General features: G+C 68.6%; 94 protein-coding genes, 2 tRNA genes and 1 pseudogene (1 of these 97 cut by a window edge). 65 read left to right on the top strand and 32 right to left on the bottom strand.

Translation table 11 applies throughout. The features are described 5' to 3' along the window. Positions 1–1,948: the 3' portion of an ATP-dependent DNA helicase DinG gene (gene dinG / locus FM069_RS04845; RefSeq protein ID WP_143487161.1), read on the top strand. 197 nt of this gene lie to the left of the window's left edge; only the last 1,948 of its 2,145 coding nucleotides appear in the window; its start codon lies off the left edge, out of view; the stop codon is at positions 1,946–1,948. Positions 1,949–2,008: 60 nt separating this feature from the next. On the opposite strand, the gene FM069_RS04840 is transcribed toward dinG, so the two are convergent. Next, positions 2,009–2,830: an HDOD domain-containing protein gene (locus FM069_RS04840; protein WP_143487160.1), complete on the bottom strand. Its 822-nt coding sequence runs from the start codon at positions 2,828–2,830 to the stop codon at positions 2,009–2,011. A 128-nt stretch (positions 2,831–2,958) separates the two neighbouring features. On the opposite strand from FM069_RS04840, the gene FM069_RS04835 reads away from it, so the two are divergent. From FM069_RS04835 to FM069_RS04805, 7 genes are all read left to right on the top strand, one after another. After that, on the top strand, positions 2,959–5,568 hold the full coding sequence (locus FM069_RS04835; protein WP_407681558.1) for a beta-agarase: 2,610 nt from the start codon (positions 2,959–2,961) through the stop codon (positions 5,566–5,568). Positions 5,569–5,626: 58 nt separating this feature from the next. Beyond that, positions 5,627–6,772: a serine hydrolase domain-containing protein gene (locus FM069_RS04830; RefSeq protein WP_143487159.1), complete on the top strand. Its 1,146-nt coding sequence runs from the start codon at positions 5,627–5,629 to the stop codon at positions 6,770–6,772. 30 nt (positions 6,773–6,802) lie between these two features. Further along, positions 6,803–7,138, top strand: coding sequence for an NIPSNAP family protein (locus FM069_RS04825; RefSeq protein WP_143487158.1), 336 nt, complete (start codon positions 6,803–6,805; stop codon positions 7,136–7,138). A 370-nt stretch (positions 7,139–7,508) separates the two neighbouring features. After that, complete coding sequence (locus FM069_RS04820; protein WP_143487157.1) at positions 7,509–8,324, top strand: SDR family oxidoreductase; 816 nt, start codon at positions 7,509–7,511, stop codon at positions 8,322–8,324. 87 nt (positions 8,325–8,411) lie between these two features. After that, entirely contained in the window at positions 8,412–9,569 is a 1,158-nt protein-coding gene (locus FM069_RS04815; protein ID WP_143487156.1) for an MFS transporter, read from the top strand. Positions 9,570–9,654: 85 nt separating this feature from the next. Continuing rightward, positions 9,655–10,074 (top strand): hypothetical protein, encoded by a 420-nt coding sequence (locus FM069_RS04810; protein WP_143487155.1) that lies wholly within the window; start codon positions 9,655–9,657, stop codon positions 10,072–10,074. 62 nt (positions 10,075–10,136) lie between these two features. Then, positions 10,137–10,469: a YnfA family protein gene (locus tag FM069_RS04805; protein ID WP_143487154.1), complete on the top strand. Its 333-nt coding sequence runs from the start codon at positions 10,137–10,139 to the stop codon at positions 10,467–10,469. Positions 10,470–10,478: 9 nt separating this feature from the next. Here the strand turns inward: FM069_RS04805 and FM069_RS04800 are convergent, their stop codons facing one another. The 10 genes from FM069_RS04800 to FM069_RS04755 all read right to left on the bottom strand — a co-directional run bounded on the left by FM069_RS04800 (position 10,479) and on the right by FM069_RS04755 (position 26,375). Further along, on the bottom strand, positions 10,479–10,712 hold the full coding sequence (locus FM069_RS04800) for a YheU family protein (protein WP_143487153.1): 234 nt from the start codon (positions 10,710–10,712) through the stop codon (positions 10,479–10,481). Between the two features lie 188 nt (positions 10,713–10,900). Next, on the bottom strand, positions 10,901–13,654 hold the full coding sequence (locus tag FM069_RS04795) for a hybrid sensor histidine kinase/response regulator (RefSeq protein WP_143487152.1): 2,754 nt from the start codon (positions 13,652–13,654) through the stop codon (positions 10,901–10,903). A gap of 132 nt (positions 13,655–13,786) precedes the next feature. Then, entirely contained in the window at positions 13,787–14,983 is a 1,197-nt protein-coding gene (locus FM069_RS04790; protein WP_143487151.1) for an osmoprotectant NAGGN system M42 family peptidase, read from the bottom strand. A gap of 56 nt (positions 14,984–15,039) precedes the next feature. Then, positions 15,040–16,803 carry an N-acetylglutaminylglutamine synthetase gene (ngg, locus tag FM069_RS04785; protein WP_143487150.1) on the bottom strand — a complete coding sequence of 588 codons (1,764 nt, stop codon included), beginning with the start codon at positions 16,801–16,803 and terminating at the stop codon, positions 15,040–15,042. 13 nt (positions 16,804–16,816) lie between these two features. Next, positions 16,817–18,586: an N-acetylglutaminylglutamine amidotransferase gene (locus FM069_RS04780; RefSeq protein WP_143487149.1), complete on the bottom strand. Its 1,770-nt coding sequence runs from the start codon at positions 18,584–18,586 to the stop codon at positions 16,817–16,819. Positions 18,587–18,719: 133 nt separating this feature from the next. Then, positions 18,720–19,478 (bottom strand): sulfite exporter TauE/SafE family protein, encoded by a 759-nt coding sequence (locus tag FM069_RS04775; RefSeq protein ID WP_143487148.1) that lies wholly within the window; start codon positions 19,476–19,478, stop codon positions 18,720–18,722. Between the two features lie 73 nt (positions 19,479–19,551). Further along, positions 19,552–21,549, bottom strand: coding sequence for a bifunctional tRNA (5-methylaminomethyl-2-thiouridine)(34)-methyltransferase MnmD/FAD-dependent 5-carboxymethylaminomethyl-2-thiouridine(34) oxidoreductase MnmC (gene mnmC, locus FM069_RS04770; RefSeq protein WP_143487147.1), 1,998 nt, complete (start codon positions 21,547–21,549; stop codon positions 19,552–19,554). 80 nt (positions 21,550–21,629) lie between these two features. Then, entirely contained in the window at positions 21,630–24,701 is a 3,072-nt protein-coding gene (locus FM069_RS04765) for a MexW/MexI family multidrug efflux RND transporter permease subunit (protein ID WP_143487146.1), read from the bottom strand. Continuing rightward, a complete protein-coding gene (locus FM069_RS04760) occupies positions 24,698–25,831 on the bottom strand; it encodes an efflux RND transporter periplasmic adaptor subunit (RefSeq protein WP_143487145.1) in 1,134 nt (377 codons plus the stop codon). The genes FM069_RS04765 and FM069_RS04760 overlap by 4 nt, the downstream gene beginning before the upstream one ends. 10 nt (positions 25,832–25,841) lie before the next feature. Next, the gene (locus FM069_RS04755) at positions 25,842–26,375 is read right to left on the bottom strand and encodes a DMT family transporter (protein WP_143487144.1); all 534 of its coding nucleotides are present in this window, start codon (positions 26,373–26,375) and stop codon (positions 25,842–25,844) included. 98 nt (positions 26,376–26,473) lie between these two features. Here FM069_RS04755 and FM069_RS04750 point away from each other — a divergent pair, with 98 nt between their 5' ends. The 9 genes from FM069_RS04750 (at position 26,474) to FM069_RS04710 (ending at position 37,260) form a co-directional block, all read left to right on the top strand. Further along, positions 26,474–27,397, top strand: a complete 924-nt coding sequence (locus FM069_RS04750; protein ID WP_143487143.1) for a LysR substrate-binding domain-containing protein — start codon at positions 26,474–26,476, stop codon at positions 27,395–27,397. Between the two features lie 431 nt (positions 27,398–27,828). Beyond that, positions 27,829–28,566, top strand: a complete 738-nt coding sequence (locus tag FM069_RS04745) for a class I SAM-dependent methyltransferase (protein WP_143487142.1) — start codon at positions 27,829–27,831, stop codon at positions 28,564–28,566. A gap of 107 nt (positions 28,567–28,673) precedes the next feature. Then, a complete protein-coding gene (locus FM069_RS04740; RefSeq protein WP_233281983.1) occupies positions 28,674–29,630 on the top strand; it encodes a formylglycine-generating enzyme family protein in 957 nt (318 codons plus the stop codon). 44 nt (positions 29,631–29,674) lie between these two features. After that, positions 29,675–30,280: a GTP cyclohydrolase II gene (locus FM069_RS04735; RefSeq protein WP_143487140.1), complete on the top strand. Its 606-nt coding sequence runs from the start codon at positions 29,675–29,677 to the stop codon at positions 30,278–30,280. A gap of 16 nt (positions 30,281–30,296) precedes the next feature. After that, positions 30,297–31,982, top strand: a complete 1,686-nt coding sequence (locus FM069_RS04730) for a WD40 repeat domain-containing protein (RefSeq protein ID WP_143487139.1) — start codon at positions 30,297–30,299, stop codon at positions 31,980–31,982. Positions 31,983–32,075: 93 nt separating this feature from the next. Further along, entirely contained in the window at positions 32,076–33,176 is a 1,101-nt protein-coding gene (gene ribD / locus FM069_RS04725; protein WP_143487138.1) for a bifunctional diaminohydroxyphosphoribosylaminopyrimidine deaminase/5-amino-6-(5-phosphoribosylamino)uracil reductase RibD, read from the top strand. A 69-nt stretch (positions 33,177–33,245) separates the two neighbouring features. Further along, positions 33,246–34,733, top strand: coding sequence for a polyphosphate:AMP phosphotransferase (gene pap, locus FM069_RS04720; RefSeq protein WP_143487137.1), 1,488 nt, complete (start codon positions 33,246–33,248; stop codon positions 34,731–34,733). A 110-nt stretch (positions 34,734–34,843) separates the two neighbouring features. Then, entirely contained in the window at positions 34,844–36,028 is a 1,185-nt protein-coding gene (locus FM069_RS04715; protein ID WP_143487136.1) for a thiolase family protein, read from the top strand. A 272-nt stretch (positions 36,029–36,300) separates the two neighbouring features. Next, positions 36,301–37,260: a DMT family transporter gene (locus FM069_RS04710; protein ID WP_143487135.1), complete on the top strand. Its 960-nt coding sequence runs from the start codon at positions 36,301–36,303 to the stop codon at positions 37,258–37,260. 82 nt (positions 37,261–37,342) lie between these two features. Here the strand turns inward: FM069_RS04710 and FM069_RS04705 are convergent, their stop codons facing one another. Together FM069_RS04705 and FM069_RS04700 are read right to left on the bottom strand one after the other, a co-directional pair. Then, the gene (locus FM069_RS04705) at positions 37,343–37,966 is read right to left on the bottom strand and encodes an NAD(P)H-dependent oxidoreductase (protein ID WP_143487134.1); all 624 of its coding nucleotides are present in this window, start codon (positions 37,964–37,966) and stop codon (positions 37,343–37,345) included. Next, entirely contained in the window at positions 37,959–39,353 is a 1,395-nt protein-coding gene (locus FM069_RS04700; RefSeq protein WP_143487133.1) for a class II fumarate hydratase, read from the bottom strand. The genes FM069_RS04705 and FM069_RS04700 overlap by 8 nt, the downstream gene beginning before the upstream one ends. Before the next feature lie 168 nt (positions 39,354–39,521). On the opposite strand from FM069_RS04700, the gene FM069_RS04695 reads away from it, so the two are divergent. The 5 genes from FM069_RS04695 (at position 39,522) to FM069_RS04675 (ending at position 43,903) form a co-directional block, all read left to right on the top strand. After that, complete coding sequence (locus FM069_RS04695; protein WP_143487132.1) at positions 39,522–40,064, top strand: DUF2059 domain-containing protein; 543 nt, start codon at positions 39,522–39,524, stop codon at positions 40,062–40,064. Position 40,065: 1 nt separating this feature from the next. Further along, entirely contained in the window at positions 40,066–40,371 is a 306-nt protein-coding gene (locus tag FM069_RS04690) for a BolA family protein (RefSeq protein WP_143487131.1), read from the top strand. A gap of 154 nt (positions 40,372–40,525) precedes the next feature. Next, complete coding sequence (gene trhO, locus FM069_RS04685) at positions 40,526–41,464, top strand: oxygen-dependent tRNA uridine(34) hydroxylase TrhO (protein WP_143487130.1); 939 nt, start codon at positions 40,526–40,528, stop codon at positions 41,462–41,464. 32 nt (positions 41,465–41,496) lie between these two features. Beyond that, complete coding sequence (locus FM069_RS04680) at positions 41,497–42,129, top strand: DsbA family protein (RefSeq protein WP_143487129.1); 633 nt, start codon at positions 41,497–41,499, stop codon at positions 42,127–42,129. Continuing rightward, on the top strand, positions 42,122–43,903 hold the full coding sequence (locus tag FM069_RS04675) for an ABC transporter ATP-binding protein (RefSeq protein ID WP_143487128.1): 1,782 nt from the start codon (positions 42,122–42,124) through the stop codon (positions 43,901–43,903). The genes FM069_RS04680 and FM069_RS04675 overlap by 8 nt, the downstream gene beginning before the upstream one ends. 7 nt (positions 43,904–43,910) lie before the next feature. Here FM069_RS04675 and FM069_RS04670 read toward each other — a convergent pair whose 3' ends face one another. The 4 genes from FM069_RS04670 to ccoG form a co-directional block, all read right to left on the bottom strand. Next, on the bottom strand, positions 43,911–44,144 hold the full coding sequence (locus FM069_RS04670; protein ID WP_143487127.1) for a cbb3-type cytochrome c oxidase subunit 3: 234 nt from the start codon (positions 44,142–44,144) through the stop codon (positions 43,911–43,913). A 2-nt stretch (positions 44,145–44,146) separates the two neighbouring features. Beyond that, a complete protein-coding gene (gene ccoN, locus FM069_RS04665; protein ID WP_143487126.1) occupies positions 44,147–45,574 on the bottom strand; it encodes a cytochrome-c oxidase, cbb3-type subunit I in 1,428 nt (475 codons plus the stop codon). 136 nt (positions 45,575–45,710) lie between these two features. Continuing rightward, the gene (mapR, locus tag FM069_RS04660; RefSeq protein ID WP_143487125.1) at positions 45,711–47,120 is read right to left on the bottom strand and encodes a GntR family transcriptional regulator MpaR; all 1,410 of its coding nucleotides are present in this window, start codon (positions 47,118–47,120) and stop codon (positions 45,711–45,713) included. 101 nt (positions 47,121–47,221) lie between these two features. Beyond that, complete coding sequence (ccoG, locus tag FM069_RS04655; protein WP_143487124.1) at positions 47,222–48,634, bottom strand: cytochrome c oxidase accessory protein CcoG; 1,413 nt, start codon at positions 48,632–48,634, stop codon at positions 47,222–47,224. A 516-nt stretch (positions 48,635–49,150) separates the two neighbouring features. On the opposite strand from ccoG, the gene hppD reads away from it, so the two are divergent. The 4 genes from hppD to FM069_RS04635 all read left to right on the top strand — a co-directional run bounded on the left by hppD (position 49,151) and on the right by FM069_RS04635 (position 53,671). Beyond that, entirely contained in the window at positions 49,151–50,233 is a 1,083-nt protein-coding gene (gene hppD, locus FM069_RS04650; protein WP_143487123.1) for a 4-hydroxyphenylpyruvate dioxygenase, read from the top strand. Between the two features lie 202 nt (positions 50,234–50,435). Then, on the top strand, positions 50,436–51,419 hold the full coding sequence (locus FM069_RS04645) for a fumarylacetoacetate hydrolase family protein (RefSeq protein ID WP_143487122.1): 984 nt from the start codon (positions 50,436–50,438) through the stop codon (positions 51,417–51,419). After that, positions 51,409–52,074 carry a maleylacetoacetate isomerase gene (gene maiA / locus FM069_RS04640; RefSeq protein WP_143487121.1) on the top strand — a complete coding sequence of 222 codons (666 nt, stop codon included), beginning with the start codon at positions 51,409–51,411 and terminating at the stop codon, positions 52,072–52,074. Before FM069_RS04645 ends, maiA begins: the two co-directional genes overlap by 11 nt. Positions 52,075–52,255: 181 nt before the next feature. Next, on the top strand, positions 52,256–53,671 hold the full coding sequence (locus FM069_RS04635; RefSeq protein WP_143487120.1) for an amino acid permease: 1,416 nt from the start codon (positions 52,256–52,258) through the stop codon (positions 53,669–53,671). 58 nt (positions 53,672–53,729) lie between these two features. Here the strand turns inward: FM069_RS04635 and FM069_RS04630 are convergent, their stop codons facing one another. Beyond that, positions 53,730–57,410, bottom strand: a complete 3,681-nt coding sequence (locus FM069_RS04630; RefSeq protein WP_143487119.1) for a sensor domain-containing protein — start codon at positions 57,408–57,410, stop codon at positions 53,730–53,732. A 149-nt stretch (positions 57,411–57,559) separates the two neighbouring features. Next, positions 57,560–58,441 carry a LysR family transcriptional regulator gene (locus FM069_RS04625; protein ID WP_143487118.1) on the bottom strand — a complete coding sequence of 294 codons (882 nt, stop codon included), beginning with the start codon at positions 58,439–58,441 and terminating at the stop codon, positions 57,560–57,562. Positions 58,442–58,623: 182 nt separating this feature from the next. Here FM069_RS04625 and leuC point away from each other — a divergent pair, with 182 nt between their 5' ends. From leuC to FM069_RS04540, 17 genes are all read left to right on the top strand, one after another. Then, complete coding sequence (gene leuC, locus FM069_RS04620; protein WP_143487117.1) at positions 58,624–60,051, top strand: 3-isopropylmalate dehydratase large subunit; 1,428 nt, start codon at positions 58,624–58,626, stop codon at positions 60,049–60,051. A gap of 10 nt (positions 60,052–60,061) precedes the next feature. Continuing rightward, the gene (gene leuD, locus FM069_RS04615; protein ID WP_143487116.1) at positions 60,062–60,706 is read left to right on the top strand and encodes a 3-isopropylmalate dehydratase small subunit; all 645 of its coding nucleotides are present in this window, start codon (positions 60,062–60,064) and stop codon (positions 60,704–60,706) included. A 58-nt stretch (positions 60,707–60,764) separates the two neighbouring features. Next, on the top strand, positions 60,765–61,259 hold the full coding sequence (locus tag FM069_RS04610; protein ID WP_178106665.1) for a DUF3617 domain-containing protein: 495 nt from the start codon (positions 60,765–60,767) through the stop codon (positions 61,257–61,259). A gap of 27 nt (positions 61,260–61,286) precedes the next feature. Continuing rightward, on the top strand, positions 61,287–62,051 hold the full coding sequence (locus FM069_RS04605; protein ID WP_143487114.1) for a class I SAM-dependent methyltransferase: 765 nt from the start codon (positions 61,287–61,289) through the stop codon (positions 62,049–62,051). A 67-nt stretch (positions 62,052–62,118) separates the two neighbouring features. Beyond that, a complete protein-coding gene (gene leuB, locus FM069_RS04600) occupies positions 62,119–63,198 on the top strand; it encodes a 3-isopropylmalate dehydrogenase (protein ID WP_143487113.1) in 1,080 nt (359 codons plus the stop codon). 209 nt (positions 63,199–63,407) lie between these two features. Beyond that, the gene (gene asd / locus FM069_RS04595; RefSeq protein WP_143487112.1) at positions 63,408–64,520 is read left to right on the top strand and encodes an aspartate-semialdehyde dehydrogenase; all 1,113 of its coding nucleotides are present in this window, start codon (positions 63,408–63,410) and stop codon (positions 64,518–64,520) included. A 115-nt stretch (positions 64,521–64,635) separates the two neighbouring features. Next, positions 64,636–65,646: an aspartate-semialdehyde dehydrogenase gene (locus tag FM069_RS04590; RefSeq protein WP_143487111.1), complete on the top strand. Its 1,011-nt coding sequence runs from the start codon at positions 64,636–64,638 to the stop codon at positions 65,644–65,646. Positions 65,647–65,796: 150 nt separating this feature from the next. Beyond that, on the top strand, positions 65,797–68,628 hold the full coding sequence (locus FM069_RS04585) for a FimV/HubP family polar landmark protein (protein WP_143487110.1): 2,832 nt from the start codon (positions 65,797–65,799) through the stop codon (positions 68,626–68,628). Positions 68,629–68,630: 2 nt separating this feature from the next. Then, positions 68,631–69,482: a tRNA pseudouridine(38-40) synthase TruA gene (truA, locus tag FM069_RS04580; protein WP_143487109.1), complete on the top strand. Its 852-nt coding sequence runs from the start codon at positions 68,631–68,633 to the stop codon at positions 69,480–69,482. 70 nt (positions 69,483–69,552) lie between these two features. Then, complete coding sequence (locus FM069_RS04575; protein WP_143487108.1) at positions 69,553–70,173, top strand: phosphoribosylanthranilate isomerase; 621 nt, start codon at positions 69,553–69,555, stop codon at positions 70,171–70,173. Between the two features lie 339 nt (positions 70,174–70,512). Beyond that, positions 70,513–71,403 carry an acetyl-CoA carboxylase, carboxyltransferase subunit beta gene (gene accD, locus FM069_RS04570; RefSeq protein WP_143487107.1) on the top strand — a complete coding sequence of 297 codons (891 nt, stop codon included), beginning with the start codon at positions 70,513–70,515 and terminating at the stop codon, positions 71,401–71,403. Beyond that, complete coding sequence (folC, locus tag FM069_RS04565; protein ID WP_143487106.1) at positions 71,400–72,707, top strand: bifunctional tetrahydrofolate synthase/dihydrofolate synthase; 1,308 nt, start codon at positions 71,400–71,402, stop codon at positions 72,705–72,707. The genes accD and folC overlap by 4 nt, the downstream gene beginning before the upstream one ends. Next, complete coding sequence (locus FM069_RS04560) at positions 72,691–73,404, top strand: SPOR domain-containing protein (RefSeq protein ID WP_143487105.1); 714 nt, start codon at positions 72,691–72,693, stop codon at positions 73,402–73,404. The genes folC and FM069_RS04560 overlap by 17 nt, the downstream gene beginning before the upstream one ends. Positions 73,405–73,494: 90 nt before the next feature. Then, positions 73,495–74,007, top strand: coding sequence for a CvpA family protein (locus FM069_RS04555; RefSeq protein ID WP_143487104.1), 513 nt, complete (start codon positions 73,495–73,497; stop codon positions 74,005–74,007). An 83-nt stretch (positions 74,008–74,090) separates the two neighbouring features. After that, entirely contained in the window at positions 74,091–75,596 is a 1,506-nt protein-coding gene (gene purF, locus FM069_RS04550; protein WP_143487103.1) for an amidophosphoribosyltransferase, read from the top strand. A 61-nt stretch (positions 75,597–75,657) separates the two neighbouring features. Next, positions 75,658–76,869: an O-succinylhomoserine sulfhydrylase gene (locus tag FM069_RS04545; RefSeq protein ID WP_143487102.1), complete on the top strand. Its 1,212-nt coding sequence runs from the start codon at positions 75,658–75,660 to the stop codon at positions 76,867–76,869. A 20-nt stretch (positions 76,870–76,889) separates the two neighbouring features. Next, positions 76,890–77,666 carry an SDR family oxidoreductase gene (locus FM069_RS04540; protein WP_143487405.1) on the top strand — a complete coding sequence of 259 codons (777 nt, stop codon included), beginning with the start codon at positions 76,890–76,892 and terminating at the stop codon, positions 77,664–77,666. 63 nt (positions 77,667–77,729) lie between these two features. On the opposite strand, the gene gspD is transcribed toward FM069_RS04540, so the two are convergent. Together gspD and FM069_RS04530 are read right to left on the bottom strand one after the other, a co-directional pair. Then, a complete protein-coding gene (gene gspD, locus FM069_RS04535; protein ID WP_143487101.1) occupies positions 77,730–79,715 on the bottom strand; it encodes a type II secretion system secretin GspD in 1,986 nt (661 codons plus the stop codon). A 4-nt stretch (positions 79,716–79,719) separates the two neighbouring features. Further along, on the bottom strand, positions 79,720–80,373 hold the full coding sequence (locus FM069_RS04530) for a type II secretion system protein N (protein ID WP_143487100.1): 654 nt from the start codon (positions 80,371–80,373) through the stop codon (positions 79,720–79,722). A gap of 313 nt (positions 80,374–80,686) precedes the next feature. On the opposite strand from FM069_RS04530, the gene gspE reads away from it, so the two are divergent. From gspE to FM069_RS04475, 13 genes and pseudogenes are all read left to right on the top strand, one after another. Further along, positions 80,687–82,174 carry a type II secretion system ATPase GspE gene (gene gspE / locus FM069_RS04525; RefSeq protein WP_143487099.1) on the top strand — a complete coding sequence of 496 codons (1,488 nt, stop codon included), beginning with the start codon at positions 80,687–80,689 and terminating at the stop codon, positions 82,172–82,174. Continuing rightward, positions 82,174–83,388, top strand: coding sequence for a GspF family T2SS innner membrane protein variant XcpS (xcpS, locus tag FM069_RS04520; protein ID WP_178106664.1), 1,215 nt, complete (start codon positions 82,174–82,176; stop codon positions 83,386–83,388). The genes gspE and xcpS overlap by 1 nt, the downstream gene beginning before the upstream one ends. Positions 83,389–83,436: 48 nt before the next feature. Continuing rightward, entirely contained in the window at positions 83,437–83,823 is a 387-nt protein-coding gene (gene gspG / locus FM069_RS21550; protein ID WP_233281991.1) for a type II secretion system major pseudopilin GspG, read from the top strand. Positions 83,824–83,867: 44 nt separating this feature from the next. Continuing rightward, positions 83,868–84,413 carry a type II secretion system minor pseudopilin GspH gene (gspH, locus tag FM069_RS04515; RefSeq protein WP_233281981.1) on the top strand — a complete coding sequence of 182 codons (546 nt, stop codon included), beginning with the start codon at positions 83,868–83,870 and terminating at the stop codon, positions 84,411–84,413. After that, positions 84,410–84,802 carry a type II secretion system minor pseudopilin GspI gene (gspI, locus tag FM069_RS04510; RefSeq protein WP_143487097.1) on the top strand — a complete coding sequence of 131 codons (393 nt, stop codon included), beginning with the start codon at positions 84,410–84,412 and terminating at the stop codon, positions 84,800–84,802. The genes gspH and gspI overlap by 4 nt, the downstream gene beginning before the upstream one ends. Next, entirely contained in the window at positions 84,799–85,551 is a 753-nt protein-coding gene (gene gspJ, locus FM069_RS04505) for a type II secretion system minor pseudopilin GspJ (protein ID WP_143487096.1), read from the top strand. The genes gspI and gspJ overlap by 4 nt, the downstream gene beginning before the upstream one ends. Then, a complete protein-coding gene (gene gspK / locus FM069_RS04500) occupies positions 85,551–86,552 on the top strand; it encodes a type II secretion system minor pseudopilin GspK (RefSeq protein ID WP_143487404.1) in 1,002 nt (333 codons plus the stop codon). The genes gspJ and gspK overlap by 1 nt, the downstream gene beginning before the upstream one ends. Beyond that, positions 86,549–87,697, top strand: a complete 1,149-nt coding sequence (gene gspL, locus FM069_RS04495; protein ID WP_143487095.1) for a type II secretion system protein GspL — start codon at positions 86,549–86,551, stop codon at positions 87,695–87,697. Before gspK ends, gspL begins: the two co-directional genes overlap by 4 nt. A 1-nt stretch (position 87,698) precedes the next feature. Further along, entirely contained in the window at positions 87,699–88,208 is a 510-nt protein-coding gene (locus FM069_RS04490; RefSeq protein ID WP_143487094.1) for a type II secretion system protein M, read from the top strand. A gap of 154 nt (positions 88,209–88,362) precedes the next feature. Then, a pseudogene (locus FM069_RS22245) lies at positions 88,363–89,397 on the top strand (HAMP domain-containing protein); the annotation flags it as partial. A gap of 93 nt (positions 89,398–89,490) precedes the next feature. Further along, the gene (locus FM069_RS22240) at positions 89,491–90,255 is read left to right on the top strand and encodes a methyl-accepting chemotaxis protein (protein ID WP_407681560.1); all 765 of its coding nucleotides are present in this window, start codon (positions 89,491–89,493) and stop codon (positions 90,253–90,255) included. A gap of 113 nt (positions 90,256–90,368) precedes the next feature. After that, a tRNA-Val gene (locus tag FM069_RS04480) sits at positions 90,369–90,444 on the top strand. A 34-nt stretch (positions 90,445–90,478) separates the two neighbouring features. Next, positions 90,479–90,555, top strand: a tRNA-Asp gene (locus tag FM069_RS04475). A 462-nt stretch (positions 90,556–91,017) separates the two neighbouring features. Here FM069_RS04475 and FM069_RS04470 read toward each other — a convergent pair. Then, on the bottom strand, positions 91,018–91,467 hold the full coding sequence (locus FM069_RS04470) for a PACE efflux transporter (protein WP_143487092.1): 450 nt from the start codon (positions 91,465–91,467) through the stop codon (positions 91,018–91,020). Positions 91,468–91,579: 112 nt separating this feature from the next. On the opposite strand from FM069_RS04470, the gene FM069_RS04465 reads away from it, so the two are divergent. Both FM069_RS04465 and FM069_RS04460 read left to right on the top strand, forming a co-directional pair. Further along, a complete protein-coding gene (locus FM069_RS04465; protein WP_143487091.1) occupies positions 91,580–92,461 on the top strand; it encodes a LysR family transcriptional regulator in 882 nt (293 codons plus the stop codon). A gap of 72 nt (positions 92,462–92,533) precedes the next feature. Then, complete coding sequence (locus tag FM069_RS04460; RefSeq protein WP_143487090.1) at positions 92,534–95,197, top strand: excinuclease ABC subunit UvrA; 2,664 nt, start codon at positions 92,534–92,536, stop codon at positions 95,195–95,197. On the opposite strand, the gene FM069_RS04455 is transcribed toward FM069_RS04460, so the two are convergent. Further along, positions 95,194–95,934 carry a DUF72 domain-containing protein gene (locus tag FM069_RS04455; protein WP_143487089.1) on the bottom strand — a complete coding sequence of 247 codons (741 nt, stop codon included), beginning with the start codon at positions 95,932–95,934 and terminating at the stop codon, positions 95,194–95,196. The genes FM069_RS04460 and FM069_RS04455 overlap by 4 nt on opposite strands. A 144-nt stretch (positions 95,935–96,078) precedes the next feature. Between FM069_RS04455 and FM069_RS04450 the strand changes: the two genes are divergently transcribed. After that, the gene (locus FM069_RS04450) at positions 96,079–96,633 is read left to right on the top strand and encodes a GNAT family N-acetyltransferase (protein WP_143487088.1); all 555 of its coding nucleotides are present in this window, start codon (positions 96,079–96,081) and stop codon (positions 96,631–96,633) included. Positions 96,634–96,915: 282 nt separating this feature from the next. Next, complete coding sequence (locus FM069_RS04445; RefSeq protein ID WP_143487087.1) at positions 96,916–97,266, top strand: VOC family protein; 351 nt, start codon at positions 96,916–96,918, stop codon at positions 97,264–97,266. A 598-nt stretch (positions 97,267–97,864) separates the two neighbouring features. On the opposite strand, the gene FM069_RS04440 is transcribed toward FM069_RS04445, so the two are convergent. Next, a complete protein-coding gene (locus FM069_RS04440; RefSeq protein ID WP_143487086.1) occupies positions 97,865–98,770 on the bottom strand; it encodes a LysR substrate-binding domain-containing protein in 906 nt (301 codons plus the stop codon). A gap of 215 nt (positions 98,771–98,985) precedes the next feature. Here FM069_RS04440 and FM069_RS04435 point away from each other — a divergent pair, with 215 nt between their 5' ends. The 5 genes from FM069_RS04435 to FM069_RS04415 all read left to right on the top strand — a co-directional run bounded on the left by FM069_RS04435 (position 98,986) and on the right by FM069_RS04415 (position 104,475). Further along, positions 98,986–100,191 carry a CaiB/BaiF CoA transferase family protein gene (locus FM069_RS04435; RefSeq protein ID WP_143487085.1) on the top strand — a complete coding sequence of 402 codons (1,206 nt, stop codon included), beginning with the start codon at positions 98,986–98,988 and terminating at the stop codon, positions 100,189–100,191. Positions 100,192–100,693: 502 nt separating this feature from the next. After that, on the top strand, positions 100,694–102,061 hold the full coding sequence (locus FM069_RS04430; protein ID WP_143487084.1) for an MFS transporter: 1,368 nt from the start codon (positions 100,694–100,696) through the stop codon (positions 102,059–102,061). Positions 102,062–102,098: 37 nt separating this feature from the next. Then, positions 102,099–103,106 (top strand): alcohol dehydrogenase catalytic domain-containing protein, encoded by a 1,008-nt coding sequence (locus FM069_RS04425; RefSeq protein WP_143487083.1) that lies wholly within the window; start codon positions 102,099–102,101, stop codon positions 103,104–103,106. Then, the gene (locus tag FM069_RS04420) at positions 103,103–103,894 is read left to right on the top strand and encodes an SDR family oxidoreductase (RefSeq protein WP_143487082.1); all 792 of its coding nucleotides are present in this window, start codon (positions 103,103–103,105) and stop codon (positions 103,892–103,894) included. Before FM069_RS04425 ends, FM069_RS04420 begins: the two co-directional genes overlap by 4 nt. A 44-nt stretch (positions 103,895–103,938) precedes the next feature. After that, on the top strand, positions 103,939–104,475 hold the full coding sequence (locus tag FM069_RS04415; RefSeq protein ID WP_407681557.1) for a 2,4'-dihydroxyacetophenone dioxygenase family protein: 537 nt from the start codon (positions 103,939–103,941) through the stop codon (positions 104,473–104,475). Between the two features lie 328 nt (positions 104,476–104,803). Here the strand turns inward: FM069_RS04415 and FM069_RS04410 are convergent, their stop codons facing one another. The 8 genes from FM069_RS04410 to FM069_RS04375 form a co-directional block, all read right to left on the bottom strand. Beyond that, complete coding sequence (locus tag FM069_RS04410; RefSeq protein ID WP_143487080.1) at positions 104,804–106,333, bottom strand: DHA2 family efflux MFS transporter permease subunit; 1,530 nt, start codon at positions 106,331–106,333, stop codon at positions 104,804–104,806. 4 nt (positions 106,334–106,337) lie between these two features. After that, positions 106,338–107,591 carry an HlyD family secretion protein gene (locus tag FM069_RS04405; RefSeq protein WP_143487079.1) on the bottom strand — a complete coding sequence of 418 codons (1,254 nt, stop codon included), beginning with the start codon at positions 107,589–107,591 and terminating at the stop codon, positions 106,338–106,340. A 10-nt stretch (positions 107,592–107,601) separates the two neighbouring features. Then, positions 107,602–109,056 (bottom strand): efflux transporter outer membrane subunit, encoded by a 1,455-nt coding sequence (locus FM069_RS04400; protein ID WP_143487078.1) that lies wholly within the window; start codon positions 109,054–109,056, stop codon positions 107,602–107,604. Beyond that, entirely contained in the window at positions 109,053–109,514 is a 462-nt protein-coding gene (locus FM069_RS04395) for a MarR family winged helix-turn-helix transcriptional regulator (protein ID WP_143487077.1), read from the bottom strand. Before FM069_RS04395 ends, FM069_RS04400 begins: the two co-directional genes overlap by 4 nt. Before the next feature lie 222 nt (positions 109,515–109,736). Next, on the bottom strand, positions 109,737–110,582 hold the full coding sequence (locus FM069_RS04390; RefSeq protein WP_143487076.1) for an amidohydrolase family protein: 846 nt from the start codon (positions 110,580–110,582) through the stop codon (positions 109,737–109,739). After that, on the bottom strand, positions 110,579–111,715 hold the full coding sequence (gene ssuD / locus FM069_RS04385) for an FMNH2-dependent alkanesulfonate monooxygenase (protein ID WP_143487075.1): 1,137 nt from the start codon (positions 111,713–111,715) through the stop codon (positions 110,579–110,581). Before ssuD ends, FM069_RS04390 begins: the two co-directional genes overlap by 4 nt. Before the next feature lie 86 nt (positions 111,716–111,801). Continuing rightward, a complete protein-coding gene (locus FM069_RS04380; protein WP_407681556.1) occupies positions 111,802–112,911 on the bottom strand; it encodes a sigma-54 interaction domain-containing protein in 1,110 nt (369 codons plus the stop codon). Between the two features lie 4 nt (positions 112,912–112,915). Further along, entirely contained in the window at positions 112,916–114,103 is a 1,188-nt protein-coding gene (locus tag FM069_RS04375; RefSeq protein ID WP_143487073.1) for an acyl-CoA dehydrogenase family protein, read from the bottom strand. Positions 114,104–114,124: the final 21 nt, after the last annotated feature.

Raw genomic sequence — 114,124 nt, 5'->3', positions numbered from 1 at the left:
CGGCAAGACCGTGGCCTACAGCCTGGCGGCGATTCCCGCGGCCAAGGCCGCCGGCAAGCGGCTGGTGATCGCCACCGCCACCGTGGCCCTGCAGGAACAGATCGTCCACAAGGACCTGCCGGACCTGATGCGCAACAGCGGCCTCACCTTCAGTTTCGCCCTGGCCAAGGGCCGTGGCCGCTACCTGTGCCTGTCGAAGCTGGACGCGCTGCTCCAGGAAGGCCAGGCCCAGAGCGCCACCGCCCAGCTGTTCGAGGAGGAGGGGTTCCGCCTGGAGGTGGACGAGCGCGGCCAGAAGCTGTTCAACCAGATGATCGAGAAGCTCGCCGGCAACCGCTGGGACGGCGACCGCGATGCCTGGCCCGAGGCCATCGAGGATGCCGACTGGGCGCGGATCACCACCGACCACAGCCAGTGCACCAATCGCCACTGCCCGAACTTCCAGCAGTGTGCCTTCTACCGGGCCCGGGAAGGCATGACCAAGGTCGACGTGATCGTCACCAACCACGACATGGTCCTGGCAGACCTGGCCCTGGGGGGCGGCGCGATCCTCCCGGACCCCCGGGACACCCTGTACGTGTTCGACGAAGGTCATCACCTGCCGGACAAGGCCATCGGCCATTTCGCCCATTTCACCCGCCTGCGCTCCACCGCCGACTGGCTGGAGCAGGTCGCCAAGAACCTCTCCAAGCTACTGGCCCAGCATCCGCTGCCAGGCGACCTCGGTCGGTTGATCGAACAGGTGCCGGAGCTGGCTCGCGACCTACGCACCCGCCAGCAATTCATGTTCAGCGCCTGCGAGGAACTGGCGGACTTCCGCGCCGGCGAGGACATGGAAGGCCGCGAGCGGCCACGCCATCGCTTCCCCGCCGGGGTGGTGCCGGAGCACCTGCGGGAGATCGGCCTCGACCTGAAGAAAGGCTTCGCCCTGCTGCACGACCTGTTCACCCGCCTCACCGAGTTGCTCAAGGAAGCGATGGACGGCGAGGCCACCGTCGGCATCGCCAGCCACCAGGCGGAGGAATGGTACCCGCTGTTCGGCAGCCTGCTGGCCCGGGCCGAGGGCAACTGGGAGCTGTGGACCGCGTTCACCGCCGAGGACCCGGAGAACAGCCCGCCCATGGCCCGCTGGCTGACCCTGGCGGAAAGCGGCTCGCTGTACGACATCGAGGTCAATGCCAGCCCGATCCTGGCCGCCGAAACCCTGCGCCGTCACCTGTGGAACGTCGCCCACGGGGCACTGGTGACCTCGGCGACCCTCACCGCCCTGGGCACTTTCGACCGCTACCGGATGCGTGCCGGCCTGCCGCGGGCGGCGGTCACCGCGGTGGTGCCGAGCCCGTTCCACCACGCCGACGCCGGCGTGCTGCGGGTGCCCGATCTGAAGGCCGACCCGCGGGACGCCGCCGCCCACACCGCGGCCATCGTCCGCGAACTGCCGGCCCTGGTGGAGGGGGGACGGGGCACCCTGGTGCTGTTCTCCTCGCGGCGGCAGATGCAGGACGTGTTCGACGGCCTGGAGCGGGACTGGCGCAAGTGCGTGCTGATCCAGGGCAACCTGTCCAAGCAGGAAACCCTCAACAAGCACAAGGCGCGGGTGGACGAGGGTACGCCCAGCGTGCTGTTCGGGCTGGCCAGTTTCGCCGAGGGCGTGGACCTGCCCGGCGCCTACTGCGAGCACGTGGTGATCGCCAAGATTCCCTTCGCGGTTCCGGACGACCCGGTGGAAGCGGCGCTGGCGGAGTGGATCGAGGCCCGTGGCGGCAACCCGTTCATGGAGATCGCGGTGCCCGACGCCTCGCTGCGGCTGGTACAGGCCTGCGGGCGGCTGCTGCGGACCGAAGAGGATCGGGGGACCATCACCTTGCTGGACCGGCGCCTGGTGACCCAGCGCTATGGCAAGGCGATTCTCAATGCCTTGCCGCCGTTCCGGCGGGAAATCGCCTAGGGGAGAGGCCGGTACTGCCACGAACGCGGGTCTCGCGGCCGGCCTGGGAGGCGCTGAATATCAGTTGAGCAGCTCGGCGAAGGCTTTGTCCGCCTCCAGGACCGTCGGCAGCTCGGCGAACAGGGCATCCAGGTCCAGCCCTTCGAACAGCGGGCCTTCCAGGGAATCCCGGGCGTCCTGGGTCGCGCCCTCGTGCTGGCGCAGCGCTTCGGCGATCAGCACCGCCTGGGCCACCAGCCGCGGCAGCGGCATGTCCGCCGGCGCCTGCAGCGGCCGCGCCTGGTAGGCGATGGCCTGCTGGATCAGCTGCGGCAGCTGCCAGCGCCGCGCCAGTTCCGCGCCCACTTCCGGGAACCCGAAACCGAGCTGCAACGTCTCAACTGCCACGCGCCCGGCGGCGTCAGTCTTGCTGCGGTTGAGCGTGCCCGCCATGTCGCTGGCGCCGGTCTGGATCAGCAGTTCGCCGATGTTGTGCATCATTCCGCAGGTAAAGGCCGTTTCCGCCGCCACGCCGCGCTGCTTGGCCAGCAGCCGGCAGATGCTCGCCACCTGGAAGCTGTGGGTCCAGAAGCCCTTCAGGTCGAACCCGGTGTCGGCCTTGAAGGCGCCGGTCACGGCGGAGGCCAGGACCAGGGTGCGCAGGGTGTTGAAGCCCAGGCGCATGGCCGCGTCCTCGACGCTGGTGGCCTCCCGGGCGCCACGGAAGCGCGCGGAGTTGGCCAGGCGCAGCACCTTGGCGGCGATCACCGGGTCCAGCGCGATGTTGCGCGCCACCGCGTCCAGGCTGGTGTGGGGGTTGTCGAATTGCAGGATCAGATCCTGTGCCACCTTGGGAATGGTGGGTAGAGTATGCAACTGGTCGAACAGGGCGTTGATATCCATGCGAAACTCTCCGGCTTTGAGGGGCTATCAAAAACCATAGCCAGCCGGCGGCTTTTTTTCTGCCCGTAACGTTTTTTTATGCAGCGGACGCGGATCGCGTCGGGATCGCTGTCCAGAGAGGAAGACCTATGCGTCAAAGTAGTGCGTTGAGCAAACTGCTGATGGCCGTTCTGCTCGGCGTCGCCGGGACGGCCGGTGCGGCCGACGGCCAGAGCCTGTTCAACTTCGTGCGGCCGCTGGATGCGGTGCAGGTGACCACCGAGAACGCCAGTCTGCCCAGCATCACCGCCGAGACCACCCCGGAAGGCGAGGTTCTGCGTCGCCTCACCTTCAATGCTGGCGAACACCCCAACTTCCGCCTGGCGCCGCAGACCGGCACCTGGGACTGGAGCCAGAGCCATGCCATGAGCCTGCGCATCCAGAACGCCATGGACTGGGCCCTGACCCTGGACGTGACCATCACCAGTGCCGACGGCAAGACCCTGCACACCCGCATCGCCCTGCCGGCCGGGCCGGCCCAGACCCTCCTGATCCCCCTCGCCGCCACGTCGCCGAAGGCCCGCGGCATGCGCGCCGCGCCGCCGATGCCATGGGTGCGCGGCAACAAGCGGGCGCTGCTGGCGGATACCGTGGACGGCGAGCTGGACCTCAGCCAGGTGCAGCAAGTGGTCATCGCCCTGGACAAGCCGGACGTGGCCCAGAGCATTCTGCTGGGCCGTTTCGGCACCCGCGACAGCGACATCCAGGACGAGGCCTACAAGGGCCTGGTGGACGCCTACGGGCAGTACACCCGCGGTGACTGGCCGGAGAAGGTGAAGGGCGACGAGCAATTCAAGAGCGGTGCCCAGCAGGATCGCCAGCGGCTCGACCAGCAGCTGGCCCAACTGCCCGCCGAGGACCGCTTCGGCGGCTGGACCGGCGGCCAGCACTTCGAAGCCTCCGGCTTCTTCCGCACCGAGAAGCGTGACGGCCGCTGGTACCTGGTGACCCCGGACGGCAACCCGTTCTATTCCCTCGGGGTGAACGCGGTCAACGCCGGGCAGAGCCAGACCTTCGTCGAGGGCCGCGAGGCCATGTTCGACGGGCTGCCCCAGGACGGCGAGCCCCTGGCCGCCTACTTCGGCCGCCAGGAAAAGCCCGCCGATATCGGCGCCAACAAGGGCCGCGCCTTCGACCAGGGGCGCTGGTACGACTTCTACGGCGCCAACCTGGAGCGCCTCGCCGGCACCAAGCCGGATGCCGGCCAGTGGCGCCAGCAGGCCGGCGAGCGACTGCGGGCCTGGGGCTTCAACACCATTGGCAACTGGAGCGACGAAGGCTTCGCCAGCGAGCCGAAGCTGCCCTACACCCTGCCGCTGTCCATCCACGGCGACTTCGCCACCATCAGCACCGGCCTGGACTGGTGGGGCGGCATGCCCGACCCCTTCGACCCGCGCTTCGCCATGGCCGCCGAGCGGTCCATCGCCATCGCCGCCCGCGATCACCGCGACGATCCGTTCCTGATCGGCTTCTTCGCCGACAACGAACTGGCCTGGGCCGGGCGTCCGGAAGACCCGCAGTGGCGCTATGCCCTGGCCTACGGCACCCTGCGCCTGACCACCGACGTGCCAGCCAAGCGTGCTTTCCTCAAGCAACTGCGCGACAAGTACCGCAACCAGGGCGGCCTGTCCGCCGCCTGGGGCATCGACCTGAAGGCCTGGGAACTCATGGAGGACCCGGGCTTCGAGGCGCCGATGCCGAGCCCCGAGCACCCGGCCATCGAAGAAGACTTCAAGCGCTTCCAGAAGCTCTACGCCGAGACCTACTTCAAGACCATCGCCGATTCCCTGGACTGGCACGCACCGAACCACCTGCTGCTGGGCGGGCGCTTCGCCAGCAGCATCCCGGAAGCGGTGGAGGCCTGCGCCCAGTACTGCGACGTGCTCAGCTTCAACTTCTATACCCGCGAGCCGCAGCACGGCTACGACTTCGCCGTGCTGCGCAGCCTGGACAAGCCGCTGCTGGTGAGCGAGTTCCACTTCGGCTCCCGTGACCGCGGGCCGTTCTGGGGCGGCGTGGCCGAAGTGGCCAAGGAAGAAGAGCGGGGCCCGGCCTACGCCCACTTCCTCCAGCAGGCCCTGGCGGAGCCGCAGATCGTCGGCATCCACTGGTTCCAGTACCTGGACCAGCCTGCCACCGGTCGCTTGCTGGACGGTGAGAACGGCCACTTCGGCCTGGTAGGGATCACCGACCGTCCGTGGCAGGGCTTCGTCGACAGCGTGCGCAAGGCCAACCTCGAGGTGTCCAAGACCATCCTCGGCAGCGCCCCGGCGCCGGCTGCGTCCCCCGACAAGCCCGCCGCCCCGGATGCCAAGCCGGTCGATGCCGACACGGCGCCCGAGCACGCGGTGCCGACGACCAAGCCGCTGAAGGACGCGGCCGGTCATCCGGCCGCCGACGCTTCCCGGAAGACCGAGTCGGCTCCGGCGAAAGCGGCCGAGCCGAAGGCGCCCGATGCCGCCGGCAAGGACCAGCCCGAAGCGTCCAAGCCGGCAGCGGGTTCCGCCGCGCCGGCTGCGAATGCCCCGGCTCCTGACGTCAAGCCGGCCGAACCCCAGCCCGCTGCCTCCGGCGCCGCTGCGCCGGCCTCCGGGGCGCCGGCTGCCAACTCATCGTCCGACCAGGCGCCGAAGGCCGCCGCGCCAGGCGATGCCGGAAAGGCCGACACGACGCGCGACGACGCGGCCCGCCAGCCGTGAAACCGGGCCGGTGCCTCGGGCGCCGGCTCCTTCGCTCCATGGACCGAGGAACGCATTGGTGCAGGTACAGGGTTATTTCGATCTGGCCTTCGAGCCGTTGAAGGACGCGTTCGCCGCGCTGTTCGACGATCCCCAGGCGCGCGGCGCCGCGCTCTGCGTGCAGGTGGGCGGCGAAACCGTGGTGGACCTCTGGGCCGGGGTCGCCGGGCGCGATCCCGAAGAGCGCTGGCAGGCCGATACCCTGCTCAATCTGTTCTCCTGCACCAAGCCCCTGGCCGCGGTGACCGTCCTGCAGCTGGCCAGCGAAGGCAAGCTGGACCTGGACGCGCCCATGGCCGCACGCTGGCCGGCCTTCGCCGCCGCCGGCAAGTCGCGCATCACCTTGCGCCAGGTGCTCTGCCACCAGGCCGGGTTGCCGGCCATCGCCGCGCCGCTGCCGGCGGAGGCCCTGTATGACTGGCAGGCGATGATCCATGCCCTGGAGCAGCAGGCGCCCTGGTGGACGCCCGGCGACGGCCAGGGCTATGCGCCGCTCACCTACGGCTGGCTGGTGGGGGAAATGATCCGCCTGGCCAGCGGCCGCGGGCCGGGGGAGGCGATCGTCGCCCGGATCGCCGCGCCGCTTGGGCTCGACCTGCACATCGGCCTCGACGACGCCGAATTCCCGCGGGTGGCGCATATCTCCCGGGCCAAGGGCAACCGCGGCGATGAGGCGGCCCAGCGCCTGCTCAAGACCACCATGGGCGAGCCGCGCTCCATGCCCAGCCTGGCCTTCGCCAACCCGCCGTCGGTGCTCACCAGCACCAACAGGCCGGAATGGCGGCGCATGCAGCAACCGGCCGCCAACGGCCACGGCAACGCCCGCAGCCTGGCCGGGCTCTATGCCGGCCTGCTGGACGGCAGCCTGCTGGACAGCGAGGCCCTGGCAGAGCTGACTCGGGAGCACGGCACCGGCGAAGACCGCACCCTGCTGACCCGCACGCGCTTCGGCCTCGGCTGCATGCTCGACCAGCCGGACGTGGCCAACGCTACCTATGGCCTTGGCCCCCGTGCCTTCGGCCACCCCGGCGCCGGCGGCTCCACCGGCTTCGCCGATCCCGAGCGGGACGTGGCCTTCGGCTTCGTCACCAATACCCTCGGCCCCTACTTGCTGATGGACCCGCGGGCCCAGCGCCTGGCCCGAGTCCTGGGCGACTGCCTGTAGTCGATCCTCTTCTTCCCCACGGAGCGTTCCATGGTCACCTGCTACCTGCGCTACCTCATCGATCCGTACAAGCTGAAGGAATTCGAGCACTACGGAACACTCTGGATTCCCCTGGTGGAGCGTTTCGGCGGGCGCCACCATGGCTACTTCCTGCCCTCCGAGGGCGCCAGCAACGTGGCCCTGGCGCTGTTCACCTTCCCCAGCCTGGCGGCGTACGAACATTACCGGGAGCGCTCCCTGGAGGATGCCGAGTGCCAGGCGGCATTCGCCTACGCGGAGCAGACGCGCTGCATCCTCAGCTACGAGCGCAGTTTCTTCCGGCCGGTGTTCGACTCGCCCGGGGCGCCGGTTACCCCGGCCGACTGACGTCACAAGGGCGCCTGGCGCCCGCATCGACGACCCAGACAGTGCCCGTATCGCCCGGGCTGTTTCCCATCCGCCGATGCCCGCCTAGGGTGTCGATGCAGACGGGCACCGCGCCGCCCCGCGCTTCCGCGGCGCAGGGCCATCGTTGCCCTGTTCCGGTCACGGTACCGGCACTGTTCCGGCTCGATCCACGCTGAACGCCCCTGGCTCTCCACCCGGCCGACTCGCCACGCGTATCGCCATGCTCCGAGGCACGGACTCCGCGGGATGCGTGGCGTTTGCCATCGTCATTCAGCGTCCTGATGACGCGCCGGAACCACCGGGGCCTTGGCTACACTGCCGGCACGTTCCGCCACCAGAAGGCAACCCCATGCAGAACAACCGCATCATGATCACCGGGGCCGGTTCCGGCCTGGGCCGCGAGCTCGCCCTGCGCTGGGCGCGGGAAGGCTGGCGCCTGGCGCTGTCCGACATCAACGAGGCCGGCCTGGCGGAGACCCTGCAAGCGGTGCGAGCCGCCGGTGGCGACGGCTTCACCCAGCGTTGCGACGTGCGCGACTACAGCCAGCTCACCGCTTTCGCCCAAGCCTGCGAGGAGAAGTTCGGCGGCATCGACATCATCGTCAACAACGCCGGGGTGGCGTCCGGGGGCTTCTTCGAGGAACTCAGCCTGGAAGACTGGGACTGGCAGATCGCGATCAACCTGATGGGCGTGGTCAAGGGCTGCAAGGCGTTCCTGCCGCTGCTGCAGCGCAGCGGCGGTCGGATCGTCAACATCGCGTCCATGGCGGCGCTGATGCAGGGCCCGGCCATGAGCAACTACAACGTCGCCAAGGCCGGCGTAGTGGCGCTCTCGGAAAGCCTGCTGGCAGAGCTGAAGGGGGAGGGCGTCGGCGTCCACGTGGTCTGCCCGTCGTTCTTCCAGACCAACCTGCTGGATTCCTTCCGCGGCCCCACCCCGGTCATGAAGGAGCAGGTGGGCAAGCTGCTGGCCAGCTCGCCCATCAGCGCCGGCGACATCGCCGAGCACGTCTACGCGGAGGTGGCCAAGGGCACCTTCCTGATCCTGCCCCACGAGCAGGGCCGGGCCGCCTGGGCCCTCAAGCAGCGGGACCCCCAGCTGCTCTACGACGAGATGACCGCCATGGCCGGGAAGATGCGCGCCAAGGGGCGCCAGGCCGGCTGATCCGGGGGAGCCAGGGTTGTCCTGCCGCGGCTCGCGCGGTAGGGTGGCCGGTCCTGGCCTGCCGGCCGCTCTACCGATGGACTGCTTGTGAAATCCGTGACCCGGGCCATTCCGATGTTGGCCCTGGTGCTGGCGGCGATCAATCTTCGCCCCGGCATCACCTCCCTCGCGCCGCTGATCGAACGGATCGCCGGCGACCTCCACCTCAGCCGCGGGCTGATCAGCCTCACCACCGCCCTCCCGGTACTCTGCATGGGCCTGCTGGCGCCCCTGGCGCCGCGCCTGGCCTTGCGCATCGGCCTGGAGCGCACCATCGCCTTCTGCCTGGGGCTGATCGCCGTCGCCCTGCTGCTGCGCCTGGCCGGCCGCGCCGACGGCGTGCTGATCGGCAGCGCGGTGGTGCTGGGCACCGGCATCGCCGTGGCCGGCCCGCTGATGTCGGGCTTCATCAAGCGGCACTTCGTCGATCACGTCGGCCGGGTAGTGGGCTGGTACTCCCTGAGCATGTCCATCGGCGGCGCCAGCGGCGCGGTGTTCAGCGCGCCGCTGACCCAGGCCTTCGGCGACGACTGGTCCCTGGGCCTGGCGTTCTGGGCCCTGCCGGCGCTGCTGGCGATGCTGCTCTGGCTGCGCCTGCCGGGCCGCCGCGAGGGTGCGGTCAATGCCCCGGCCGGCGGCCTGCCCTGGGGCGAGCCGCGCGCCTGGTTGATCACCGGTTTTTTCGCGATCCAGGCCGGCCAGTTCTACACCCTGGCCACCTGGCTGGTGGCGCGCTACCACGAGGCGGGCCTGAGCCAGTTGCACAGCACCGCGCTGTTCAGCACCTTCATGCTGGTGGGGCTGCCCAGCGCATTCCTGCTGCCCTGGCTGGCCCAGCGCTTCGACTGCCGCCACCACCTGCTGCTGGCCTGCGGCGTCACCGCGACCCTCTGTCTGGGCCTGGTGGCCCTGGCGCCCACCTTCTACCCCGAGGCGTGCATGGTGCTGCTGGGCTTCGCCCTCAGCGGGTCGTTCTCCCTGTCCCTGGTGCTGCCGCTGTACGAGGTGCACAGCCCCCTGGAGGTGAGCCGTTGGACCGCCATGATGCTTTGCGCCGGCTACGGCATGAGCTGCGTGATGCCGATCCTGATCGGCCTGGGCCGCGACCTGTCCGGTGGCTACCGCTTGCCGTTCCTGGTGATGACCGCCCTGGCCCTGGGGATGTCGGTGCTGGCCCGTCTGCTGCGTCCGCGGCGTGCCGACTGAGACCGCCGTCGCGTTCGCGCGAGGCCGGCTTCAATCGCGCCGTGGCCTGTGTTAGAAGGCTGCACCGTTCTAGCAGGAGCTCCGCGTGGAGTCTGAATCCATCGTCTACGGCCGTATCCGCGACTGGTCGGCGGAAGCCGGCGAGAGCCGCCTGCGGCGGGCGCTGAACCGCCGCGTGCTGGCGCGGCTGCCGGCCGAGGCGGCGTTCCTCGGCCGGCAGATGTTCTCCTGCTGTGCCCAACAGGGGGAAGGCCTCTACCAGAGCCAGGTCATCCACTTCGGCGCCAGCTACAAGGCCGTGGAGTACGAGTGGGCGCTGTGGGTCGAGCAGTTCGAGGCGCTGCTCAAGCGGCTCTACTGGACCAGCGTGGTGGTGCACCTGGAGACCGAGCTGAACGGCACCCACACCTTCCGCTGGGAAAGCGACCAGGGCTACCACAGCCCCTCCGACGAGGCCCTGCGGGTGCGCTGCGCCTGGGAGCGGGAAAGCGGCCTGGGCAGCTGAGGCAGCGCCCGCGTCGCCGCTCGGGTACCCTGGCGGTCCGTTCCGCCGCTCTCGATCCCGCCATGCTCAACTACCTGTGGTTCTTCCTCGCCGCGTTCCTGGAAATCGTCGGCTGCTTCGCCTTCTGGAGCTGGTTGCGCGTGGCGCGAAGCCCCCTCTGGCTGGTGCCGGGCGTGCTCAGCCTGGTGCTGTTCGCGGTGCTGCTGACCCGGGTCGAGGCAGCCCAGGCCGGGCGCGCCTACGCCGCCTACGGGGGCATCTACATCGTCGCGTCGCTGCTCTGGCTGGTGCTGGTGGAGAAGGGCCGGCCGCTGTTCACCGACTGGCTGGGCGCCGGGCTCTGCCTGCTGGGGGCCAGCGTGATCCTCTTCGGCGCGCGCCTCGGCGTGCCCTGACGCCGCTGCTCAGGCCTCGTCCAGCCACTCCTTGGGCACGTCGCGCCTGAGCATCAGCTGGCACTGCTGGCTGTCGGCGTGGAAGACGATCACCGCCTGGCCCTTCGCCAGGGCATGACGGACCCGTTCGACCCGGGTTTCGAGGGGCGTCTCGTCGCCGTTGTCGGTGCCTTCGCGGGTGACGAAGTCTTCGATCAGGCGAGTCAGGGTGTCGGGTTCGAGCAGGTCGTGGGGGATCAGCATGGGGCCTCCTGGGGGCGGGCTGCCAGGTTCCGTACGCAAGCCGTCGAGCGACGATCAGGCGAGGCAGAAACGGGCGAGGACGCGGAGTTTACGAGGGGGAGCGGCGCATGCCGAGCCCATTTCTGGCGAGGCTTCACCGAGCGCGGGCATGTGCCCGCGGAACTGCCCCCAGCTCCAGGGCCAGCCACTCAGGTGGCATTGGCTTTTTCCCGCGCCAGGAAGCGCTCCAAGGTCGCGTAGAACAGGGTGCTGTCCAGGGGCTTGCCGAGGAAGCCGTCCATGCCGGCGGCGGCGCCGGCCTCGCGGTGCTCGTCGAAGATGTGCGCGGTGAGGGCAACGATGGGCACCGCGGGCAACTGGCGCTCCTGCTCCAGGCGGCGAATTGCCCGGGTCGCCTCGAAGCCGTCCATCTCCGGCATCTCGCAGTCCATCAGGATCAGCTGGATCGCCTCCGGCGCCCGGCGGTACTCGGCTACCGCGGCGCTGCCGTCGTTGACCAGGCGCACCGCGTAGCCGCGCTTGCGCAGGAAACCCTGCACCACCATCTGGTTCACCGGGTTGTCCTCCGCCACCAGGATGCACGGCGCGCTGCCGGTGCTGGGCAGCGCCGGGCGCGGCGCGGGCGAGGGCGGCGGCACCGGCTCGCGGTGCAGTTCCAGCAAGGCATCGCGCAGCGTGGCGATGCTCAGGGGCTGGGCCAGCCCCAGCAGGCGCAGGCCGTCCTGGGCCGGCAGGTGCTGGCAGTGTTCCGGCGGGCACAGCAGCAGGACCGGCTGACCGGGCGCCAGGCGCGGGCGCAGTGCGTCCAGCCAGTGGGCGGCCTGCCCGGGCCAGGGCGCCATCAGCACCAGCAGCGGCGGTGCGGTGAATTCCGCGAAGCTCGCCACCAGGCACTCGGGGTTCTGGCACCGTTCGGTGCGCATGCCCCAGCGCCCCAGCAGGCGGCTCAGGGCGTCCAGGCCGAGGCCATCGAGGGAGGCGAGCAGGGCGGTGCGGCCGCGCAACAGCTGGGCCAGGTCGTCGTCTTCCATGCCGGGTCCTTTGAGGGGGATGTCGAAGGCGAAGCGGGTGCCCTGGCCGACGGTGCTCTGCACCTCCATGCGGCCACCCATCATCTCCACCAGTTCCTTGCTGATCGCCAGGCCCAGGCCGCTGCCGCCGTAGCGGCGGGTGGTGCTGGAGTCGCCCTGGGCGAAAGAGTCGAACAGCTGGCCGAGGGATTCCGGGCGGATGCCGATGCCGCTGTCGCTTACGGCGAACACCAGCTGGGCCTGGCCGAAGGAATCCTCGCGGCGGCACACGCTGAGGGCCACGTGGCCCTCGGCGGTGAACTTGAGGGCGTTGCTCAGCAGGTTCATCAGCACCTGCTTGAGGCGCGTGGGGTCGCCCACCAGGCGACGCGGCACGCCGCCCTCCAGGCTGACGTAGAGGCGCAGGCGCTTCTCCAGGGCCTGGGCGGTGAACAGGCTGAGGGTGTCGGAGACCAGTTGCTCCAGGTCGAACTCGATCTCTTCCAGACTGAGCTTGCCGGACTCGATGCGGGCGTAGTCGAGGATGTCGTTGATCACCGCCATCAGCGCGCTGCCGGAGCTGGAGATGGTGTCCACGTAGAAGCGCTGGCTGCGGTTCAACTGGGTTTCCCGGAGCAGCTGCAGCATGCCCAGCACACCGTTGAGCGGGGTGCGGATCTCGTGGCTCATCTTGGCCAGGAAGCGGCTCTTGGCCTGGCTCTCGATATGCGCCTGCTCGGCCGCCTGGCGCGAGCGGAAGCCTTCTTCCTTGAGCATGTTGATGCGGTCCGCCAGGCCGATGGAGAGGGTGATCAGCTCGATGGTCACGCCGATCTTCACCACCGTGGCGCCGAAGATGCCGAAGATCTCCAGCCCCAGGGAGCCGGTGGTGGCCTGGATGAAGGCGAACAGCAGGATGCTCCAGGCCAGGATGTAGTAGGAGCCGAAGCGTAGGCCGCGGCGCCAGATGTAGGCGCCGGACATCAGCAGGACGAAGGACACCGCCAGCACGGTGAGGCTGGCGAGGATGTTCCAGGCCTGCAGGCCGATCAGCGGCGCCGACAGCAGGCAGACCACGGTGACCCCCATCAGCCCGCGCAGGGCCAGGTCCAGGCGCGGGAAGAACTGCCGGGCGTGGAGGAAGTGGCGGCTGAACTGGATGGCCGTCAGGCAGTGCATGAACATCAGGATGTAGATGCTCACCGACTGCAGGGCAACGTGCTCCGGCAGCAGCTTGAACAGCATGCCGTCGAAGCAGGCGGCGAACAGCCCGACGTTGAGGTTGTAGGCCAGGTACCAGAAGTAGGCGGGCTCGCGCAGGGACAGGTAGAGGAACAGGTTGTAGAAGAACATCGCGAACAGCACGCCGTAGAAGGCCCCGTTGAACCCCATCAGGTTCTCCTGGGCGGCGGCGCTGGCGTTGTAGGTGCTGAAGAAGATCGGCACGAAGATCGTGCTGGTGCTTTCCACCCGCAGCAGCACGGTGGTCTTGCCGGGGGGCAGGCGGGTGGGAAACCAGAAGTTGCGCACCTGTACGGTGCGATGGGCGAAGGCGAAGCGGTCGCCGCTCTGCTGGGTCTCCACGTTGCCATCGGGGTCGACCAGGTACAGATCCAGCAGGTCCAGCAGCGGGTAGTTGATCTCCAAGTAGCCCTGCAGCGGGCGTTCCAGGCGGTTGTCCAGGCTCAGGCGGAACCACCAGACGGAGGCGTTCTTGCCGAGGTTGGCGTGCTCGCCCTGGATGGCGGTGAAGGCGCTGTCCGGCAAACCCTGGACGTCCTGGAAACGCAGTTCGCCGCTGGGGTCCTCCAGGTAGCCCATGGCGTGCCCCAGGGGCAGGCGCAGGTCATCCCGGTCCAGCCGTACGCTGTCGAAGGCCCAGAGCGGCGCGCAGAACACCAGCAGTGACAACCACAGTCCCAGGCGAGGCATTCCGGACCTCTTCTTGTACTTATCCCGCTCGCCTCGTGCGAACGATTTCCCGGGCGCCACTCTGCCTGTGGCCACCCGCGCCGGCAACGGTGGCCAAACGCAAGCAGGGTTACTTCACGGCCGGCGGCCGAGTCACTCCGGGTCGTCGTCGCTTACCGGGACCAGGCTTTCCACGGTGGGCACCCGGGTCTCGGTCTCCATCTGCGCGGCATGCTCCAGCTGGTGGCTGAACGGCTCCAGGGACGCCTGGGCCGGCTGCGCGTCGCTGGCGAACACCGGCGGGCTGAGGATATAGGCGCTGAGCAGGCGGCTCAGGGCCGCCAGGCTGTCGACGTGGGTGCGCTCGTAGCCGTGGGTGGCGTCGCAGCCGAAGGCCAGGAGCGCGGTGCGGATGTCGTGGCCGGCGGCGATCGCCGACTGGGCGTCGCTGTGGTAGTAGCGGAACAGGTCGCGGCGGATGGGAATGGCGTGGTGGTCGGCCAGCCGCAGCAGGTGCCGCGACAGGTGGTAGTCGTAGGGGCCGCCGGAGTCCTGCAGGGCCACGGTCACCGCGTGCTCGCTGGACTGCTGGCCGGCGGCCACCGGCGCGATGTCGATGCCGACGAACTCGCTGACGTCCCAAGGCAGGGCGGCCGCCGAGCCAGAGCCGATCTCTTCGGTGATGGTGAACAGCGGGTGGCAGTCGATGGGCGGCTCGCGACCGCTTTCCTTGACCGCCTTCAGCGCCGCCAGCAGGGCGGCGACCCCGGCCTTGTCGTCCAGGTGGCGGGCGCTGATGTGGCCGCTCTCGGTGAATTCCGGCAATGGGTCGAAGGCGACGAAGTCGCCCACTGAGACCCCCAGGGCGGCGCAGTCGGCGCGGGTGGTGCTGTAGGCGTCCAGGCGCAGCTCCACGTGGTCCCAGCTCACCGGCAGGCTGTCCACCTCGGTGTTGAAGGCATGCCCGGAGGCCAGCAGCGGCAGCACGCTGCCGCGCAGCACGCCGTGGTCGGTGAACACGCTGACCCGGCTGCCTTCGGCGAAGCGGCTGGACCAGCAGCCCACTGGCGACAGGGCCAGGCGGCCGTTGTCCTTGTAGTCGCGGACGATGGCGCCAATGGTGTCCAGGTGCGCCGACAGCGCCCGGTCGGGGCTGCTGCGGCGGCCGACGAGGGTGGCGCGGATGGTGCCGCGGCGGGTCAGTTCGAAGGGGATGCCGATCTCTTCCAGGCGTTCGGCGACGTAGCGCACGATCGTGTCGGTGAAACCGGTGGGGCTGGGGATGGCGAGCATTTCCAGGAGCACCTTGCGCAGGTAGTCCAGGTCGGGTTCGGGCAGGTCGTGGGCCATGGGGTTTCCTCCGCACGGGCCGGCCGCCCGGCGCGAGGCCGGGCGGGGCATGGGGATCAGGCGGGCGCCTGGCTGAGGGGGAACAGCAGGTCGATGAAGCGCTCCGCCGTGGGTTGGGGCTGGTGGTTGGCGAGGCCGACGCGCTCGTTGGCCTCGATCATCACGTACTCCGGACGGTCCGCCGCGGGAACCAGCAGGTCCAACCCCACCACCGGAATCTCCAGGGCTCGGGCTGCGCGGATGGCGGCGTCCGCCAGCTGCGGGTGGAGGGTGCCGGTGACGTCTTCCAGGGTGCCGCCAGTGTGCAGGTTGGCGGTGCGCCGGACGAACAGCCGGGTGCCTGCCGGCAGCACGCTGGAGTAACCGTAGCCGGCCGCCTTCAGGGTGCGTTCGGTTTCCCCGTCCAGGGGGATGCGGCTCTCGCCGCCGGTGGCCGCCTGGCGCCGCCGGCTCTGGGTCTCGATCAAGGCGCGGATGCTGTGCTGGCCGTCGCCCACCACTTCCGCCGGGCGGCGGATGGCGGCGGCCACCACTTCGTAGCCGATCACCACGATGCGCAGGTCGAAGCCCTCGTGGAAACTTTCCAGCAGCACGTTGGCGTCGAAGCGCTGGGCGGCGCGGATCGCCTTGGCGATCTCCTCGTCGCTGCGCAGGTCCACCGCCACGCCCTTGCCCTGCTCGCCGTCGACCGGCTTGACCACCACCCGACCATGTTCGGCGAGGAACAGGCTGTTCTCCTCCGGGGTACCGGCGCGTCGCTGGGCGGGCACCTGGATACCGGCCTGGCGCAGCACCCGGTGGGTGAGGGTCTTGTCCTGGCAGAGGGTCATGCTCACCGCGCTGGTGAGGTCCGACAGCGACTCCCGGCAGCGCACCCGGCGGCCGCCGTGGGTGAGGGTGAACAGGCCGGCGCGGGCGTCGTCCACCCGCACTTCGATGCCACGACGATGGGCCTCGTCGACGATGATCCGCGCGTAGGGGTTGAGGTCTTCCTCCGGCCCGGGGCCGAGGAACAGCTGCTGGTTGATGCCGTTCTTGCGCTTGATGGCGAAGGTGGCCAGGTCGCGGAAGCCCAGCTTGGCGTAGAGCGCCTTGGCCTGCTTGTTGTTGTGCAACACCGACAGGTCCAGGTAGCTCAGCCCGCGGCCCATGAAGTGTTCCACCAGGTGGCGGACCAGGGCCTCGCCGACGCCGGGGCGCCGGCAGTCCGGCGCCACCGCGAGGCACCAGAGGCTGGAGCCCCCTTCGGGGTCGGCGAAGGCGCGCACGTGGTTCAGGCCCATGACGCTGCCCACCACCTGGCCGCTGGCGCTGTCCTCGGCCAGCCAGTACACCGGCCCGCCCTGGTGGCGCGGGGTGATCCGCGTCGGCTGCACCGGCAGCATGCCGCGGCTGCGGTAGAGCTGGTTAATGGCGGTCCAGTCTTCGTAACGGTAGGCGCGGCGGATGCGGAAGCCGCGGAACGCCCGGCGCGCCGGGCGGTAGTCGCTGAACCACAGGCGCAGGGTGTCCGACGGGTCGAGGAACAACTGTTGCGGTGCCTGGGCGAGTACCTGCTGGGGCGCGGCGACGTAGAGGGCGATATCCCGCTCGCCGGGGCTCTCCTCGAGGATGTCCGCCGCCAGGCGCGCGGGGTCCGGGTAGGTGTGGCCGAGGAGCAGGCGGCCCCAGCCGCAATGCAGGGCCTTCGCCACGCAGGCCTTGTCCTGGTGGTCTTCCGCCAGTTGGGCGCGCAGGCGTTCGTAGGTGGGCGCCTGGCCGCGCTGCAGGCGCTGCTGGGCATGGGTGGGCAGGGGGTGGCCGGCCGATCCTTTGATCATGATGCGGTATCTCCTACAGGCCCTGTTCGTTGAGCCAGAGGTTGAGAGTGGCCAACTGCCAGAGCTTGGAACCACGCAAGGGCGTGAGATCCCCGGAGGGATCGGCGAGCAGGCGTTCCAGGGCGGCGGGGTTGAAGTAGCCGCGGTGCTGGCTGGAATCCAGCAGCAGGTCGCGCACCCAGTCCCGGGTACGGCCTTGCAGGTGCTTGAGGCCGGGCACCGGGAAGTAGCCCTTCTTGCGGTCGATCACCTCGTGGGGGATCACCTGGCGCGCCACTTCCTTGAGCACCTGCTTGCCGCCGTCGCCCAGCTTGAAGCGTGACGGAATGCGCGCCGACAGTTCGGCCACCCGGTAGTCGAGGAACGGCACGCGGGCCTCCAGGCCCCAGGCCATGGTCATGTTGTCGACCCGCTTGACCGGGTCGTCCACCAGCATCACGGTGCTGTCCAGGCGCAGGGCCTTGTCCACCGGATCGTCGGCGCCGGGGCGCTGGAAGTGCTCGCGGACGAAGTCGCCGGCCACGTCGCCGCTGTGCCAGTCCGGGTGGACTGTCTCCAGGTAGTCCGCATGGGTGCGGTCGAAGAACGCGCCGCGGTAGGTGGCGAAGGGGTCCTGGCTGTCGGCCAGGGGCGGGTACCAGTGGTAGCCGCCGAACAGTTCGTCCGCGCCCTGGCCGCTCTGCACCACCTTGCAATGCTTGGAGACTTCCCGAGACAGCAGGTAGAAGGCGATGCAGTCGTGGCTGACCATGGGTTCGCTCATGGCGCGCAGGGCCGCCGGCAACTGCTCGAGCACCTCGTGCTCGCCGATGCGCAACTGGTGGTGGCGGGTGCCGTAGCGGCGGGCGATGAGGTCGGAAAACTCGAACTCGTCGCCGCGTTCGCCGCCGGCGTCCTCGAAGCCGATGGAGAAGGTCAGCAGGTCCTTGACCCCGGCCTCCGCCAGCAAGCCCACCAGTAGGCTGGAATCCACCCCGCCTGAGAGCAGCACGCCCACTTCCCGGGCGGCCCTTTGGCGAATGGCCACGGCATCCCGCAGGCCGTCCAGCAGACGGTCGCGCCAGTCCTCCAGTCCCAGGTGAAGCTCGTCCTCGCGGGGGCCGTAGTCCAGCTGCCACCAGGTCTGGCGCTGGCAGTTGCCCTGGGCGTCGACCCGCATCCAGCTGGCCGGCGGCAGCTTCTCGATGCCGGCGATCACCGTGCGCGGCGCGGGTACCACGGCATGGAAGCTGAGGTACTGGTTGAGCGCCGCGGGGTCCAGGGTGCCGGGGATGTCGCCGCCCTGCAGCAGGGCCGGCAGGGTGGAGGCGAAGCGCAGCCGCTCGGCGGTCTTCGACAGGTAGAGCGGCTTGATGCCAAGGCGGTCGCGGGCGATGAACAGGGTCTGCCGGTCGCGCTCCCAAACGGCGAAGGCGAACATGCCGTTGAGCTTCGGCAGCAGGGCCTCGCCCCAGGCGTGGTAACCCTTGAGCAGCACCTCGGTGTCGCCGTCGGAATGGAAGTGATAGCCCAAGGCCTGCAGCTCGGCACGCAGTTCGGGGTAGTTATAGATCGCGCCGTTGAAGCACAGGGACAGGCCGAGGGCGCTGTCCACCATGGGCTGTGCCGAGCCATCGGACAGGTCCATGATCTTCAGCCGCCGGTGGCCCAAGGCCATCGGGCCCTGGCTATGGAAGCCCCAGGCGTCGGGGCCGCGGGGCGCGAGGTGGTGGGTGATGCGTTCGACCGCGGCGAGGTCCGCCGGGCGCTTATCGAAACGAAGTTCTCCAGAAATACCGCACATAGTCCTTACCGGTGTTGCCGTTGGGGATACGCCCGAAAAAAGGGCGCATAGGGGTCCGACCGGTGGATTCGAGCTGAGTTTTAGATGAATCGGTTATAAGGGCGCCTGGCGGCCCAGCGCCCGCCCAGGATGATCAGACCAGGCCGAACAGCTTCTGCGCCGCCAGGGACAGGCTCACCGCCACCAGCATCAGGGCGAAGATCCGCTGCAGCAGCACGCCGCCGATGCGCTGGGCCAGGCGGTTGCCCGCCAGCACCCCGCAGGCGCCGCCCGCCGCCAGGCCGCCCAGCAGGGGCAACGGCGGCGCGGCGTGGGTGAGGTAGAGCAGGAAACCGCCGCCGGAGACCAGGGCGATCACCGCCATGGAGGTGGCGGTGGCCATCAGCATCGACATCCCGGCGAACGCCAGCAGGCCGGGGACCACCAGGAAGCCGCCGCCCACCCCCATCAGCCCGGACAGCACGCCGACCCCGAAGCCCAGGGCCAGCAGCGGCCCCCGGCGGGGGACGCCCGGGGTGTCCGGGCACGGCCGCCGGGCGCCGCGCCACATGCGCCAGGCCGACCACAACACCAGGGCGCAGAAGCCGCAGACCAGCACCCCTTCGCCGACGAAGCGGCCGAGCCACTGGCCCAGGGCGTTGCCCGGCAGGCCGCTCAGGGCCAGCAGCAACGCCGGTCCGTAGGCCACCTGGCCCAGGCGTGCCCGGGGAACCGCGCCCACCAGCGCCGACAGCGCCACGGCGCCGAGGCTGACCCCCACGGCGTCGCGCATGGGCAGGTGCAGGCTGAGCAGCAGCGGCAGCGCCACCAGCGAGCCGCCGGCGCCGGTCAGGCCCAGCAGCAGGCCCAGCAGGCCGCCGATGCCCAGGGCTTCCAATGTCAGCAGGCTCATGGCCGGTGGTCCGGTCGTGGGGTCATGGGGTCGCTCCCGTGTGGGGTGGACAAGAATGGGGGGCCGGGCCGCTTCAGCGTCCGCGGATCAGCCGGCGCAGGGGAAAACGGTTGGGGTGGCAGGCTTCCGCCACGTCCCGGGGCAGCGGCAGCGGTTCGTCCTCCAGCCAGGCCGCCAGCAATTCGCCGGCGAGGGGCGCAGTGACCAGCCCGCGGGAGCCGTGGCCAGTGTTGACGTACAGCCCCTCCAGCCAGGGACAGGGTACCTGCGGTGACTGCCGGGCGTCCCGGGCGAGTACCCCATAGGCCGCGGCGAAGGCTTCGGCTTCCGCCAGCGGGCCCACCGCCGGCAGGTAGTCCGGGGTGGTGCAGCGGAACCCCACGCGGCCTTCCAGGACCTGCGGGTCGAGGGCATCGGCGTCCAGGCGCTGGCTCAGGTCCGGGGAGATCTGCCGCAGCAGGTCCAGGTTGCTGGCGTGCTCGGCGGCGCTCGGGGTGTCGTCCTGGCGCTGGAACTCGAAGCTGGCGCCCAGGGTGTGCTCGCCCTGGCGGGGCGGCGCCACGTAGCCGTCGGCGCAGAGCACGGTGCCCAAGGCGGCGCTGGCCGGGGTCGCCGGCAGGCGGCTGATCTGCCCGCGGATGCGCTTGAGGGGCAAGGAGGCGGCCTGTTCGAAGCGCGCTGCGTCCGCCGCACAGGCCAGCACCACCAGGGGCGCGCGGGCCAGTTCGTGGTCGCCGGCCCAGGCCAGCCAGACGCCGTCGTCGCGCTCCAGGCGCAAGGCTTCCCGGTGGGTCAGCAGGCGGATCGCCGGATGCGCCAGGAGGGTGCGGCAGAGGGCCGGCGGGTGGGCCCAGCCGGCCTCGGGGAAGAACAGCCCGCCCTGCTCCAAGGCGATCCCCGCCCGTTCCGCGGCGGCGTCGCGGTCCAGGGGGTGCAGGAGACCGTCGACGTAATGGGCGGCGAGCTGGGCCTGGCGGGTCGCCTCGGCCTCGTCGTAGGCCAGTTGCAGCACGCCGCAGGGGGCCCAGTCCACGTCCCGCTGCAGGCGCTCCAGCAGCCGGCGGGTATGGCCGAAGCCCGCCACCACCAGCTTCGACAGGGCAGTACCGTGAGCCGACAGCTTGAGGTAGAGGATGCCCTGGGGGTTGCCGGAGCCTTCCCGGGCGGCGGCGTCGCGGCGCTCCAGCACGCTGACCTGCCAGCCCCGGGCCGCCAGGCTGGCCGCCGTGGCGCAGCCGGCCAGGCCGGCGCCGATCACCAGGGCTTGCCGGGGGCCCCGCCAGGCCGGCGGCCGCGCGTACCAGGCCTTGGGCGGCAGGCCCGTCGCCGTGGCGCCCGGGTCGAGGGACGCGGGCTCCGGCAGGCCCTCGAAGACGCCCTTGAGGATTTCCCGCTTGCGTCCCTGGCCCGGGGTGCGCTGCATGGCGAAGCCGGCCTCCATCAGCCCGCGGCGGACGAAGCCGGCGCTGGTGAAGGTCCCCAGGGTGGTGCCCGGCGCCGACAGGCGCGCCAACTGGGCGAACAGCGCCGGCGTCCACATCTGCGGGTTCTTCGCCGGGGAGAAGCCGTCGAGGAACCAGGCGTCGATACGCGCATCCAGCTGCGGCAGCAGCTCCAGCACGTCGCCCACCAGCAGGGTCAGGGTCACTCGCCCGCCGGCGAAGCACAGCCGCTGGAAGCCAGGATGCACCGCCACGTACTGTGCCAGCAGGGCGTCGCCATGGGTCGCCAGTTGCGGCCAGAGGGCCAGCGTGCGGGCCAGGTCGTCCCGCTGCAGCGGGTACTTCTCCACGCTGACGAACTGCAGGCGGGCATCGGCCGGTGCGTGTTCGTCGAAGCAGGCCCAGGCGGCGAGGAAGTTCAGGCCGGTGCCGAAGCCGGTCTCGCCGATGGTCAGCCGGCCGCCGGCGGGGAGGGCGGAGAACCGCGCGGCCAGGTCGTTGTTGGCGAGGAACACGTGGCGGGTTTCATCGAGCCCGGAGGTCTGGGAGAAGTACACGTCGCCGAACAGCCGCGAGCGCGGCTGGCCGGTTTCGTCCCAGTCGAGCTGGGCGTGGGGAACGTCGGACATGGGAGCCCCTGGAAAAACGACCGGCGCATTCTACGGGATGCGCCGGCGGTGGGCAGCGGGCCGACGGTCGCATCCCGGACTCAGGAGGGCGCCGAGGCCAGCTCCCGGGCCCGTGGGGTCTCGGCCATGGCCCGGTGGTCGCGGGCCAGCAGGCTGTAGATGGTGGGCAGCACGAAGAGGGTGAACGCCGTACCCACCAGCATGCCACAGACGATCACTACCCCCAGCCCCTGGCGGCTGTGAGCCCCGGCGCCGGAGGCGAACAGCAGCGGCACCAGGCCCACTACCATCGCCGCGGTGGTCATCAGGATCGGCCGCAGGCGGATGCGCGCCGCATGCAGGATCGCCGCGTGGCGGTCGAGCCGTTCGCGCACTTGCATCTCGTTGGCGAACGCCACCATGAGGATGCCGTGTTTGCTGATCAGGCCGATCAGGGTGACCAGGCCGATCTGGGTGTAGATGTTCAGGGTCGCCAGGCCCAGGGCCAGGGGGATCAGCGCGCCGCACATCGACAACGGGACGGTGATCAGGATGATCAGCGGGTCCACCAGGCTCTCGTACTGAGCGGCGAGCACCAGGTAGATGACCACCACCGCCAGCAGGAACGCCAGTACCAGGGTGTTGCCCTCGTGCACGTACTGCCGGGTGTCCGCCTGCCAGTCATGGGTGAAGCCGGCGGGCAGCTCGCGCACGGCCTCCTCGAGGAATGCCACGCACTGGCCCAGGCTGACCCCGGGCGCGGGAATGGCCTGCAGGATCGCCGCGTTCTGCTGGTCGAACTGGGTCAGCTTGTTGGGCTCGACCCGGTCCTCCATGTGCACCACCGAGGTGAGCGGCACCAGCTGGCCGTCACGGGCGCGCACGTACTGCTGGCCCAGGGCTTCGGCGGTGAGCCGCGCTTCCCGGGTGCCCTGGGGAATCACGTCGTAGGAGCGTCCCTGCAGGGCGAAGCGATTGACGTAGTTTTCCCCCACCAGCACCGCCAGGGATTCGCCGATGTCACGCATGCGGATGCCCAGGGCGTTGGCCTTGTCGCGGTCGATGCGCAGTTGCACCAGCGGGTTGTTGAAGTCCAGGTCGCTGTCCACCATGGCGAACAGGCCGCTGGCCCGGGCGCGTTGCTTCAGGTCCTCCATGGTCTGGTAGAGGGTCCGGTAGTCCTGGGGCGTGCGCAGTACCAGTTGCACCGGCAGACCGCCGGTGGAGCCGGGCAGGGCGGGCAGCTGGAAGACGAAGATGCTGGTGCCTTCCACGTCGTTCACCTGCTGCTGCAGGTCGGCCTGGATCGCCGACGCGTCGCGGTCGCGCTCGCCCCAGCCGGACAGGTTGATGCCGCCAAAGCTGACCGCGGGGCCGTCGGTGCCGTTGATGATCCAGCGGCTGACGGTCTCCGGCAGGCGCTGGTAGACCTCGTCGAGCTTCAAGGAAAAGCGCTCGCTATAGGCCAGGTTGGCATACTGCGGCGCCTTGATCGCAGTGAGCACGCTGGCCTGGTCTTCCACCGGTGCCAGTTCCCGCTGGGGCGCCTGGTAGAGCCAGGGCAGGCTGGCGAACACTGCCACGGCGATCAGCAACACGAATCCCCGGCGCGCCAGGGAACGCTCCAGCAGGCGCGCGTAGCGGGCGGAAAGGCCATCGAAGAAGCGGTTGGCACCTCGTGCGACCCGGCCCTCGTCCGAATGCCGCAGCAGCAGCGAGGCCATCATGGGCGAGAGGGTGAGGGCGACGATCCCGGAGATCACCACCGCCCCGGCCAGGCTCAGGGCGAATTCCCGGAACAGTGCCCCGGTCAGCCCGCCCATGAAGCCGATTGGCGCGTACACCGCGGCCAGGGTCAGGGTCATGGCGATCACCGGCCCGGCCACCTCCCGCGCGCCGAGCAGGGCGGCGACCACCGCCGAGCGGCCTTCTGCCATGTGCCGGTGGGTGTTCTCCACCACCACGATGGCATCGTCCACCACCAGGCCGATGGCCAGCACCATGGCCAGCAACGTCAGCAGGTTGATGCTGAAGCCGAACGCCAGCATCAGCCCGGCGGCGCCCAGCATCGACAGGGGGATGGTCATGAGGGGGATCAGTACGGTACGCATCGAGCCCAGGCACAGGTAGATCACCACCACGACGATCAGCAGCGCCTCCAGCAGGGTGTGCATTACCTCGTCGATGGAGGCCTGGATGAACCGCGCGGTCTCGAAGGCCAGCTCCACCTTGACCCCCGGCGGCAGGGTCTTGCGGATCTCCGGCAGCCGTTGCTTGATGCCCTCGACGATCACCAGGGGGTTGCCCCGGGGTGCGGCGAACAGCCCCAGGTGCACCGCCGGCTGGCCGTCCATCACCGCGCTGGTCTCGGTGGCCGCGGCCCCCAGCTCTACGGTGCCCACGTCCCGCACCCGCACCAGCCCGTGGGCGTCGCTGTGCACCACCAGGTCGTTGAATTGCTCGACGCTGGTGAGATCGGTGTCCACCTGGATGCTCGACACCATGTACTGGCTCTTCACCTTGCCCGGCGCGGCCTGGTAGTTCTCGGCACGGATTGCCTCGGCCACTTCTTCCGCGGTGAGGCCACGGGCTGCGAGCCGCGCCGGGTCGAGCCAGAGGCGCATGGCCAGGCGCTGGCCGCCAAACGCCTGGACCTTGGCCACGCCCTCGATGGAAGCGAACAGCGGTTCCACCACCCGCGACAGGTAGTCGGTCAGGGCCGGGGTCGGCAGCCCCTCGCTGGAGAAGCCGACGTAGGCGACCGCCGTGGTGTCCCCGCTGGAGCGCTCGATCACCGGGTCGTACGCCTGCTCGGGCAGGCGGTAGCGCACCTGGTTGACCTTGGCCATTACCTCGCTGAGCGCCTGGGTGGAATCCTGGCCGAGGCGCAGACGCACGTTGAGGGTACTCAGCCCCTGGACCGAGGACGAGTTCAGGTAGTCGACGCCTTCCACCGAGGCCAGGGCCTGGGCGATAGGCTGGGTGACGAACCCCTGCATCAGGTCGGCGGGGGCCCCGGGGTATTCGGTGGTGACGGTGATGGTGGCGTTTTCCAGCAGCGGGTACTGGCGGATCGGCAGCCGCTCCAGGGCCAGGACGCCCACCAGCAGGATCAGGGCGTTGACCACCAGGGCGAGGACCGGGCGGCGGATGAACAGGTCGGTGAAGGTCATGGCCGCAGGTCCTGGTCCAGGGAGGCCTGGTCTGGCGAACTCCGCTCCAGGGACAAGTGCTCCAGGGTGTTGCGGTCCGTGGCCTGCAGGGGCGTGCCGTCGCTGAGGCGGATCTGCCCGGACAGCACCACCCGGTCGCCGGGCTGCAGGCCGCCGAGGATTTCCACCCGTTCGTCCTGGGTGGCGCCGATGCGCACGGTCACCCGCTCGGCCACCAGCCCGTGCTCGCCCTCGCGGGCGACGAAGGCGGTATCGCCATAGGCAGTGGTGACCACGGCGGTGCGCGGCACGCTGAGGACCGGCGCATCGTCCGGGCGCCGTACCCGCACATTGGCGTACATGCCAGGGCTCAGCAGCGGGTCGCTGTCCTCCAAGGTGGCCTGGACCCGGGTCATCCGCGCGCTGTCGAGGATCGGGTCGATGGCGCTCACCCGAGCGGTGAAGGTGCGACCCGGCGCCGCCTGAAACTGCAGCTCCACCGCCTGGCCCGGGGCAAGCTCGGCCCGGGCGCGCTCGTCGAGGGAGAAGTTGGCCCGCAGGTGACGGTTGTCGCTGAGGCTGGCGATGGGATCGCCGGGGTTCAGGTATTGACCCAGGTGCACCAGGCGGATGCCCGCCTGGCCGCCGAAGGGCGCGCGCACGTTCTTCTGGGCGATCACCGCGTTCACTTGTTCCAGGGCACCCCGGGCGGCGTCCCGGTCGGCCTGGGCCTGGTCGAACTGTTCTTGGGTGGTGGCGCGGCTGGGCAGCAGCTGGCGGATACGCGCCAGGCGGTTCTCGGCATTCTTCAGCAACGCGGTGAGGCGGATACGCTGCGCCTGTTCCGGCGCGTCATTGAGTGTCACCAGGGGCTGCCCGGCCTCCAGGACCTGCCCCGAGTCGAACTGCAGTGCGACGATACGGCCTGCGGTCTCGGCGGTCACCAGCACCTGCTGGTTGGCTTCCAGGGTGCCGACGCTGCTGTAGTAGCGCGGCATCACCCGCTTCTCCGCGCTGGCTAGCGCCACCTTCACCGGGGGCGGGCCGGCCACCTCCTGGCTTTCCACGCGGCCATGACGGATGCCCAGCAGGGCCACCAGGGTGATCGCCAGCAGCGAACCGCCGGCGGCGAAGGCAACGGATAGCCTCATGACAACCTCCTCAGCGCTCGACGGACGCGACCGGGGCAGTCGGCGCGCCGGCACGCGTCGCCTGGGCCGGCACCGAGGGCGTGAACCACTGGACCATCAGCATGCCGCCGACGATCAGCAGCACGCCGGTGATCCGGCCCAGGCTGGCTTCCTTGATCGGCAGCCCCATCAGGCCGAAGTGGTCGATCAGCAGCGAGGTGAGCATCTGGCCGGCGATCACGCAGACGATGAAGTTGGCGGCGCCCAGGCGCGGCGTGAGCAGCAGGGCCGAGGTGATGTAGATGACGCCGGCAACGCCGCCGAACCAGGCCCACAGGGGCAACTGGCTGGCCTGGCCCACCAGTGGCGTGGGTGCGCGCAGCGCCAGGATCACCGGCAGCACCACCAGCAGGCTGACCAGCAACGACGCCACCGTGGCCCATAGCGGGTGACCCAACGCGCGACCGAGGGCGGCATTGCTGCCCGCCTGGAAAGGCACCAGTGCGCCGGCTATCAACGCGGCGCTCGCCAGAGCGGCACCGGAAAGCGAAAGCGGAGAAGTCATGTGATCACCCCAGTTTTTTATCGGTTGTGCTGGGGAAAATTTTTATTTATTAGTATTTCGAATGGAAATTCGTAATGAATAAACAGGGAATTCGTTTAATGAATAATCTTCGTCGCATCGATTTGAATCTTCTGGTTACGTTGCATGCATTACTGGTGGAAAAGCATATTTCACGCGCGGCCTTGCGTCTCCATAAAAGCCAGCCAGCGGTCAGCCACGCACTGGCGCATTTGCGCAAGCTGTTCGACGATCCTCTCCTAATCCGCCGTTCGGGCAAGCTTGAGCTGACCTCGCGTGCCGCCGAGTTGATGCAGCCCCTGACCGATGCCCTGGGGCAACTGGGCACGCTGCTGGACCCACCGCAGTTCGATCCAACGCGGGCGCAGCGGGTCTTCCGCCTGGCGATGTCCGACTACGGCGCGCGGGTGGTGCTGCCGGGCCTGGTGCGTACCCTGCGTACCATCGCGCCGGGGGTGGAGCTGGTCGTGAGCCAGGCGAGCCGTGAGGCCATGCTGGCCGACGTGATCGACGGCGAGATCGACATGGCCATGGGTGTATTCCCCAGCCGCGCGCCGGATGAGCTGCGCATGCGTACCCTGTTCGTGGAACATTTCGCCTGCCTGGCCGATGCGTCGACCCTCCCGGAAACCGGCATGCTCGACCGCGAGGCCTGGCTGGCACGGCCCCACGTGCTGGTGGCGATGCGCGCTGGCGCCGACAACGAGATCGACCGCACCCTGGGCCGCGAGGGGATGCGCCGGCGCATCGCCGTGCTGCTACCCCACTGGGGCGTGGCAAACGAGCTGATTGCAGGGACCGACCTGATCCTCACCGTGGCGCGGCGCAGCCTGGGCGCCATCGGCAGCGACCCGCGAGTACGCGTCTTCGACCTGCCGTTCCCCATCGAGCCCTTCGATTTCAAGCTGATCTGGCACCAGCGCCGCGAGGGCGACCCCGCCTACAACTGGTTGCGCCAGGTGATCATGCGCGTGGTGAGTGATCGCTGGCCGGCGGACGAATAGTCTTTTTTTCGGCGTCTGGACGAAGCCGGTGCCGGTAGGCCATGCCCTGGCGGCTTCGATTCCCGGAAAACGCTGTGCCTGAGCCACCACAGCCTGGCGAACTCCATTTCGATATCCGGCCCACGTTCTTGTTGCAGGAAAAAGACAAGTAGACGAATAGCCAATGCGCGTCATTTTCCTGAAATCCGATTCACAGGGTGAATACACCGGATGCAAAGAAAGAATTTGTAATTCCAAACCCTCTCGCCGAGATTCATTCGTGCTGCGAATGGCACCCCTCGGCATTACTTGTTTCAAGACATGTAACAAGTTGATTCGAAGCCGGAGAATCTTCGCACCCGGAATCGCGAATAACGATGAAGCAGGGCCTGTGCGCACCTATTCATCGACGGGTTTGACTTGCCTGTATTTTCAACGGAAAGGAACGGAATATGAAAAAGGAATCGACCTACGACTCCATCGGCGGCCTCTTCGAGCGCTTCACCGATACCGCTGCACAGCGCGAGGTAGAGGTCCGCACCATTCTTCACATGGCCGGCGACGTGCAGGGACAGCGGGTGCTGGACCTGGCCTGCGGCTATGGCTATTTCGGCCGGGAGTTGCTGAAGCGCGGCGCCGCGAGCGTGGTCGGCGTGGATATTTCCGAGAAGATGATCGAGTTGGCCCGGGAAGAGTCCCGGAAGAACGGTGACTCGATCGAGTTCCATGTTCGCAATGTCTGCGAGATGGAGTCTTTCGGTGAATTCGACATGGTGATGGCGGCCTGGCTGTTCAACTATGCCGAATCCCTCGACGACCTGAAAAAGATGTTCAAGGCGGTGGCGCGCAACCTGAAGCCGTCCGGAAAGTTGGTCGCTTATACCGTCGACCCCAACTTCCAACTGAGCAAGGGCAACTTCGCCACCTACGGGGTGAACGTGCTCAGCGAGGAGCCCTGGGACCAGGGTTATCGCCATCGCGCCGAATTCGTCACCAACCCGCCCAGCCCCTTCACCTTCTATCGCTGGAGCCGCGCCGACTACGAGCAGGCCATCGCCGAGGCGGGCCTGGGCGCGGTGCACTGGCAGAAGCCGCTGCTGGTGGAGGGCGACATCAAGCGCTACACCCCGGGTTTCTGGACCACCTTCCAGGAAAATTGCCTGCAGACCGGTCTGGTGTGCACACGCTGATCCGCGTCGCGTTCGTTCGAACGCGAGCCCGATTCGATTGGAGAAAAACGATGGGTCTGGAAGAGCACTTCCATTTTCCGCCTTTCCTGGAAAAGGCTTCGCCGGCCTTGAGCGACCGTGCCCTGCTGGGGCTGCCCGAGTCGTTCACGCCCACCCGTGAATTCAGGCTGCCGGCCGAGGAGCTGCGCCGGCTGGCGCAAAGGCCCGTGGAGGACCTGGTCGCCCTGCTGGAGAGTGCGGACGAGCCCCTTGCCCGGCGCTACCACGCCGGAGGTCTGTTGGCGCAGTTCGGCGACCCGCGTGTCGATCCCCTCGCGCCGCGGATGCAGGACGTACCGGGCGGCGAGGTGGAGATCGGCCTGCCGGCGGCGGCGCTGGACGCCACCCTGGCGGAACTGGCCGACCTCAACCTGGACCGCCAGTGGATCGTCAAGGAAACTCCGCGCCACCGGGTTCGCCTGGCGCCCTATCGGATCGCCCGCTATCCGGTGACCAACCTGGAGTACCGCGCCTTCCTGGAGGACAGCGGGGAGCCCCGCCTGCCGGACAACTGGTTCCTCGGCCGCTACCCCGTCGAGCGCGCCAACCACCCGGTCAGCGGCCTGCGCGCCGAGGATGCCGATCGCTACGCCACCTGGCTGGCGGAGAAGACCGGGCGTGCGTTCCGCCTGCCCAGCGAGGCGGAATGGGAATACGCCGCCGCCGGCCCCCACAACCACGAATACCCCTGGGGCCCGCGCTTTCTGCCGGACCACGCCAACACCGCCGAATTCGGTCTGTTCACCTCGACCCCGGTCGGGCTGTTCGCCCGCGGCGCCTCGCCGTTCGGCTGCCTGGACATGGCCGGCAACGTCGAGGAGTACGTGGCCGACGACTACGCCCCGTATCCCGGCGGCCCGGTGGTGACCGACGACCTGGTGGACGCAGTGGGTACCCATCGCGTGGCGCGTGGCGGCAGCTTCTCGCGGTTCCGCGACCTGGCCCGCACGACCCGCCGCCACGGGAAATTCCCCCGGGATATCTACGTCATGGGATTCCGCCTGGCGGAGAGCGTCCGGCGCTGAGCGCCATCCACTGATCCGACAATAAATTGCAGAGGGACTTAGCCATGGGTGCATGCCGTGTAAGGAACACCGTCGAAATTCCAATCCTGTCCGATGGGCACGTCGGCACGTTCGTCTCCTTCGAGGGGTTCGAGATGCCGAACGAGCACGTCGCCATCGTCATCGGCTCGTTGCAGCAGGAGGCACCGCTGGTGCGTATCCACTCCGAATGCCTGACCGGCGATATCTTCGGCTCGCACCGCTGCGACTGCGGCGCGCAGCTCCACGAGGCCCTGGAACGCATGACCGAAGAGGGCGGCGTGCTGCTCTACCTGCGCCAGGAAGGCCGCGGCATCGGCCTCTACGCCAAGCTGGCGGCCTACCGCCTGCAGGACGCCGGAATGGACACCTTCGAGGCCAACCGGCACCTCAACCTGCCGGAGGACGGCCGCGACTTTGGCGACGCCGCGAACATGCTCAAGGCCCTGGGCGTGCAGCGCTGCCGCCTGATGACCAACAACCCGGAAAAGGTCGAGGCCCTGCAGCGACTGGGCATCCAGGTGAGCGAGGTGATCTCCACCGGGGTGTTCATGACCGCCCACAACCAGCGCTACCTGCGGGCCAAGGCCAGCAAGAAGAACCATTCGATCAAGCTCGATCTGTCCGCCTGATACAAGGAGTATTGCGATGAAACACTTTGCCCCGATCAGTGGCATTGCCAGTTTCCAGGAGCGCTACATTGCCACCGCGGGATACGACAACCAGGTCATCCTCTGGGATGCCCGGACCAAGCAGGCCATCCACCGGGTGTTCCACGACCACCTGGCCAACCAGTGCGCCTTCAGCCCCGACGGCCAGTTGCTGGTGAGCGCCAGCAGCGACTACACCGCGCGCATCTGGGAGGTGCCGAGCATGCGCCTGAAGGCGGCGCTGGTGGGCCATGAGGACGACGTGGAGATGGCCGCTTTCAACCCGGCCGGCGACACGGTCGCCACCTGCTCCCGGGACCACAGCATCCGCCTGTTCGACGTGGCCGACGGCCGCTGCCGCCGCGTGCTGCGCGGGCATACCGCCGACGTCATCTCGGTGAGCTGGGCGGCGGACGGTAGCAGCCTGATCTCCAGCAGTGACGACGGTACCATCCGCCGCTGGGACGTCGCACAGGGCCTGCAGCTGGAAAGCATCGACCTGGACGGCGTGGAGACCGACACCATCGCCCTGGCCAGCGACGGCACCATCTTCGCCGGCGACGACGAAGGTCGCCTGACGGTGATCGACGCCGTCGGCAAGCACAGCCTCCAGGCCCACGCCGCGGGGGTCAAGCGGGTGGTCTGGGACGACCGCAAGCGCTGGCTGATCAGCCTCAGCTACGACCGCTCGGTGGTGCTCTGGCGCTTCGTCGACGGGCGCCTGGAAAAGCGCGCCGAGAGCTCCCTGCCGAGCATCATCTGGCCGCGTAGCTGCGCCTTCCTCGGCGACCAGCGCATCGCCTTCGTCACCTTCGGCTCCAGCTATGCGGTGTGGAACCACGCCCTCGGCGAGTGGGAGCTGGACGGCATCGAGCAGGCCATCAGCCTCAACGCCGTGGCGATCCACGGCGCGACCACCTACGCCATCGGTGACGCCGGGCTGCTGCTGGTGGACGGCCAGCCCAGCACCACCATCGGCAGCCTGTGCAACTTCCTGCTGCCGTTCGGCGACGCGATCCTCACCGGCGGGCAGATGGGGCAGGTATTCGACGCGGTCAGCGGCGAGCTCATCCACCAGCATCGCTCGCCCCTCAACTGCGGCACGGTGTTCACCCGGGAAGGCCGACCCCACGCGGCCATCGGCACCTACACCGGCGAGGCGCTGATCTTCGGCCTGGACGACGACGGGCGGGTGCGCTACCTGGACGAGATCCAGATGCATGACAACGCCATCAAGGGGCTATCGGCCGACGACGAATTCCTGTTCAGCGTCTGCGCCACTGCCGCCGCGGCGTTCCACCGCATCGCCGATTACGGCACCCATGCCTACATCGAGCGCGCCCACGACCGCATCTCCAATGCCTGCGCCACCATCGAAGGCGGTTTCGCCAGCGTCGGCCGGGACCTGAAGTTGCGGCTGTGGCGCGCCGGCCAGGCGGAAGTGTTCGATACCCCGCATCTCCACTCGGTGAAGTGCATCGCCACCTCGGACGACCGTACGCTGATCGCTACCGGCAGCTACGGCGGCACCATTGCCCTGTTCGATCTGCAGGCGCGCCGCTGGACCACCCAGCGCAAGCCCACCACCAGCGGCATTTCCTGCATCACCTACTCGCCGGAGTCGGGCGCGTTCATCGCCAGTTCCTACGACGGACGCCTGTATCCCATCGAGTCGCGGGCCTGAGGCCCCTTGACGCGGGCGCGGCCCGGGCCGCGCCCGTCCTCTGTCATTTGCCCCCGTCGGCCTGCGTCGGCGGGGCCCGCCTGGACGAACTCCATGACCTTTAGCGAAGCCGATCACCGCTTCATGTCGCGCGCGCTGGAGCTGGCGCGCCGCGGGCGCTTCACCACCCGGCCCAACCCGCAGGTGGGCTGCGTGGTGGTGCGCAACGACGAAGTCGTCGGCGAGGGCTGGCACCAGCGGGCCGGCGAGCCCCATGCCGAAGTCCACGCCCTGCGCCAGGCCGGCGCGTTAGCGACGGGCGCCACCGCCTACGTCACCCTGGAACCCTGCGCGCACCACGGGCGCACGCCTCCCTGTTGCCAGGCCCTGATCGACGTGGGCATCCGCCGGGTGGTGGTGGCCTGCGAGGACCCGTTCCCGCGGGTCAACGGACAGGGCCTGCAGCGCCTGCGGGATGCCGGCGTGCAGGTGGATGTGGGCCTGTTGCGGGAGCAGGCGGTGGAGCTGAACCGCGGTTTCCTCGCCAACTCCAGCCGGGGGCGACCCTGGGTTCGGCTGAAGTTCGGCATGAGCCTGGACGGCCGCACCGCTCTGGCCGACGGCCGCTCCAAGTGGATCACCGGGGAGCAGGCCCGGGAGGACGTGCACCGTTGGCGCCTGGCGAGCGGGGCGATCCTGACCGGGAGCGGCACGCTGCTGGCGGACGATCCCCACCTGACGGCGCGGGTCCCGGAGGTCGCCGTGCCCCTGGCGCCGCTGCGGGTGGTGCTGGACCGCCGCCTGCGGGTCCCGGCCGGAGCACGGGTGTTCGACCAGCAGGCGCCGACCCTGCTGGTGCACGCTCGCGATGCCCGGCGCGATGTCTCCCCGCCGGCCCACGTGGAACGGCTGGTGCTGGAAGACGCGGAGGAGGGCGCTCAGCTCGGCGCGTTGCTGGCGGAGCTGGGGCGCCGCGGCCTGCACGACGTGTTCGTCGAGGCCGGGCCGACCCTGGGAGGCGCGCTGCTGCGGGCCGGCCTGGTGGACGAACTGTTGCTGTACGTGGCGCCGCGCCTGCTGGGTGACGAGGCCCGTCCGTTGCTGGCGGGGCTGGCTCCGGCGTCCCTGGACGCGGCGCCGGCCTTCCAACTGGTGGACACCCTGCAACTGGGCGCCGACCTGCGCCTGCGCCTGCATCCCCGCACGCCGGGGTGAGGGCGCGGCGCAGACAAACCCGGGGCGATCCTCTACTGTGAAGCCACTGTTGGCATTGAGGGGACGCCCATGTTCGAATCCGCCGAGATCGGTCATTCCATCGACAAGGACAGCTACGAGGCTGCCGTCAGCGAGCTGCGCCAGGCGCTGCTGGACGCCCAGTTCGAGCTGAAGCAGCAGGCGCGCTTTCCGCTGCTGATCCTGATCAACGGCATCGAGGGGGCCGGCAAGGGCGAGACGGTCAAGCTGCTCAACGAGTGGATGGACCCCCGCCTGATCCAGGTGGAAAGCTTCGTCATGCCCACCGACGAGGAACTCGCCCGTCCGGCCCAGTGGCGCTTCTGGCGGCGTCTGCCGCCCAAGGGGCGCACCGGGATCTTCTTCGGCAACTGGTACAGCCAGATGCTCCATGCCCGGGTCGACGGCGACATCAAGGACGCCCGCCTGGACCAGGCCATCGACTTCGCCGAGCGCCTGGAGCGGATGCTCTGCGACGAAGGCGCGCTGATCTTCAAGTTCTGGTTCCACCTGTCCAAGAAGCAGCTGCGCCAGCGCCTCAAGGCCCTGGAGAAGGACCCCCAGCGCAGCTGGCAGATCAGCAGCCTGGACTGGAAGCAGAGCAAGGTCTACGACAAGTACGTGCGCTACGGCGAGCGGGTCCTGCGGCGCACCAGCCACGACTACGCGCCCTGGTACGTGATCGAGGGCGCCGACCCCCATTACCGCAGCCTGAGCGTCGGGCGGATCATCCTCGAGGGGCTGCAGGCCGCGCTGAAGCAGAAGGATGCGCCGCGCCGCACGCCCCACGCCGCGCCCCTGGTGGCGAGCCTGGACAATCGCGCGCTGCTGGACAGCCTGGACCTGGGCCAGCGCCTGGAGAAGGACGACTACCACCGGCAGATTGCCCAGGAGCAGGCGCGCCTGGCGCAGCTGATGCGGGACAAACGCTTCCGCCGGCACGCGGTGATGGCGGTGTTCGAAGGCAACGATGCGGCCGGCAAGGGCGGAGCGATCCGCCGCGTCACCGCCGCCCTGGACCCGCGCCAGTACCACGTGGTGCCCATCGCCGCGCCCACCGAGGAGGAGCGCGCCCAGCCCTACCTGTGGCGCTTCTGGCGGCACGTCCCGGCGCGGCGGATGCTGACCATCTTCGATCGCTCCTGGTATGGCCGGGTGCTGGTGGAGCGGGTCGAGGGCTTTTGTTCCCAGGCCGACTGGTTGCGGGCCTACAGCGAGATCAACGAATTCGAGGAGCAACTGGCCGACCATGGCATCGTGCTGGTGAAGTTCTGGCTGTCCATCGACAAGCAGACCCAGATGCAGCGCTTTCAGGAGCGCGAGCAGGTGGCCTTCAAGCGCTACAAGATCACCGACGAGGACTGGCGCAACCGCGACAAGTGGGACCAGTACGTGGATGCGGTGGGCGACATGGTGGACCGCACCAGCACCGAGATCGCCCCCTGGACCCTGGTGGAGGCCAACGACAAGCGCTTCGCCCGGGTCAAGGTGCTGCGGACCCTCAACGACGCCCTGGCGCGCGCCCTGGACCGGGACTGAGCCCGGCCCGCGGGGGATGGGCCGGCATATCGGCAGTGAATGATCGTCGCCGGCCGCCGCCGGGCGCTCCTATGCTCCGGGCTCCATCGAATCCCCAAGCGAGGTGCGTCATGCGTGAAGTGGTGATCGTCGACAGCGTCCGGACCGGCCTGGCCAAATCCTTTCGCGGCAAGTTCAACCTGACCCGGCCGGACGACATGGCCGCCCACTGCGTGAACGCGCTGCTGGCGCGCAACGACCTGGACCCGGCCCTGGTGGAGGACTGCATCGTCGGCGCCGGCTCCAACGAGGGCGCCCAGGGCTACAACATCGGCCGCAATGTGGCGGTGCTGTCGCGCCTGGGCCAGGACGTGGCCGGCATGACCCTGAACCGCTACTGCTCCTCGGGCCTGCAGGCCATCGCCGTGGCCGCCAACCAGATCGCCTCGGGTTGCAGCGATGTGATCGTCGCCGGTGGCGTGGAATCCATCAGCCTGACCCTGAAGAGCGTCAACACCGACCACCTCTACAACCCGCTGATCCAGGCGAGCCTGCCGGGCATCTACTACCCCATGGGGCAGACCGCGGAGATCGTCGCCCGGCGCTATGGCGTCACCCGCGAGCAGCAGGACCGCTACGCCCTGCAGAGCCAGCAGCGCACCGCCCGCGCCCAGGCCGACGGGCTGTTCGCCGACGAGATCGTGCCGATGCCGGTGCGCTACCAGGTGGAGGACAAGGCCAGCGGCGAGGTGAGGCAGGTGGACGGGGTGGTGGACCGGGACGACTGCAATCGCCCGGACACCACCTACGACAGCCTCGCGGCCCTCAAGCCGGTGTTCGCCGAGGACGGCTCGGTGACCGCCGGCAACGCCTCGCAGCTGTCCGACGGCGCTTCCATGACCCTGGTGATGAGTCTGGAGCGGGCCCAGGCCCTGGGGCTGCAGCCGAAGGCATTCTTCCGCGGCTTCACCGTGGCCGGCTGCGCGCCGGACGAGATGGGCATCGGCCCGGTGTTCTCGGTGCCGCGCCTGCTGGCCGCCCGCGGGCTGCGCATGGACGACATCGACCTGTGGGAACTGAACGAGGCGTTCGCCTCCCAGTGCCTGTACTGCCGCGACCGCCTGGGCATCGACAATGAGAAGTACAACGTCAACGGCGGTTCCATCGCCATCGGCCACCCCTTCGGCATGACCGGCTCGCGCCAGGTGGGGCACCTGGTGCGGGAGCTGCAGCGTCGCCAGGCGCGCTACGGCATCGTCACCATGTGCGTGGGCGGCGGCATGGGCGCCAGCGGGTTGTTCGAAGCGGTGCGCTAGCGATTGTAGGTAATGGCTGGTTGTCGGTGAGGCGGCGTTGAAGACGGCTTGGCAGACTCATTGACCGCCGTAGATAAGCGTCCGCGCGCCTGCCCGTCGCTCAAGGGATTTCGGGCAGAACCTGGGCCTGCACGACGCCGGACATCCGTCGGGGGCGTGGGAGGACGCTGCAAGGACCGGGCGACTGTACCTGTCGGCGCGGCGTCCGGGATGGCTAGAATGCACGCCTGGCGGCTCGTTGTCCGACGCCGCCCCTGCCTTCGAGGCTTCCCATGCACGTTGCATCCGGCCGCTGGCTGTACGGCCTGTTCCTCACCCTGGTGACCTCGGTCCTCTGGGGCATCCTGCCGATCAAGCTCAAGGAAGTGCTGCGGGTCATGGACCCTTACACCGTCACCTGGTACCGCCTGACGGTGGCCGGGACGTTGCTGTTCATCTGGCTGGCGGCCGGTCGCCGGTTGCCCCGCTTCGCGCCCCTGGGGCGCAAGGGCATCTGGCTGCTGGCGGCGGCGGTGGGCGGCCTGCTGGGCAACTACCTGCTGTACCTGTTCGGCCTGCGCCTGCTCAGCCCTGGCACCGCGCAACTGGTGATCCAGGTGGCGCCGATCCTGTTGCTGCTGGGCAGCCTGCTGATCTTCCGCGAGCGCTTCGGCGTCGGCCAGGCCCTCGGGCTGCTGGTGATGCTGGCGGGCTTCGGCCTGTTCTTCAACCAGCGCCTGGAGGAGCTGTTCGGTTCCCTCACCACCTATACCACCGGCGTGCTGGTGGTCCTGCTGGCCGCGCTGATCTGGACCTTCTACGGGCTGGCCCAGAAGCAGTTGCTGACGGTCTGGTCGTCGATGCAGGTGATGATGGTCATCTACCTGCTCTGCGCCGCGCTGCTGACCCCCATCGCCCACCCTCTGGAAGCGCTGCAGCTCGATGCGACCCAGGGCTGGCTGCTGCTGGCCTGCTGCCTGAACACCCTGGTGGCCTACGGCGCTTTCGCCGAGGCCCTGGCCCACTGGGAGGCATCCCGGGTCAGCGCGGCCCTGGCCATCACGCCCCTGGTGACCTTCGCCGCGGCGGCCCTGGTCGCCTGGTGGTGGCCCGGCCACGTCAGCCCGGAGCAGATCGATGCCCTGGGCTACCTGGGGGCGCTATTGGTGGTGCTGGGCTCGGCCCTCACCGCGCTGGCGCCGTCGCTGCTGCGCGGCTACCGCGCCCGGCTCGCGCGACGCGCGGCGCGCTGAGACCGGATCGGGCCCCAGGCACCGCTCGGAGCCGGCACGCTCGCCCCGGCAGGGCAGGCAGGACAGGGCAGGCCCCGCCAGGCTAGGCCCGGCGGCCGAGGCGCTCGGCGTCCCGCAGCCAGCGCTGGCGCTGTTCCTCGGAGGAGGGCCGCAGCGGCGTGAACTGCGTCAGGCGCCGGGTCTTCACCCCGCAGAACCCCAGGGTGGTGCGGATCATCTGCCGGTGGGCCGGCGCGCCGTAGACCCAGCGGAAATACCAGGCCGGGGTGTCCAGGGTCACCAGCAGGTCGGCGCTGCGCCCGGTGAGCAGCTTGTCCCAGCGCGTGCTGTGGGCGTCCCGGTACTTGAAGGCGAAGCCGGGCAGCAGCACCCGGTCGAGGAAGCCCTTGAGCAGCGCCGGCACGCTGCCCCACCAGACCGGGTAGACGAACACCAGGTGCTGGGCCCAGTGGATCAGCCGCTGGGCTTCCAGCAGGTCCGGCTCCAGGGCCTGGCTCTGTTCGTAGCCGTCGTGCAGGGTCGGGTCGAAGCGCAGCTCGCGCAGCTTCAGTTGCCGCACTACGTGGCCCTCGGCCCGCGCGCCCTGGGTGTAGGCCTCGCCCAGAGCGTGGCAGAAGCTGTCCGCCTTGGGCGTGCCGAATACCAGCAGGATGCGCTTGCCGTCGCCCTCCAGGGGCGTCGCGCCGCTCTTGACGGCCTCAGTCATGCGTGCCCGCCTCGAGCATGTCTTCCGGGCGCACCCAGGCGTCGAACTGCTGTTCGTCCAGGTAGCCCAGTTGCAGCGCCGCGGCGCGCAGGGTGGTGCCCTCGCCGTAGGCCTTCTTGGCGATTTCCGCGGACTTGTCGTAGCCGATGTGGGGATTGAGGGCGGTGACCAGCATCAGGCCGTTCTCCAGGTGCTCGGCCATTCGCGCGGCGTCCGGCTCCAGGCCGGCGACGCAGTGCTGCTGGAAGTTGCGGCAGCCGTCGCCCAGCAGGCCGATGGCCTGCAGCAGGTTGTGCACGATCACCGGCTTGAACACGTTCAGCTGCAAATGGCCCTGGCTGGCGGCGAACGCCACCGTGGCGTCGTTGCCCAGCACCTGGCAGGCGATCATCGACAGCGCCTCGCACTGGGTCGGGTTGACCTTGCCCGGCATGATCGAGCTGCCCGGCTCGTTGGCCGGCAGGCGCACCTCGGCGAACCCCGCCCGCGGGCCCGAGCCCAGCAGGCGCAGGTCGTTGGCGATCTTCATCAGGGCCACCGCCAGGGTCTTCAGGGCGCCGGAGAGGTTCACCAGCGGCTCGTGGCCGGAGAGGGCGGCGAACTTGTTCGGCGCCGAGACGAAGGGCAGGCCGGTGAGGGCGCTCAATTCGGCGGCCATGGCCTCGGCGAAACCCTTCGGCGCGTTCAGCCCGGTGCCGACCGCGGTGCCGCCCTGGGCCAGTTCGTAGACGGGCGGCAACGCCGCGCGGATGGCCCGCTCGGCGTGGTCCAGCTGGGCGACGAAGGCCGACAGTTCCTGGCCGAAGGTGATCGGCGTGGCGTCCATCAGGTGGGTGCGCCCGGTCTTCACCAGCTTGCCGTGGCGGGCCGCCTGCTCGGCGAGGCCGCCGGACAGCTCGGCGATGGCCGGCAGCAGACGCTGGTGCACCGCGGTGGCCACGGCGACGTGCATGGCGGTGGGGAAGCTGTCGTTGGAGCTCTGGGCGCGGTTGACGTGGTCGTTGGGGTGCACCGGGCTCTTGCCGCCGCGGGCGCCGCCGGCCAGTTCGTTGGCGCGGCCGGCGATCACTTCGTTGGCGTTCATGTTGCTCTGGGTGCCGCTGCCGGTCTGCCAGACCATCAGCGGGAACTGATCGTCGTGCTGGCCGGCGAGCACCTCGTCGGCGGCCTGCTCGATCAGCCGGGCGATGTCCGGCGGCAGATCGCCGATGCGCCCGTTGATCCGCGCGGCGGCCTTCTTGATCAGGGCCAGGGCGTGCAGCACCGGCAGCGGCATGCGCTCGCTGCCGATGGCGAAGTTGATCAGCGAACGCTGGGTCTGGGCGCCCCAGTAGGCGTCCTCGGCGACTTCCACCTGGCCCAGGCTGTCGGTTTCGATGCGGCTCATGGGGCTCGTCTCCTGCGATTGGAATCCGAGTTTAGGCTGCCTGCACCCCCGGTGGTTCCTTCCTCCGGCCCGGCCGCGCCGTACGTCCCGGTGGCTTGAGCGGCGACGGCCCTTGGGCGCAGAATGGCCGCCCCCGGGCCGCCAGGCCCCGTCATCGCAAGGATACTCATGACCAAGCTCCGCGTACTCTGCTCCGCCGCCGTCCTGCTGGCCTGTGCCAGTGGCCAGGTCCTGGCCGACGCCGCCAGCCACACCGCCAGTGCCGAAACCTTCCTCAAGCTGATGAATGCGGACAAGGGCACCGTGGGGCTCTACGGGCAGGTGCAGCAGATGTTCAGCCAGCGCTTCGAGCAGCTGAAGGCGCCGGCGGCCAAGAAGGCCACCCTGGAGACCTACACCGCCAAGGCCAATGCCGCCCTGGACGGCGCGGTGGGCTGGGACAAGCTCAAGCCGGACCTGGTCAAGCTCTACACCAGCAACTTCAGCGAGAGCGAGCTGAAGGACATGATCGCCTTCTACCAGTCCTCCACCGGCAAGAAGATGCTGGAAAAAATGCCGCAGCTGAGCGGCGAAGCGGCGCGCATCACCCAGGTCCGCCTGGAGCCGGCGGTGCCGGTGGTGAACAAGCTGCTGGAAGACATGACCGCCGAGCTGTCGCCGAAGTCGGCCGAGCCGGCGAAGAAGGGCGCCGAGCCGGCGAAGAAGCCCTGACATGAGCCTGCGCGACGCCATCCACCAGGCCCTCGGGGCCCTGGAGCCCCGTCACCTGGAGGTGCAGGACGAAAGTCACATGCACAGCCGCGGGCTGGAGACCCACTACAAGGCGGTGGTGGTGAGCCCGGTGTTCGCCGGGCTGAACGCGGTGAAGCGCCACCAGGCGGTGTATGCCGCCCTGGGCGAGCTGATGCCGCGCTTCCACGCCCTGGCCCTGCACACCTACACCCCCGAGGAGTGGGACGCCCAGGGCGTCGCGCCGGACTCGCCGACCTGCCGTGGCGGCAGCCGGCACGATCACTGAAAGACCCGCGGCCAGCGGGCGCGTCCCCTGGCCGCATTCCCCGGGCGCCGGCTCCTGCCGCGCGTCCACCCGCCACCGCCGGCCCCGTGCCGGCGGCGCGCGGTCATGAACCCGGTCCGCCCTTTGCGCGGGCGACCACCTGGAGACCCACCCCATGAGCACCCCGACCTTCGTCGTGGCGGCGCTGTACAAGTTCGTCACCCTGGACGACTACGTGGCGCTGCGCGAACCGCTGTTGAACACCCTGCTGGACAATGACCTCAAGGGCACCCTGCTGCTGGCCCGGGAGGGCATCAACGGCACCGTGTCCGGCACCCGCGCCGGCATCGACGCCTTGCTCGCCTGGCTGCGCCGCGACCCGCGCCTGGCGGACGTGGACCACAAGGAGTCCTACTGCGACGAGCAGCCGTTCTACCGCACCAAGGTCAAGCTGAAGCAGGAGATCGTCACCCTCGGCGTGCCGGGCGTGGACCCCAACCAGCGGGTCGGCACCTACGTCGAGCCCAAGGACTGGAACGCCCTGATCGACGACCCCGAGGTGCTGCTGATCGACACCCGCAACGACTATGAAGTGGCCATCGGCACCTTCCAGGGCGCGGTGGACCCCAGGACCAAGTCGTTCCGGGAGTTCCCCGCGTACATCAAGGCCCACTACGACCCGGCCCGGCACAAGAAGGTGGCGATGTTCTGCACCGGCGGCATCCGCTGCGAGAAGGCCTCCAGTTACATGCTCGGCCAGGGCTTCGAAGAGGTGTTCCACCTCAAGGGCGGCATCCTCAAGTACCTGGAGGAGGTGCCCGAGGCCGAGACCCGCTGGCAGGGCGACTGCTTCGTCTTCGACAACCGGGTCACCGTGCGCCACGACCTGAGCGCGGGGGACTACGATCAATGCCATGCCTGCCGCAACCCGATCTCCGCCGAGGATCGCCAGTCCGCGCACTATGCGCCGGGCATCAGTTGCCCCCATTGCTGGGACAGCCTGAGCGAGAAGACCCGCGCCGGTGCCCGGGAGCGGCAGAAGCAGATCGAACTGGCCCGGGCGCGCAACCAGCCGCACCCCATCGGCCGCGATCCCCGCGCCAGCCAGGAATGATCCCCAGGCCTCACCCCTTTCGGAGCCCGCCGATGAATGCGCGCCTGCTGTACGTGATGGACCCGATGTGTTCCTGGTGCTGGGGCTTCGCGCCGGTGCTCGAACGCCTGGCCGAGCAGGCCGCCGCGGCCGGGGTGCCGGTGCACCTGGTGGTGGGCGGCCTGCGCCGCGAGCACATGGCCCTGGACCCGGCCGGGCGGGTGCGCATCCTCTCCCACTGGCAGGCGGTGAACGCCACCACCGGGCAGCTCTTCGACTTCGAGGCCGGCATGCCGGAGGGTTTCGTCTACGACACCGAGCCGGCCTGCCGCGCCCTGGTGGCGGTGCGCGCCCTGGACCCGGACCGCGTCTGGCCCCTGGCCCAGGCGATCCAGACCGCCTTCTACCGGGAGGGGCTGGACGTTTCCCAGGTGCGGGTGCTGCTGGACCTGGCCGAGGGCGTCGGCATCCCGCGCATCAAGTTCGCCGAGGCCTTCGACGGCGTGGCGGCCCGGGAAGCGACCCTGGCGGACTTCGAGTGGGTGCAGGGCCTGGGCATTGCCGGCTTCCCCACCCTGCTGGCCGAGCGGGAGGGCCAACTGGCCCTGCTCACCAACGGCTACCGGCCGCTGGAGGAACTGGCGCCGCTGCTGGCCCGCTGGCTGGACCGCGGCGCCCATGGCTGACCGCCTGGGCTGGGCCGACATCCGCCGGCTGGCGCTGCGCCACCGGCGCGCGCTGTGGCTGGCCAACGGCATCGCCGTGCTGGCCGCCCTGTGCAGCGTGCCGATCCCGCTGCTGCTGCCGCTGCTGGTGGACGAGGTGCTGCTGGGCAAGGGCGATGCCGCGCTGCGGGTTCTGGACCGGCTGCTGCCGGCGGCCTGGCAGCAGCCGGTGGGCTACATCGCCACGATCCTGCTGGCCACGCTGCTGATGCGCTGCCTGGCGCTGGTCTGCAACGTGCTCCAGGCCAGGCAGTTCGCCCGCCTGTCCAAGGATCTGGTCTACCGCATCCGCCTGCGTCTGATCGAGCGGCTGAAGCGGATTTCCCTGAGCGAGTACGAAAGCCTCGGCGGTGGAACAGTCAGCGCCCACCTGGTGACCGACCTGGACACCCTGGACAAATTCGTCGGCGAGACCCTCAGCCGGTTCCTGGTGGCGATGCTGACCCTCACCGGTACCGCCGCCATCCTGCTGTGGATGCACTGGCAGCTGGCGCTGCTGATCCTGCTGTTCAACCCGCTGGTGATCTACGCCACGGTGCAGCTGGGCAAGCGGGTCAAGCACCTGAAGAAGCGCGAGAACGACAGCACCGCGCGCTTCACCCAGGCCCTCACCGAAACCCTGGAGGCGATCCAGGAAATCCGCGCCGGCAACCGCCAGGGGCATTTTCTCGGCCTGCTGGGCGTGCGCGCCCGGGAGGTGCGCGACCGCGCCGTGGCCTCGCTGTGGAAGAGCGACGCGTCGAGCCGCGCCAGCGGCCTGCTGTTCCAGGTGGGCATCGACGTGTTCCGTGCCGCAGCCATGCTCACCGTGCTGTTCTCCGACCTGTCCATCGGCCAGATGCTCGCCGTGTTCAGCTACCTGTGGTTCATGATCGGCCCGGTGGAGCAGCTGCTCAGCCTGCAGTACGCCTACTACGGCGCCGGCGCAGCGCTGCAGCGGATCAACCAGTTGCTGGCGCGGGCGGACGAGCCGAGTTACCCGGGCGGTGCCGACCCCTTCGCCGGCCAGACCACGGTGGGCCTGGAGGTCCGTGGCCTGCGCTTCGCCTATGGCGAAGAGCCGGTGCTGGATGGCCTCGACCTGAGCATCGCGCCGGGCGAGAAGGTGGCCCTGGTAGGAGCCAGCGGTGGCGGCAAGAGCACCCTGGTGCAGCTGCTGCTGGGGCTCTACACGGCCCAGGCCGGCAGCATCCGCTTCGGCGGCCGGCGCCTGGAGGAAATCGGCCTGGACACCGTGCGCGAGCACGTGGCGGTGGTCCTGCAGCACCCGGCGCTGTTCAACGACACCATTCGCGCCAACCTCACCCTCGGCCGCCCGCGGGACGACACGGCCTGCTGGCAGGCCCTGGAGATCGCCCAGCTGGCGGATACCGTACGGGCGCTGCCCGATGGTCTGGACAGCATCGTCGGCCGTTCCGGCGTGCGCCTGTCCGGTGGCCAGCGGCAGCGCCTGGCCATCGCCCGCATGGTGCTGGCCGAGCCCAAGGTGGTGATCCTCGACGAGGCCACCTCGGCCCTGGACGCCGCCACCGAATTCGCCCTGCACCAGGCCCTGGCGCGCTTCCTCGCCGGCCGCACCACGCTGATCGTCGCCCATCGCCTGAGCGCGGTGAAACAGGCCGACCGGGTGCTGGTGTTCGATGGCGGCCGCATCGCCGAGCAGGGCGGTCATCAGGAGTTGATCGCCGAGGGTGGGCTGTACGCCCGTCTCTACGGCCACCTGCAGCAGGGCTGAGCCCGCTTCAGGCCGGCAGGTCCATGCGGCCGGGGCAGCCGCCATCGCAGGTGCCCCGGCAGCCGCAGCCGGTGCGGCTGCGTCCGGTGGCGCGTTCCACCCGCCGGGCCGCGGCCTCATCGTCGGCGAACGGCAGCATCGCCGCGTCGTCCAGCTCCCGTCCGCGGGTGCCGCCCAGCTGGCGCTGCAGCGCCAGGTAGAACACCACCAGCGCCACCACCAGCCAGTATTCGCTGGCCATCCTCACACCCTCGCCAGGCCGGCATGCTGCCCGGCGGGTGCGCGCTGGCCCAGGGTGCACCAGACGTTGAAGGCCATCAGCAGCATGCCGGTGAGGAAGAAGGCGCCGCCCATCAGGCGCACCACGAAACCGGGGTGGCTGGCCTCCAGGGCCTCGACGAAGGAATAGGTGAGGGTGCCGTCACGGTTCACGGCGCGCCACATCAGGCCCTGAGTGATGCCGTTGACCCACATCGAGGCGATGTAGAGCACGGTACCGATGGTGGCCAGCCAGAAGTGGGCGTTGATCAGGCCGATGCTGTACATCCGTTCCCGGCCGAAGACCTTCGGGATCAGATGATAGAGGGAGCCGAAGGTGATCATCGCCACCCAGCCGAGGGCACCGGCGTGCACGTGGCCGATGGTCCAGTCGGTGTAGTGGGAGAGGGCGTTGACGGTCTTGATGGCCATCATCGGGCCTTCGAAGGTGGACATGCCGTAGAACGCCAGGGACACCACCAGGAAGCGCAGGATCGGGTCGGTGCGCAGCTTATGCCAGGCGCCGGAGAGGGTCATCATGCCGTTGATCATGCCGCCCCAGGACGGTGCCAGGAGGATCAGCGACATCACCATGCCCAGGGACTGGGCCCAGTCCGGCAGAGCGGTGTAGTGCAGGTGGTGGGGGCCGGCCCAGATGTACAGGGTGATCAGTGCCCAGAAGTGCACGATGGACAACCGGTAGGAGTACACCGGGCGCCCCGCCTGCTTGGGCACGAAGTAATACATCATCCCGAGGAAGCCGGTGGTGAGGAAGAAACCCACGGCGTTGTGGCCGTACCACCACTGCACCATGGCATCGGTGGCGCCGGCGTAGACCGGGTAGGACTTGAAGGCGCTGACCGGGATCGCCGCATGGTTCACCACGTGGAGCATGGCGGTGACCAGGATGAAGGCACCGAAGAACCAGTTGCCCACATAGATGTGCCGGGTCTGGCGCTTCACCACGGTGCCGAAGAACACCACGGCGTAGGCCACCCAAACGATGGCCAGCCACACCGCACCGCCGAACTCCAGCTCGGCGTACTCCTTGGTGGTGGTCAGGCCCTGGGGCAGGGTGACCAGCAGCATCGCCACCACCGCCTGCCAGCCCCAGAAGGTGAAGGCCGCCAGCCGCGGGGCGAACAGGGGCGCCTGGCAGGTGCGCTGCACCGTGTAGTAGCTGGTGGCGAACAGGGCGCAGCCGCCGAAGGCGAAGATCACCAGGTTGGTGTGCAGCGGGCGCAGGCGGCCGAAGCTCAGCCAGGGCAGGTCGAAGTTCAGCGCCGGCCAGACCAGCTGCGCGGCGATGAACACGCCCAGGCTCATCCCGACCACGCCCCAGACGACGGTCATCAGGGCGAACTGGCGGACCACCCGGTAGTGGTAGGCGGGCGAGGGAAGCGTGGTGTCCATGGAATACCTTTCGAAGGAACGGGCCGCTCCGGGGAGGGGGCGGCGAACGGCGTCACTCTAGGAACAGGCGGACGGGGGAAACAGACTCAGAACGGACGGGTTTTTGCGGATCAGGCCGCCGCGTGCGGCCGCTGCGTCAGAAGGTCGCGAGAATTCGCCCGAGGATTTCCATGGCCCGCTCGCTCTGCTCGTCCCAGGGGTAGCCGTGGTTGAGGCGGGCGCAGTTCTGGAAGCGCCGGGTGGCGGAGAAGATCGGTCCGGGGGCGAGGCTGATGCCCTGGGCCAGGGCCAGCTGGAACAGCTGCAGCGAATCCACCTGGGCCGGGAATTCGAACCACAGGAAGTAGCCGCCGGTGGGGCGCGTCACCCGCGTGCCCTCAGGGAAATGCCGGGCGGCGGACGCCAGCATCGAGCCCTGCTGGTCCTCCAGGGCGTAGCGCAGGCGGCGCAGGTGGCGGTCGTAGCCGCCGTGCTGCAGGTAATCGGCGATGGCCGCCTGGGCCGGCACCGAGGGCGACAGGGTGGTCATCAGCTTGAGCCGCTGGATGCGCTCGGCGTAGCGCCCGCCGGCCACCCAGCCGACCCGGTAGCCCGGCGCCAGGCTCTTGGAGAATGAGCCGCAGTGCATCACCAGGCCGTCGCGGTCGAAGCTCTTCACCGGCTTGGGCGGTGTCGGCCCGTAATGCAGCTCGGCGTAGACGTCGTCCTCGATCAGCGGCACCTGGTGGCGGTGCAGCAGCTCGTAGAGGGCGCGTTTCTTCTCCTCGCTCATGGTGGCACCGAGGGGGTTCTGCAGCCCACTCATGAACCAGCAGGCCTTGATCGGCAGGCGCTGCAGGCTGTCGGCCAGGGTGTCCAGGTCGATGCCCTCGCGGGGGTGCACGGGAATCTCCACCGCCTTGAGCTTCAGGCGCTCCAGCACCTGCAGGGTGGCGTAGAAGGCCGGCGCCTCGATGGCCACCAGGTCGCCGGGGGCGGTGACGGTCTGCAGGCAGAGGTTCAGGGCTTCCAGGGCGCCGTTGCTGATCACCAGCTCCTCCAGTTCCAGGCGCACGCCGCTGACCATGTAGCGCAGGGCGATCTGCCGGCGCAGGTCGGGGTTGCCGGCGGTCATGTCGGCCACCACGGTGTGGGGCGAAAGGCCGCGCAGGGCCTGGGCCATGGAGCGCGCCAGGCGCGGCAGGGGGAACAGGTGCGGGCTGGGGAACGCCGAGCCGAACGGCACGGTGTGGGGGTCCTTGATGGAGCCGAGCACCGAGAACACCAGGTCGCTGACGTCCACGTCGGTGGTCTGCGCGGTGCGCGGGCCGATCTGCGGCTCGTGCAGCGGGCGCCGGGCATGCTCGCGGACGAAGTAGCCGGAGCGCGCCCGGGCGCCTATCAGCCCGCGGTCTTCCAGCAGGTAATAGGCCTGGAACACCGTGGACGGGCTCACCCCGTAGGTGCGGCTGGCATGGCGCACCGAAGGCACCCGCTCGCCGGGCGCCAGCACGCCGGAGCGGATCAGCTCGGCGATCTGTTCGGCGAAGCGTTCGTAGCGTTTCATGGTGTCCGTTCGGGCCGGGGGCGGTGCGGCACACTGTAGGGGCGTCGGGGCGGACACGCGAGCTCCGGAAGAAAGAGGGCGGGGCCTCGCGGCCCCGCGGGTCAGCGGGTCAGCGGGGCGGTGAAGGTGCTGGCGGCCTCGACCCGTTGGCCGGGGTCGTCCAGGCCGCTCACGGCGAAGCGCAGGCGCTGGGAACTGCGGGCGGGGGTGTCGACCACCCGCGCCACCGACACCGGCAGGTCGAGGATCTCCCCCGGCGCCAGGGCCAGCTCGGTGGGGGCGTGCAGTTCGAAGGGGCCGGCGTCCGCCAGTTCCAGCCGGTAGCGCTGGGGCGCCTGGGTCTTGTTGATGACCTTCAGGGTATAGATGTTCTCCACCTGGCCATCGGCGTTCTCGCGGAACAGGCCGCGGTCCTTGCTGGCGTCCAGGGAAATCAGCGGGCGCGCTTGCAGCGCCCAGCCGAAGGCCCCCAGCATCATCAGCAATACGCTGGCATAGCCCACCAGGCGCGGGCGCCACAGGCGCATGCGTCCGCCCTCCAGGGTGCGCTGGGAGCGGTAGCCCACCAGCCCGCGGGCGTAGCCCATCTTGTCCATCACCGTGTCGCAGGCATCCACGCAGGCGGCGCAGCCGATGCAGTCGATCTGCAGCCCGTCACGGATGTCGATCCCGGTGGGGCAGACCTGGACGCACAGGGTGCAGTCGATGCAGTCGCCCAGGCCCTGGGCGCGCGGGTCGCTGCCCTTGCGCCGCGGCCCGCGGCTCTCGCCCCGGCCGGCGTCGTAGGCCACCAGCAGGGTGTCCTTGTCGAACATCACGCTCTGGAAGCGCGAGTAGGGGCACATGTGCACGCAGACTTTTTCCCGCAGCCAGCCGGCGTTGAGGTAGGTGGCGAGGGTGAAGAACCCCACCCAGAACAGCGAGGTGCCGTCCAGGCGCGCGCCGAATAGGTCGGCCACCAGCGGCCGGATCGGCGTGAAGTAGCCGACGAAGGTGAGGGCGGTGAGCAGGCTGACCGCCAGCCAGGCGCCATGCTTGGCCGAGCGGCGCGCCAGCTTGGCCGGGCCCCAGGGCGCCGCGTCCAGCTTGATGCGCTGGTGGCGGTCGCCCTCGAAGGTCTTCTCCGCCCACATGAACACCCAGGTCCAGACGCTCTGGGGGCAGGCATAGCCGCACCAGACGCGGCCGGCGAACACGGTGATGGCGAACAGGCCGAAGGCGCAGATGATCAGCAGCGCCGAGAGCAGGATCAGGTCCTGGGGCCAGAAGGTGGCGCCGAAGATGTAGAAGCGGTGTGCCGGCAGGTCCCAGAGCACCGCCTGGCGCCCGCCCCAGTCCAGCCAGGCGGTGCCGAAGAACAGCAGGAACAGCAGCCCCGCGCCGTACAGCCGCAAGGAGCGGAAGCGGCCGCTGAAAGCGCGGGTATGGATGGCACCGCCGGCCTGGGCGGGGGTCAGGCGGATCGGCGTGGAGGTGAGGGTTTCGACGAATTGGGCGGGTATGCGGTCGGTCACGGTAAGACCCCTTCGAGGCTTATCAGGCTGGCGCGCACTATGCGTCCGCATCTGCACCGGTAACAGGCTCAGGTCCTGCGATAAAAAGCGGATCAGATGCCCCTGCGACAGGGGGTCGCGCCCCGCCGGGCCTGGGCGGGAGCCCTGACGGGATCTAGCTTCGGCTCGGGCGGCAACTGCCCTTCATGCGACGTCGACCGGCGTCAAGGGAACGACAACGGAACTGCCACCAGCCGCTCTGGCTGGCTGTGTCCCGCTGTTTTCAGGCGCAACCCGATACACACTCCTCGGCCTGTGCGGCAGACTTTTGCACCGCCTTGTAAGGTTTTCCTTACGCATGGGAGGGCGTGCTGGGGGTGACTCAAGAAGTGTGGATAGGCGTAAAGAAAAACTGCCGCTCCAGGCGATGCGGCAGTCTGTCGCAGCCGGCCGCCGCCCTTGTTCACCGGTCAGCAGGGGAGTGAGATGGCGCCATCCAGCCGCCCGACGGCATCACAACAACAACGAGGAGGCGACATGAACGCCGTGACCAAGATCGAACAACACAACCCCATCGGCACCGACGGCTTCGAGTTCGTCGAATTCACCGCGCCCAACGCCGAAGGCATCGAGCAACTGCGTCAGCTGTTCACCGCCATGGGCTTCACCGAGACCGCCAAGCACCGTTCCAAGGAAGTCTTCCTGTTCCAGCAGAACGACATCAACATCGTGCTCAACGGCAGCCCCAGCGGCTATGTCCGCGACTTCGCCGAGAAACACGGCCCCAGCGCCTGCGCCATGGCCTTCCGGGTGAAGAACGCGGTGCAGGCCGCCGCCTACGTGGAATCCCAGGGCGCCACGCTGGTGGGCACCCACGCCAATTTCGGCGAACTGAACATCCCCTGTGTCGAGGGCATCGGCGGCTCCCTGCTGTACCTCGTGGACCGCTACGGCGCGCACAGCATCTATGACGTGGACTTCGAGTTCATCCCCGGCCGCAGCGCCAGCGACAACGCCGTCGGCCTGACCTCCATCGACCACCTGACCCACAACGTGCGCCGCGGTCAGATGGACGTCTGGTCCGGTTTCTACGAGCGCATCGCCAATTTCCGCGAAATCCGCTACTTCGACATCGAAGGCAAGCTCACCGGCCTGTTCTCCCGGGCCATGACCGCGCCCTGCGGCAAGATCCGCATCCCGATCAACGAGTCGGCCGACGAGAATTCCCAGATCGAGGAGTTCATCCGCGAGTACGAAGGCGAGGGCATCCAGCACATCGCCCTGACCACCGACGACATCTACAGCACCGTGCGCAAGCTGCGGGCCAACGGCGTGGACTTCATGACCACCCCGGACACCTACTACGAGAAGGTGGACAGCCGCGTCGCCGGCCACGGCGAGCCGCTGGAGCAACTGCGCGAGCTGAACCTGCTGATCGACGGCGCCCCCGGCGACGACGGCATCCTGCTGCAGATCTTCACCAACACGGTGATCGGCCCGATCTTCTTCGAGATCATCCAGCGCAAGGGCAACCAGGGCTTCGGCGAGGGCAATTTCAAGGCCCTGTTCGAGTCCATCGAGGAAGACCAGATCCGCCGCGGCGTGATCAAGGCGGACTGACCGGAGACCGGGCGCGCATTGGCGCGCCCGTCCCGTTCGGCAGGACGGTGGGCGGAGCCGGCCGGGTCGGCCGGTGGCGCGCATGCGCATCGCCAGGCGGTGTATCGTGCGCGCCGCGTCGGACGACGGTCGGTTTCCCGTCCGATGGCTCCGGGCTTGGCCCCGCCACCGTCCGCTCCGTCATTCCCTGGAAGGAAAGCCCATGAAACTCGCTTCACTGAACCAAGGCCGCGATGGCGTGCTGGTGGTGGTCTCCCGCGACCTCGCCCGCGCCGTGAAGGTGCCCGCCATCGCCGCCACCCTGCAGGCCGCCCTGGACGACTGGGCTGTGCTGCAACCCCGCCTGGAGGCCGTCTACCAGCGCCTCAACGACCATCTGGAACCCGACGCCTTCGCCTTCGACCAGGGCGCCTGCCACAGCCCGCTGCCCCGCGCGTACCACTGGGCCGACGGCAGCGCCTACGTCAATCACGTGGAACTGGTGCGCAAGGCCCGGGGTGCCGAGATGCCGGACAGCTTCTGGCACGAGCCGCTGATGTACCAGGGGGGCGCCGACAGCTTCATCCCGCCCCACAGCCCGATCCGCCTGGCCGACGACGCCTGGGGCATCGACCTGGAGGCCGAACTGGCGGTGGTCACCGACGACGTGCCCATGGGCATCGGCGCGCAGCAGGCCGCCGGCCACATCCGCCTGCTGATGCTGGTGAACGACGTATCCCTGCGCAACCTGATCCCGGGCGAGCTGGCCAAGGGCTTCGGCTTCTACCAGAGCAAGCCGTCCTCCAGTTTCTCGCCGGTGGCGGTCACTCCCGACGAACTGGGTGATGCCTGGAGGGCCGGCAAGGTCCACCGGCCCCTGGTGTCGCACCTCAACGGCGAGCTGTTCGGCCAGCCCGACGCCGGCACCGACATGACCTTCGACTTCCCCACCCTGGTGGCTCACGCCGCCCGCACCCGCCCCCTGGGCGCTGGCACCATCATCGGTTCGGGCACGGTGTCGAATTACGACCGCAGCGCCGGCTCCTCCTGCCTGGCGGAGAAACGCATGCTGGAGCTCATCGAGCACGGCGCCCCGAAGACGCCGTTCCTGGCTTTCGGCGATCGGGTGCGCATCGAGATGTTCGACGCCGCCGGCCACAGCATCTTCGGCGCCATCGACCAGGTGGTGGAACGCCATGAGCCGTGATCCCGCCCCCGGCGAACTGACCCTGCACGGCTACTGGCGCTCCAGCGCGGCGTACCGGGTCCGCATCGCCCTCAACCTCAAGGGCCTGGCCTACCAACAGGCGCCGGTGCACCTGGTGAAGGACGGCGGCCAGCAACATGCCGCCGCCTACCAGGCGCTGAATCCCCAGGGCCTGGTGCCGCTGCTGGTGGACGGCGACGTGGCCATTCCCCAGTCCCTGGCGATCCTCGAATACCTGGAGGAGACCCGTCCACAGCCGGCCCTGCTGCCGGCCGACCCGGTGGCGCGGGCGCAGGTGCGCGCCCTGGCGCTGCACGTCGCCTGCGACATCCACCCGCTGAACAACCTGCGCGTGCTGAAGTACCTGGCCGACCCGCTGGGAGTCGACGAGGCGGCCAGGAACGCCTGGTATCGGCACTGGGTGGAAACCGGGCTGGCCAGCGTCGAGCAGGGCCTGGCGGCGTTCGACGGGCACTTTTCCCTGGGCGATCGGCCCGGTTACTTGGAGGCGTGCCTGATCCCACAGCTATACAATGCGCGGCGTTTCGACTGCAGCCTGGACGGATGTCCGCGCCTCCTCGACCTCGCCTCCCGCTGCGAGGCGCTCGAGGCCTTCGCGCAGGCCGCTCCGGAGGTGCAACCCGACGCCCAGTGAAACCGGCCGGCCACCGCCGGCGCACGGCCCGTCATTCCGGCCTGCCTGACCCGAAGCCCGCTCGACTTGCGTGCCCTTGCGGCGAGCTCCGGGAGTTGGAACGACGCGTGCCGAATCCGTCGCCTCGCCATAAGCGGGGCGGTCCGAATTTCGTCACACACAACAACAAAAGGTGACGTACATGAACCAAACGCAACAGTCGGGCGAGCTCAAGCGCGGCCTGAAGAACCGCCACATCCAGCTGATCGCCCTGGGTGGGGCCATCGGCACCGGCCTGTTCCTCGGCTCCGCCGGAGTGCTCAAGTCCGCCGGCCCGTCCATGATCCTCGGCTACGCCATCGCCGGGTTCATCGCCTTCCTGATCATGCGCCAACTGGGCGAGATGATCGTGGAAGAGCCGGTGGCCGGCTCCTTCAGTCATTTCGCCCACAAGTACTGGGGCGGTTTCGCCGGCTTCCTGTCGGGCTGGAACTGCTGGGTGCTGTATATCCTGGTGGGCATGTCGGAACTGACCGCGGTCGGCAAGTACGTGCAGTTCTGGTGGCCGGAGGTGCCCACTTGGGCGACCGCGGCGGCGTTCTTCGTGCTGGTCAACGCCATCAACATGGCCAACGTGAAGCTGTTCGGCGAGGCGGAGTTCTGGTTCTCCATCATCAAGGTGGCGGCCATCGTCGGCATGATCCTGCTGGGCTGCTACCTGCTGTTCAGCGGCACCGGCGGCGAACAGGCGGCGGTGAGCAACCTGTGGAGCCATGGCGGCTTCTTCCCCCACGGCATCAGCGGCCTGGTGATGGCCATGGCGATCATCATGTTCTCCTTCGGCGGCCTGGAGATGCTCGGCTTCACCGCGGCGGAGGCCGACCAGCCGAAGACGGTGATCCCGAAGGCGATCAACCAGGTGATCTACCGCATCCTGATCTTCTACATCGGCGCCCTGGCGGTGCTGCTGGCCCTGTCGCCCTGGGACGAGCTGCTGAACAGCATCAACGGCGCCGGCGATGCCTACAGCGGCAGCCCGTTCGTGAAGATTTTCTCGCTGATCGGCAGCGACACCGCCGCCCACCTGCTGAACTTCGTGGTGCTCACCGCGGCGCTGTCGGTGTACAACGGCGGCGTGTACTGCAACAGCCGGATGCTCTACGGCCTGGCCGAGCAGGGCGATGCGCCGAAGGTGCTGCAGAAGGTCAACGCCCGCGGCGTGCCTTACGTGGCCCTGGGCTTCTCGGCCCTGGTGACCCTGCTCTGCGTGCTGGTGAACTACGTGGTGCCCAAGGAAGCCCTGGAGCTGCTGATGTCCCTGGTGGTGGCGGCGCTGGTGATCAACTGGGCGCTGATCAGCCTGACCCACCTGAAATTCCGCGCGCACCAGCGCCAGGTGGGCGCACGCTCCAGCTTCCGTGCCCTGTGGGCGCCCTACGCCAACTACCTGTGCCTGGGGTTCATGGTGCTGATCCTGGCGGTGATGCTGCTGAGCCCGGGCATCCGTGTATCGGTCTACGCGATCCCGGTCTGGCTGCTGGTGATGCTGGCATGCTACCGCCTCAAGCGCACCGACCGCGACCGCGTGGCGACCATCGCCCCGGTGGAAGCCAACTGATCCCGGGTGCGACACCCGCAATGAAAAAAGCCCGGCATCCGCCGGGCTTTTTTTTGCCTCAGGATTCCGCCGAACGCCGCCGGCCCCGGGCGAGCAGGGTGCAGAACGCCTCGAACGGCAGCGGCTCGCTGTACAGGTAGCCCTGGTAGAGGTAGCAGCCCTGCTGTTCGAGGAAGTGCAGCTGATCCTCCTGCTCCACCCCCTCGGCGATCAGTTGCAGGCCCAGGCTGCGGCCCATGGCGACGATGGCGCGGACGATCTCCGCGTCGTTGGGATCGTGGGTGGCGTCGCGGACGAAGGACTGGTCGATCTTCAACGCATCCACCGGCAGCCGCTTGAGGTAAGTCAGGGAGCTGTAGCCGGTGCCGAAGTCGTCCATGGCGAAGCTCACGCCGACCCGCTTGAGGCGGCGCATCTTGGCGATGGTGTCGTCCAGGTTCTGGATGACGATGCCTTCGGTGATCTCCAGCTTGAGCATGGTCTCGGGGATGCCGGACTTGGCCAGGCTGTTTTCCACCCGCTCGACGAAATCGTTCTGGCGGAACTGCCGCGGGCTGATGTTCACGCAGAGGCTGAAGGCGTCGGTCTCCACCAGCCCGTCGGCCAGCAGCCGGCGGCAGGCCTGGCAGGCCTCGGCGATGACCCAGGCGCCCACCTCCAGGATCAGCCCGCTTTCCTCCAGCACCTGGATGAACAGGGCCGGCGATTGCAGGCCGCGGGTGGGGTGGGGCCAGCGCAGCAGCGCCTCGGCGCCGACGATGCGGTTGTCGCGGGCGTCCACCTGGGGCTGGAAGTACAGCTCGAACTCGCCGCGCACCAGGGCCAGGCGCAGGTCGTTCTCCAGCCGCAGGCGCTCGCTGGCGGCTTCCTGCATGGTGCTGCGGAACAGCTGCAGGGTGTTGCGCCCGGAATCCTTGGCCCGGTACAGGGCGATGTCGGCGCGCTTGAGCAGGTCCGCGGGGTTCTCGCCGTGGTCGGGGATCAGCGCGATGCCCATGCTGGGGGTCACCTGCAGGCGATGGCCGTCCAGCAGCATCGGCTCGGCGATGATCCGGCGCAGCTTGTCGGCGATCTGCCGCACCTGGCGGGTCACCTCCGAGCGCTTGCCGGGCAGGCCCGAGAGCAGCACCACGAACTCGTCGCCACCCAGGCGCGAGACGGTGTCCTCCATGCGCACGCTGGCCTCCAGGCGCGCGGTGACCATCTTCAACACCGCGTCCCCCACCGGGTGGCCGAGGGAGTCGTTGATGTGCTTGAAGTGGTCCAGGTCTAGGAACAGCAGGGCGCCACGCATGTCGTGGCGCTTGAGCAGAGCGATCTGCTGGGTCAGGCGGTCGATCAGCAGCGCGCGGTTGGGCAGGTTGGTCAGCGGGTCGTGGTAGGCCAGGTGGCGCACCTGGGCCTGGGCGTTCTTCAGCTCGCTGACGTCCCGGGCGGTGAGCAGCCGGCAGGACACGCCGTTGAGCTCGATGGGCTCCACCGAGACCTCGACGATCCGCTCGCTGCCGTCGCGATGCAGGCCGCGCAGTTCCAGGTGGTGGATGCGCCCGTCGTGCTGCAGCCGGTGCAGCAGGTCGTCCCGCTCCAGGCCGTCGGCCCAGACGTCCAGGTCGTACACCGTGCGCCCGATCACTTCCTGGGGCCGGTAGCCGGTGAGCCGGTGGAAGCCTTCGTTCACCTCGATGTAGCGGCCGCTGTCGCGCTCGGTGATGGTGATGGCATCGGGGCTGGAGTGGAACGCCTTGGCGAACTTCTCTTCGCTGGCCTTGAGGGCCGATTCCGCGCGCTGGCGGTCGCTGATGTCGCGGAAGGTGGTGGTGATGCACAACTGCCGGTCGACCCGGATGAAGCGGCTGGAGAGCACGCAGGTCAGCTCCTGGCCGTCCTTGGTGCGGAAGCGGGCGATCTCGCCGTTGAGGCCCTGATCGTGGGTGAGCTTTTCGATCATCGCGTCCCGCTGGGACGGTTCCAGCCAGAACCCCAGGGCCGAGGTGGTCTGGCCGACGATCTCCTCGGGCCGCCAGCCGAACACCTCGGTGAAACTGGGGTTGATCTCGATGAAGGTGCCGTCCTTCACCAGGGACACGCAGATGGGTTCCGGGCTGGCCTGGAACAGGGTGACGAACTTCTCCTCGGAGGCCGCCAGGCGCTGCTCCCGCTGCACCCGCTCGCTGATGTTCATCAGGATTCCGGTCATCCGCAGCGGCTGGCCCCGCTCGTCGAAATACAACCGCGCGGTGCTTTCCAGGTAATGGGTGACGCCGTTGGCGAAGCGTGCCCGGTAGGTGATCTGGTAGTCCTGGCGACGGCCTTCCAGCAGGTCGAAATAGGCCTGGCGCATGGCGTTCTGGTCTTCCGGCGGCACGCACAGGAAGAAGTGTTTGAAGTCGCCGTGATAGGGCTCATCCGCCAGGCCGTGGAGCGACGAGGCGCGGGGCGAGCCGTACAGCCGGCCGCTGGGGATGTGCCAGTCCCAGGTGCCCAGTTCCGCGGAGTCCAGAGCCAGGGTCAGGCGTTCCTGGCTTTCCTTGAGGGCCGCTTCCTGGCGCCGCTGGCCGCTGATGTCGCGGATGGTCAGCACCAGGCAGGGCCGCCCGTTCAGCTCGATCTCGCCGCCGTTGATCAGGTAGATGCTGATGCCACCCTCGCGGTTGGCCAGCTGGGTCTCGTACTGGTTGAGCCCGCCGTCCCGCTGCAGGGTGGCGAGCATGCGCTCGCGGTCCTCGGCCCGGGGCCAGAAGCCCAGTTCCACCGAGGTGTGGCCGACGGCGTCGGCGGCGGTCCAGCCCAGCTGGCGCTCGAAGGTGGCGTTCACCTCGATCAGCTTGCCGCTGGCCTTGTCGCTGATCACCACGACGTCGCTGCTGGTCTGGAAGGCCTTGGCGAATTTCTCCTCGCTGGCCTGCAGTGCGGCCTCGGCGCGCTTGCGCTCGGTGGTGTCGAGGAAGGTGCTGAGCAGGCAGGCCTGGCCGTCCAGGACGATGTACTGGCTGGACAGCACGCCGTCCAGCACCCGGCCGTCGCGGGTGCGCCACTGCACTTCCTGCACCACCGGTTCCTCGGTCAGCGGCGCCTCGTGGCGCAGGCGCTCGCGCTGCGCCAGGTCCACCCACAGGCCGAGGCTGACGATGGGCTGGCCCATGAATTCGCTGGGCGCCCAGCCGAACAGGCTGCCGAAGTGCTGGTTGGCTTCGATGATCTGGCCGTCGTCGAAACGGATCAGCAGCACCACGTCGGGGCTCAGGTGGAACAGCGTGGAAAAGCGTCGCTCGCTGCTGACCAGTGCCTCGGCATGGTTCTGTTGTGCGGTCACGTCGCGGATCGTCCCGAGCATCACGCGCCGACCGTCGGCGTCGCGTTGCAGGCTGCCGCTGACCTCCAGCCAGCGCAGGTTGCCGTCCGGCCAGCGCACCCGGTGCAGGAAGGCGCGGGGCGAGGGCTGCCCGGCCAGTACGTCCTCGAACAGCTTGACCACGCCGGGGCGGTCCTCCGCCGGGATCATCCCCAGGTAGTCGATGCGTTCGGTGAGCGGTTGCTTCGGGTCGAAGCCGTACAGCGCCTGGGCCCGCCGCGACCAGTCGACCCGGCCGCTGTCGACGTCCCAGCGCCAGGCCCCCAGGCGCGCGGCGTTGAAGGCGGCGAGCAGCATCCGGCTGTCCTGCCAGGAGTCCTCCACCTGCGCGGGGTCAAGCGCCGGGATGAAGGGCAGCGGGGGCGTGCGGTCGGACGGATCGGACATCGTGGTTCAGGCTCGGCTGGAAGAGGGACGTACCGCCGGGCGGGGCGGGCGAGGAAGGGCCGCGAATGCGGAGGGCGCGGGCCGGGGACGACGCACACGGGGCGGGCCGGGTCGCCGGGGTGCCCTCACGTTAGCCACAGCGGGCGCCCCTAGGCAAGGTCGTCGCGCTGGGCATCCAGCAGCGCCATGAAGGCCCGGGCGGCGTTGGACAGGGTGCGCTCGGTGTGCAGGATGTAACCTAGCCGACGACTCAGCTGGATGCCCTGCAGGGGCAGGCGGGTGACCTGCTCGTCCAGCATGGTGCGTGGCAGCACGCTCCAGGCGATGCCGATGGAGACCATCATCTTGATGGTCTCCAGGTAGTTGGTGCTCATGGCCACGTTGGGCGTCAGCCGCTGCGCCTCGAACAGGCGCCGGACGATGTCGTGGGTGAAGGTGTTGTCGCCGGGGAACACCGCCGGGTGCCCGGCGATGTCCGCCAGCGTCACCTGGGCGTCCCGGGCCAGGGGATGGTCGGTGGCGGCGACGAAGTCCAGCGGGTCGTCCCAGACCGCCACCGCCTTCACCGACGTGGCGGCGTCGGGCGCCAGGGTGATCACCGCCAGTTCCGCGCGGCCGTGGAGGATTTCCTCGTAGGCCTTTTCGGAATCCAGGAAGCGGATATCCAGCGCAACCTTCGGGTAGGCGCGGGTGAAGGCGCGCAGCAGCGGCGGCAGCCGGTGCAGGCCGATGTGGTGGCTGGTGGCCAGGGTCAGCCGGCCGCTGACGTCGCCGCTGAGGTTGGTCAGGGCCCGCCGGGTGTCGTCCAGTACGTTGAGGATCTGGTACGCCCGGGGCAGCAGCGCCCGCCCGGACTCGGTGAGGCCGATCTCCCGGCCGAGGCGGTCGAACAGGCGCACGTCCAGCTGCTGCTCCAGGGCGGCGATGCGCTTGCTCACCGCCGGCTGGGTCAGGTGCAGGCGCTCCGCCGCGCTGGAAAAACTGCCGGTCTCGGCGATGGCGATAAAGGCGTTGAGGTTCCCGAGGTCCATGGCGGTGGCCAGAATGAAAGGAGGCGATCACTTTAATCATTCCTCCGGGTTATTCAATGGATGAAAAATATGAATTTGAGTTATCCGAGCCATCTCCCTACCATCGACCCCACAAGCCGAGGGGCCTTTCACCGTGGAAAGGCACCGCAACGGCATAGAAAGACGCTGATGAGGACACTGCGATGGCCGGCAAAACGCTCTACGACAAGTTGTGGGAGGCCCATGAGGTCAAGCGGCGCGACGATGGGTCGTCGCTGATCTACATCGACCGCCACATCCTCCACGAGGTGACCTCGCCCCAGGCCTTCGAGGGCCTGCGCCTCGCCAGTCGCGCGCCCTGGCGCATCGACACCAACATCGCCACCCCCGACCACAACGTGCCCACCACCCCGGTGGAGCGGCGCGGCGGCCTCGACGCCATCGCCGACGAGGTCTCGCGCATCCAGGTGAAGACCCTGGACGAGAACTGTGACGCCTTCGGCATCCTGGAATTCAAGATGAACGACGTGCGCCAGGGCATCGTCCACGTCATCGGCCCGGAGCAGGGCGCGACCCTGCCCGGCATGACGGTGGTCTGCGGCGACTCCCACACGTCCACCCACGGCGCCTTCGGTGCCCTGGCCCACGGCATCGGCACCTCCGAGGTGGAGCACGTGCTGGCCACCCAGTGCCTGGTGGCGAAGAAGATGAAGAATATGCAGGTGCGGGTCGACGGCAGCTTGCCGTTCGGCGTCACTGCCAAGGACATCGTGCTGGCAGTGATCGGCCGGATCGGCACCGCCGGCGGTAACGGCCATGCGCTGGAGTTCGCCGGCAGCGCCATCCGCGACCTGTCCATGGAAGGCCGCATGACCCTCTGCAACATGGCCATCGAGGCCGGCGCCCGGGTGGGCATGGTGGCGGTGGACGAGAAGACCATCGCCTATGTCGAAGGGCGGCCGTTCGCGCCCCACGGGGACGATTGGCCGAAGGCCGTGGCCGCCTGGCGCGACCTGGTGTCCGACCCCGACGCGGTGTTCGACACCGTGGTGGAGCTGCGCGCCGAGGACATCAAGCCCCAGGTCAGCTGGGGCACCTCGCCCGAGATGGTGCTGGCGGTGGACCAGAACGTGCCGGACCCGGCGGTGGAGGCCGACCCGGTGAAACGCGATTCCATCGCCCGGGCCCTCAAGTACATGGGCCTGGCGCCCAACCAGCCGATCACCGATATCCGCCTCGACCGGGTGTTCATCGGCTCCTGCACCAACTCGCGAATCGAGGACCTGCGGGCCGCCGCCGAAGTGGCCAAGGGCCGCAAGGTGGCCGCCAGCGTCAAGCAGGCCCTGGTGGTACCGGGCTCGGGTCTGGTCAAGGAGCAGGCGGAGCGGGAAGGGCTGGACCGCATCTTCATCGAGGCCGGGTTCGAATGGCGCGAGCCGGGTTGCTCCATGTGCCTGGCGATGAACCCGGACAAGCTGGGCAGCGGCGAACATTGCGCCTCCACCTCCAACCGTAACTTCGAAGGGCGCCAGGGCGCCGGTGGCCGCACTCACCTGGTGAGCCCGGCGATGGCCGCCGCGGCGGCCGTGACCGGTCGCTTCATCGACGTCCGTGAATTGCTCCAGGCCTGAGGAGACCGCCATGAAAGCCTTTACCCAGCACACCGGGTTGGTCTGCCCCCTCGACCGCGCCAACGTCGACACTGACCAGATCATCCCCAAGCAGTTTCTCAAGTCCATCAAGCGCACCGGCTTCGGCCCGAACCTGTTCGACGAGTGGCGCTACCTGGACGTGGGCCAGCCCAACCAGGACAACAGCCGCCGCCCGATCAACCCGGAGTTCGTGCTGAACTTCCCACGCTACCAGGGCGCCAGCGTGCTGCTGGCCCGCGAGAACTTCGGCTGCGGCTCGTCCCGCGAGCACGCCCCCTGGGCGCTGGACGAATACGGGTTCCGCGCGGTGATCGCGCCCAGCTTCGCCGACATCTTCTTCAACAACAGCTTCAAGAACGGCCTGTTGCCGATCGTGCTGGCCGAGGCAGAGGTGGACGAGCTGTTCCGCCAGGTGGAGGCTCGGGAAGGCTACCAGCTGACCGTCGACCTGGCCGGGCAGACCGTCAACCTGCCGGACGGCACCCGCTACGGCTTCGAGATCGACGCCTTCCGCAAGCATTGCCTGCTCAACGGGCTCGACGACATCGGCCTGACCCTGCAGGATGCCGAGGCGATCAAGGGTTTCGAAGCCGGCCACCGGCAGCGCCAACCCTGGTTGTTCCGCGACGCCTGAACCGTCCCCGCGGGGCGCGGCGGCGTCGCGCCCCCGAACGACGGAAAGAGGAACCTTTATGCGGTTGTCAGCGGCGCTTTTCGCGGGCTGTGCCCTGGTGTGCCTGTCGGCCTCGGCCGACACCCTGGATCGGGTCCGCCCGGGCCAGTGGGACGTCACCCTGAAGATGAACATCGACGGCATGCCCCAGCTCACGCCGGAACAGGTGGCCCAGATGAAGCAGTTCGGCCTGCAGCTGCCGGTGGGCGGGCAGACCCTCACCAGCCGCCAGTGCGTGGCCCCGGACCAGACCTCCCTGGACAAGGCGGTGAGCGCCTTCAAGGGGCAGGGTGGCTGCAGTATCCAGAACTACAAGCGGGTCGGGCGCCAGGTCACCGGGACGCTGGCCTGCGGCCCGCAGATGGGCAGCGGCCCGTTCCAGATGCAGCTGGACAGCGAGACGACCTACCACGGCCGCTACAGCCTGAAGAACGGCTCCATGAACCAGACCGGCGAACTGGCCGGGCAATGGCGCAAGGATCGCTGCGATCCGGGCGTCCCCACCTACCGCTGATCACGGCGGTCACCCGAAGGAGCAGTCATGAGCGGTCATCAGCAGGTGGTCCAGCGCCAGTTCGGCGAACAGGCCCAGGCGTACCTGAACAGCGCGGTGCATGCCCAGGGCGAGGAATTCGCTCAGCTGCAGGCCCGGGTCGCCGGGCGCACCGATGCGCGGGTGCTGGATCTGGGCTGCGGCGCCGGCCACGTCGGCTTCCACGTCGCCGCCTCGGTGGCGGAGGTAGTGGCCTACGACCTGTCTCAGCAGATGCTCGACGTAGTGGCCCGCACGGCCGCCGAGCGTGGCCTCGACAACCTGCGCACGGTGCCCGGCGCCGCGGAGCGCCTGCCGTTCGACGACGCCTCCTTCGACTTCGTCTTCAGCCGCTATTCCGCCCACCACTGGAGCGACCTCGGCCAGGCCCTGCGCGAGGTGCGCCGGGTGCTCAAGCCGGGCGGCACGGCCGCCTTCATCGACGTCAGCGCTCCCGGCGAGCCGCTGCTGGATACCTACCTGCAGACCGTGGAAGTGCTGCGCGACACCAGCCACGTGCGTGACTACAGCGTGGCTGAGTGGCTGCGCACGGTGGGCGAGGCCGGCCTGCGCTGCAGCGGCCATGGCCTGCAGCGGCTGCGCCTGGACTTCCCCACCTGGATCGCCCGGATGCGCACCCCGCCGGTGATGCGCGACGCCATCCTGGCGCTGCAGGCGGCGGTCGGCGAGGAAGTCCGCCGCTATTTCCGCATCGAGCCCGACGGCACCTTCAGCACCGATGTCGTGGTGCTCTGGGCCGAGCGCGGCGCCTGAATCCCTTTCCATCAACGGACCGGCCCGTCCACCCCGATGACGGCCGGCCCGCAGCCCCGAGGATGTTATGAGCAAGCAGATTCTGATTCTCCCCGGCGACGGCATCGGCCCGGAAATCATGGCCGAGGCGATCAAGGTGCTGAATCTGGCCAATGACCGCTACGCCCTGGATTTCGAGCTGGTGGAAGACGTCATCGGCGGCGCCGCCATCGACCACCACGGCGTGCCCCTGGCCGACGAGACCCTGGCGCGCGCCCGGGCTGCCGACGCGGTGCTGCTGGGCGCGGTGGGCGGGCCGAAGTGGGACCGCATCGAGCGGGACATCCGCCCGGAACGCGGGCTGCTGAAGATCCGCTCGCAACTGGGCCTGTTCGCCAACCTGCGCCCGGCGATCCTCTACCCGCAACTGGCGGAAGCCTCCACCCTGAAACCGGAGGTGGTGGCCGGCCTGGACATCCTCATCGTTCGCGAGCTGACCGGCGGCATCTATTTCGGCGCGCCCCGTGGCATCGAGCAAGGCAACGGCGAGCGCAGGGCTTACGACACGCTGCCCTACAGCGAGAGCGAGATCCGCCGCATCGCCCGGGTCGGCTTCGACATGGCGCGCCTGCGCGGCGGCAAGCTCTGCTCGGTGGACAAGGCCAACGTGCTCGCCTCCAGCCAGCTGTGGCGCGAGGTGGTGGAGGAGGTGGCCAAGGACTACGGCGACGTGGAACTGTCCCACATGTACGTCGACAACGCCGCCATGCAGCTGGTCCGTGCACCCAAGCAGTTCGACGTGATCGTCACCGACAACATGTTCGGCGACATCCTTTCCGACGAAGCCTCGATGCTCACCGGCTCCATCGGCATGCTGCCGTCGGCCTCCCTGGACGCCGACAACAAGGGTATGTACGAGCCGTGCCACGGCTCGGCGCCGGACATCGCCGGCCAGGGCATCGCCAACCCCCTGGCGACCATCCTCTCGGTATCGATGATGCTGCGCTACAGCTTCGCCCGCAGCGACGCCGCCGACGCCATCGAGCGGGCGGTGAGCCAGGTGCTGGACCAGGGCCTGCGCACCGGCGACATCCACTCCGCGGGCACCCGCCGGGTGGGCACCGCGGAAATGGGCGACGCGGTAGTCTCCGCCCTGGGTAATCTGTAATCTGTCGGGTCCGCCGGTCAGCCGGCGGCTCGCTTTTTCCAAGCTGGTTTCACCAGCGACGAGTGATCGCTCCGCCGGTCCGCATCGGGCCGGCGTTCCTTTTTCGGGAACGGGCGGCTCGCGCCGGCGGGACGGTCCAACGGTATGCCGGACACGCGCGAGCTGCGACGACGCAGCGCCGTTGCCGGCAATCATGAAGGTGTAGTGCGATGAAACGAGTAGGTCTGATCGGTTGGCGCGGCATGGTGGGGTCCGTGCTCATGCAGCGAATGCTGGAAGAGCGGGACTTCGATCTGATCGAGCCGGTGTTCTTCACCACCTCCAACGTCGGCGGCCAGGGCCCGGCCATCGGCAAGGACACCGCACCGCTGAAGGACGCCTACAGCATCGACGAACTCAAGGCACTGGACGTGATCGTCACCTGCCAGGGCGGCGACTACACCGGCGAGGTCTTCCCCAAGCTGCGCGAAGCCGGCTGGCAAGGCTACTGGATCGACGCCGCCTCCACCCTGCGCATGGAAGACGACGCCGTCGTGGTGCTGGACCCGGTCAACCGCAAGGTCATTGATCAGAAGCTGGACGCCGGGATCAAGAACTACATCGGCGGCAACTGCACCGTCAGCCTCATGCTGATGGGCCTGGGCGGGCTCTTCGAGGCCGGGCTCGTGGAGTGGATGAGCGTCATGACCTACCAGGCCGCCTCCGGCGCCGGCGCGCAGAACATGCGCGAGCTGATCCGCCAGATGGGCGCCATCGAGGCCGCGGTGGCGGACGACCTGGCCGACCCGGCCAGCGCGATCCTCGACATCGACCGCAAGGTCGCCCAGGCCCAGCGCGGCGAGGCGTTCCCGGCCGAGCATTTCGGCGTACCCCTGGCCGGCAGCCTGATCCCCTGGATCGACAAGGAACTGCCCAATGGCCAGAGCCGCGAGGAGTGGAAAGGCCAGGCGGAGACCAACAAGATCCTCGGTCGCTTCAAGAACCCGATCCCGGTGGACGGCATCTGCGTGCGCATCGGCGCCATGCGCTGCCACAGCCAGGCGCTAACCATCAAGCTGAACAAGGACGTGCCGCTGTCCGACATCGAAGGCATGATCAGCGGCCACAACCCCTGGGTGAAACTGGTGCCCAACCAGCGCGACGCCAGCATGCGCGAGCTGACCCCCACGGCGGTCACCGGCACCCTGAGCGTCCCGGTCGGGCGGCTGCGCAAGCTCAACATGGGGTCCCAGTACCTGGGCGCCTTCACCGTCGGCGACCAGCTGCTGTGGGGCGCTGCCGAGCCCCTGCGGCGCATGCTGCGCATCCTGCTGGAGCGCTGAGCCGACGAGGCCGCTCGCTCCCGGCGGGGTGAGCGGCCCTCGCCCTGGCCCATTTCACTGGCCAAGGCCTACCTTCCTCTATAGAGTGCCTCTCCTTTTTCCGGAGGCCTCTGGCATGCCGTCTTCTCTCGATATCGCCATCGTCGGCGCCACCGGCCTGGTGGGCGAACTGCTGGTGGAGCTGCTGGAAGAGCGGCACTTCCCCGTGGGTACGCTGCACCTGCTGGGCAGCGGCGAGGCTATCGGCCACGCGCTGCCGTTCAAGGGGCGCAACCTGCGGGTCCGCGACCTGGACGCTTTCGACTTCGCCCAGGTGCGCCTGGTGTTCCTGGCCGGCGAAGCGACCCGCGCCGCGGCCCTGGACGCGCGGCTGACAGCAGCCGGCTGCAGCGTCGTCGACCTGAGCGGCGGGCTCGATCCGGCGACCCTGACCTGGGTGGTGGCCGAGGCCAACGGCGAGCGTCTGGTCGACCTCACGCCTCCGCTGCGCATTGGCAATCCCTGTGCCCCGGCGATCCTGCTGGCGGCCGCCCTGGCGCCGCTGTGTCCGCTGCTGTCCCTGCAGCGGGTCACCGTCACCGCCTGTCTGGCCGTATCCAGTCGCGGCCAGGAAGGGGTGGGCGAGCTGGCCCGGCAGACGGCCGAGCTGCTCAACGCCCGGCCCCTGGAGCCGCGGGTGTTCGGCGGGCAGATGGCCTTCAACCTGCTGGGCATGGTGGATACTGCGGACGGGGAGGGTCACGGCTGCCTGGAGCGCCGGGTCCACGACGAACTGCGCGCGCTGCTGGGGCTGCCCGGGCTGGAGGTGGCCGTCACCTGCATCCAGGTACCGGTGTTCTTCGGCGATAGCCTCAGTGTGTCTGTGCTGACCGGGGAGGCGCCGGACCTGGCGCAGGTCCGTGCACGGCTGGCGGACGCCGAAGGCCTGGAATTGGCCGAAGGCGACGACTGCCCGAGCGTGGTCGGCGACGCCGTGGGCCAGGACGTCATCCATGTCGGCCGCCTGCGCGGCGGTTTGCACGATCCCCGCGAACTCAATTTGTGGATTGCTTCTGATAATGTGCGAAAAGGCGCGGCATTGAACGCCGTGCGGTCGGCTGAGTTGTTGATAAAACACTATCTGTAAAAGATACTTGCCCGAAATTTGAAGACTCATTCGAGCATGACGATACTGCTCAAGCTGTTTTGCTGACGGGGAGCGGCCGCAGGGTCGTAGGGCAGCAATCAATCCGGCCTCATCCGCAGGTCGAGAAAAAGATAAATCAAGGGAAACGCTATGGTTCGGGTTCGCAAACTTGTGCTGGCAATTGCGGCTGCTTCGGCGCTCACATCCGGTATGGCGCATGCGCTGGGACTGGGGGAGGTGACGCTCAAATCGGCGCTGAACCAGCCCCTGGATGCAGAAATCGAACTGCTCGAAGTGCGTGACCTCGGCTCCGCCGAGGTCATTCCGTCGCTGGCGACCCCGGAGGAATTCAACAAGGCCGGCGTCGACCGGCAGTTCTTCCTCAACGACCTGAAGTTCACCCCGGTCCTCAAGCCCAACGGCAAGAGCGTCATCCGCGTCACCTCCAGCAAGCCGGTGCGCGAGCCCTACCTGAATTTCCTCGTGCAGGTGCTCTGGCCCAACGGCCGCCTGCTGCGCGAATACACCCTGCTGCTGGACCCGCCGCTGTATTCGCCGCAGACCGCTGCCGCCGTACCGCAATTGCCGGTAGCCGCGCCGCGTGCCTCCGCCCCGGCGCCCCGTGCCCCGGCGCCGTCCACCGCGCCGCGCAGCACCGCTCCGAGCGCGCCATCCGCCGTCGGCGGCAACGAATACCGCACCACCGCCAGCGACACCCTCTGGGACATCGCCGAGCGCACCCGTGCCAGCGGCACCGTGCACCAGGCCATGCTGGCGATCCAGGACCTCAACCCGGACGCCTTCCTCGACGGCAACATCAACCGTCTGAAGAAAGGCCAGGTCCTGCGCCTGCCCACCGAGCAGCAGGTCAAGAGCCGTAGCCAGGCCGAGGCGCTGGCCCAGGTGGCTGCGCAGAACGGCGCCTGGCGCGAAGCGCGCAGCGGCGCGCCGAGCGGCACCCGCCAGGTCGACGCCACCAAGCGCAGCAGCGCCGGCGCGGCCCCGGCCACTGCCGAGAACAAGGACAACCTGCGCCTGGTGGCGCCGGACTCCGGCAAGTCCACCGCCGGCACCGACAAGGGCGGCAATGGCGACAGCAAGGCCCTCAGCAACAAGCTGGCGGTCACCCAGGAGAGCCTGGACTCCACTCGTCGCGAGAACGATGAGCTGAAGAGCCGCATGGGCGACCTGCAGAGCCAGCTGGACAAGCTGCAGAAGCTGATCCAGCTGAAGGACGACCAGTTGGCCAAGCTCCAGGCCAACCTTGCTCAGCAGGGCCAGGCCCAGCCCGGCGCCACTGCTCCGGTCACTCCGCCGGCCCCGGCGGTACCGGTGACGCCGCCGCAACCGGCGGCCCCGGCCACCCCGGCCGAGGCGGTCCCGACCCCCGCGCCGGCCCAACCGGCACCCGAGCCGCCTCCCGCGCCGGTGACTCCGGCTGCCCCGGCCACGCCTGCCGAAGGCGCTGCTCCCGACTACAACTACCAGGCCGAGCCGCCAGCCCCGGCCACGCCGCCCGCCGACGCGGCTCCGGTCCCGGCACCCGCGGAACCCGCCCCGGCGCCCGCGCCTGCGCCGGCTGACGTCGCCGCACCGCCTGCGACCCCGGCCACTCCGGCACCCACCGATACCGCTCCGGTGCCGGCCGAGGAACAGAGCTTCCTCGACGACCTGTTCGGCAACCCGCTGCTGCTGGGCCTGCTGGGGGGCGGTGCGCTGCTGCTCCTGCTGGTGGGCTTGATGGTCCTGTCCCGCCGTAACGCCATGAAGGAAGCCGAGCTGCAGACCGCCCTGGCCGAGCAGCACGACGACACCCGTCCGCTGGGCGACGACCTGCCGCTGGTGGATAGCGGGTTCGACGAGCTGAACGAGGCGCCGGCGACCGCCGCCCTGATCCAGCCCATCAGCGAGCGCGTGGTACCGCAGACCACCGACGTGCTGGGCGAGGCCGACATCTATATCGCTTACGGCCGCTTCAACCAGGCCGCCGAGCTGCTGCTGGGCGCCATCGAGGAGGAGCCTCACCGGGCCGACCTGCGCCTCAAGCTGATGGAAGTCTATGCGGAGCTAGGCGATCGCGAAGGCTTCGCCCGTCAGGAGAACGAGCTGCGCGAGATCGGCGGTTCCCAGGCGGAAATCGACCAGCTGAAGGCGCGCTACCCGGCTATGGTCTTCGTCGCAGGGGCTGCCCTGGGTACTGCTGCGGCGCAGGACGACCTGGACAGCTTCGACCTGGACGACCTGACCCTGGACGAGCCGGCCGCGCCCGCTGCCAGCCGCCCGGCCGACGATGCCTTCGACCTGAGCCTCGACGACCTGGAAGCCGACCTGGATCGCAACCACAAGCCGGCCGACCACGACTTCCTGCTGGACGAGAGCCTGGACCTGGATGCCCCGTCGGCGCGCCACGAGACCATCGGCGATGACCTGGACTTCGGTCTGGAACTGCCCGAAACCCCGGCGCCTACGCCCAGCAATCGCCAACTGGCCGACGACCTGGCCGACTTCAGCCTCGACCTGGAAAGCGACAAGCCCGCCGCGGCTCAGGACGACTTCCTGCTGGACCTGGACGAACCGGCCAAGGCCGGCAACGACTACGAGCTGCCGGCGGACTTCGACCTGTCCATGCCCGAGGACAAGCCCGAGCCGACCGCTGCCGCCGATTTCGCCAACCACCTGGACGATGCTAGCGCGAGCCTGGAACTTGCCGCCGACGACCTGCAGGCGATGCGCGACGAAGCCGCCGACCTTGAGCCGCCCGCCGCGCAACGCCATGAAGTGGAGCCGGCAGAACTGGACGGCGACGAGGACTTCGACTTCCTGTCCGGCACCGACGAGACCGCGACCAAGCTGGACCTGGCCCGCGCCTACATCGACATGGGCGATACGGAAGGCGCCCGCGACATCCTCGACGAAGTGGTTGCCGAGGGGAACGACACCCAGCGTCAGGAAGCGCGCGAGCTGATCGCCAAACTGGGTTGACGATGTCCGATGTACCCCCTGCAGCGGCAGCCGAGCAGGCTGCCGCTGGCATTTCCAGGATCGCTCTCGGCGTCGAGTACAAGGGCAGCCGCTACCGGGGCTTCCAGCGCCAGCGTGCTGGCGTGCCGTCGATCCAGGAGTCCCTGGAAAAGGCCCTCTCGAAGGTCGCCGGCGGCGAGCCGGTCACCCTCAGCTGCGCCGGCCGGACCGATGCGCTGGTGCACGCCAGCGGCCAGGTCGTGCATTTCGATACCCGAGTCGTCCGCAGCATGCATGCGTGGACCATGGGCGCCAACCTCAACCTGCCGCCGGACATCAGCGTCACCTGGGCCAAGGCCATGCCGCCCGCGTTCGACGCCCGCTTCAGTGCCATGGCGCGGCGCTACCGCTACGTGATCTACAACGATTCCATCCGCCCCGCGCACATGGCCGAGGAGGTGACGTGGAATCACCGTCCACTGGACATCGAGCGCATGCGCGACGCCGCCGAAGCGCTGGTGGGAACCCATGATTTCAGCGCTTTCCGGGCCCGCCAGTGCCAGGCCAAGTCGCCCATCAAGACGGTGCACCATCTGCGGTTGATCGAGTCCGGGCGCTTCCTGGTGCTGGATATCCGCGCCAACGCCTTCCTCCACCATATGGTGCGCAACATCGCGGGCGTGCTGATGACCATCGGGGCCGGCGAGCGACCGGTGGAGTGGGCGAGGGACGTACTGGAAAGCCGAACCCGGCGCACCGGTGGCGTGACGGCCCATCCCTATGGGCTGTACCTGATCAAGGTGGACTACCCCGAAGCGTTCGAACTGCCGCAGCGCTACCTGGGCCCGCATTTCCTCTCCGGCCTGCCGGACTGACCCCGCGGCGGCCTTGCAGCCCCCGCACGCTCTGTTACCATCCGCCCTTTACCCAGGCAGGTACCGACCGTTGAGCGCCGTTCGCTGCAAGATTTGCGGGATAACCCGGGTCGAGGATGCGCTGGCCGCCGCTGAAGCCGGCGCCGACGCCATCGGGCTGGTGTTCTATTCCCGCAGTCCGCGGGCGGTGAACATCCGGCAGGCAAGGGCGATCATCGCCGCGCTGCCGCCTTTCGTGACCACTGTCGGGCTGTTCGTTGACGCCTCCCGCTGCGAACTCAACGAAACCCTGGACGCCGTCCCCCTGGACCTCCTGCAATTCCACGGCGACGAAACGCCCGAGCACTGCGAGGGCTACCACCGTCCCTACATCAAGGCCCTGCGGGTACGGCCGGGCGAGGACATCGCCGCCACCGCCCGGTCCTATTCGGGTGCCTCCGGTATCCTGCTGGACGCGTTCGTGGCGGGCGTGCCCGGGGGGACCGGCGAGACCTTCGACTGGTCACTGATCCCCGCCGACCTGCCGAAGCCGCTGATCCTCGCGGGTGGGCTCGCCCCGGGCAACGTTGCCGAGGCCATCCGCCAGGTGCGTCCCTACGCAGTGGATGTCAGCGGCGGGGTGGAGGCGAGCAAGGGCATCAAGGATGCGGAGAAGGTTCGCGCGTTTCTCCGCGAGGTCAGGCTTGCCTGACGCGCGTCCAGCCGGCATGCCTCTGCGCCGCACGCGTTGGGCGTGGCCGGCTGGCGCCGATGTGACGGGCCGTCCATCCCCACCGTCCATAACCGAATCCCACCCTGTCGTGCGGGAACGCCGCCGGGTCGCGCCGGTCAGTTCAGCGAGGCGTGTTCCGCGACAGGTGGGTCTGGAGTTCCGAGACGAGGCCGAGGGCCTCGTCGCCCGGGTGGTCGGGCGCTTCGGTCCGGGCGCTTCGCTGCCCGCCGCGCCCGCCACGTTCGTGAATCTGCTCGAGGGTATGCGCGCGGCCGGAGCGCCGGCGTACCGAGCCTTGAAGCTGTGGAGAACGAGAGCATGAGCAACTGGCTGGTAGACAAACTGATCCCCTCCATCATGCGGTCCGAGGTGAAGAAAAGCTCGGTGCCGGAGGGGCTCTGGCACAAGTGCCCGTCCTGCGAGGCGGTGCTGTACAAGCCCGAGCTGGAAAAGAACCTGGATGTCTGCCCGAAATGCGACCACCACATGCGCATCGATGCGCGGGCCCGCCTGAACATCTTCCTCGATGCCGACGGGCGCGAGGAAATCGGCGCGGAGCTGGAGCCGGTGGACCGCCTCAAGTTCCGCGACAGCAAGAAGTACAAGGATCGCCTGACCTCGGCCCAGAAGGACACCGGCGAGAAGGATGCCCTGGTGGCGATGCTTGGCACCCTGCAGGCCATGCCGGTGGTGGCGGTGGCCTTCGAGTTCAGCTTCATGGGCGGTTCCATGGGCGCAGTGGTCGGCGAGCGCTTCGTCCGTGCCGCCAACGTCGCCCTCGAGCAGCGCTGCCCGTTCCTCTGCTTCTCTGCCTCGGGCGGCGCGCGCATGCAGGAGGCGCTGATCTCCCTGATGCAAATGGCCAAGACCTCCGCCGTCCTCGCCCGTCTGCGGGAGGAGGGGATTCCCTTCATATCGGTGCTCACCGACCCGGTCTACGGCGGCGTATCCGCCAGCCTCGCCATGCTCGGTGACGTGATCGTCGCCGAACCCAAGGCGCTGGTAGGCTTCGCCGGCCCGCGGGTGATCGAGCAGACCGTGCGGGAAAAGCTGCCCGAAGGCTTCCAGCGCAGCGAGTTCCTGCTGGAGCACGGCGCCATCGACATGATCGTGCCGCGCCAGGAACTGCGCACCCGCCTCGGTCGCCTGCTGGCGCAATTCACCCACGCGCCCACACCCGAACCCGAGGCCGTGTCGGCGATCGCATGACCCACCGCACTCTCGCCGGCTGGCTGGCCTACCTCGAACAGCTGCACCCCAACGCCATTGACATGGGCCTGGACCGTTGCCGGGAGGTCGCTGACCGGCTCGGCCTGGCGCGTCCGGCGCCCCGGGTGGTGACGGTCACCGGGACCAACGGCAAGGGTTCCACCTGTGCGTTCCTGGCCAGCCTGCTGGCGGCCCAGGGGCTGCGGGTCGGGGTTTACGCTTCGCCCCACTTGCTGGCCTACAACGAGCGCGTGCGCATCGATGGCCGCGATGCCAGCGATGCGGCCCTGTGCCAAGCGTTCGAGGCAGTGGAGCAGGCGCGCGGCGCGATCACCCTGACCTATTTTGAGATGGGGACCCTGGCGGCCTTCTGGCTGTTCCAGCGGGCGTCGCTGGATGCTGTGGTGCTGGAGGTCGGCCTGGGCGGCCGGCTGGATGCGGTGAATCTGGTGGACCCGGATCTGGCGCTGGTCACCAGCATCGGGCTCGACCATGCCGAATGGCTCGGCGATACCCGGGAGTCCGTCGCCTACGAGAAGGCTGGCATCTTCCGCGCCGGCAAACCGGCCCTGTGCGGCGACTTGGAGCCGCCGGAGCCGCTGCTGCAGCAGGCGGAGGCGCTGGGCGCACCGTTCTACCTGCGTGGTCGCGACTACGACCTGGCTATGGGCGATCAGGGCTGGCACTGGCGCGGTGTCGACCGCGACGGCCGAGGCCTCGAACTGCACGGCCTGCCGAAGCTGGACCTGCCCATGGAGAACGCCGCCCTGGCGCTGCAGGCCTACGCCCTGATGGGCCTGCCCTGGCAGCCCAAGTCCATGGCCATGGCGCTGCTCAGCACCCGCGTCGCCGGGCGGCTGGATCGCCGTCACCTGCGCTGGCGCGGCAAACCGCTCACGCTGTTGCTGGATGTTGGGCATAATCCCCACGCCGCCGAGTACCTGGCCCAGCGCCTGCGCGCTCGGCCGGCGAAGGGCATGCGTCGCGCGGTGTTCGGCCTGCTGGCCGACAAGGACCTGGCGGGTGTCGTGCGGCCGTTGCTGGAGGGCATCGCCTACTGGGCGGTGGCCCCTTTGCCGACGCCGCGGACCCGTTCCGCCGAGGCCTTGCAGGCGCACCTGCAGGCGAGCGGCGTGTCCGCCCAGGTGTACGCCGACGTGGCGGCGGCGCTGCAGGCCCAGTGCGAACAGGCTCGGGCCGGCGACGAGATTCTGGTGTTCGGGTCTTTTTATTGCGTAGCCGAGGCGCTGCAGTGGCTCGCCGGGCAGGCGGAGGAGGAAGCGGGACATGGCCATGCTGGATAAGGGGCTGAAACAACGCATCGTCGGGGCGCTGGTGTTGCTGGCGCTGGCGGTGGTCTTCCTGCCGATGCTGTTCTCCCGCGAGGACGAGCGCCGCCACGTCCGGGTCGATGTCCCGGCCATGCCGCAGTCCCCCGGCCTGCCGAAGATCGAGATGCAACCGGTGGACGTCCCTGAGCCGGTGCCGGTCCCCGAGGACCCGCTGCCGCCCACCGAGCCGATTCCCGGAACGGTCGCCGAGGCCCCGGCGGCGGACCCGGTCCCGCCCGCCGAGCCGATAGCCCCGGTGGCGCAACCGACGCCGACCCCGGTGCCGACCCCTGTCGCCAATCCGGCCAGCGTGGCGCAGACGCCGGCGCCCCCCAAGCCGACGCCCACCCCTACGCCGGCGCCGACTGCACCGAGTGCCCCCGAGCCGGCGGCCAACACCCAGGCCGACAGCCGCCTTGACGAGAACGGCCTGCCCATCAGCTGGTCGGTGCAATTGGCCAGCCTGTCCAACCGCGCCAGCGCCGAGGCGCTGCAGAAGAAGCTGCGCAGCCAGGGCTACAACGCCTACATTCGCAGCCTGGAAGGCATGAATCGGGTCTTCGTCGGGCCGGTGATCGAGCGCGCCGAGGCCAACCGCCTGCGCGACCAACTGAGCAAGCAGCAGAACCTCAATGGCTTCCTGGTGCGCTTCCAGCCGGAGCGCGGCTGACGGCGCGCCGGGCCGCGCCGCCGAACTGCGGATGACCCGGCGGCAAGGGCTCTGCTAGAATGCAGCGCCTTTCGTTTCATGGGCTGCATCGTGACTTTCACCTGGGTCGACTGGGCGATCATCGCCGTCATCGCCGTTTCCAGCCTGATCAGCCTGAAGCGCGGTTTCGTCAAAGAGGCGCTGTCGCTGCTGACCTGGATCATCGCCGGCGCGGTGGCCTGGATGTTCGGCGGCGCGTTGTCCCAGTACCTCGTGGACTATATCCAGACACCCTCGGCGCGGATCATCGCCGCCTGTGCCATCCTGTTCGTCGCCACCCTGCTGGTGGGGGCGCTGATCAATTTCCTCATCGGTGAGCTGGTGCGCGTTACCGGCCTGTCCGGGACCGACCGGTTCCTCGGCATGGTCTTCGGCGCGGCGCGCGGCGGCCTGCTGGTGGTGGTGGCGGTGGGCCTGCTGAGCCTCGCCCCCGTGCAGCAAGATCCCTGGTGGCAGCAATCGAGCCTGCTGCCCCATTTCCTGATGGTCGCCGACTGGTCGAAGAACCTGATCCTGGGTCTCACCAGCCAGTGGCTCTCCAGCGGTCCCGGCATACCCAGCTGAGGCCGTCGACCTGCAAGGCCGCCGCCACGCCCCGGTGTGTCGGCGGCCCGTATTATCCTGAACCACTACAGGGGTTGCGACACATGTGCGGCATCGTCGGTATCGTCGGTAAGTCGAACGTCAATCAGGCGCTCTATGACGCGCTCACCGTCCTCCAGCACCGCGGCCAGGACGCTGCCGGCATCGTGACCAGCCATGACGGCCGGTTGTTTCTGCGCAAGGACAACGGGCTGGTACGGGACGTCTTCCAGCAACGCCACATGCAGCGCCTGGTGGGCCACATGGGGATCGGCCACGTGCGCTATCCCACCGCCGGCAGTTCCAGCTCGGCGGAAGCCCAGCCGTTCTACGTCAACTCGCCCTACGGCATCACCCTGGCCCACAACGGCAACCTGACCAACGTCGACCAGCTGTCCCGGGAAATCTACGAGTCCGACCTGCGCCACGTGAACACCAACTCCGACTCGGAGGTGCTGCTGAACGTGTTCGCCCACGAGCTGGCGGCGCGCAGCAAGCTGCAGCCCAGCGAGGACGACATCTTCGCCGCGGTGACCGAAGTGCACGAGCGCTGCCAGGGCGGCTACGCAGTGGTGGCGATGATCCTCGGCTACGGCATCGTCGGCTTCCGCGACCCCAACGCGATCCGTCCCATCGTCTTCGGCCAGCGCCACACCGACGAAGGCGTGGAGTACATGATCGCTTCGGAGAGCGTGTCCCTGGATGTGCTGGGCTTCACCCTGATCCGCGACCTGGCCCCGGGCGAGGCGGTGTGGATCACCGAGGGCGGCAAGCTCTACACCCGCCAGTGCGCGAAGAAGCCCAACTACGCCCCGTGCATTTTCGAGCACGTCTACCTGGCGCGGCCGGACTCCATCATGGACGGCATCTCGGTCTACAAGGCGCGCCTGCGCATGGGCGAGAAGCTGGCGGAGAAGATCCTCCGGGAGCGTCCCGACCACGGCATCGACGTGATCATCCCGATCCCCGATACCAGCCGCACCGCCGCGCTGGAGCTGGCCAACCACCTGGGGGTGAAGTTCCGCGAGGGGTTCGTGAAGAACCGCTACATCGGCCGGACCTTCATCATGCCCGGGCAGGCGGCGCGGAAAAAATCCGTGCGGCAGAAGCTCAACGCCATCGAACTGGAGTTCCGCGGCAAGAACGTGATGCTGGTGGACGACTCCATCGTCCGTGGCACCACCTGCAAGCAGATCATCCAGATGGCCCGCGAGGCCGGGGCGAAGAACGTCTACTTCTGCTCCGCCGCACCGGCCGTGCGCTACCCCAACGTCTACGGCATCGACATGCCGAGCCCCCACGAGCTGATCGCCCACAACCGCAGCACCGAGGAAGTCGCCGAGCTGATCGGCGCCGACTGGCTGATCTACCAGGACCTCCAGGACCTGGAAGACGCCGTGCGCGAGGGCAATCCGGCCATCACGGCGTTCGACGACGCGGTCTTCACCGGCAGGTACATCACCGGTGACATCGACGAGGCCTACCTGAACAAGATCGAGCAGGCGCGCAACGACGCCGCCAAGGTCAAGACTCAGGCGGTCAGCGCGATCATCGACCTGTACAACAACTGAGCCCCGCGCCGCCCGGTGCCGGCGCCGGCACCGCGGCCGGCGCGCGGTAACGGGAGTCACCATGAGCAACGATTGGCAAGCGGGTAGGCTGGACAGCGACCTGCAGGGCGCCGCCTTTGATACCCTGGCGGTTCGCGCCGGCCAGCGCCGCGGGCCGGAAGGGGAGCATGGCGAAGCGCTGTTCCCCACCTCCAGCTACGTATTCCGCAGCGCGGCGGACGCCGCCGCACGCTTCGCCGGCGACGTGCCGGGCAACGTCTATTCCCGCTACACCAACCCGACGGTGCGCACCTTCGAGGAACGCATCGCGGCCCTGGAAGGCGCCGAGCAGGCGGTGGCCACCGCTTCCGGCATGTCGGCGATCCTGGCCCTGGTCATGGGCCTGTGCAGCGCCGGCGACCACGTGCTGGTATCCCGCAGCGTGTTCGGTTCCACCATCAGCCTGTTCGAGAAGTACCTCAAGCGCTTCGGCATCCAGGTGGACTATCCGCCCCTGGTGGACCTGGACGCCTGGCGCGCGGGCCTCAAGCCCAACACCCGCCTGCTGTTCGTCGAATCGCCCTCCAACCCCCTGGCCGAACTGGCCGACATCGCCGCCCTGGCCGAGTTGGCCCATGCCCACGGCGCGCTGCTGGCGGTGGACAACTGCTTCTGCACCCCGGCGCTGCAGCGCCCCCTGGCCCTGGGGGCCGACTTGGTGGTGCACTCGGCCACCAAGTACATCGACGGCCAGGGCCGCAGCATGGGCGGCGTGGTCGCCGGCCGCAGCGAGCTGACCAAGGAGGTGGTGGGTTTCCTGCGCACCGCCGGGCCGACCCTCAGCCCATTCAACGCCTGGATCTTCCTCAAGGGCCTGGAAACCCTGCGGGTGCGCATGCAGGCCCACTGCGCCAGCGCCCAGCGACTGGCCGAGTGGCTCGAAGGCCAGCCGGGCATCCGCCGGGTCTACTACGCCGGGCTGCCCAGCCATCCCCAGCACGACCTGGCGCGGCGCCAGCAGAGCGGCTTCGGCGCGGTGGTGAGCTTCGAGGTGGACGGCGACCGCGACGCCGCCTGGCGCTTCATCGATGCCACCCGGATGATTTCCATCACCACCAACCTGGGCGATACCAAGACCACCATCGCCCACCCGGCCACCACCTCCCACGGGCGGCTGTCCGCCGAGGAGCGCGCCAACGCCGGCATCGGCGACAACCTGATCCGCGTCGCCGTGGGGCTGGAGGATGTCGCCGACATCCAGGCGGACTTGGCGCTGGGGTTGGCCGCGCTGTGAGCGAGGCCAACGAGGTAGCACTGGACTGGACCCGGCGCGAGGCGGTTCCCGACAACGGCAAGGTGGCGCTGGTCACCGGCGCCGCCCGCGGCATCGGCCTGGGCATCGCCGCCTGGCTGATCGCCGAGGGCTGGAAGGTGGTGCTCGCCGACACCGACCGCACCCGCGGCGCCAAGGTGGCCCGGGCGCTAGGGGAGCGGGCCTGGTTCGTCGCCATGGACGTCAGCCAGGAAAACCAGGTGCTGCTGGGCGTCTCCGAGGTGCTCGGGCAGTTCGGCCGGCTGGACGCCCTGGTGAACAACGCCGGGCTGGCGGACCCCTACAACACCCCGCTGCAGGATCTGTCGCTGAGCGCCTGGAACCGCGTACTGGCCACCAATCTCAGTGGTCCGCTGCTCCTGGCCAAGCATTGCGCCCGCTACCTGCGCGCCCATGACGGTGCCATCGTCAACCTGAGCTCGACCCGCGCCCACCAGTCCGAACCGGACAGCGAGGCCTACGCCGCCAGCAAGGGTGGCCTGCTGGCGCTCACCCACGCCCTGGCGGTGAGCCTGGGGCCGGACATCCGGGTCAATGCGGTGAGCCCGGGCTGGATCGATGCGCGGGACCCCTCGGCGCGGCGCAGCGATCCGCTGGGGCCCGAGGATCACCAGCAGCATCCGGCCGGGCGGGTCGGGACCGTCGAGGACGTGGCTTCGCTGGTGGCCTGGCTGCTGTCGGAGGAGTCGGCGTTCGTCACCGGCCAGGAATTCGTGGTGGATGGCGGCATGACCCGCCGGATGATCTACCGCGACTGAGACGCCCCGCTTCGTCGTCCCGTGCAGACACCCGGCCTTGGCCGGGCGTCGCGCATGTGGGCTTCAGTCGCCCTTGCGCAGATCCACGGCGGGCACGCCCTGGCCATCGAACAGCAGGTGAGGCTGTTCCGGCAGGATGTTGCGCTCGCCCGCCGCCTGGCTGCCGATCACCCGGATGTCGCTGTATTTCTTGCCCGACAGGGCCGCGAGGCCAGCGCCGTCGCGGACCACGGTGGGGCGCAGGAACACCATCAGGTTGCGCTTCACGTGGCCGGCCTTGTTGGAGCGGAACAGCCGGCCGAGGAAGGGGATGTCGCCCAGCAGCGGCACCTTGGATTCCGACTGGTTGACGTCGTCCTGGATCAGCCCGCCCAGCACCACCACCTGGCCGTCCTCGGCGAGCACCGTGCTCTTGATGGAACGCTTGTTGGTGATCAGGTCGAGGGCCTTGGCGGTGAGCTGGGTGCTTTCGGCGATGGAGGAGATTTCCTGCTCGATCTCCAGACGCAGGGTGGCCCCTTCATTGATATGGGGGGTGACCTTGAGGGTCACACCGATGTCCTTGCGCTCCACCGTGGTGAACGGGTTGCTGGAGCCGGCGTTGTTGGTGGTGTAGGAGCCGGTCTGGAACGGTACGTTCTGGCCCACCAGGATCTCCGCCTTCTGGTTGTCCAGGGTCAGCAGGCTCGGGGTGGACAGCAGGTTGCTGTTGCTATTGGCCGAGAGTGCGGTGATCAGGGCGCCGAAACGGTCGCTGCCGATGCCGATGATCGCCCCGTCCGGCAGGTCGGTAGGCGCTTTCTTGTCGTTGATGGCGGTGAGCAGGGTGCCGATGGAGAGCCCGGTGTTGCCGAAGTTGGTGCCGCCCAGGCCACCCTTGCCGCCACGGGCATCCACCGCCCACTGCACGCCCAGGGCATCGGAAATGTCGCCAGAAATCTCGACGATGGCCGCTTCCACCATCACTTGGGCGCGAGGCACGTCCAGTTGGCGGACGATGTCCTCCAGGGCATTCACCGTGTCCGGTTCCGCCAGCAGGACCAGGGCGTTGAGGCTCTCGTCGGCGCGGATCAGGATGTTCTGCGGCTTGCCGGACGAAGCCGCTGCAGCACCGCCACTGCCACCGGCCGCCGCACCGCCCTCGGGGGCCTTCAGGCCCTCGGAGATTTCCCCGAGGGTTTCCGCCAGGGCCTTGGCATCGTTGTGGCGCAGGCGGATCACCCGGGTGTTGGCCGAGCGGGTGGTGGGCGTGTCGATGGACTTGGCCAGGGCCGCCAGTTTCGCCCGCGCGGCCGGCGGTCCCAGCAGGATCAGGCGGTTGGTGCGGCCGTCGGCAATCACCTGGGTGCCGCTGGTGCCCTTGGCCTGGCCGCGGGTGACGCTGTTGTTGAGGACTTCCGCCGCGTCCATCACCCAGGCGTGCTGCAGGGTCAACACGCTGTAGTCGCGGTCTCCGGCCTGGTCCAGCTGGCGCACCAGGTCCTCGATGCGGGCGATGTTGGCGCTGCGGTCGCTGATGATCAGGGCGTTGGCGGACGTCACCGCCGCCAGGTGACCGTACTGCGGCACCAGGGGCCTGACCAGGGGGATCAGCTCCGCCACCGGGGCGTGCTGCACCTGGATGACTCGGGTTTCCAGGCTGTCCGGTGCGTTGCGGCCGTTGTCGGCTTCCGCCTTGGCTTCGGCATTGGGGATGATGCGCGCCTGGTCGCCGTGGGTGACCACGCTGAAGCCGTGGGTCGCCATCACCGAGAGGAACAGCTGGTAGACCTCGCTCAGGCCCAGGGGCGACTTGGAGACCACGCTGACCTGGCCCTTGACCCGGGGGTCGACCACGAAGGTCTCGCCGGTGATGTCGGAGATCTGGTCGATGAACTCGCGAATGTCCGCGTCCTTGAGGTTGATGGTCCAGCTGTCCTGTTGAGTCCCCGTGCCACTGGCCTGGGTCGTGCGCGGCGGGGCCGGGTCTTCGGCCAGGGCCGGCAGGGCGGTGAAGGTGAGGCTGGCGGCGAGCAGGGCGAGGGTAAGGCGGGAGAGAGTCGGATACATCGGTTCAGTCGCTTTCCATGGGCTGATCGGTGGGCGCATCGGGTGGCGGCAGGCTGCCGGCCGCTTCCATCTGTTGGCGCAGGGCTTCCATGCGCTGGCGCAGCATGTCCGCGTTCTCTTCCTGCAAACCACTGAGCGGATCGCCCGCATCCGCGGGAGGCTGGTTGTCCTCGTAAGGCGGTGGCGCGCCATAGCCGCCTCCCTCGTTCTCGTTGGGATCGACGTTCGCGCTGGCGCTGGCGGAGCGGCTGGCGGGGAAGGGCAGCGTCTCCAGCCGGCCATTGCGCTCCAGTTCGACGCGGTCGCGGTAGACCGCGTGCAGCTTCACGCCGCTGTCCAGCTCCTGGCCCAGGCCGAAACGCTGCGGCTTGCTGCCCTCGCGCTGGATGATCGCGCTGGAACGTTGCGGGTCGTTGTGAACGAAGCTGCCGTGGAGGGTGAGGCGCAGGTTGGTCGCGGGGGGAGGGCCGTCGCCGGCGAGGCTGGCAGAGCCGAACAGGCGCTGCATGTTGTCCACGCTGGGGGGCTGGGTGGACGGGGCGGAGGCGGTGGCGACACTGCCGTCCTGCTCGCGCAGCAGGCGGAGCCACGCGGCGGTCTGCCAGGCGAGGCTGATGCTCATCGCGATCACCAGCGCCGTGCCCAGCAAAAGCTGCATGTGACGTAGCGGCCAGCGTGGAACACTGGATCGAAGCAAGGCGTCTATCACTCCCTGAATGCTGTATTGATCTTATTTTTCCAGCAGATCGCGGCGGATCATATCAGCTCGCCGGAATCGCGCCAGAGGTTGTCGATGCGTGTCCGCCAGGAAATTGTGCTACACATAACGGCCTGGCGAGGGGCCTGCCGGGTTTTCCAGAGGGTCCGTGAGCCATGCCGCGTTTCCGCTCGAAAAAATGTGTACCCTGTCGCGCCATGCGAGTCAGGCTCGCAAAATGGACTGCAGGTTTTCGCTTGAAGGCACGCCACGGATGAATGCACCCCTCGCTGAAGCGCCGATGCGCCGTCTTCCTTTCGGTTTCGCCAAACGCCACGGCGTTCTGCTTCAGGACGGTGCCTCGCCCTGCCTGGCCCACCGGCCGGGGGTCGATCTGGTAGCCCTGAGCGAAGCCCGGCGGTTCGCCGGTCGCTACCTGCCGCTGAAGGAGTTGCCGCCGGAAGCCTTCGACCAAGCCATGGCCCTGGCCTACCAGCACGATTCCTCCGCCACCATGCAGCTGGCCGAGGACCTGGGGGGCAGCCTCGACCTCGCCGCCCTCGCCGAGCAGATGCCGGAGACCGAGGACCTGCTGGAGCAGGAGGACGACGCCCCGATCATCCGCCTGATCAACGCGATCCTCGGCGAGGCGATCAAGGACAACGCATCGGACATCCACCTGGAAACCTTCGAGAAACGCCTGGTGGTGCGATTCCGGGTGGACGGCATTCTGCGCGAGGTGCTGGAGCCCAAGCGCGAGCTGGCAGCGCTGCTGGTGTCGCGGATCAAGGTGATGGCGCGCCTGGACATCGCCGAGAAGCGGGTGCCCCAGGATGGCCGGATTTCCCTGCGGGTCGGTGGCCGTGAGGTGGACATCCGGGTGTCCACGCTGCCCTCGGCCAACGGCGAACGGGTGGTGCTGCGCCTGCTGGACAAGCAGGCCGGGCGCCTGACCCTGCAGCACCTGGGCATGAGCGCCCGGGACCGCCAACTGATGGACGAGACCGTGCGCAAGCCCCACGGCATCCTGCTGGTGACCGGTCCCACCGGCTCGGGCAAGACCACCACCCTGTACGCCAGCCTGACCACCCTCAACGACCGCACCCGTAACATCCTCACGGTCGAGGACCCCATCGAATATCACCTGGAAGGCATCGGCCAGACCCAGGTCAATCCCAAGGTGGACATGACCTTCGCCCGCGGCCTGCGGGCGATTTTGCGCCAGGACCCGGACGTGGTGATGGTGGGCGAGATCCGCGACCAGGAAACCGCGGAGATCGCGGTCCAGGCTTCCCTGACCGGTCACCTGGTGCTGTCCACGCTGCACACCAACAGCGCCATCGGCGCCATCACCCGTCTGGTGGACATGGGCATCGAGCCGTTCCTGCTGTCCTCGTCGTTGCTGGGCGTGCTGGCCCAGCGCCTGGTGCGGGTGCTGTGCCCCAGTTGCAAGGAAAGCTACGTCGCCGACGAGGCGGAGTGCCGGCTGCTCGGGGTCCCCCTGGACAAGGCGCCGACCCTCTACCGCGCCCGCGGCTGTCTGGAATGCCACCAGCACGGTTATCGTGGGCGCACCGGCATCTATGAGCTGGTGGTGTTCGACGACCACCTGCGCACCCTGATCCACAGCGCCGCCGGCGAACAGGCCATGACCCGCCATGCCCGGACCCTCGGACCGAGCATCCGCGACGACGGCAAGCGCAAGGTGCTCGAAGGGGTCACCACGGTCGAGGAAGTCCTGCGCGTGACGCGGGAAGAATAATGGCCGCGTTCGAATACATCGCCCTCGACCCCCGCGGTCGTCAGCAGAAGGGCGTGCTGGAGGCGGACAGTGCCCGCCAGGTGCGCCAGCTGTTGCGGGAGCGGCAACTGGCGCCGCTGCAAGTGAAGGCCACCCGCACCCGCGAGCACGCTGGCGGCGGGCGCCTGAGCTTCGGCCGCGGCCTGTCCGCCCGCGACCTGGCACTGGTCACCCGCCAACTGGCCACCCTGGTGCAGGCCGCGCTGCCCATCGAGGAAGCCCTGGGCGCGGCCGCCGCCCAGGCCAGCGCCGCGCGCATCCAGTCGATGCTGCTGGCGGTGCGGGCGAAAGTGCTGGAAGGCCATAGCCTGGCCAGCAGCCTGAAGGAATTCCCCGCGGCCTTCCCCGATCTCTACCGTGCCACGGTGGCCGCCGGCGAGCATGCCGGACACCTGGGGCCGGTGCTGGAGCAACTGGCCGACTACACCGAGCAACGCCAGCAGTCGCGGCAGAAGATCCAGCTGGCGCTGCTCTATCCGGTGACCCTGATGCTCGCCTCCCTGGGCATCGTCGGCTTCCTGCTGGGCTACGTGGTGCCGGACGTGGTGCGGGTGTTCATCGATTCCGGGCAGACCCTGCCGGCGCTGACCCGCGGCCTCATCGCCCTGAGCTCCCTGGTCAAGCAGTGGGGCTGGCTGGCGCTGCTGCTGGCGATCGGCGGCTTCATCGGCGCGCGCATGGCGCTGCGCGACGAGACCGTCAAGCGCCGCTGGCACGCCACGCTGCTGCAGCTGCCGCTGATCGGGCGCCTGGTGCGCTCCACCGACACTGCGCGCTTCGCCTCGACCCTGGCGATCCTGACCCAGAGCGGCGTACCGCTGGTGGAAGCCCTGGGTATCGCCGCCGAGGTGATCGCCAACCGGGTGATCCGCGCGGACGTGGTATTGGCCGCCCAGAAGGTCCGTGAGGGCGGCAGCCTGACCCGTGCCCTGGACGCCAGCGGGCAGTTTCCGCCGATGATGCTGCACATGATCGCCAGCGGCGAACGCTCGGGCGAACTGGACAAGATGCTGGCGCGTACGGCGCGCAACCAGGAGAACGACCTGAGCGCGCAGATCGCGTTGCTGGTCGGGTTGTTCGAGCCGTTCATGCTGGTCTTCATGGGGGCCGTGGTGCTGGTCATCGTACTGGCGATACTGCTGCCGATTCTGTCGTTGAACCAACTCGTGAGTTAAAGGAGCGAGCACGTGCGCAAGCAAACCGGTTTCACCCTGATCGAGATCATGGTCGTCGTCGTGATCCTCGGCATTCTCGCCGCGCTGGTGGTGCCCCAGGTCATGAACCGCCCGGACCAGGCCAAGGTCACCGTCGCCCGTGGCGACATCAAGGCCATTTCCGCCGCGCTGGACATGTACAAGCTGGACAACTTCGCCTACCCGAGCACCCAGCAGGGCCTGGAAGCGCTGGTGAAGAAGCCCACCGGCAACCCGCAGCCGAAGAACTGGAACAAGGACGGCTACCTGAGCAAGCTGCCCATCGATCCCTGGGGCAACCCCTACCAGTACCTGTCGCCGGGCACCAAGGGGCCCTACGACCTGTATTCCTTCGGTGCCGACGGCAAGGAAGGCGGCAGCGACAACGACGCCGACATCGGTAACTGGGACAAGTGATGCCCGCGCCGTCCTCCCGCCGCCGTCCGACGCGGTCCCGGCCCTTGGGCCGGAGCCTCGGAACAGGGCGGCGGGCGCACGGCTTCACCCTGATCGAACTGCTGGTGGTGCTGGTGATCATCGGCACCCTGGTGGCGCTGACCACCTTCAGCACCGGCATCGCCGGGCCCGGGCGCGAGCTGCGCAACGAGGCCGAGCGTCTGTCCAGCCTGATCGGCGTGCTCGCCGACGAGGCCGTCCTCGACAACCGTGAGTACGGCGTGCGCTTCGAGCGCGACCGCTACGAAGTCGTGCGCTTCGAGGACGACGGGCGCTGGGCACCCCTGGGGGACCAGGCCCATCGCCTGCCGGCGTGGGCCGAGCTGCGCTTCGAACTGGATGGCCAGGCGCTAGTGTTGCCCTCGCCCTCCGGTGACAGCAAGGACCGCAAGGCCAAGGCATCCTTACCGCAGCTGCTGATCCTCTCCAGCGGCGAATTCACCCCGTTCCGCCTGCAACTGCGGGAACGCCGCGACGACGGTGCCCGGCTGGCGCTTTCCAGCGACGGCTTCCGCCTGCCCAAGGTGGAAAGCCTGGCGGAGCGTGGATGAAAGCGGCCCGTGGCTTCACCCTGCTGGAAGTGCTGGTGGCCCTGGCGATCTTCGCCATCGTCGCCGCCAGCGTGCTCACCGCCGCCAGCAGCAGCCTGAAGAACGCCTCGCGCCTGGAAGACAAGACCCTGGCCATGTGGATCGCCGACAACCACCTGACCGAGATGCAGCTGGCCGACCCGCAGCCCGCCGATGGCCGGGCGAATGGCGACCTGGAGTTCGCCGGCCGGCGCTGGCAGTGGCAGAGCCAGGTGGAGGCCACCAGCGACCCGGACATGCGCCGGATCATCGTCTGGGTCGCGCTGCGGCCGATCCGCGGCGGCACCGGCGGCAAGCTGGACGACCGCGCCATCGTGCGTCTGGTGGGCTTCCTGGAGAACCCGTCGTGAGGCGCCACCGGGGTTTCACCCTGCTGGAGCTGCTGATCGCCATCGCGATCTTCGCGCTGCTGGGGCTGGCCACCTACCGCATGCTGGACAGCGTGCTGCGCACCGACACCAGCACCCGCGAGCAGGAGCGCCAGCTGCGCGAGGTGACCCGGGCCATGGCGGCTTTCGAGCGGGACCTGCAGCAGGTGGTGGCGCGCCCGGTGCGCGACGCCTATGGCGAGCCGCTGCCGGCGCTGTCCGGCGAGGACGAAGACACTGCGCCGGTGGAGTTCAGCCGGCTCGGCTGGCGCGACCCCACCGGGGCGGTCCGTTCGCAGATCCAGCGGGTGCGCTGGCAGCGTTCCGGCGAGGTCTGGGAGCGCCGCTACTGGCAGGTCCTCGATCGCGCCCAGGACAGCCAGCCACGGGTGCAGCAGGCCCTGGACGGGGTCACTGCGCTGCACCTGCGCTACCTGGACAAGGATGGCGAGTGGCAGACCAGCTGGCCGCCCCAGGCCAACGATACGTCCGATCGCCTGGAGCTCTTGCCGCGGGCGGTGGAACTGTTCCTGACCCATCGCCGCTATGGCGAACTGCGTCGGGTGATCCGCCTGGTGGACGGCAAGAAGAAGGAGCCCCCGGGTGCTAACGGCGCGGAAGGTGGCGACGGCGATGGCAACGGAAATGGCGACGGCAGCGGCAATGGTGATGCCGGCGGAGACATCCCGGGTGGCGCGCCGCCGATGCCGCCGCCGGAGGGCGGCCCATGATGCGCACGCAACGCGGGGTGGCGCTGCTCACTGTCCTGTTGGTGGTGGCGGTGGTGACGGTGGTCTGCGCCGGCCTGATCGCTCGCCAGCAGCTGGCGATCCGCGCCAGCGCCAACCAGCTGCATACCCGCCAGGCCTGGCAATACGCCCTGGGCGGGGAGACCCTGGCGCGCGTCATGCTGCGGCGTGACTTCCGCCAGAACAACGGCGCGCAGCAGGTGGACCACCTGGAGGAGGCCTGGGCCCAGCCGAACATCACCTTCCCCCTGGATGACGGCGGCGAGCTGCACATTCGGATCGACGACCTCAACGGCCGCTTCAACCTCAATTCGCTGCTGCGCGAAGCGGGCGGCGAGGACGGCGGTGGGGCCCAGGTGGACCAGAAGACCCTCAAGCAATTCCGCCTGCTGCTGACCCGCCTGGGGATCGACGCGTCCCTCTATCCGCAACGCCTGCTGGACTGGCTCGACCCCAACAGCGAGATGACCGGCCTCAATAGCGCCGAGGATGACCAGTACCTGCTGCTGAAGCCGCCCTATCGCGCCGCCAACCGGCCGCTGAAGGACATCTCCGAGCTGCGCCTGCTGCTGGACATGCAGGAGGCCGATTACCGCAAGCTGGCGCCCCATGTCGCCGCGCTGCCGCCGGATGCCGCGCTCAACGTCAACACCGCCAGCGCACCGGTGCTGGCCAGCCTCTCCGAGGTGTTCGACCCGGCGGCGGCCCAGGCCGTGGTGGTGCTGCGCGGCCGCCAGGGCTTTCCCAGCGTCGACCAGTTCACCTCGCTGCCGATCCTCGCCGGGGTCGGCCAGCTGGAGGGCATGTCGCTGTCGGTGCGCAGCCAGTATTTCCAGGTGACCAGCGAGGTCCGCCTCGCCGAGCGCCGCCTGGTGTTGGTCAGCGTCCTGCAACGCAGCGGCAATGGCCGCGTGCAGGTGCTGTCCCGTGATCTGGGGCGCGACACGTTTCCGTCCGCGCCCATCGAGGAGCCGAAAGGATGAGTCAGGCTTTCATTTTCTTGCCGCCGCAGGCGCTCGTCGACGTCGACGCGGGCTGCCCGGTCACCCTGGTGGAGGGCGGCGGCACCACGACTCTGCCGTTCGCCGAGGCGGTCGTGCAGGCGGGCCCCGGCTGGCGGCTGGTGCTGCCGGTGGAGGCGATCACCGCCTGCGCGGTGCAACTGCCCACCCAGAAGGCCCGCTGGCTGCGCCAGGCGTTGCCGTTCGCCGTCGAGGAGCTGCTCGCCGAGGACGTCGAGACGATGCACCTGGCCCTGGGGGCCTCGCTGCCCGACGGGCGCCAGCGGGTCTATGCGGTACGGCGCACCTGGCTGGCCGACTGGCTGGCGTTGGCGGGCGAAGCCGGTGGACGGCCGCGGGCGATCCACGTGGATGCCGACCTGTTGCCGGCCGAAGGCACCCATGTGCTGTGGCTGGCGGAGCGCTGGCTGCTGGGGGGCGAGCTGGCGACCCGCATGGCCGTGCAGGATGCCGACTGGGCGGACCTCGCCGCGGTATGCCCGACCCCGGTGCACGGCCACGCCGCGCCCGCGCGACAGGTGCTGGCGGGCATCGACGACTGGCAGGCACCGGCGGAGCCATTCGCCTGGCTGGCTTCCCAGGTGGCCGGGGCCGCCGATCTCGCCCAGGCCGAGTTCGACCTGCGCGAGCGTGACCAGCGCTGGCGCCAGTGGCGCCCGCTGCTGGCGCTGGTCGGCCTGTGGTTGGTGCTGCAGTGGGGGTTCAACCTGGCCCAGGCCTGGCACTTGGAGCGCCGCGGCGAGGCCTACGCCCAGGCCAGCGAGGCGCTCTACCGCGAGCTGTTCCCCGAGGACACCCGGCTGATCAATCTGCGCGCCCAGTTCGACCAGCACCTGGAGGCGGCCAGCGATGCCGGCCAGGGCCATCTCCTGAGCCTGATGGACCAGGCGGCCACCGCCGTCGGCGCCGGCAACGGACGGCTGCAGGTGCAGCAGCTGGATTTCAGCGACAGCCGCGGCGACCTGGCCCTGCAGGTGCAGGCGTCGGGCTTCGAGGACCTGGAACAGCTGCGCGAACGGCTGATCGCCGCCGGCCTAGCGGTGCAACTGGGTTCCGCCAGCCGCGAGGCCGGCGGGGTGAGCGCACGTCTGGTGATCGGAGGCTGACATGAACAGAACGCTACCTTTTTCAACCCAGCGCGACGCGCTCGCCCAGCGCTGGCAGACGATGCCGCCTCGCGACCGGCTGGCCCTGGCGCTGCTGGGCGGTTTCCTGCTGCTGGTGCTGCTCTACCTGGGGTTCTGGCGCCCGGCGGAGCGTCGTCTGGAGCAGGCGCGAACCCACTTCGAACAGCAGCGCCAGCTGCATGCGTACTTGCAGGCCCGGGCGCCGGAAGCCCGCACCCGCCAGGCGCAGCCGACCCGCAGCACGGTCGACCCGGCGCGCCTGCAAGGTGTGGTCACCGCCAGCGCCGCCGAGCAGGGACTGTCCATAGAGCGGCTGGACAACGAGGGCGAGGCCGGCGTCCAGGCCAGCCTGCAGCCGGCGCCGTTCCCGCAGCTGCTGCGCTGGTTCGTGCACCTGCAGGAGCAGGGGGTGAACATCCAGGAGGCCGGCCTCGACCGCAGTGACCAAGGCCAGGTGACTGCCCGCCTGAGTCTCAAGGCCGGCAGCTGACACCGCGCTGCGGCATCCAGTCGCTCGACCCTGCGACCATTTCGCTCAACTATGGTCTGCATAGGGCGTGAGCTTCACAGAAAACGCCTTGTGCGTTACCGCGGTGGGTCCCGCGGGACCTGCCTTCATTACGGTTTCTAGGGGAAGGAAAGCCATGAAAAATCTCAGGTTCAGCCACAAGATCCTGTTGGCGGCGTCCTTGGTGGTGATCGCCGCGTTCTCCTGCTTCACGCTGTACAACGACTATCTCCAGCGACGGTCCATCCGCACCGAGCTGCAGAGTTACCTGCGTGAAATGGGGACGGTCACCGCCAGCAACATCCAGAACTGGCTCAGCGGGCGCATCCTGCTGGTGGAGAACCTGGCCCAGACGGTGGCCAAGGATGACCAGCCGGAAGCAGTGCTGGGCGCGCTGCAGCACGAGTCCATGAAGTCCACCTTCCTCTATGCCTACTACGGACATGGCGATGGCGGCTACCAGCAGTCCCCGGACACCGAGCTGCCCGCCGGCTATGACCCGCGCACGCGGCCCTGGTACCAGGGCGCCGCGGCCGCTTCCACCACCGTTCTGACGCCGCCGTACATGGACGCCGACAGCAGCAACGGGCTGTTGATCACCATCGCCAAGGCCGTGGGCAGCGGGGCGGGTACCCGAGGTGTGGCGGCGGGTGACCTCAAGCTGGAAACCATCGCGCGGATCGTCAACTCGCTGAACTTCGGCGGCATGGGCTACGCGTTTCTGGTGAGCGGCGACGGCACGGTGCTGGTGCATCCGGACCAGAACCGCGTGCTGAAGAACCTCAAGGAGATCTATCCCGAGGGCGCGCCGCCCATCAACGATGCCCTCAACGAAGTGCGCAATCTTGACGGCGAGGATCGTATCGTCACCTTCAGCCCGGTCACTGGGCTGCCCTCGGTGCAATGGTACGTGGGCCTGTCCATCGACAAGGACAAGGCCTACGCCTCCCTGCGGGAATTCCGCACCTCGGCGATCCTGGCGACGGTGATCGCGCTGGTGGCGATCATCCTGCTGCTGGGGATGCTGATCCGCGTGCTGCTGCTGCCACTGACCCACATGGGCGCGGCCATGAAGGACATCGCCCAGGGCGAGGGCGACCTCACCAAGCGCCTGGACGTCCAGGGCAAGGACGAGTTCGGCGAGCTGGCCACCGCTTTCAACCACTTCGTCGGGCGCATCCACGGTTCGATCCGCGAGGTGTCCTCCACCACCGCCCAGGTCAATGAAGTCGCCAAGCTGGTGCTCAATGCTTCCAACTCGTCCATGAGCAACTCCGACGAGCAGGCCCAGCGCACCAACAGCGTGGCCGCCGCCATCAACGAGCTGGGCGCCGCCGCCCAGGAAATCGCCCGCAACGCCGCGGATGCGTCCAACCAGGCCTCCGAGGCCCGGGTGCAGTCCGAGGATGGCCGTCAGGTAGTGGAGCGGACCATTCGCGCCATGAGCGAGCTGTCGGCGAAGATCAGCGATTCCTGCGCCAACATCGAGACCCTCAACAGCAAGACGGTGAACATCGGGCAGATCCTGGAAGTGATCAAGAGCATTTCCCAGCAGACCAACCTGCTGGCGCTCAACGCTGCCATCGAGGCCGCCCGGGCGGGCGAGGCCGGTCGTGGCTTCGCCGTGGTGGCGGATGAGGTGCGCAACCTGGCCCACCGGACCCAGGAATCGGCCCAGGAAATCCAGAAGATGATCGAGGAGCTGCAGGTGGGTGCTCGTGAAGCGGTCAATACCATGACCGAGAGCCAGCGCTACAGCGAGGAAAGCGTGGAGATCGCCAACCAGGCCGGCGAGCGCCTGAGCAGCGTGACCCACCGCATCGGCGAGATCGACGGCATGAACCAGTCCGTGGCCACCGCCACCGAGGAACAGACCTCGGTGATCGAGACCCTGAACATGGATATCACCGAGATCAACACCCTCAACCAAGAAGGCGTGGAGAACCTTCACGCCACCCTGCGCGCCTGCGCCGACCTGGAGCAACAGGCCACCCGCCTGAAAGTCCTGGTGGACAGCTTCCGCATCTGAGGAAGAGGGCCGGGCGCCGATGGCGTCCGGTCATGGGTTTCATAAAAAAACCCAAGCCGGGTATTGACTTAGCATCGGCCACTGCGTAAATTTCGCCACCTCGCAAGGCGATCGGCTGATTAGCTCAGCTGGGAGAGCACCTGCATCACACGCAGGGGGTCGGCGGTTCGATCCCGTCATCAGCCACCATCTTGCGAATTACGGACGAAAGTCCGGCCGACGCGCAGCGGTAGTTCAGTCGGTTAGAATACCGGCCTGTCACGCCGGGGGTCGCGGGTTCGAGTCCCGTCCGCTGCGCCATATCCTTCTCCTCGCGGAGAAACAGAAGAAGCTGCCTACGGGCAGCTTTTTTTGTGCCTTCGGAAAGGGCCGAGCGACTGGATGGCGTGCTTGGATGCGCATCGAGTCGGCCCACTTCTCAGAACGACAGCTTCCATCCTCTGCCATCGCCTGCACCTTTCAAACCCGCCGGCAGCGTCGCCTGCGCAGGTCTTCGAGCGGTGGTCCCCGGTTCCCGCAATAGCGCAGGTCCGGCACTTTTCTCCAGGCAACAAAAAACCCGCCGAAGCGGGTTTTTGCTGACCTTGCATGCCAACATCCTGTCGGCCGCCGTCCTGGCGAAGGTCACGTCATCCCTGACCTGAGCACATCCTGTGCTGCAGTTGGTGAAGCAAAGAATACGAAAGTGTGGAGGTGCGGACCAGCGCCAGCCCACCCGACGTCGTGTAGGACTTTCGCTATTCGTGCGTAAGACCGAACGCCTCACGAGGTGCCATCGGCTGCGGGCGCCGCGGGCAGGGCGGAGGCGGGCAGCCCGAACAGCCGGTCGAAAGTCCAGTTGAAGCCGAAGGTGTAGCAGGGGATCAGCACGATCAGCGCTACGTCCAGCAGGAAGGCGTCCCAGAGGGTGGTGCCCATCCACCAGGCGATCAGCGGGATGAGAAAGACGATCAGGGTCAGCTGGAAGCCCACCGCGTGCTGGATGCGCCGCTTGGCACCGCGTCCGCGTTCGGCCTGGCGGCTCTCCCACCATTCGAAGAGGTAGGTGTAGATCAGGTTCCAGGTCACCGCGACGCTGGTGATCATCACCGCCAGCGGACCGGTATGGGTGGGGGCGGTGCCCGACAGCAGAGCCAGGCCAGTGGTGGAAATGATCATGCCGATGACCTCGTACAACGAGACGTACAGCAGTTTGCGTTTCAAGCCTTGCACGGAATGTCCTCGTAGCGTCTACCACCCGGGAATGCGAGGGCAGGCGGGACACGGTAGAGTCAGCACTGATGAAGGAAAAGTTGGCTCCTGTCAGTTTTGGAGAAAGAACGTCATGGGGTTTTCCAGCGACAACATCCAGTTGTTCCTCGCGGTGATCGAACGGGGGTCGTTCTCGGCGGCGGCGCGATCCCTGGGAAAAGTGCCGTCAGCAGTGAGCATGGGAATCGCCAACCTGGAAGCCGAGCTGGGCCTGGTGCTGTTCGACCGCTCCCGGCGCGAGCCGGTGCCCACCGCCCAGGCCCAGTCCCTGGTGCCTTACGCGCGGATGGTCGCCCAGCAACTGCAGCAGTTGCAGGTGCATGCCCTGGAGCTGTCCACCGGGCTGGAGAGCCGCCTCGCCCTGGGGATCGCTGCCGACCTCGACCGCGCGCCCCTGGTGGCCGCGGTGAAGACCCTGGCCGACCGTTACCCGTTGCTGGAGATCGACGTGGCGACGGCGCCCCAGGATGACATCCTGGCCGGGCTTCACGCGGGCCATCTCGATGTCGTGCTGGCCTTCGCCGGTCTCGGCGTGGAGGTGCGCGAGGCGTTCCAGCGGGTGGGCAGCGCGTCGCTGGTGGCGGTCCTCGCCCGCGATCACCCCGCGGTGGCGGCCGGGCGCGCCCTGTACCTGGAGGACCTGGTGCAGATCCGCCAGATCCTGGTGGCCAGCCGCGAGCGACCCCTGGCCGATACCCGCCCCCTGGTGGCGGAGTCCTTCTGGCGCACCGACAGCCTGGCCACCGCCCTCGACCTGGTGGAAGCGGGGCTGGGCTGGGGCAATTTTCCGCTGTCGGCCATCGCCCCGCGGCTCGCCCAGGGACGGCTGACCCGGATCGCCTTCCGCAACACCCCCAACGAGCTGAAGCTGCCGGTTCATGCGGTCTGGCTGCGCAGCAACCCGCTGCGCAAGGCGGCCCGGGAATTCGTGGCGCTGCTGGGCACCTCGGCCTGACCCCTCCGGTCGCTGGAACACGCCGCCGTCGGCGACCCTCCAAGGCAGACATCGTCCTGGAACCCCTCGCTCATGGCCTCTGACCGCAAGGCGCCGCCGTCACGCGCCGATCTGCCGCCATTCACCGGCTTCGTCCAGGTGCGCGGCGCCCGCGAACACAACCTGAAGAACGTCGACCTGCGGATTCCCCGGGATGCCCTGGTGGTGTTCACCGGTATTTCCGGTTCCGGCAAATCCTCCCTGGCCTTCGGTACGCTCTACGCCGAGGCCCAGCGGCGCTACTTCGAGTCCGTGGCGCCCTACGCGCGGCGGCTGATCGACCAGGTGGGCGTGCCGGAGGTGGACGCCATCGATGGCCTGCCGCCGGCGGTGGCCCTGCAGCAGCAGCGGGGGACGCCCAGCACGCGCTCCTCGGTGGGCAGCGTCACCGGCCTGTCGAGCCTGGTGCGCATGCTGTATTCCCGCGCCGGGCACTACCCGCCGGACCAGCCGATGCTGTACGCGGAGGATTTCTCGCCCAACCTGCCCCAGGGTGCCTGTCCCCGCTGCCATGGCCTGGGACGGGTCTACGAGGTCACCGAGCGCTCCATGGTGCCGGACGATTCCCTCACCATCCGTCAGCGCGCGGTAGCGGCCTGGCCCACCGCCTGGCAGGGGCAGAACCTGCGGGACATCCTCGTCACCCTGGGCTACGACGTCGACATTCCCTGGCGCGACCTGCCCCGGGAGCAGCGCGACTGGATCCTGTTCACCGACGAGCAGCCGACGGTGCCGGTGTACGCCGGCCTGTCCCCGCAGGAGACCCGCCGGGCTCTGGAGCGCAAGCTGGAGCCTAGCTACCAGGGCACGTTCAGCGGCGCCCGGCGTTATGTCCTGCACACCTTCAGCCAGTCCCAGAGCGCGCTGATGAAGAAGCGGGTCTCGCAGTTCATGGTGGGCGGGCTCTGCCCGGTGTGCGACGGCAAGCGCCTGACCCGCGCGGCGCTGTCGGTGACCTTCGCCGGGCTGGACATCGGCGAGCTGTCGCGGCTGCCGCTGGTGCGCCTGGCCGACCTGCTGCACGAGGTGGCCGAGGGGCGCTACGGGGCCGACGAGACGGTGCCCGAACGCCCTCTCGGCCGCGAGCGCGCCCGGGCGGACACCGCGCGCCGGGTGGCGGCCGGCGGCTCGGCCCATGTCGGGGCACCGGACGTGCGCCGCACCGGTGCTCTGTCCCCGGAGAAGCGCCTCGCGGCGCGCCGGCTGGCCAGCGACCTGTTGCAGCGCATCGTTTCCCTGAACGACCTGGGGCTGGGCCACCTGGCCCTGGAGCGCAGCACGCCGACCCTTTCCTCCGGCGAGTTGCAGCGGCTGCGCTTGGCCACCCAACTGACCTCCCAGCTGTTCGGCGTGATCTACGTGCTCGACGAACCTACCGCAGGCCTGCACCCGGCGGATGCCGAGGCGCTGTTCGATGCCCTGGAGCAGCTCAAGGCAGCGGGCAATTCGCTGTTCGTGGTGGAGCACGACCTGGAGACCATGCGCCGCGCCGACTGGCTGGTGGACGTGGGGCCGGAGGCCGGCGAGCACGGCGGCCAGGTGCTCTACAGCGGACCGCCGCCGGGGTTGGCGGCGGTGGCGGCGTCCCACACCCGGCGTTACCTGTTCGACGAGGCGCAGCCCCTGGACCGGCCGCGCCGCATCCCGCGCCACTGGCTGCGGCTGGAGGGCGTCAGTCGTAACAACCTGCAGGATCTGCAGGTGGCGATCCCCCTGGGCTGCCTGTGCGCGGTGACCGGCATCTCCGGCTCGGGCAAGTCCAGCCTGGTGAGCCAGGCCTTGCTGGACCTGGTGGGGGCGCACCTGGGGCGGAGCGCTGAAGCGGAGGACGAAGAGTCGGCGAGCCTGGACGATGCACCCCTGCAACCGGTCGGTGGCCGCATCACCGGTGGCCTGGAGACGATCCGGCGCCTGGTGCAGGTGGACCAGATGCCCATCGGCCGCACGCCGCGCTCCAATCTCGCCACCTACACCGGGTTGTTCGACGCCGTCCGCAAGCTGTTCGCCGCGACCCCTGCCGCCCGGAAGCGCGGCTACGACGCCGGGCGCTTTTCCTTCAACGTCGCCAAGGGGCGCTGCCCCACCTGCGAAGGCGAGGGGTTCGTCAGCGTCGAGCTGCTGTTCATGCCCAGCGTCTATGCGCCCTGTCCCACCTGCCAGGGGGCCCGCTACAACCCCGACACCCTGGCCATCACCTGGCAGGACAAGACCATCGCCGATGTCCTCGGCCTCACGGTGGATGACGCCTGCGGGTTCTTCGCCGACCAGCCGGGCATCGTCCGCCCGCTGCACCTGCTCAAGGCCATCGGCCTCGGCTACCTGCGCCTGGGTCAGCCGGCCACCGAACTGTCCGGCGGCGAGGCCCAGCGCATCAAGCTGGTCACCGAACTGCAGCGCAGCCAGCGGGGCGCCACCCTGTTCGTCCTCGACGAGCCCACCACCGGCCTGCACCCGCTGGATATCGACCGGCTGCTGGTCCAGCTGGACGGCCTGGTGGCCGATGGCAACAGCGTGGTACTGGTGGAGCACAACATGGGCGTGGTGGCCGGCTGCGACTGGGTGATCGACCTGGGGCCGGGCGCGGGCGAGGAGGGTGGGCAGGTGGTGGCCAGCGGCACGCCGGAGACCGTGGCCGCCGAGCCCCGCAGCCGCACCGCGGCGTACCTGCGGAACGCCCTGGCGCGCAGGGCCGGTTAGCCGGCGGCCGGGCGGAGCAGGGCGTCCAGTTCCAGGGCGTTGGGCACGGCGGCGCCGCTGGCGGTATTGTCGAAGATGCACCAGGCGCTCGCCCCCTGGTCCTGCTCGGCGCGCAGGGTCTGCGCCAGGCGCTCCAGGTCGTCGCGAGGGTAGCTGGAGTAATAGATGCGCGGCGAGCCATGCAGGCGGTAATAGCGAATGCCGGGCCAGCCCGCCGGCCGGTCGCCACCGCTGAGGGGCGTGGGATCGGCGGCCACCCGGCCGATGCGTTGCGCACGTAGCAGTGGCTCGGCCTCTAGCCAGCTGTCGTGCCGCGGTTCCAGCACCGCGTCGCCGGCGTAGCGCGCCCGCAGCGCGCCGAAGAACGCTTCCGCCACCGGAGCCTCGTAACGCAGCGACGGTGGCAGCTGGATCAGCAGGCAACCGAGGGTATCGCCGAGCCGGGTGCACTGGTCGAGGAAGCCTTGCAGGGCCTCGTCGCACCCCTGCAAGCGTCGTTCATGGGTGATCTGCTTGGGCACCTTCACCGAAAAGCGGAACGTCGATGGCACGCTGGCGGCCCAGCGCGCATAGGTCTCCGGGCGGTGCGGACGGTAGAACGAACTGTTGATCTCCACCGCCGGGAAGCGCGCGGCGTAGCGCTGCAGGTGGCTGCCGGCCTCGGGGAAGGCGGGCCATTGCTCCCGGGGCAGGCTCCAGCCCGCGCAACCCAGGTAGATCGGTGTGACGGTCGGCATCGGTGGTCCTCGTGGTGCGCGTAATCATCCGACCGCCCGGCATGGCGTGGGTGCTGGCGCATCGGAAGAGGCGCTTTCGGCGAAGGCCGCTACAGTCAGGAGGCCTGGGCGGATCGGCCGCCCGCCCCGAGGAATGAGCGCTGCATGTCACTGCCCCCTCTCGACCCCCTGGCCACCCCGCGCCTGACCCTGCGCGCCGTGGGCGAAGCCGATCTTCCCGACCTGCTGAAGGTCAACGGCGACGAGCAGGTGACCGCCTACCTGCCCTATGCGACCTGGGCCGGCCTGGAAGATGGGGCGGCCTGGCTGGCGCGGATGCGTGCCCAGGAAGCGGAGGGCACGACTCGCCAGTTGGTGATCGCCCTGGGCGCAGCCGGACCGGTGGTAGGCAGCGTGCTGCTGTTCCGCTACGACGCGGACAGCGCGCGGGCCGAACTGGGTTATGTACTGGGCCGCGCACACTGGGGGCAAGGCCTGATGCACGAAGCCCTGCGTCACCTCTGCGCCCACGCGTTCGGCTCGCTTGGCCTGCGCCGGCTGGAAGCCGAGGTGAACCCGGACAACCGCGCCTCCAGCGCCTTGCTGGAGCGCCTGGGCTTCCAGCGCGAGGGTTTGTTGCGCCAGCGCTGGACCCGCAAAGGCAGGACCTACGATACCCACCTGTATGGCCTGCTGCGCGACGAGTGGCGCGGTGAATGAGCCGGGTTGCGGCATGAAGGTTCCGGTGGCTACCGGCTGGTGAGCGGTAATACCTGTTCGTCCGTTTTCTGGAGGGGCTGCGTCTGTTCCGGAAGTGAAAGGGTCGATCGCATCGGTGGACACGTGAACGGTGTCCACCCTACGGTTCTGCATCGGTGGGCACAAACTGGTGTCCGCCACCACGTCGCCCACGTAGGGTGGAAAACCGCGAAGCGTTTTCCACCTGTCCTGACCTCTGTCAGGACCTCACCCGACACTGCCCCTCCCAGAAGGCCTTCTTTGATGAGTCCCATCCTTTCCATCCTGATCCACGTGTCCGACTGGAGCGCAGGCACCGACTGGTACGCCCACGCGTTCCCCGCTGCACGGCGCATCGTCCACGACCCGGACGACTTCGGCCATCTGCAACTGGGTGGGGTGGCCCTGGAAATCGTCGATGCGGACAGCAAGGTGGCCAGCGGTGCCGCGGGCTCGGTGGTCTACTGGCGGGTCGCCGACCTCGACGCCGAGGTGGCCCGCCTCGGGGCGCTGGGGGCACCCCTCTATCGAGGCCCCCTGACCCTGCTCGGCGGCGGGCGCATGTGCCAGGTGCGCGACCCCTGGGGAAATTGCATCGGGTTGCGCGAGGAGTGAGGTGGGGGATCGGTGCGTGAGTGCGTTCTGGCGATTACCGTCGGAATGCTCGGGAGGTAAGAGGGCAGGGAATGCTGGAGAGTGGGGTAGGCCACGGGTGGGCAAGTAAACGTTGTTCACCCTACGACTTCGGCCCGTAGGGTGGAAAACCGCAAAGCGTTTTCCACCGATTTTCGGAGCTGACGCTGCCCAGCCTGACATCTCGAATCCACCCACCTGCGCTCATCCCGAAGGTGGACAAGTAAACGTTGTCCACCCTACGACCTCGACCCGTAGGGTGGAAAACCGCGAAGCGTTTTCCACCATCTTCCGAGCCTGCGCTGCCCAGCCTGGCGTCTCGAATCCAACCACCTGCGCTCGCCCCGAAGGTGGACAAGTGAACGTTGTCCACCCTACGACTTCGGCCCGTAGGGTGGAAAACCGCAAAGCGTTTTCCACCGATTTTCGGAGCTGACGCTGCCCAGCATGGCATCTCGAATCCACCCACCTGCGCTCGTCCCGAAGGTGGACAAGTGAACGTTGTCCACCCTACGACCTCGGCCCCGTAGGGTGGAAAACCGCGAAGCGTTTTCCACCGACCGTGCCGCCACGCCTGCCCCTACGGTGCAACGGCTGGCGCATTGCCCGTGGTGATCAGGTTGACCAGGGCGCGGATGCAGCCGGGCAGGGCCTGGAGTTCGCGGACCAGGATGCTGCGTTCGCGAACCGACCAGGGTTCGTCCAGGGGAATGATCGACAGGTCCATGGTCCTGATGTGGCGCCGCGCAGCGGATTCCGGGATCACGCCGATGCCCACGCCGGCCTCGACCATGCGGCAGATCGACTCGAAGCTGGTCACCTGGATGCGCCAGGTCAGGTGCTGGCCGAGGCGCTCCGCCTGTTCGGTCATGAATTCCTGGAGGGTGCTGCCGGCCTGCAGGCCGACGTGGTGGTAGCCCAGCGCTTCGGCCAGCTTGACGGGGGCCGGGCTGTCCAGCGGGTGGCCCTTGGGCACGACCAGGACCAGCGTATCGGTGCTGAAGTGGATGGCCTGCAGGCCGGTGGCGGCGACCGGGCCGGCGATGACCCCCAGGTCCGTGGAGCCTTCCAGCACGCCGCGCACGATGTCCCGGGACATGCGTTCCTGCAGGTCCACCGTGACCCCCGGGCTCCTGGCCAGGAAGCCGGCCAGGATCTCCGGGAGGAACTCGGTGACCGCGGTGGTGTTGGCGAAGATACGGATGTGGCCGGAGGCATCGGCGCCGTACTCGTCGAACTCGGTCTTCAGGTAGCCCACCTGGCGCATGATCAGCCGGGCGTGCTTGAGCAGCCGCTGGCCGGCCTCGGTGAGCTCGACGCCGCGGCTGTCCCGGTAGAGCAGGTGGGTGTTGAGCTGGGATTCCAGCGCTTTGATTCGCACGCTGGCCGCCGCGGCAGACATGAAGGCGCGCTTGGCGCCCTGGGTCAGGCTGGGCGCTTCGGCGATGTGGATGAACAGGCGCAGGTCGGTGAGGTCCAGGTGCATGGCGGCGGCTCGTGGGCGGTGTGGCGTTAAACTATTCAGAACGCTCCATTTAGTAAACGCAAATTCTCAAAACGCCAGATCGCTTCCATGATGGCCCCACAACAACAAGGCCTCGTCACCGGCCGGGTCGCCTGACGCGACGCCCCTTGCGGGCGACCGATCGTGGTCCACGACCGGCGGCTGACGCGCCGCTCTCAATCACTGGAGCTCCGAAGATGGCATCCCCGGCACATTCACCCCGGCCCCTGGACGGTCTCACCGTCGTCAGCCTGGAGCACGCGATCGCGGCGCCGTTCTGCACGCGCCAACTGGCGGACCTGGGGGCCCGGGTCATCAAGATCGAGCGCCCGGGAAGCGGCGACTTCGCCCGCGCCTACGACACCCGTGCCCGCGGGTTGTCGTCCCACTTCGTCTGGACCAACCGGTCCAAGGAAAGCCTCGCGCTGGACCTGAAGAAAGATGGCGCCGACTCCATCCTGCAGCAGCTCCTGGAAAAGGCCGACGTGCTGGTGCAGAACCTCGCGCCGGGTGCCGCGGCGCGCATGGGGCTGTCCTTCGAGCAGCTCCATGCCCGCTTCCCACGGCTGATCGTCTGCGACATTTCCGGCTACGGCGAGGGTGGGCCCTACGAGCAGAAGAAGGCCTACGACCTGCTGATCCAGAGCGAGGGTGGCTTTCTCTCGGTCACCGGGGGCCCGGGCGCGGACGAACTGGCCAAGGCCGGCTGTTCCATCGCCGACATCGCGGCCGGCATGTATGCCTATACCGGCGTGCTGTCCGCGCTGCTGCTCCGGGACAAGACCGGCGAGGGCAGCCGCATCGACGTCAGCATGTTGGAGAGCCTGGTGGAGTGGATGGGCTACCCGCTGTACTACGCCTATGACGACGCCAGGCCGCCGGCCCGCGCCGGCGCCGCGCACGCCACGATCTACCCCTACGGCCCCTTCCCGGTGGGGGATGGTGGCACCGTGATGCTCGGCTTGCAGAACGAGCGCGAGTGGGCGCTGTTCTGCGAGAAGGTGCTGCGGCAACCCGGGCTGCTGGTCGATGAGCGCTTCAGCACCAACACCCGGCGCTCCGAGAACCGCGAGGCGTTGCGGGCGATCATCGTCGAGGCGTTCTCCTGCCTTGCCACCGGCGAGGTGGTGGCGCGCCTCGACGAGGCGCCCATCGCCAATGCGCGGGTCAACGACATGCACGGCGTCTGGACGCATCCCCAGCTGGAAGCGCGCGGTCGCTGGACCGAGGTACAGAGCGCCGCCGGTTCGATCCGGGCCTTGCTGCCGCCAGGGGCCAACGCGGCCTTCCAACCACGCATGGGAGCCATTCCGAGCGTCGGCCAGCACACCGAGTCGATCCTCCAGGAACTCGGCTACCAGCCTTCGGATATCGACAAGCTGCGGCAGGGAGGAACCCTGTGAAGAAGGGGGCCGCTTTTCCTTACGCACGTTGTTCGCGATCGGCGCATGGCCTAGGGGGTTCGCCAGCCCATGCCGGCGGTTGGAACGCACGGAGTGTCGATCAGACGAGCGCGTATACAGGGACGCGCAACAATCATGCGTCACGCAATAAAACCGAGTTCATTCATGCGGGACGTTATCGGCTTTGCCAACTCCCATCCATTCCCTTCGCGGAATATAAGAGCGCCCCGCCGGGTGTTAACCATTCCAGAACGGTGTATTTGGGAATATTTGCTTCTCAGGAAGTGGGCGAATTCCCATGATGAATTCGCGAACCCGGTGAAAAGCGTTTCGCTTTTCAACCCGGCATCACGGGGGTTGCGAAGCGCCTGAGCGTGCAACCGGTATTACGGACCCACTACGGGAATCGCTGAAAACAGCTGGTGGTATTCCCTGAAAACCGAAGTCGTTGTGGAAACCCATTAAAACCGCTCACGCCACAAAAATTATAAGGAGGCAGTCGGTGAATAAAAAAATAATAGACGTCGAGAACTTTCTCGATAACAACCGGTTTTCCGCGTTTCAGTGGAAGATACTCGTTCTCTGTTTTCTGGTGGTGTTCATCGACGGACTTGATACCGCCGCCATGGGCTACATCGCTCCTTCGCTGATCGCCGAATGGCAGGTGTCGAAGGCCGCGCTGGCACCGGTCATGAGCGCCGCCCTGCTGGGGCTGGCCTTCGGCGCATTGACGGCCGGGCCGCTTGCCGATGTGTTCGGACGGAAGAAAGTCATCGTCATTTCCACGGTGCTGTTCGGCGCCATGACCCTCGCCAGCGCCGCCGCCTGGTCCCTGGGTTCGCTGACCTTCTTCCGCTTCGTGACCGGCCTCGGGCTCGGGGCGGCGTTGCCGAACGCGGTCACGCTGATGAGCGAATATGTGCCGCATCGTCGCCGGTCGATCCTGTCGACCCTGATGTTCTGCGGGCTTTCCATCGGTTCGGCATCCGCCGGGTTCGTCGCCTCCGCCGTCGTGCCGTCCTACGGCTGGCGCAGCCTGCTGTTCATCGGCGGTGTATTGCCCTTGATCTGCGCGCTCTTCCTGGTCTTCATCCTGCCGGAGTCGGTGCGGTTCCTGGTGTGCCGCAATGCGCCCGCGGAAAGGATCGCGCGAATCCTCCGGAAGATCTCTTCCTCGGTCGATTTCACGAACGCGACATTCGTGTTGCCGGAAAGCGTGAATCCCCAATCCAGAACGTCGTCGCCGGTGTTCGCCTTGTTCGCCAACAACAACGGCCTGGGCACCCTCATGTTGTGGCTGACCTATTTCATGGGGCTGATCATCGTCTACACGGTGACCGGCTGGCTGCCCACCATGATGATCGAGGCCGGTGTCTCGGTGACCCAGGCCGCGGTGGTCACCGGTCTGTTCCTCACCGGCAGCACCGTGGGCAACATCGTCATGGGCTGGCTGATGGATCGCATGAGCGGCTACGTGGTGATTTCCACGGCCTATGCCGCCTCCGCGCTGTGCATGATCGCCATCGCCTTCCACCCCCTGAACGACGTGATGATGCAGCAGATGCTGGTGTTCCTGGCGGGGCTCGCCATGGGCTGCCAGGTGCAGACGGTAATCCTCGCCACCCAGTTCTACCGCACTCAATACCGCGCCACCGGCGTGAGCTGGGTACTCGGCGTCGGGCGCTTCGGCGGCGTGGTGGGGGCGTCCATGGGCGGCATCCTGCTGTCGCGGGGCTGGCAGCCCCACGAGATCTTCCTGGCCCTCGCGGTGCCCGCAGGCGTGGCCGCGTTGGCGATCTGCATCAAGGGGGTCTATTACACCTTCCGCCCCAACCCCGTTCCCGCCGTGAACGCCGAATCGCTCGGCTGATGGCGCACGTCCGGCCATTACAACAAGAGGCAGATTCATGAAAGCTTACGTGACTGAAAAGCCCCGGCACCTGTCCCTGACCGAGGTGGAGGAGCCGGAGGTAGGGCCCGGCCAGGTGCTGCTGCAAGTGCGTGCGGTGGGCATTTGCGGGTCGGATCACCACATCTACCTCGGCCATCACCCCTATGCCCGGTTGCCGATGGTGCAGGGCCATGAGTTCTGCGGGGAAATCCTCCGCTACGGCCCTGAGTGTAAGGAAACGCTGCCGGAGGGCAGCCAGGTGGTGATCGAACCACTGCTGCGCTGCGGCACCTGCTACGCCTGCCGCCAGGGCCGCTACAACTGCTGCGAGAGCCTGGCCATCTTCGGGGTCCATCGGCCGGGCGCGTTCCAGGAGCGGGTGGTGGTGCCGGAATACCTCATGCACGGGAGCGACGACCTGGAGCCCCAGGTGGCGACCTTCGCCGAGCCGCTGTCCATCGCGGTGCAGGCGGTGAAGCGTGGGCGCATCCAGGCCGACGACATCGTCCTGGTGCTGGGCGCCGGGCCCATCGGCCTGGCCACGCTGCTCGCCTGCAAGGACATCGGGGCGCAGGTCGTCATTTCCGACGTCATGGCCTCGCGCCTGGAAAAGGCCAGGGCGCTGGGCGCCGACCAGGTCTTCAACCCCGAGCGGGACGACCCGCAGGCCCTTCGTGCATACACCGGGGGCGGCGTGACGGCGGTCATCGACGCGGTCGCGGTGGAGCCCGCCATTCGGCTGGGGATCGACCTGCTGCGGGCCGCCGGACGCTACGTGCTGATCGGGATGTCCGGCAAGGACCTGCCGATCCCCATCAGCACCGTGGTGGCGAAGGAAATCGACATCATCGGGTCGCGCAACAGCTCGAATGTCTTCGCCGACGCGGTCGCCCTGCTGCGCCGCAACGTCAGCAAGGTGGAGCAGATCATCTCGGTCTCCGAGGGGCTCGATACGCTGCCGGCCATGATGGACTACTCCATCGAGCACCCCGAGAAGGTGGAAAAGATGGTGGTCGTGCTATGAGCGACGCCACTGCGGGCCGCACGGGGCCCTTCGCCGGTCGCAACGTTCTGGTCACCGGCGGCGCGCGGGGCATCGGGCTGGCCATCGTCCGGGCCTTTCTCGAAGGCGGTGCCCGCGTGGTCTACGTGGACCATGACGAGGCGCTCGGCCAGGCGGCCGAACGCGCCCTGCGCGAGGCCCATGACGGCGTGCTCTTCATCCAGGCCGACATCGGCAGCTTCGCCTCCTGTGAGGCTGCCTTCGCACGCGCCGAGGCGCTGCTGGGGCCTATCGATACCCTGGTGAACAACGCCGGCATCTCGCCCAAGACCAACGGGCGCGGCTTGCCCGTGGATGAAATCGGTGTCGAGGAATGGCTTCGGGTCGTGGACGTGAACCTGAACGGGCTCTTCTATTTCTCCAAGCTCGTCGTGCCTGGCATGAAGCGCCGCCGCTTCGGCCGCATCGTTTCCATGTCGTCCGTCGCCGGGAAGGCCTACCTGGACGTCTGCGCGTTGCACTACGCCACGACCAAGGCCGCGGTCATCGGCCTGACGCGGCAACTGGCGGGCGAACTGGGCCCGTTCGGCATCAACGTCAACGCGATCGCGCCGGGTCGTATCGACACGGAGATGGTCGCGGTCGCCGGCGACCAGGCGAATGCCGTCTACGTGGCCCAGACCCCCCTGGGGCGCCTCGGCACCACCCGCGAGGTCGCGTCGCTGTGCCTCTACCTCGCCTCGAAGGAAGAATCAGGATTCGTCACCGGCCAGGTCATCGATGCCGCCGGTGGATGGCTGATGACATAACGCCGTACATAAAAAGAAAGGTACCCAACCCCATGAGAGATCAAGTGATTAACCGAAACAACGGCAAGCCCGAGCCCGCCGCGTTCGCCCACCCGCGCCACTTCCATATCGCCAACGGGCTCGTGCTGCCCAACATGATCAGCGGCATGGAGGACGACGACCACCTGTGGGTGCCGCAATCCGAAGGCGTCAGTTTCAAGCCGATCATGCTGCACGCGACCCAGGGCTATTTCATCAACCTGCTGCGGGTCCGGCGTTCCGGCGTGCTGTCGGTGCACCATCACACCGGGCCCGTACACGCCTTCCCCCTGAAAGGGCGCTGGTACTACCTGGAGCACGACTGGGTCGCGGAAGCGGGCGGCTACGCCTTCGAACCGCCGGGCGAGATCCATACGCTCTTCGTGCCCGAGGACGTGACGGAAATGATCACGCTCTTCCACGCTACCGGCGGCTACGTGTACCTGAACGACCAGGGCACCGCCATCGGCTACGAAGACGTGTTCACCAAGATCGAAAGCTGCCGCGCCCACTACGAGCGCATCGGGCTTGGCGCGGACTACGTGAACCGGTTCGTTCGGTAGCGTCGGGTTCGTCAGCCGGAGTGGCGCGTGGCGGTGGGAGCCGGAGGCGGGGCGCGTGTTCACTAGATGAGGCTTCCAGTCGTGGCTGGTGGACATGCAACGCGATGTCCATCCTACGACGCGCCGCCCCGTAGGGTGGAAAACCGCGAAGCGTTTTTCACCTATCCGGATTCCGCCAGCTGGCGTATTGCCTTGAGCTTTTCAGCCGCTTGCTGGTGGACATGCAAAGCGATGTCCACCCTACGGGGCGCTGCTCGTAGGGTGGAAAACCGCGAAGCGTTTTCCACCTGTCCGCTGCACGCAGGCCCGCCCGCGACCAGGCGCTTCCTCAGTGCCCACCCCCTGCATCGCCACCGCCCTTGGCGGCGAACGGGGGCTTGGCCAGCCAGATGATCAGCACCAGCACGGCGAACATCCACGACAGCAGGGTGAACAGGTCCACCGTCGACAGCATGTAGGCCTGGTGCTCCACCACCTGGTCCAGGTGGGCGAGGTGGGCCGTGGAGCTGCCGCCCAGCTGGGTCAGGTAGTCCCGGGTGGCGGGGTTGTAGGCGTTGACGTGCTCGGTCAGCTGGGCGTGGTGGAAGATTTCCCGGCGGTGCCAGATCCAGGTGGTCAGGGACGAGGCGAAGCTGCCGCCCAGCACCCGCAGGAAGGTGGCCAGGCCGGAACCATCGGCGATCTCCTGGGGTTTCAGGCTGGAGAGCAGGATGCTGGTGGTGGGCATGAAGAACAGCGCCACCCCGAGACCCATGAACGCCTGCACTGCGGCGATGTGGAAGTAGTCCACGTCGGTGCTGAATTGCGCGCGCATGTAGCAGGAAGCGCCGATCACCACGAACGAGCCGGCGGCCAGCAGGCGCAGGTCGGTCTTGTGGGCGAAGCGGCCGACCAGGGGCGAGAGGAACACCGGCAGGATGCCGATGGGCGCCGCCGCCAGGCCGGCCCAGACCGGCGTGTAGCCCATCTGGGTCTGCAGCCACTGGGGCAGGATCAGGTTGATGCCGAAGAAGCCGGCATACCCCAGCACCAGGGCGATGGTGCCGAAGGTGAAGTTGCGGTAGCGAAACAGCCGCAGGTCGATGATCGGGTGCTTGTCGGTCAGCTCCCAGATCACCAGGGCCAGAAGGGCGATCACCGAGACGGCGGTGGCGCCGAGGATGAACCGCGATTCGAACCAGTCCAGGTCGTTGCCCTTGTCCAGCACTACCTGCAGCAGGCCGACCCCCAGCACCAGCAGGGCCAGGCCCACGTAGTCGATGGGTTGGTGGACGATCTGCTCCGGGCGGTTGCGCAGCTGCGCCCAGACCACCAGGGTGGCGAACACGCCGATGGGCACGTTGATGAAGAAGATCCACGGCCAGCTGTAGTTGTCGGTGATCCAGCCGCCGGCGATGGGCCCGATGATGGGCGCCACCACCGTCACCATGGCCAGCAGCGCCAGGGCCATGCCGCGCTTGGCGACGGGGAAGATGGCCAGCAGCAGGGTCTGCGCCATGGGGTAGAGCGGGCCGGCGACGAAGCCCTGCAGGGCGCGGAACGCCACCAGCTCCGGCATGGAGCGGGCGATGCCGCAGAGGAACGAGGTCAGTACGAACAGGGCCACCGAGGCGAGGAACAGCTTCACTTCGCCGAAGCGCCGCGCCATCCAGCCGGTCAGCGGCAGGGCGATGGCGTTGCACACGGCGAACGAGGTCACCACCCAGGTGCCCTGTTCCGCGCTCACCCCCAGGTTGCCGGAGATGGTCGGCAGGGCCACGTTGGCGATGGTGGTGTCCAGCACCTGCATGAAGGTCGCCAGGGACACGCCGACCACGGCGAGCCCCATGTGCGCCGGGCGGAAGGACGCTTCGCTCATGGTCTCAGCGTCCGCTCAAGGCCTGGCCGCTGGCCGGCGCGTTCTGCTGGATGATCTGCTGGATCACGGCATCCGCCTTGGCCAGCTGCTTGTCGTAGACGTCGGTGGAGAAGCGCGGCTGCTCCAGGGGCTTCTGCGCCAGCACGTCGCCGTCCTGGTCGTGCAGGTCCACGTCCACTGCGGTGGACAGGCCGATGCGCAGCGGATGCTTCTGCAGGTTGTCCGGTTCCAGGCGGATGCGCACCGGCAGGCGCTGGACGATCTTGATCCAGTTGCCGCTGGCGTTCTGCGCCGGCAACAGGGAGAAGGCGCTGCCGGTGCCGACGCCGAGGCTTTCCACGGTGCCGCGGTAGCGCACGTCGTCGCCGTAGAGGTCGGCCTCGATCTCCACCGGCTGGCCGATGCGCATGTTGGCCAGTTGGGTTTCCTTGAAGTTGGCGTCGATCCAGATCTGGTCCAGGGGCACCACGGCCATCAGCGGGGTGCCCGGCTGCACGCGGCTGCCCACCTGCACCGAGCGCTGCGCCACGTAGCCGCTGACCGGTGCCACCAGGGTGCTGCGCTCATGGTCGAGGAAGCGTTGGCGGAACTGGGCGGCGGCCGCCTTGACGTCCGGGTGGGACGCCACCTGGGTCTCGTCGATCAGCGCGCGGTTGGTGTCCAGTTGCTGCTGGGCGCTGGTCAGGGCGCTCTGGGCGGCGGTGAGGGTGTCGCGGGAGTGGGCCAGTTCCTCCTGGGAAATGGCGCCACCGCTGGCCAGCTTCTGCCGCCGGGCGAAGTCGGCGCGGGCGCGCTCCACGTCCACCTTGCGCGCCGCCACCTGGGCCTTGTAGGCATCGACGTTGCTGTACAGGCCGCGCACCTGGCGCACGGTCTTCGCCAGGTTGGCCTCGGCGTTCTGCATCGCCACCTCGGTGTCGCTGGGGTCGAAGCGCACCAGCACCTGGCCCTGCTGGACGAAGTCACCGTCGTCGGCGGTGATGCTGGTCACCGTGCCGATGGTCTGCGGGGTGATCTGCACCAGGTTGCCGTTCACGTAGGCATCGTCGGTGCTCTCGTGGAAGCGTCCGTAGAACAGGTGGTAGAGGTAGACGCCAAGGGCGGCCAGCAGGACCAGGATCACCAGGCCGATGAGCAGCATCTTGCGCTTGCGCGGGTTCTTCGGCTCGCCGTCGTCGGGGCGGTTGTCCGGTGCGGTGCGGCCGGGGGTGTCCTGGCGCGGTTCGGCGGTGCTGTCGGTGAGAGCGGTGTCGGACATGATTCGGTCCTCAGTCGGTACGGGTCGCGGCCGTAGCAACCGGCGGCAGGGGAGTGGGTTGGAAGCCGCCGCCCAGGGCTTGCATCAGCAGCATGGCGCTGTCGATGCGCTGGGCCTGCAGGCTGGCCAGCTGGCGTTCGGCTTGGAGCAGCTGTTGTTCCACGGTCAGGGAGTCCAGATAGCTGCCGATGCCTTCGCCGTAGCGGCGCATGGCGATGTCGTAGGAGCTGCGGGCGATGTCGCGGGCACGCTGCTGCTGGAGGATCTGCTCGTCGAAGGCGCGCAGGCGGGTGATGGTGTCGCCGACGTCGCCCAAGGCGCGGACCAGGGTCTGGTTGTAGGTGGCCACGGCCAGGTCATAGTCGGCGTCGGCGCCGGCCAGGTCGGCGCGTCGGCGGCCGCCGTCGAAGATCGGCAGGGACAGCGCCGGGCCCAGGTTGAAGTAGCGGCTGGGGGCGGCGAACACCGCGTCGCCCAGCAGGGATTTCACCCCGGCGGCCAGGTTCAGGTTCAGGTTCGGGTAGAACTCGGTCTTGGTGGCGTCGATGTCCTTAGCAGCGGCCTCGACGCGCCAGCGGGCGGCTACGAGGTCCGGGCGGCGGCCCACCAGTTCGGCCGGCAACTGGGGCGGCAGGCTCACGGCGGTGGGGGCGATCAGCACCGGGCGCGGCAGGTCGTCGCCCCGGTCAGGCCCCTGGCCGAGCAGCACCGCCAGGCGGATCTGCGCGCTGCGCAGCTGCTGGCGGGTGGCGGTGAGGGTGGCTTCGGAGGCCGCTTCCAGGCTTTGGGTCTGCTGCAGTTGGTATTCGCTGTCGAGGCCCGCGCTGACCCGGCGCTGGGCCAGGTCCAGCATGTCCCGGGTGCGCTTGAGGTCCTGCTCGGCGATGTCCTGGCTGGTGTAGGCGAAGCCCAGGTCGTTGTAGGCGCGGGCGATATCGGTGGCCAGGCTCAGGCGCGCCGCCTGCTGGTCCACCTCGCCGGCCCGGGCACGGCCCAGGGCGGCTTCCCAGGCATCGCGCTGGCCGCCCCACAGGTCGAAGGTGTAGCCGCCCTGTACCGACAGGCTGCGCAGGGTGCTGTAGCGCTCGCCGGCCCCGGAGGGGTCGTCCACCCGCGACAACCGCGAGCGGGTGATATCGGCGCCCAGGCCGATCTCCGGCAGGCGCTCGGCGGCGGCGGCCAGCACCGCGGCGTCGGCCTGGCGGGCGCGGGCGTCGGCCACCTGCAGGTCCGGGCTGGAGGCCAGTCCTTCGCGGATCAGGCCGTCCAGGCGTGCGTCGCCCAGGCTGTTCCACCAGTCTCCACGAGGCCAGGCAGCCGGCGACAACGGGCCGGCATAGGTGTGTTCGGTGCGCAGGGCGGCGGGGTCGGTCAGGCGCCCCTGAGGGTGCAGGCCCTGGGACGATACGCAGCCCGCCAGTGCCAGGGCGGCAGCCAGCGAAGCCAGTGTGGCGCGGGAATTCATGTCGAGGTCTCTCCGCTGAGGCAGGGCGCCAGCAGCTTGCGCAGCAGGCGTTGAAGCTCGTCGACCTCGCCGGGTTCCAGCGGGTCGATCAGTTCGTTCATTGCGTCGGCCGCGATGCGCGAGCCGTGCAGGCTGAAGGCGCGGCCCTGTTCCGTGAGGCTCAGGCGAATCTGCCGGCGGTCTTCGGTGTTGCGGGTGCGTTCGATCAGGCCCTTGCTTTCCAGGCGATCCAGCATGCGGGTCATGGCACCGCTGTCCAGGGCCAGGGGGCGGCACAGGGCGGCCGGGCTGTCGAGACCGTCGCGGGCGAGCAACAGCAGGACCTTGAATTGGGCGACGGTGACGTCGTGGGAACTCAGGTGCTTGTCCAGCAGGCCATCCTTGTATTGGTTGGCCAGGTGGATGAGGTGACCCAGCGAGTAATGCAGGGGGAAGTTCTCCCGGTCGAAATATGCCATTGCAGTAGCTGCCTGGTCAGATATTTCGGGCGATTCTACTGCCTTGGCAGCGAATTAAAAGGTCGCTAGGCGCAACAATGCGTTTCGTGAGCGCTGACTGACCTGCTCACGCAACGGATAAGCTGTGTTGGGAGCGTTTCACGAGGAGGACGCGAGCCCGCGCTGGCGGCTCAGCGCGTCCAGAGGGGGCGACCCCGGAACCGGGGACGCCCGAACGGGTCCTTACAGGCGGAGCAGGCGCGCCGCGTTGCCGTGGAAGAAGCGCTCCGCCACATCGTCCCGCAAGCCCAGGGCCTGGGCGTCCTCGATGCTCTGGCGGATCGGCCGGAAGCTGTAAGAGGAGCCGAACAGCAGCTGGTCGGCCAGGAAGCCGTTGGCCGCCTGGATGTACGCCTCGCTGCCTGGAAGGAACAGGTACATGTCCGGCACCAGGTGGATGTTCTCGTAGCGGAACGCCACCCCCAGGGCCTGCTGCACGTTGGGCCAGTAGCCGTGGTAGGCGACGATGGCCAGGTCCGGGAAGGCCCGGGCCACGGCGGCCAGGCGGCCGGGGTCGTTGAACGCCGGGTCCGGGGTGGTCGGCCCGCTCATCAGGAACAGCGGTACGCCGCGGGCCTGCAGGTGCTCGTAGATCGGCCAGTACAGCGGGTCGTCCGGATGCCGGGCCGGCTCGCCGAAACCCGGTTCCAGGTCGATGCCCGACAACCCCAGCACGTCCAGGGCGCGGTCGATCTCCGCCAGGGCGCCTTCGACCCCCTGCAGCGCCGGGTCCACCCCGGCGATGCCGAGCAATTCGTCGTGGCCATGGACGATGCCATGGATGGTGTCGTTGGGCAGGTGCTGGGACGGCGTGTGCCGGCCCACCACCACCGCCTTGCGCAGGCCAGCCTCGCGCACCTCGGCGAGGAAGCCCTCCGCCGTCAGCGACCGTTCGAAATGATCGTCCGGGCCGCGGGTGCCCACGCGGCGGTTCAGCCAGCGGGCGGTGGCGTGGGCCGGGTTGCCCGGGGTGGCGCCGAAGAAATCGTGGAGATAGGCCGGGCGGCAGCGCATGTCGATGACGTTCATGCCGCGGCCCCCTTACGGGCATCGGCACGCACGTCGAACGCGCCGCCGGTGAAGGCGCCCTCCACGGTGACCTTGCCCTTGCCGGGCAGCAGCGGGAAGACCAGCTCGGCGAAGCGGTAGGCCTCTTCCAGGTGCGGGTAGCCGGACAGCACGAAGCTGTCGACACCCAGGTCGGCGTATTCCTGCAGGCGCGCCGCCACGGTCTGCGGGTCGCCCACCAGGGCGGTGCCGGCGCCGCCGCGCACCAGGCCGACCCCGGCCCAGAGGTTGGGCGCCACTTCCAGCTTGTCGCGCTGGCCGCCGTGCAGCGCCGCCATGCGCCGCTGGCCCTCGGAATCCATCTTCGCGTAGTTGGCCTGGGCGGCGGCGATGGTGGCCTCGTCCAGGTGGCTGATCAGCGCATCGGCGGCGGCCCAGGCCTGCTCGTTGGTTTCCCGCACGATCACGTGCAGGCGTACGCCGAAGCGCACGCTGCGGCCATGGCGGGCGGCGCGGGCGCGCACGTCGGCGATCTTCTCCGCCACCGCCGCCGGCGGCTCGCCCCAGGTCAGGTAGGCGTCGACGTGCTTGGCTGCCAGCTCGTGGGCGGCCGGCGAGGAACCGCCGAAGTACAGCGGCGGGTAAGGGCGCTGCACCGGTTGGAAGAAGTTCTGCGCGCCCTTGACCTTCAGGTACTCGCCGTCCAGGTCGACCGTCTCGCCCTGCAGGACCCGGCGCCACACCTGGAGGAACTCGTCCGCCGCGGCGTAGCGCTGGTCATGGGCGAGGAAGATGCCATCGGCCTCCAGCTCGGTGGCGTCGCCGCCGGGGACCACATTGAGCAGCAGGCGACCGCCGCTGGCCTGGTCGAGGGTGGCAGCCTGGCGGGCCGAGGCGGTGGGGTTGCCCAGGGAGGTGCGCAGGGCCACCAGCAGCTTGATCCGCTGGGTCACCGGCACCAGGCTGGCGGCGGTCACCCAGGGGTCCAGGCAACTGGCGCCGGTGGGGATCAGCAGCCCGTCGTAGCCCAGGGTGTCGGCGGCCACGGCGATCTGCCGCATGTAGGCATTGGTGGCCGGGCGACCGGCGTCGGTCTTGCCCAGGTAGCGGGTGTCGCCCGAAGTGGGCAGGAACCAGAAGATGTCCAGACTCATGGGAGGTCGTTCCTCGTTGCCGGTAAGGGAAAGGCGTTTGCCTCGCAGGGCGTGATGGATGCGCCGCTCTGCCGGCGGCGTCGCGTTCAGATGGAGAGGTTGATGACCCGGTTGCCCTGGACGGTCTGCGCCGGCCGCCGCTTGTTCACCACCAGCTCGCCGATGCGGATCAACTGGGCGCGGGTGACGTTGCGGCTCAGGCCCAGCAGGTTGGCGGTGTGCACCTGGTTGTGGTGGCAGAAGCGGTAGGCGGCCCGCAGCAGGGCGTCTTCCACCTTCTCGTGGAGGGCGCCGCTCTGTTCCTCGAAGAGCTTCTGGAAGGCGCGCTGGAGCAAGATGTCGGCCGTTTCGTCGGCGACCCGGCCAGGCTCCTCCGGGCGTTCGATGCGCAGGTTCGACAGGTGCAGGTCGCCCGCCTGGATCTGCTCGCCGCGGCAGATCAGCAGGGTGTGGTGGATGACGTTCTCCAGCTCGCGGATGTTGCCCGGCCAGCCGTAGCCGGCCAGCTTGCGCTGGGCCTCGGTGCTGAGGCTGATCTCCTGGTAGCCCAGGCGCCGGCTGTACTCGGCGATGAAGTGCCGGGCCAGGGGCAGGATGTCCCCCGGCCGCTCCCGCAGCGGGTGCAGGTGCAGGCTGACCACGTTGAGGCGGTAGTAGAGGTCTTCGCGGAAGTTGCCGGCGTTGATGGCTTTTTCCAGCTGCACGTTGGTGGCGGCCAGCACCCGCACGTTGATCGGGATGCTCTTGCGCGAGCCCAGGCGCACCACCTCGCGCTCCTGCAGCACCCGCAGCAGTTTGACCTGGATCGGCATCGGCAGGTCGCCGATCTCGTCGAGGAACAACGTGCCGCCGTTGGCTTCCTCGAACCAGCCGGCCTTGGCCGCGAGGGCGCCGGTGAAGGCGCCCTTCTCATGGCCGAACAGCTCGGCCTCCACCAGGGATTCGGAGAACGCCCCGCAATTCACCGCGACGAACGGACCGCTGCGCCGGCCGCTGAGGTTGTGTACGTGGCGCGCCACCAGCTCCTTGCCGGTGCCGGTCTCGCCGATGATCAGCACGCTGGCCTCGCTGGGGGCGACCTGCTGCACGTGGGCCAGCAGCGCCTGGGATTTGGGGTCCTCGAAGACCTGGGCGGTGGCGCGGATCGAAGTGGCCAGGGACGGGGAGGGCGGCAGGGTCAGCAGGTGCATGGGCATCCTCTCAGGAATAGAAGGACGGCGTCGGGCGCGTCTGGTTGAGGGCCCACTCGCCGAGCTCGTGGATGCGGTAGTCCACCGGGTCGTGCAGGGTCTGGGTGCGCAGGTTGCGCCAGTAGCGATCGAAGCGCAGGGAGGCATGGGTGGCGCGGGCGCCGGTGACCTCGAACAGCCGGCTGCAGAGGTCCAGCCCGACGCGGGTGGCGGCCACCTTGGCGGCGCCGATGGCCAGGGCCAGTTGCGCGCGCTCCTCGGCGCTCAGGCCGTGCTGCTTTTCCCAGGCGTCGTCGAGGCGTTCCGCGGCGCGCTCCACCAGCAGCCGTACGCCTTCCAGGCCGGCCCAGAACTCGCCGTAGTGGTGCAGCACATAGGGGTCTTCGCTGGCGTGCTGGACCTTGGAGCGGAACCACGGCCGGCTTTCCCGCAGCGTGTACTGGCGGGCTTCTTCCAAGGCGCCCTCGCTGAGGCCGAGGAACACATGGGCGAAATGCAGCTGGGCGATCAACGGCCGCAGGCAGGCGAACGGTGTGCTCAGGGGCCCCGGGTCCAGCAGCAGCTCCGACTCCTCCACCCGTACCCGCTCGAAGGTGGCGCTGCCGCTGTCGGTCTGGCGCTGGCCCATGTTGTCCCAGTCGTCGTGCAGGGTGATGCCGGTGCGGCCGCTGGGGATGGCGGCGATCAGCAGCTTGCCGCCGGCGCTCTCGTCCACTGCCGAGGCGATGAGCATTTCCGAATCGGTGGCGCCGGAGCAGAAGCTCTTCTTGCCGGAGAATTCCCGCCAGCCGCCGAAGGATTTCACCACCGTGCGGGTGTCCAGGGGGTTCAGGGCGTTGCCCCAGAACCAGTTCTTCCGGGCGGTCTGCTCGAACCAGGGTTGCCACTGCTCGGGCCGGCCGAACAGGCGCACGGTGGCCAGCATCAGGTGCTGGAAGCCGTAGACGTGGGCCAGGGAGCTGTCCACCCGGGCCAGCTCGCGGACCGTGGCGAGGGTCTCGCTCCAGCTGGCGCCGAGGCCGCCGAACTGGGTAGGGATGCTCAGGGCCAGCAGGCCGCTGGCGCGCAGGGCGTCGCGCTCGGCTTTCGGCGTGCCGCCGCGCTGGTCGCGCTCCACCGCGGTTTCAGCGAATTGCTCGGCCAGGTGTCGCGCCCGTTGCAGCGGGCTCAGCACGGCGGGCTGGGGGTAGGCGCTCATCGGGTTTCCTCGGCGGGGCGG

The sequence above is a fragment of the Pseudomonas mangiferae genome (assembly GCF_007109405.1).
In the GTDB taxonomy this organism is placed as follows: domain Bacteria; phylum Pseudomonadota; class Gammaproteobacteria; order Pseudomonadales; family Pseudomonadaceae; genus Pseudomonas_T; species Pseudomonas_T mangiferae.
This window is presented reverse-complemented; position numbering and strand designations above follow the sequence as displayed.

What these genes read in the sequence shown, in the direction of transcription:
- FM069_RS22240 (WP_407681560.1), top strand. Translation starts at nt 89,491, where the DNA reads ATGAGCAACTCCGACGAGCAGGCCCAGCGCACCAACAGCGTGGCCGCC.
- FM069_RS04380 (WP_407681556.1), bottom strand. Translation starts at nt 112,911, where the DNA reads ATGCCCATGCACCTGCTGACCCTGCCGCCCTCCCCGTCCCTGGCCACT.
- FM069_RS04840 (WP_143487160.1), bottom strand. Translation starts at nt 2,830, where the DNA reads ATGGATATCAACGCCCTGTTCGACCAGTTGCATACTCTACCCACCATT.
- gspG (WP_233281991.1), top strand. Translation starts at nt 83,437, where the DNA reads ATGGTCGTCGTCGTGATCCTCGGCATTCTCGCCGCGCTGGTGGTGCCC.
- FM069_RS04605 (WP_143487114.1), top strand. Translation starts at nt 61,287, where the DNA reads ATGAGCGGTCATCAGCAGGTGGTCCAGCGCCAGTTCGGCGAACAGGCC.
- FM069_RS04375 (WP_143487073.1), bottom strand. Translation starts at nt 114,103, where the DNA reads ATGAGCGCCTACCCCCAGCCCGCCGTGCTGAGCCCGCTGCAACGGGCG.
- FM069_RS04530 (WP_143487100.1), bottom strand. Translation starts at nt 80,373, where the DNA reads ATGCAGCTTTTGCTGGGCACGGCGCTGGTGATCGCGATGAGCATCAGC.
- FM069_RS04825 (WP_143487158.1), top strand. Translation starts at nt 6,803, where the DNA reads ATGGTCACCTGCTACCTGCGCTACCTCATCGATCCGTACAAGCTGAAG.
- leuC (WP_143487117.1), top strand. Translation starts at nt 58,624, where the DNA reads ATGGCCGGCAAAACGCTCTACGACAAGTTGTGGGAGGCCCATGAGGTC.
- FM069_RS04790 (WP_143487151.1), bottom strand. Translation starts at nt 14,983, where the DNA reads ATGGCCCACGACCTGCCCGAACCCGACCTGGACTACCTGCGCAAGGTG.
- leuD (WP_143487116.1), top strand. Translation starts at nt 60,062, where the DNA reads ATGAAAGCCTTTACCCAGCACACCGGGTTGGTCTGCCCCCTCGACCGC.
- FM069_RS04760 (WP_143487145.1), bottom strand. Translation starts at nt 25,831, where the DNA reads ATGAGGCTATCCGTTGCCTTCGCCGCCGGCGGTTCGCTGCTGGCGATC.
- ngg (WP_143487150.1), bottom strand. Translation starts at nt 16,803, where the DNA reads ATGATCAAAGGATCGGCCGGCCACCCCCTGCCCACCCATGCCCAGCAG.
- ssuD (WP_143487075.1), bottom strand. Translation starts at nt 111,715, where the DNA reads ATGAGTCTGGACATCTTCTGGTTCCTGCCCACTTCGGGCGACACCCGC.
- gspE (WP_143487099.1), top strand. Translation starts at nt 80,687, where the DNA reads ATGAATGCACCCCTCGCTGAAGCGCCGATGCGCCGTCTTCCTTTCGGT.
- FM069_RS04465 (WP_143487091.1), top strand. Translation starts at nt 91,580, where the DNA reads ATGGGGTTTTCCAGCGACAACATCCAGTTGTTCCTCGCGGTGATCGAA.
- FM069_RS04585 (WP_143487110.1), top strand. Translation starts at nt 65,797, where the DNA reads ATGGTTCGGGTTCGCAAACTTGTGCTGGCAATTGCGGCTGCTTCGGCG.
- mnmC (WP_143487147.1), bottom strand. Translation starts at nt 21,549, where the DNA reads ATGTCCGACGTTCCCCACGCCCAGCTCGACTGGGACGAAACCGGCCAG.
- FM069_RS04680 (WP_143487129.1), top strand. Translation starts at nt 41,497, where the DNA reads ATGAATGCGCGCCTGCTGTACGTGATGGACCCGATGTGTTCCTGGTGC.
- asd (WP_143487112.1), top strand. Translation starts at nt 63,408, where the DNA reads ATGAAACGAGTAGGTCTGATCGGTTGGCGCGGCATGGTGGGGTCCGTG.
- FM069_RS04795 (WP_143487152.1), bottom strand. Translation starts at nt 13,654, where the DNA reads ATGCCTCGCCTGGGACTGTGGTTGTCACTGCTGGTGTTCTGCGCGCCG.
- FM069_RS04545 (WP_143487102.1), top strand. Translation starts at nt 75,658, where the DNA reads ATGAGCAACGATTGGCAAGCGGGTAGGCTGGACAGCGACCTGCAGGGC.
- FM069_RS04590 (WP_143487111.1), top strand. Translation starts at nt 64,636, where the DNA reads ATGCCGTCTTCTCTCGATATCGCCATCGTCGGCGCCACCGGCCTGGTG.
- FM069_RS04775 (WP_143487148.1), bottom strand. Translation starts at nt 19,478, where the DNA reads ATGAGCCTGCTGACATTGGAAGCCCTGGGCATCGGCGGCCTGCTGGGC.
- maiA (WP_143487121.1), top strand. Translation starts at nt 51,409, where the DNA reads ATGAGCCGTGATCCCGCCCCCGGCGAACTGACCCTGCACGGCTACTGG.
- purF (WP_143487103.1), top strand. Translation starts at nt 74,091, where the DNA reads ATGTGCGGCATCGTCGGTATCGTCGGTAAGTCGAACGTCAATCAGGCG.
- FM069_RS04450 (WP_143487088.1), top strand. Translation starts at nt 96,079, where the DNA reads ATGTCACTGCCCCCTCTCGACCCCCTGGCCACCCCGCGCCTGACCCTG.
- FM069_RS04750 (WP_143487143.1), top strand. Translation starts at nt 26,474, where the DNA reads ATGAATAATCTTCGTCGCATCGATTTGAATCTTCTGGTTACGTTGCAT.
- FM069_RS04695 (WP_143487132.1), top strand. Translation starts at nt 39,522, where the DNA reads ATGACCAAGCTCCGCGTACTCTGCTCCGCCGCCGTCCTGCTGGCCTGT.
- hppD (WP_143487123.1), top strand. Translation starts at nt 49,151, where the DNA reads ATGAACGCCGTGACCAAGATCGAACAACACAACCCCATCGGCACCGAC.
- FM069_RS04730 (WP_143487139.1), top strand. Translation starts at nt 30,297, where the DNA reads ATGAAACACTTTGCCCCGATCAGTGGCATTGCCAGTTTCCAGGAGCGC.
- FM069_RS04745 (WP_143487142.1), top strand. Translation starts at nt 27,829, where the DNA reads ATGAAAAAGGAATCGACCTACGACTCCATCGGCGGCCTCTTCGAGCGC.
- FM069_RS04835 (WP_407681558.1), top strand. Translation starts at nt 2,959, where the DNA reads ATGCGTCAAAGTAGTGCGTTGAGCAAACTGCTGATGGCCGTTCTGCTC.
- FM069_RS04405 (WP_143487079.1), bottom strand. Translation starts at nt 107,591, where the DNA reads ATGTCCGACACCGCTCTCACCGACAGCACCGCCGAACCGCGCCAGGAC.
- FM069_RS04780 (WP_143487149.1), bottom strand. Translation starts at nt 18,586, where the DNA reads ATGTGCGGTATTTCTGGAGAACTTCGTTTCGATAAGCGCCCGGCGGAC.
- FM069_RS04710 (WP_143487135.1), top strand. Translation starts at nt 36,301, where the DNA reads ATGCACGTTGCATCCGGCCGCTGGCTGTACGGCCTGTTCCTCACCCTG.
- FM069_RS04820 (WP_143487157.1), top strand. Translation starts at nt 7,509, where the DNA reads ATGCAGAACAACCGCATCATGATCACCGGGGCCGGTTCCGGCCTGGGC.
- FM069_RS04625 (WP_143487118.1), bottom strand. Translation starts at nt 58,441, where the DNA reads ATGGACCTCGGGAACCTCAACGCCTTTATCGCCATCGCCGAGACCGGC.
- FM069_RS04645 (WP_143487122.1), top strand. Translation starts at nt 50,436, where the DNA reads ATGAAACTCGCTTCACTGAACCAAGGCCGCGATGGCGTGCTGGTGGTG.
- truA (WP_143487109.1), top strand. Translation starts at nt 68,631, where the DNA reads ATGTCCGATGTACCCCCTGCAGCGGCAGCCGAGCAGGCTGCCGCTGGC.
- FM069_RS04560 (WP_143487105.1), top strand. Translation starts at nt 72,691, where the DNA reads ATGGCCATGCTGGATAAGGGGCTGAAACAACGCATCGTCGGGGCGCTG.
- gspL (WP_143487095.1), top strand. Translation starts at nt 86,549, where the DNA reads ATGAGTCAGGCTTTCATTTTCTTGCCGCCGCAGGCGCTCGTCGACGTC.
- mapR (WP_143487125.1), bottom strand. Translation starts at nt 47,120, where the DNA reads ATGAAACGCTACGAACGCTTCGCCGAACAGATCGCCGAGCTGATCCGC.
- trhO (WP_143487130.1), top strand. Translation starts at nt 40,526, where the DNA reads ATGAGCACCCCGACCTTCGTCGTGGCGGCGCTGTACAAGTTCGTCACC.
- gspK (WP_143487404.1), top strand. Translation starts at nt 85,551, where the DNA reads ATGCGCACGCAACGCGGGGTGGCGCTGCTCACTGTCCTGTTGGTGGTG.
- FM069_RS04490 (WP_143487094.1), top strand. Translation starts at nt 87,699, where the DNA reads ATGAACAGAACGCTACCTTTTTCAACCCAGCGCGACGCGCTCGCCCAG.
- leuB (WP_143487113.1), top strand. Translation starts at nt 62,119, where the DNA reads ATGAGCAAGCAGATTCTGATTCTCCCCGGCGACGGCATCGGCCCGGAA.
- FM069_RS04690 (WP_143487131.1), top strand. Translation starts at nt 40,066, where the DNA reads ATGAGCCTGCGCGACGCCATCCACCAGGCCCTCGGGGCCCTGGAGCCC.
- FM069_RS04455 (WP_143487089.1), bottom strand. Translation starts at nt 95,934, where the DNA reads ATGCCGACCGTCACACCGATCTACCTGGGTTGCGCGGGCTGGAGCCTG.
- ribD (WP_143487138.1), top strand. Translation starts at nt 32,076, where the DNA reads ATGACCTTTAGCGAAGCCGATCACCGCTTCATGTCGCGCGCGCTGGAG.
- FM069_RS04400 (WP_143487078.1), bottom strand. Translation starts at nt 109,056, where the DNA reads ATGAATTCCCGCGCCACACTGGCTTCGCTGGCTGCCGCCCTGGCACTG.
- FM069_RS04800 (WP_143487153.1), bottom strand. Translation starts at nt 10,712, where the DNA reads ATGCTGATCCCCCACGACCTGCTCGAACCCGACACCCTGACTCGCCTG.
- FM069_RS04675 (WP_143487128.1), top strand. Translation starts at nt 42,122, where the DNA reads ATGGCTGACCGCCTGGGCTGGGCCGACATCCGCCGGCTGGCGCTGCGC.
- FM069_RS04445 (WP_143487087.1), top strand. Translation starts at nt 96,916, where the DNA reads ATGAGTCCCATCCTTTCCATCCTGATCCACGTGTCCGACTGGAGCGCA.
- ccoN (WP_143487126.1), bottom strand. Translation starts at nt 45,574, where the DNA reads ATGGACACCACGCTTCCCTCGCCCGCCTACCACTACCGGGTGGTCCGC.
- gspI (WP_143487097.1), top strand. Translation starts at nt 84,410, where the DNA reads ATGAAAGCGGCCCGTGGCTTCACCCTGCTGGAAGTGCTGGTGGCCCTG.
- FM069_RS04610 (WP_178106665.1), top strand. Translation starts at nt 60,765, where the DNA reads ATGCGGTTGTCAGCGGCGCTTTTCGCGGGCTGTGCCCTGGTGTGCCTG.
- FM069_RS04735 (WP_143487140.1), top strand. Translation starts at nt 29,675, where the DNA reads ATGGGTGCATGCCGTGTAAGGAACACCGTCGAAATTCCAATCCTGTCC.
- FM069_RS04395 (WP_143487077.1), bottom strand. Translation starts at nt 109,514, where the DNA reads ATGGCATATTTCGACCGGGAGAACTTCCCCCTGCATTACTCGCTGGGT.
- FM069_RS04630 (WP_143487119.1), bottom strand. Translation starts at nt 57,410, where the DNA reads ATGTCCGATCCGTCCGACCGCACGCCCCCGCTGCCCTTCATCCCGGCG.
- FM069_RS04435 (WP_143487085.1), top strand. Translation starts at nt 98,986, where the DNA reads ATGGCATCCCCGGCACATTCACCCCGGCCCCTGGACGGTCTCACCGTC.
- pap (WP_143487137.1), top strand. Translation starts at nt 33,246, where the DNA reads ATGTTCGAATCCGCCGAGATCGGTCATTCCATCGACAAGGACAGCTAC.
- FM069_RS04635 (WP_143487120.1), top strand. Translation starts at nt 52,256, where the DNA reads ATGAACCAAACGCAACAGTCGGGCGAGCTCAAGCGCGGCCTGAAGAAC.
- folC (WP_143487106.1), top strand. Translation starts at nt 71,400, where the DNA reads ATGACCCACCGCACTCTCGCCGGCTGGCTGGCCTACCTCGAACAGCTG.
- FM069_RS04460 (WP_143487090.1), top strand. Translation starts at nt 92,534, where the DNA reads ATGGCCTCTGACCGCAAGGCGCCGCCGTCACGCGCCGATCTGCCGCCA.
- FM069_RS04700 (WP_143487133.1), bottom strand. Translation starts at nt 39,353, where the DNA reads ATGAGCCGCATCGAAACCGACAGCCTGGGCCAGGTGGAAGTCGCCGAG.
- xcpS (WP_178106664.1), top strand. Translation starts at nt 82,174, where the DNA reads ATGGCCGCGTTCGAATACATCGCCCTCGACCCCCGCGGTCGTCAGCAG.
- FM069_RS04440 (WP_143487086.1), bottom strand. Translation starts at nt 98,770, where the DNA reads ATGCACCTGGACCTCACCGACCTGCGCCTGTTCATCCACATCGCCGAA.
- FM069_RS04390 (WP_143487076.1), bottom strand. Translation starts at nt 110,582, where the DNA reads ATGAACGTCATCGACATGCGCTGCCGCCCGGCCTATCTCCACGATTTC.
- FM069_RS04410 (WP_143487080.1), bottom strand. Translation starts at nt 106,333, where the DNA reads ATGAGCGAAGCGTCCTTCCGCCCGGCGCACATGGGGCTCGCCGTGGTC.
- accD (WP_143487107.1), top strand. Translation starts at nt 70,513, where the DNA reads ATGAGCAACTGGCTGGTAGACAAACTGATCCCCTCCATCATGCGGTCC.
- FM069_RS04670 (WP_143487127.1), bottom strand. Translation starts at nt 44,144, where the DNA reads ATGGCCAGCGAATACTGGCTGGTGGTGGCGCTGGTGGTGTTCTACCTG.
- gspD (WP_143487101.1), bottom strand. Translation starts at nt 79,715, where the DNA reads ATGTATCCGACTCTCTCCCGCCTTACCCTCGCCCTGCTCGCCGCCAGC.
- FM069_RS04420 (WP_143487082.1), top strand. Translation starts at nt 103,103, where the DNA reads ATGAGCGACGCCACTGCGGGCCGCACGGGGCCCTTCGCCGGTCGCAAC.
- FM069_RS04715 (WP_143487136.1), top strand. Translation starts at nt 34,844, where the DNA reads ATGCGTGAAGTGGTGATCGTCGACAGCGTCCGGACCGGCCTGGCCAAA.
- FM069_RS04805 (WP_143487154.1), top strand. Translation starts at nt 10,137, where the DNA reads ATGCTCAACTACCTGTGGTTCTTCCTCGCCGCGTTCCTGGAAATCGTC.
- FM069_RS04765 (WP_143487146.1), bottom strand. Translation starts at nt 24,701, where the DNA reads ATGACCTTCACCGACCTGTTCATCCGCCGCCCGGTCCTCGCCCTGGTG.
- FM069_RS04755 (WP_143487144.1), bottom strand. Translation starts at nt 26,375, where the DNA reads ATGACTTCTCCGCTTTCGCTTTCCGGTGCCGCTCTGGCGAGCGCCGCG.
- FM069_RS04705 (WP_143487134.1), bottom strand. Translation starts at nt 37,966, where the DNA reads ATGACTGAGGCCGTCAAGAGCGGCGCGACGCCCCTGGAGGGCGACGGC.
- FM069_RS04425 (WP_143487083.1), top strand. Translation starts at nt 102,099, where the DNA reads ATGAAAGCTTACGTGACTGAAAAGCCCCGGCACCTGTCCCTGACCGAG.